The sequence below is a fragment of the Chitinophaga caseinilytica genome (assembly GCF_038396765.1).
Classification (GTDB): Bacteria; Bacteroidota; Bacteroidia; order Chitinophagales; family Chitinophagaceae; genus Chitinophaga; species Chitinophaga caseinilytica.
Window position 1 is genome coordinate 57672 of record NZ_CP150096.1, and the last position, 94829, is coordinate 152500.

Genomic DNA, 94829 nt, shown 5'->3' on the forward strand with positions numbered 1-94829 from the left:
GTCAATAAACAGGGTAAACTGGTAGGGCTCATCACTTACCGCGACATCCTCCAGCTGCAAAGCTTTCCCGCTTCGGCCAAAGATAACTACGGCCGCCTGCTCGTAGGCGCCGCCCTCGGCATCACGCCCGACCTGCAAGACCGTGCAGCCGCATTGCTCCATGAAGGTGTGGACGTGGTTACGCTCGACAGTGCGCATGGCCACTCCATCTACGTGCTCGAAGCCCTGAAGAAACTGAAAAAGGCATTCCCGAAACTGCAGGTGATCGGCGGTAACGTAGCAACGGCCGAAGGCGCCCTCGCCCTGGCAGCTGCCGGTGCAGACGCCGTGAAAGTAGGCGTTGGCCCCGGTTCCATTTGCACCACCCGCGTAGTGACCGGCGCCGGCTTCCCGCAGCTTTCCGCTGTGATGAACGCCGCCCAGGCCCTCAAGAAAGCCGGCATCCCGGTGATCGCAGACGGCGGTATCCGTTACACCGGCGACATGGTGAAAGCCCTCGCCGCAGGCGCTTCCACCATCATGGCCGGCTCCATCTTCGCCGGTGTGGAAGAAAGCCCCGGAGAAACCATCATCTACGAAGGCCGTAAATTCAAATCCTACCGCGGCATGGGCTCCATCGAGGCCATGGCGGAAGGTTCCAAAGACCGCTACTTCCAGGATGTGGAAGCGGATATCAAAAAACTCGTTCCCGAAGGCATCGTGGGCCGCGTTCCCTACAAAGGCACCCTTTCCGAAGTGGTACAGCAATTCGTAGGCGGCCTCCGCGCAGGTATGGGTTACGTAGGCGCCAAAGACATCAAGGCCCTGCAAGACGCGCAGTTCGTGAAGATCACTTCCGCTACCGTAAAGGAAAACCACCCGCACGACGTAGTGATCACCAAAGAAGCGCCCAATTACAGCCGCTAACATCATTTTCCCGTGATATTTCAAAGGGCCTGCAAGCGCAGGCCCTTTTTCTTGCGTTCCCTGTTTATATTTGAAAAATGAATGCAATCCTGCAAAAACGCAGTGCCCTGCTGCTCAGTATCCTTTCCGGCCTCCTGCTATGGGCGGCCTGGCCCACTTCCTCCCTTACCTTCCTGATCTTCATCGCGTTCGTTCCCCTGCTGGCCATGAGCGACCGTATGACCGAGCGCCCCGCCGCCTACTTCGGCCTCCTTTTCCTCGCGTTCTGGATCTGGAACACCGCCACCACCTGGTGGGTCGGCAACACCACCGTTCCCGCCAGCGGCATTTTCGCCAATGCGTTCAACGCCCTGCTCATGACCATCCCCTGGATGTGCTACCGCACCACCCGCCTCCGCGCAGGCCGTGCCACAGGGTATTTCGCACTGGCGGTTTACTGGATGACGTTCGAATATATTCACCAGCACTGGGAGCTCAGCTGGCCCTGGCTCACCCTCGGCAACGCATTCGCCATGTACCCGCAATGGGTGGAATGGTACGAATACCTGGGAACGGAAGGCGGATCGTGGTGGATCCTCATCGTCAACATCCTGGCGTACCGCGCCATCCTCCAATACCGCAGCACGTTCAAATTCAGCGCGATCCTTGCCCCGGCGCTCGCCATCCTTATACCCACCGTCGCTTCTTTCCTTGTTTCGGGGGATAAAAATGTGCCCGCCGATACGAAGATCGTTGTCGTGCAGCCGAACATCGACCCGTACGACGAGAAATTCGCGCGTGGCGCGGCGGAAGAACAGCTCCGCAAACTGATCGGCCTCACCGCGCAAAAAACCGATTCGTCGACCCGCTTCATCATCTGGCCGGAAACGGCGCTTTTCCCGTCCGGCGCCTGGGAGCATGACCTGAACGTTCAGCCGGAAGTATTGGCCATCCGCGATTTTCTCCGGCGTTTCCCCAAAGCCAGCCTCATTTCCGGCGCGGCTACTTACCGGCAATACACGGTGACGGACGAAATCCCTTCCACCGCGCGCCACGCTTCAGAAGGCAACTACTGGTACGACGCGTTCAATTCCAGCATCCAGATCGATACCTCGGCCAACGTACAGGTATATCATAAAGCCCGGCTGGTACCCGGTGTGGAACTGACGCCCTACATGCGGTATCTCCCTTTCATGAAAAAGCTCGCGCTCGATATGGGCGGCATTTCAGGTAGTTATGGACTGACGCCCGGGGTGCCGCTGTTCACCAATCCTGACTGCAATGTTTACACCGCCATTTGCTACGAATCCGTCTACGGCAGCTTTGTGGCGGAAAAAGTGCGGGAAGGCGCGCAATTGTTGGTTGTAGTGACGAACGACGGATGGTGGGGCAATACCGCCGGGCACCGGCAGCACCTGCATTATGCCCGCCTTCGCGCCATCGAAACGCGGAGATGGGTAGCCCGCAGCGCCAATACGGGCATTTCCGCACTGATCTCGCCGCAGGGGCAGATCACGGAATCGCTGCCGTACTGGGAACCAGGCGTGATCGCAGGGATGGTGAGCTGCTCGGCCGAGCAGACCTTCTACGTGAAAAATTGCGGTTACATCGCATTCGCACCGGTGATCTTTTGTATCTTGCTATTGTTATACACGATTGTTTTACGGGTAACCAGGAAGAAAAATGTGGAAAACATTCGATAACGGAGGACAGGAAGGCGCGTATTGGACGGAAGGCCAGGGCGACGCGGTGCTTTTGTTGCACGGTTTCGCGGAAGACCATTCCGTTTGGGAGCATCAGACCGCCTATCTCCGCGCGCATTACCGGGTGATCGTCCCGGACCTCCCCGGCACAGGGCGCTCCAACATCACATCGCCGCTCAGCATGGAAAGCATGGCCACGTTCGCGTGGCGGGTATTGCAGGCCGAAGGGCTCGGCAGTGCCGTCGTGATCGGGCATTCCATGGGCGGATACGTAGCCCTCGCATTCGCCGAAGCCTATCCCGATGCGGTGGAAGGCCTCGGGCTCTTCAGCTCCACCGCCCGGCCGGATACCGAAGAAAAACGGGAAGGCCGCCGCAAGTCTATCCGGATCATGCAACAATACGGCGTCGAATCTTTCGTGAAACAATTGCTTCCCAATATGTTCGCCGCGGGCTTCCGGAACTCGCAGGCCGCCAGGGTAGAGAATTACATGGACCAGGCCGTCAAAATACCCTTGGCCACCATGATCGGGTATTACGAAGCCATGATCGCCCGGCCAGACAGGACCGCCGTACTGTCATCCATCCGGAAACCGGTATTTTTCTTCGTCGGGAAGGAAGACCAGGCCGTTCCCCTGGAAAACAGCATGAGCCAGGTGGTACTTCCATCCACCGCCAGCATCCAGATTTTCGACCACGTCGGGCATATGGGTATGCTGGAAGTGTTCGAAGAAAGCAGTTTGCTGCTGCATCAATTCATTACTTTTTGCCAACACGGCGAATAAAAATATCCCGGCATAAACTTTTCGGATAAACGAAAAACCGCCGGAATTCATTCCCTCTATCCTACAGCACCTTACACTTGACGGCGATTTTTATGTAGCCGCCTGCCACTTAAATTTCAGCAACCCCGCGATTTTCCGTAAATTATGGTTACAAGTAAAGCCTCTCCCCATGGGCAAATTTGTATCGCTCCTCATCTTTCTGGCCTGTTTCCTGAGCTGCACTGTGAACGCGTACCACATTATCGGTGGGGAAATATTTTATCGTCATCTCGGCATCAACCCCAACAACGGGGCGCACCGCTACCGGATCATCATGAAGCTGTACCGGGACGGGGATTTCGTGTGCGGCACCCGGCAAGGCTGCCTGGATTATTTCGAGAACCCGGTCCCCTTTTCCATCTTTACAGCCACCGGCAGGCGGTTGGGCGTTCCGCGGCTGCTCACCATCGCCCACACCGCTTCCATCCGCGACACCCTTAAAAACCCCTGTCTTGCCCCGCAAACGATATACCTCGAAGTCGCCTTTTACGAAAGCGAGGTCATCGAGCTCCCGGAAATCGACGGCGGATATTACGTCACGTACCAACGGTGTTGCCGGGGCGAAGCACTCACCAATATCTACAACTCCGAACGCGAAGGTTCCAATTTCTACACCTGGATCCCCGGCCTGGGAAGCCGCCCGGAAAACAACAGCGCCTTTTTCGACATCGAAGAAGCACCCGTCATCTGCGCCGGCCTTCCCCTGAGATATAACTACCGCGCTACCGACCCCGACGGCGACAGTCTCACCTATTCCCTCTGCAACGCCCTCACCGGAGGCAGCACCCGCGCCAACGAAACGGCCGCCTCACCTCCACCCTACAATTCCTACGTCAGTTACATTCCACCATATACCGGCGCCAACCCCATGGGCGGCAATCCGCAGCTCAGTATCGACAACAACGGCCTCATCACCGGCACGCCCAACCGGTCGGGCAAATTCGTGGTCTCCGTCTGCGTTTCGGAATGGGACCGGCGCACGAAACGATTGCTGGGGACGCATCAAAAAGATATTCTCATCACCGTTTATAATTGCGCCACCCGCATCACCGCATCCACCCCATCGACGCTGTACCATTGCAACGACTCCCTCGGCATGCGCGTCCCCATCACCAACAACAGCGTGGCGGGATATACTTCGCGCTTCCTCTGGTATTTCAGCGACGGGACCGACACCATTACCGACTCGCGGAACATCTTCTTCAAAACCTTCGCCGACACCGGTGTATATACCGTGAAACTGGTCGTGAACCCCGGGCTCCCGTGTACAGACAGCACTACCGGCCGCATCTTCAACTACCCGGGGCTGCGCACGGGATTCACCGTGCAGGGCGTCTGCCGCGAAAACCCCGTCTTTTTTACGGATACTTCGACTTACCGGAATGGCGTGATCACCCGCCGGCAGTGGGATTTCGGGGTGCCCGGAACAGACAACGACACATCGAGCCTCACGGCACCGCTGTACCGGTACGCTAACGGTGACGTATATACGATAAGACTGCACATCCAGACCAACCGCGGGTGCGACGCCACCGTCACGAAAAACTTCCGGTTGTATGAAGTGAGACCATTTGCGGGGAACGATACCATCCTCGCCAGGGGACAGCCTTTGCGGCTGAACGGACAGGGTGGGGAAATTTACCGGTGGTCTCCCGGAACGGGGCTCGACAATCCGGACGTGGCCGATCCGATGCTGAACTGGAACGAGGAAATCACGTTCCGGCTGCGCGTCAGTAATCCGCAGGGCTGCGTCGGGTTCGACGATATCAATGTCAAATATTACACCGGCCCGGAATTCTATATTCCCAACGCTTTTTCGCCGAACGGCGATGGCAACAACGATTTCTTCCGGTTCATTCCCGTGGGGATCAAGGAATATTACTATTTCCGGATCTTCAACCGGTGGGGCGAGCTCGTCTATAATTCGCTCGAATTCCGGAAGGGATGGGACGGTACCTACAAAGGCAAGCCAGCCGCGATCGACACGTATCTCTGGATTTTGGAAGGCCTGGACCTGAACGGGGTCAAGATTTCCAAAAAAGGGACCGTAACTTTGCTTCGCTAAACGTTCATAACATGAAGACTGGAAAAACCGCACTCATTACCGGCGCTACCGCCGGGTTCGGAGAAGCCTGCGCAGAAAGGTTCGCGCGGGAAGGATATCGCCTGATCGTTACCGGCAGAAGAAAGGAAAGGCTGGCCGCCCTGCAACAGAAGCTGGAAGAAGGTTTCGGGGCGGAAGTAATGCCACTGGAATTCGACGTCCGGTCCCGGGAGGCCGTTACCGCCGCGCTGGAAAGCCTGCCAGACAACTGGCGGCAGATCGATGTGCTGGTGAACAATGCCGGCCTTGCGCTCGACCTTTCCACCATCGACGAAGGGAATGTGGACGATTGGGAAACGATGATCGACACGAACGTGAAGGGGCTTTTATACGTGAGCCGCACCGTGATCCCCTGGATGAAAGCACGGAAAAGCGGGCACATCATCAACATCGGTTCTACCGCCGCCAAGATCGTTTATGCCAAAGGGAATGTGTATTGTGCCACCAAAGCGGCCGTTGACGCGCTGTCGCAGGGCATGCGGATCGATCTGCTGCCTTACGGGATCAAGGTGACGGCGGTGCACCCCGGAGCCGCGGAAACCGAGTTCTCGCTCGTGCGCTTCAAAGGCGATGAAAGTCGCGCCAAAGACGTTTACACTGGTTTTCAACCGCTTAAAGCGGAAGATGTGGCGGATGTGGTTTGGTATTGCGCTTCCCTGCCGGCGCATGTCTGCATCAACGACCTCGTGGTGACCGCAACGGCGCAGGCGAACGCTTATTATACCTTCAAATAAAAAACTACACATTAGTGTTATTATACATTTTATAATTATCTATTATATTTGAAATCCCTATAAATTGGGAGAGCCGTAGGGATTGACAAGCGCCCCAGCACGGGTTTGCCTTATAAATACCACTTACAGACGAGCGACACAGAAAGTACCATCCCACCAAAAGGGTGAGATGCCCAACGATGAGCCTATTGATAATCCTATAACCATATCCCTATGCTAACATTTGTTACTATGTACATCATCAGGTTGTACTATCCGAGATGTAAGGAGTTTCTGGGAGCGTATTTTGATAGTTCCCGAAGAAACAATTACGGCCGCTGGGCCATGCGTCAGAGCTGGAAGGCCGAGAAGCAATGGTCGTGGGGCTACAACTGACTCTCAAACTACCGTATTAAAAAAGAGGACGCCGCAAAGCGCCCTCTTTTTTTATTCCCGTTATATACTGATCGTCAATCCCAATCCACCCTTCTCACACAAATCATTTCCTTCCCCCTGACCCTTTTCCGGTACGCCACCGCCACCGTTTTTTCCGCCACCGGTTTCATGACGGGGAATACGGATTGCTCGCCTTCGCCGGTAAGGTAGCCCGTTGACAGGGTTTTGCCTTCGGGGGATTTATGCACGAAGCCAATGCGGTTCGTCGTGGTATCGGAAGGTTCGTCCCAGGCCAATAGCAGATCGCCGTTGGATGCGGATACGAGTTGCGGATGTTTGGCCGTTGGTTTGGCGCTGATGCTTTCGCGGCTGGAAAAACTGATCCCGTTGTTGATGGATTTTCCGTAGAAAACGCCCTGTCCGCCGCCCATCGTAAACCACGCGAAATGCAGTCCGCTGCGGTTGCTGGTCATCGTAGGACCGGTGTGCGGACAACCGTTCACCGCCCAATTGTCTGCACTGATCCGCACTGGTTGGGTAAATGTTGCGCCGCCGTCTTTGGAATACATATGCACCATATCGCGGATGGTGTCGTGGATGATGTCGCGGAACGCGACGTGAAGGCCGCCCTGCGGATCGGTGTAGAGGGATGTGCGGCAGCATTGGCAAACCGTTTGCACGAGGGGGCGCGGCCGCTCGAAGCCCTGTTGCCCGGAAGTTGCGATGAACAATGTGGAACCTTCGAGGGGATGGTCTTTCCGGTTATCCAGCCAAACGCACGCCACATTCCCGTCTGGTAATGGCGACATGTCGAAATACCGCTGATCGTACCCCGCCGTATCCGTCACCAAAGGCACGGCTGGTTGCCAATTTTTACCGCCGTCGGAAGAGCGGACGTACCATACTTTGCCGGCGTATTTGTTGCGCGGATCGGGGTTACGGGTGCCGAACATCGCGATCGCTTCCCTGTTTTTCCGGAACACGATCTTCGGCATATTTTCAGGTTGCGGCGAAATGCCGGTAGCGGTAGTTACGGGAACGGCTTGACCGAAATGTTCGCCCCCGTCTTCCGAAACTGCGTACCAGAGCGAGCCTTCGTCGCTACCGGGTTCCTGTTCCACCCAGCTCACGATGAGCCGGCCGGCCGCGTCGTGCGAAATATGCGTGCAGGAAGCGAGTTTGTTCGTGTCGGAAAGGATGTGCTCCCCTCCCGCCCGGAATCCCTGCTGCTGCCCGCAACCAGCTGCCATAGCGGTGATGAATAAGAAAATAAAGTATCGTTGCATCAGGATTTTTGTTTGGCGGTAAATGTATAAGCGACGCCGAAGTTGAACGTGCGCACCGGCCCCGGGCGATAGCTGTCGCCAAATGCGCTCTTTTCGGCGGTGGTGGCGTAAGTTGCATCGAACAGGTTACGGCAGTTCACCCAGCACTCCACCGGCCCGAACTGGTAACCGGCACGGGCGTTGAAGAGATCGTAACCGCCGTAGCGCGCCGTGTTGGCGGGGTCCATGAAATAGCTGCCCACATGCTGCCACTCCATGCCCAGGCGAAGGTGCCGGACGGGCTTCCAGGTGGCTTCGGAATTGGTGATCCATTCGGGTGCGGTGTTCATCCGGTTGCCGTCGTATTTTTTTCCCTTATCCTCGAACGTTACAAAGTCATGCCGCGCGAAAGTGCCGCTGGTACGGATTTCCAGCGAAGGCAGCAACGCATAGCGCGCACTCCATTCTATACCTGCGTGCTTCGTTTTACCGGCGTTGCGGTTTTCGGTGGAATTGTCGGCCAGACGAACACTGATGATCTCGTTTTCGCCATCCATCCGGTACAGGCTCATTTCCGCATGTCCCTTTCCTTTCGCAAAACCCATCCAGCCGCCGATCTCGAAGTTGCGGTAACTGGCGGGCCGGAGCGTAGGCACCTTCACACCACGATACAGTTCCGAAATGTTCGGCGGTGCAAAACCCACGCTGTAATTGGCGTACAGGCCGCGGTTATGGCCAAAGTCGTACGTAAGGCCCAACTTAGGCGTCCAGGCTTCGTAGTGGTTCCGCTCGTCGGGGGAACCGGTAAAGGCAGACGGCGGCAGGTGGTTATCGAAGCGGCAATCCATCCGGTCGTACCGCAGCGCCGCGATCAGTTTCATATTGGCGAACGGGTTCATTTCGCCCTGCACATACAGCGCCGTATTCACGAGGTCTACCTTGTAATCAGTGAGCACGGAATCCGTTTTCGTATAGCCGGTGAAGTAACCCCTGCCGTCGCGGTCCACGTCGATGAACTGAGCGTAATACGTAGCCGGGCTGTAATCGGCGCTGAAGCCCCCGGTCAAAGAAGCGCCCTTCCATCCAAAACGTTTCCTGTGCTGCACGAGCAGGCCCCCGCTCTGGAACGCGTCGCTGTTGATTTCGCCCCTGGCTTTGAGGGGATTGTTGGTAGTTTTGATGGCGTAAAAAGGATTCTGGCCGATCTCGTTGTGGCGATAGAAAACGGAGAAACTCGTCTGGTCGGCATCGTTCCACTGTTTCTCCAGCGTGCTCCTGAACCGGAAAGCCTTCACCAGCCGGTACGAGAACGTGTGCATACTTTTGTAGTTGCGGGAGAAGAAGTTGGCGCTGTCTACACCGCCGGTCTGGTCGGTCTTATAATCCACGAAGGTAGCGGCGTTCGTCCAGGTGGTGCGCTCATCGAATTTGTACTGCGTTTTGAGGGTGAGCGCCAGCTTGTGGAAATCACTGTGCTCGATGCGGCCGTTGCGCTGGTCGGCGTAATATCCGCCAACCCACACGCCCAGCTTGCCTTTTGTGCCCGACAGATTAAAATCGGTGCGTTTGTATCCGCCGTCGCTCATTTCCGCCTGGATTTTCCCGGTAGTAACGGGCGTGGGTTGCGCGGTCAGAAAATTGACGGCCCCGCCCACGGCTTCGCTGCCGTACAGCGACGAAGCCGGCCCCCTGATCACTTCGATCCTTTGCAGCGCCGCCATGTTGATCTCGATGAGGGCGTTGTGGTTGAAATCGCCGACGGTGCGGATGGGCAATCCGTCTTCCATATATAAAAACAGGCTTTTATACCCGATCGGCTGGCGGATGGCCATGGTGTGCTGTTCGTTCCCCAGGTCTGCCATATACACGCCGCTCACTTTGTTCAGTACCTGTTCCAGCGAAGTGGCTTTTGTTTCGCGGAGGGTTTGGGCGTTGAGCGTGCTGATGGCGATGGGCGCATCGGAGCGGTACTGGCGCTGCCGGCCGGCAGACACGATGATTTCGCCGAGCTTGCCGGCGAGGGGCTCCATGACGAAAACGTGCTCGTCTCCCCCGAAACCTTCACACAGCAGGCGGCATAACCGATGCAGGAAGCTTTCATGGAATCGGCCCCGGGCGGGCAATGCAGGGTAAATCGGCCCGAAGCGTCTGTCTGGCAGCCCGTTCCGCCGGCCTGGACGGTTACGTTGGGAAGGGCTTGCCGGGTAAGGGCGTCTATCACCCTACCCTTTACCTTTTCCTGCGCGTTGGCCGAAATCCCGGCCAGCACGAGGCAAAGCGTTATGTATAAAATGCGGTGCATGTTGGATAGCTATTGACGTATACGTATGCGGGCGCATACCTGTTGCCAGGCGCACGCAAAAATGCGCGCGGAATGTCCGGCAACGGGAGCGTATACGGGTAAATGGAAACCGGTCCTTCAGGAGGACGGTAATGCAATTCGTCTGAAAAAAGATAAATGGGAAGCGTTTACGCCCGTGGGGGTGGAACACGGCGTGGAGGGGTCTGGTTGGCACATCCGACAAATATGCCGGGCGGATGCGCACCGCCTTTTCGGGACGCAACAGCAGTTGCGAGGCGGTTTGGGCAATGAGGATTTCGAACTTCTCGGTGACCGAATTACCGCTATGGTCTTTCTTCTGCTGCTCCTGCATCTTTTTCATGAGCACGCAATGACCGTCGCAATGCAATTTTGGTTTCGACCTGTTGATGCAAAGCACCCGGGAGATATACTCCTTGTTCAGCGAAAATTCCGCCAGCACGAGACCTTTGCTGAACGTCTGCAGCAACAGTCCACCGAGAATGACTATGACGAAAATCTGTTTCATGAACGCCACAAAAATACGCGCAGAACGGATACGGTGGAATGATTTACGTCAATCCCGCAATAAAAACGGGGAGACCGTTGTCATCGGTCTCCCCGTCACCAGGATTCTTTTCGCCTGCCGGCCGCTATTGCGCCAGCATGAACCGCAAGGTTACGCCCCCTCGTGTGTTCGTGATCGGGTAAGCCGTCGAAATCACGGGGATGGTTTGCCTGCGGTCGTAGAAGAATTTGATATTCAATCTATTATTGACCACATAGTCGATAGATGGCGCGATGCTGACCACTTTCTGACCGCTGGTCGGGATCACGATGTCGGCATCCAGCCGGTTGTTGACCGTTTTATCGTCGCGGAAGCTCAGGTCCATCCGGAAGTTGAGGTCGTTTTCCAGCCGTTTCCCGCCGTCTTTCCCGATACGGATGGGCAGGGGCAATCCTCTCACGCGGTATCCGCCGCCGATGGTGATCTCGCTCGAGCGCATTTCGCTCAGCTGGTAGTCGATGAGGCTGAGGCTGAGGGTCCGGCTTTTCCGGAAGCCTACGCGGATGTTCAGCGAGTTGGTGAACGTGAGGTCGGCCTCCAGGAGCGGTACGAACTGCTCGGTAATGGTAAGGTTCGGCACGAGGAAATACGGCACGTAGTTGCCCGAAACGGTGTCGCGGAAGGCCGGGTAACCGAGGATCAGCGGGTCGTAATACATGAGCGCCGTATTATAGGAGTTCATGCTCAGCAGGCCGGTGTAAGCGTGCGTGAGGGTAAAATTGGTCAGGAAGTCGGTAAACGGTTTGATGCGGCTCAGCCCGTTATAAGTGATCCGCCAGTTCGGCCGCGGCAGGATGTTTTTGAACGGATTAGACCGTACGTTGGCATTGGTATGCTTGAGCAGCGGTGCGTTTTCCGGGCTCGTTCCGGTGTAGGCGGCGAGGAATGCCGGCACCAGCACGTCTTGCGCATACCGGCCGTAACCGTAACGGTATTGCGGGTCTTTCGGATCGTATTTCGGAACGGAACCGCTGTTGTTGTAAGGGTTCAGTTTGCCGAGGCGCTCTGAAATGGCCGAGCGGAAATTTTCGAAATCGCGGAAGGTGGTAGACACGCCGTCTTCCGTATTGATCTTGCCCCACATCGTCTTGATGGCGATGAAGGTGATCTCGAAGCCGCCCGCGTCGTAGGGGTTCAGGTGATTGAACACCCCGTTGCCGATGGTATCCTTGAACAACTCGGTGTGCGTTTTGGAGAAGGAACGGGTAAGGTTCAGGTCGATGCGCAGGTCGCGGACGGGCTCCAGTTGCGCCTGGATGTCGAGCCGCTGGGTGAACTGCTGCTGGAACTGGATGTTGAACAGGGTATCCGGGCTGAGGAGGCCTTTCTTCGCGAAATTGTCCATCCAGGCCTTGTCGGGTTGTTTTCCGAGCACGAATCCGATCCCGGGCGACATCGACTGCCAGTTCATCCCCAGCAGCTTGGTGCTGTCGAGGTACCCCGGCATGCGGGTCCCGGAATTCTCGCTATAGTTCACGTTCACACGCTTGAGCGCCATCACGATCCGCATGAGCGTCTTCGCCACGCCGGACGGTTGCCCGTCGTCGGCCTTCTTGGTTTCCTGCCCGTCTTTCTGCGGCGCGTTGTTCATTAAAGGCGGAACGTAATCGGAGCCGCCGGCGCTGGAGATGTTCATCTTCCGCAGCCATTTGCTCTTATTATACAGATCGTTGAACTTGAATTCCGCTGCCACGGTTTTCTGGTTGGAGTTCTCGATGGCGTTGCCCAGGTACATCGCCAGCCGCGATGCGCCGATCCAACGGTATTCCGTTCCATAGCTCAGCGCCACGCTCGTCCAGCTCAGGGCCGGGAATTTGGCGGTGGGCAAAGTATAGGTCAGGTTGGCATTGTGGAAATAGTTGGTGGTACGGCCGCCCTTGAAGAAGTTGCCTCTCACGGAATCTTTCTTGATGCTGGTATTGATGCGCCCGTCCGGCTCGTCGATGCGCGCGTTGTTCACGGCGTTGAAGTCGAGCGAAAGGTTGCGGGAGAAATCCCATTTCAGGGAATAATACCGGTCGAAGCGGAAGAACTTGTCGTACGTTTCCGGCAGTTGGAACTGTCCGCCGCCGATGTTGCGCATGCGGGTGGCGCCGAACTGGCGGGTAATATCGGCCCGGAAGCTCATGAGCGTGGGCACGTAATTGACGTTGAAGTCGCGGAGGAGCGCCAGCCAGGGAGATTTGTTCTTGATGAACTTGAACGGCTCCAGGAACTTCTGGGTACCGTTGAAAGTATAGCCCAGGCCGCCGCGGTGGCGGGTGAGCACATCGCTCTGGATCACGGGGTTGTGGCGGGTGATCTGGCTGAAGGAATAGCTGATGTCGAAGTTCTCGATATCCCACAGGCGGTTTTTGGTTCGGCCTACCGACAGCTTGCGGACGTTGGTGAGGTTCAGGCTCTTGATGGAGGTGAAATCCTGCGCGTTGCGGCGGATGGAATCGCGGTGCTCGCGGTTCCGGGCCATGGCGAGTTTATCTTTCAGCTTGATGTCGAGGTCGTATGGATCGTATTCCGGGTTGCTGGTCGTTTTGGAATATCCGGCATACACGGGAATGGTGATGCCCGCACGTTTCGGGAGCAGTTTCCCGAAATCGAGGTTGGTAGCGATGTCGTACTGGAGGAAGTTGTCGCGGAAACGGTCGTTCACGCGCTGGTCGATCCCGCCGAAGCCCGCCGTGTGCATGTTACCGCTGAACGTCACGGTACCCAGGTCGGCCAGGTCGATGTCCATCCGCGCCAGCGCCGCATAACCGCCTTTCTCGTCCAACCCTGTCAAACGCATTTCGTTGAACCATACTTCGGTACATTTCGGCAAACCGTCGTCTTTCGGGTTGGTCACCCCGATCATCACGTTACGCACATCGCCCAGGCTGGGGTTACCCACCACCGCTACGATGGCGTTGCCGTCGCGCTCTTCGTACGGTATCAGCGGCGACGCTCCATTATTATTACGTGCCATCTTCAACTTCGCGAAGCGGTCGAGATCGAGGTCGAGGTTATTGGCTTCCGGCCAGATTTCCGTATCCCGCGCCGAGCCCCAGGGCGTCAGCTTCATGGGAATGCGGTACTCGTAATAGTTTTCGGTGAAGTCGCTGCCCACCCGAACGATCGCCTGCAACTGGTCGTCTTTCAACGAGTTGGGATCGCTCACGGCTTCCGCGTGGATGAACATCTGCAGGCGGTTGTACTGCCGGAGGTCGAGCTGGATATTTTTATACATCGCCCGCGTTTCCCCGTCTTTCAAATCACAGATCTGCGCGGAAATGGCCTGTTCGTTCAACAGGATGTTGGTATTGTTGGTGCTCAGCGTATTCTGGCGCAAAATGCCCGGAGGCAAAACATACGGAACAGGACGGCGCTTGGCGTTTTCCTCGATGTTCACGGCAGACACGTTGAAGGTGGTCTGCTGATCTACCGGGATGGGATCCCCGGGCTTCAGTTCATATAAATAACGGCGCCACTGGTTGCGCACGAGGTCGAGCTTCGCGAAGCGCAGCACCACCGAATCCTCGAAGCCTGTCATGAACATACGCATGAACCGGATGGATTTGAAGTCGGGGATATTGCCCACCTTCCGGTCGTACTGGTTCACCGGCACCTTGAACTGGTACCAAACCTGGTCGGCCATCTGTCCGTTGGGCAACTGCACCTTGGTCACGAACCGGTCTACCACGTAGTTGCTGCCCACTTGCATATCGGGGCGCAGGTCTACACGGTACTGGAAATATTCCTCCGTTTCGTTCATGGTATTGTCGCGGTTGAGGTCTTCCGACTCGGGATAGTTGGTGGCCGCGTTGGAGAACTGCGAGTTGTCGTTGGAAACGGGCGAGTTGCCGTCCGGACCGTTGATTTTTTTGTAACGGCCGAGGATGTCGGTTTTCGCATCGTCATACGCTTTATCGCGATACCATTTATAGTCGTCGTTCGAGGGGTCGTTCGCTACGTTCCTGAAAGCGTCGGAGCCGGTGCCGAAGTTGGAGGCCAGTTGCTGGAGGTAGGGCGCGTGGAAGTTTTTCTCATCGCCGTTTTCGAGACCGTCGAAGCCCACGTCCTGGTAACGGCGGATGGCGGGGTCGTTGTCGAACGCCTGCGTGATCTGCTGTTGGAATTTGGGGATGCGGCCCCAGTGGGTGGAATCGAGTTTATTGCGGTCGCGGTTCGGGTCCGGCAATCCGTTTTCGAAAGATTTTCGGGAATCTTTCAGCACGTCTTCCGACACGTTCCCGAGGTTGAAGTACAGCGAGCCGCCGGCGGATGCGGGTTTGTCGAAGAAAGGATCGGGGATCCAGAATTCGATGAACTCGATGTTGGAGGTTTCGAAATCGGAGTTGTCGATGGCGCGCATGATACCGCCCCAACGCTGTTTCGGATTGCGGAGGCGGCCGTTGGCCTGGAGCTCGAGGGTCGATGCCTCCATATTATAAGGACCTTTCTCTTCCGGGTAGTACGCCAGGTCGAGGGTGCTCAACTGGCTCTGGCCGAAGTCGGTGGAACGGTTCGGGAATACGTCTTTCTGATAAATAAGCCGCGTGCGCGGATCGGTCTGCGAAGCCTCGTTCACGCCCGGCGGCAGGTTGCTGGACCGGGGAATCTGCAACGTCGGCTCGATGATGTACCAGGCCAGCAGCGCCCTGTTCTTGCCATAAGCCAGCGTATCGTTCAGTTCGGCTTCGGGGAAAAGGATGGCGCCTGCGGCATTGGTGGCGTCCCGCGGCGTGGAAGCGAGGCTCCAGGCGGTAGACGGGAACTTCAGGTCGTACCCGCTGCGTGTTCCTTCAAAATCGTCGATCATCACCTGCCCCTGCTTCGAGCCCGGTGCATTCACGAGCTTGCTATGGCCGGGGAAGAGCCGCGCCACCTCGCCCGTGAAGTTGATCCCCGCCGGGCGCGAGGTCTGGAAGTTGGGCAGGCGGTCGAGCAGGCGGGTGAGGCCGCGCCACTCGGAAATATAGTTACCGTCGAGCCCCACCACGGTGTTCTTGATGGGATCGTCGCCGTAATTCACTTTCTGGTAATAGGGCCGCTCGCTCATCCGCACCACGGTACCACCGAGGTTCAGCTTGTCGTTCACGTAATAATCCAGCCTGGTGCCCATATAGTTGCGGACCTGCTGCCCGAACAGCGCGTTGTTCTCGAACTGCACGTTGATGGGCACGCCGGCGCTCAGTACCCCGCCGTTGATGATCTTGATCCGCCCCATGTTGTAATCGATGAGGTAATCGATGTCTTCGCGGAGCATTTGCCCGCCGGCGGTAACGGTCACGGATCCACGGGGAATGTTGTAGGCGTTGAGGGATATCTCGGAAGCGTTGGCCGATTTGTACGACCCGCGCATGATATAGCGGTTGAGGTTGGGGAACTGCTGCGCGATCACCTTGATGGAGTCGTACAGCATGGTGTACATGTATTGTTTCTCGAGCGTCGCGTCTCCGTTGAAGGCTTTTTTAACCCCTTCGCCGAAGGGCTCCAGCACGGGGAACATGATTTTCCCGTTCATGGGGAAGATCGTGTACCCTTCCACATAGTCGAACACGCCGTCGGGCTGGGGGTCGTTCTGGTTATTGAGGCGGTCGAGGTTCAGGATGGTGATGATGGGCGCTCCCTGCCATTGGCCCGAAGCGTCGGGCAGATAGCGTTTTTCGCTCGGGGCGCGGGTTTCGGTGCCGGGATCCTTGTACAATACGTCGAGCTTGAAGTCGGCGCGGTTTACCTGGTAGGCATCGGTGGAGTAGATATTTTTCATCATGAGGTCCCAGATCGGCAGGGCGGGCCTGGCCGAGGTGGCTTTCAGCATCTTGAGGAAAAGTATTTGTTGGTTGGCCGAGTTCTTCGGGTCGGGGGGCACGTCCTGCGAAAATTCACCGACCTGGTACACGCGGCCGTTGTAGGTGTATTGGTAAGCTACGGCCAGCACTTCGTCTGGCTGCAATTGTTGCTGCAGCGAGATGAAGCCGATCTGGCGGTTGAGGGTGAATTCGGTGGAATCGAGCTTCCGGGCGAAGGTTTTCTCGAAATCCTGCACGGGCTCCAGTTGCAGGCCCAGCAATCGGGAAACGACCGTCCCGGTAAACCGGGCGGCCGGGTCGCTGACGAGGTTGCGGTAGAGATCGTTCGTATTCCGGTCGGGCAGTTTGTTCGACGTCAGCGGCTGGATGACGGGGTTGGAGGGCTTTTGCTCCGCCAGGTCGGCCAGTGCCACGATGTCGCGCGTTTCGGTGGTGGCGCCGGATTTGTTGGTGACCCAAACCTCGATGCGGTTGATATATACCTGCGACCGTATAACGGGCAGGTTGCTCATGGCGTAATTGAAGGTGTCGCGGAAGAATTGCGCCAGCAGAAAGTGGCGGTTATCTTCATACTCGTCTGCCCGGCGCACGAAGTCGCTCACGCTGTTGCCCCCACGAAGTACCATGTTCTGCTTCTGGGATTTCTGGTTGGAGAGTACGCTGGTGACGGTGAGGCGGCCGAACTGGAGTTGGGTCTTTACCCCGAAGAGGCTTTGCACGCCGGGGATGAGGGAGCTGCTGAGCGGGAAGCTCACGTTGCCCGCTTCGATCTTTTTGATGATCTCGTCCTGGTAGCCGGTATATTCGAGTTTGACCTGGTTTTCGAAGTCGAAGGTGCTCTGGGTGTTATAGTTGGTGATGAGTTTGAGCTTCTCCCCGATCTTGCCGGTCACGTTCATATTGATATCGATATCGAAATCGAAGCCCCCGTTTTTGCGGGCCCTTTCCACGAGCACGGGATTTTTCACGTTCTGGCCCTGGTAACCGAAAGTAAGCCCCAGGCTCCCCTGCGGCTTGATGTCTACCTTGGTGCCGCCGAACACGCGGTCGAAGAGTTTATCGCCGTAATACAGCTGGGGCGCTCCGCTGCGCTGGTTAAGGTTGCCGATGGTGCCGGCGCGCTTTTGCCAGTAGGCCTGTTCGCTTTGAGCGGCCTGCATGCGGTAGAATTCGCCAAAAGTCATGACGGTGGGCTGCCGGTAATTGCGGCCGCCTACTTTTTCTGTAACGATGTATTCCTTGGAAACGGGGTCGTATTCTACATTCTTCTGGATATTCGCGGGGTCTTTCAGGTCGATGGCGTTGCGGACGGGATCCGTCACGGCCGTACCCCTCCGGTCCCGGATAGGATATTTCAGCGTATCCGGTTTCGCTACCGTATCAGGGCGTGTCACATCTATTAAGTTCCAAATCCCCGCGTGCTCAATATTTTTTTTGAAAGTATATCCCGAACTGTTCGTGTTTCTGGCGGCTGATTCAACAATGACTAAAGATACAACACCGATTACTGCAAGTACTCCAAGGTAATTCTTTCTTGCCAAGCGATCTTAGGTTTTATAGAGGTCAAGGATTATAAATTTATAAATTTTTGAGGGATTTCTTTATAAGTACCTCCAATTCATGCAATTGTGGCTCAGCTTTCAGTACTTTCCGTACTGCCTGCTCAGCCATGTTTCTGGCAATTCCCAGCGTTACCAGAGCATTTAACGCGTCATCCTCAATCGTATTGTGGGTTTGGGCAGATAAATATACGGTTTCCTCCCTGTGTTTTTTCATTTTGTCTTTGAGTTCCAGGATAATGCGTTTAGCGGTCTTGTTCCCGATGCCTTTCACGCCCTCCAGCATCTTCTCGTTTTCCATCACAATGGCCCGCTGCACGTCTTCCGGGGTCAACGAACTCAACATCATCCTCGCCGTGCCGGCTCCCACGCCGGAAACACTGATAAGTTGGAGGAAAACTGTCCTTTCCACGTCGGAAAAAAATCCGTACATCGTGTGGGCATCCTCCTTGATATGTACGTAAGTGAGGAGTTTACAGGATTCCATTCCCGTGATCTGGGTCCAGGTATGGAGGCTGATCTGGACCTCGTAACCTACTCCATTTACGTCCAAATGCACCATGGCAGGAGATTTGAAGGCAAGTTTGCCGTTCAGGTATGCTATCATATAGGATTTTATCTTCCGGCGAATTTAATTCATTAATAAGATTATTCGTTTAAGTCGTATTTTTACGCCCATTTTATAACTTATCCTAACAATATGAGTAAAATAACAGCCGCCATCACGGCGGTGGGTGGGTATGTTCCCGACTATGTACTGACTAACCAGGAGTTGGAAAAACTCGTTGAAACGACAGACGAATGGATCATGACCCGTACCGGCATTAAGGAACGGAGGATACTGAAGGGGGAAGGAAAAGGCACCTCGGAACTCTGCGTGCCTGTTGCGCTCGAAATCTGCAAGAAAAGAGGCATCACCCCGGAAGACATCGACCTGCTCATCGTAGCCACCGTTACGCCGGACATGGTGTTCCCCGCCACTGCCAACGTTGTTACGGATAAGATCGGCGCCAAAAACGCTTTCGGTTTCGACATCAGCGCCGCCTGCTCGGGCTTCCTTTATGCGCTCGACACCGGCGCCAAATTCATCGAAAGCGGTAAATACAAAAAAGTAATGGTCATCGGGGCAGATAAAATGTCCTCCATCATCGATTATACCGACCGCACCACCTGCATCATCTTCGGAGACGGCGCCGGTGGCGTGCTCCTCGAGCCCAACACCGAAGGTTTCGGACTGGTCGACTCCGTCCTCAAATCAGACGGGCATGGCCGCGAATTCCTCAACATGAAGGCCGGCGGCTCCAATTACCCCGCCTCCGCCGAAACCGTGGCCAACCGCCAGCACTACGTATTCCAGGAAGGCAAAACCGTCTTCAAATACGCCGTGGCCAACATGGCAGACGCCGCCCGCACCGTAATGGACCGTAACCAGCTCACCGCAGCCGATGTAGCATGGCTCGTTCCCCACCAGGCCAACCTGCGCATCATCTCCGCAACGGCAGACCATATGGGCCTCCCCAAGGAGAAAACCATGATCAACATCCACCGCTTCGGCAACACCACCGCCGGCACCATCCCCCTCTGCCTCTGGGAATGGGAACCCCAACTCAAAAAAGGCGACAACCTCATCCTCGCAGCTTTCGGCGGCGGGTTCACCTGGGGCGCCAGCTACGTGAAATGGGCGTACGATGGCAAAAAAGCTTAATAACCAACATATTATATCGAAAAAGGCATCCACTCCGGATGCCTTTTTTTATGTTACAAATTTCCCGGTTCCTCGTTCACGAACCGGTCAGACCGGTAAAAAGCATATAAATCAGTACCACAAAACGGACAATACCGGATGTTCAACCGCTTCACCTCCTGCCCCACACTGTAACCGGGCGTTACGTAAAAACGGTAAACATGCCGGCCGTCTGGCCGCTCGTCGGGATGCCGCTTCACCACGCGCAAATTCATCCCGTCCTCGCGCGATACCTCATGTCTAATGCCAAATCTGGCACAACAATATTGACGATACATAGGCGCTGTTTTCATAGTCAGGTGTAAAAAATGGTTTTGAAGGGTAGATTGCGACAACTTATGGAGCATGCTTCATTTCATCATGTCCATCAAATACAGGCGCCATGGCGCAAGGGAAGATGCGGATAAACAAACACATTTGCTTGGGTTTTGGAATAAGGATGTAACTAAATCGGTAAATGCCAGGGCTGGAACAAAAGCTAAATCTCGAACACGAATCCATGCTGGGTCAACGCATCGTACTTTTTCCTGTCGAACCGGTACAGATGCGCCCCTTTCTTGGAAGTGCTTTTGTCTTTCTCGTCCAGTTTTTCAAGAATGTCCATCGCCAGGATTTTCTTCCTAAAGTTACGTTTATCTAACGGCCGTTGATAAATTTCTTCGTACAAATTTCTCAATTGGGGCAGGGAAAATTTCTCCGGAAGCAGCTCGAAGCCGAGGGGGTGGAATTTGGCCCGGTCGCGCAGGCGCTCCAGGGCATCGCGGAGCATTTCGTTATGGTCGAAAATAAGTTCGGGGATTTGATGAAGGCTGAGCCAATGCGCACCATGCTGCTGCGCCAGGAGCTTATCGTGCTCGCTGATGCGGATGAGGGCGTAATAGGCGAGCGAGATCACGCGGGCGCCGGCATCGCGGCCGGCATCGCCGTAGGCGCGGAGCTGGTCCATGAAGATGTCGCGGATGCCGGTCGTTTGCCGCAACACGCGAATGGCCGCATGGTCCGTACTTTCATTTTCCTGGACGAAGCCCCCCACCAGCGAAAACGCCCCGGCGAGCGGGTCCACTTTCCGCTGGATGATCAACAGTTTCAGTTTCCCGTCTTCAAACCCGAAAATGATACAATCCACCGCCACCAGGTGGCGCGGCGCATTGGCGTAAAACGATGCAAGGCTCATTAGCTCCGATTATGGCTGTAAAATAAGGGGAATTATTTTTTCCATCCTGTATATTCGATGAAATCGGTGGACGGTATCCGCGGTACCCCCTGCTGGCGCAACATCGTCACCAGCTGCCCGCGATGGAACGCGCTGTGCGTGAACGCCTGCATCAATATCCGCGTCACCGGCGTCTTGCAAACGCCTTTCGCCGGACTGTTGAATTCCACCGTATGGGCCAGCTTCGCGTCGGATGCGCCCGACACGAACGCATGCAGCGCCTCGCTCTGCCTTACGAACAACCCGGCCAGCTCCTCCATCCCGCCGCTGAAACCCGCAGCCGGAGGCACTACCGGGCTCGCCAGCAGCAACCGCTGGTACCAGACGCTTTCCGCATTCCAGACATGCAACACCGTTTTCCGCAATGTCGGGAAACTGCTGCCCATGTCGCGGTCCAGCTGCTCGTCGGGCAATGCCGCCATCACCTTCATCAGCCGGCCGTTGGCCCAGGCGTTATGCCCGGCCAGTTGTACCAGGAGATCCTTCATTAATATCTTATTTTTACGTTCCGTTGTTTACCTTAACAAGATAATCATTACCAAAAAATAATTCAAACGATATGAACCCTTCACCACTTACGGGCTTCAGTTCCGTCTGCATCCACGCCGGCCACGAGCAGGACCCCAGGTACGCCCATCTCACGCCGATCTACGCTTCCTCCACCTACGTGTACGACTCCGCCGAACAAGGCATGCGCCGTTTCAGCGGGCAGGAAGACGGATTCATCTATTCCCGCTGGGATTCTCCCAATTTCCGGGAAGCGGAAGCCAAGATCGCCGCGCTCGAAGCTTTCGGGCTCACGGGGCCAGACGGCAACCCGCTCGTTCTCAAGGCGAAACTGCACGCCTCCGGCATGGGCGCCCTTTCCACGCTCTTCCTCGCCCATCTCAAATCGGGCGATAAAATATTGTCGCACTATTCGCTCTACGGCGGCACCGACGAGCTGTTCCGCAAGATCCTCCCGCCGCTGGGCATCGAAGCCATCATCATGGACCTCCGCGACCTGAACGCCGCGGAAGACATCCTGAAAAAGGACCCCGCCATCAAAATGATGTACCTCGAAACGCCCGCCAATCCCACACTTCGCTGCGTAGACCTCGAAGCTTTGACCGGCCTGGCGAAAGCGAAAAACGTCATCACGGCGGTAGATAATACCTTCGCCACGCCGTACCTCCAGCAGCCCTTCGCCTATGGCGTCGATTACGTTTTCCATTCCACCACCAAATTCCTCAACGGTCATGGCACCGCGATCGGCGGCGTGCTGATCGGGCGCGATGTGGAGCTCATGAACGGCCCGGTGGAAAAGGTGCATCGCCTCCTCGGCGCCAACTCCAACCCGTTCGACGCATTCATGCTCACGCAGGGCATCAAAACGCTGGAAGTGCGCATGGAACGGCATTGCCACAACGCGATGGAAGTGGCGGGCTTCCTCGACGGGCACCCCGCCATCGCCACCGTGAATTATCTCGGCCTCGCCGATCACCCCGATTTCATGATCGCATCCCGACAGATGAAACACGCCGGCGCCATGTTGAGCTTTGAGCTGAAAGGCGGACTGGACGCGGGCAAACGATTTATCGACAAGCTGAAAATGTGCCTCCGCGCCGTGAGCCTCGGCACCACCGACACGCTCATCTGCCACCCGGCTTCCATGACCCATTACAGCGTACCGAAAGAATTGCGCGAGAAATACGACATCACCGACGGGCTCATCCGCATGAGCACCGGCATCGAATCCGTGACGGATATCCTCACCGATCTCGACCAGGCCCTCGCCTAAACGACTATATTTGCAGCATGATTACGATCCGCAGCGCTGAAAGAAAAAGATTGCGCCCGCATGATGGAACTGGTGCGGGAACTGGCATTATATGAAAAAGCACCCGAGCAGGTGACGGTGACTTTGGAACATTTCGCAGAATCCGGCTTTGGCCCGAACCCGGTATGGTGGGCGTTTGTAGCGGAGGAAGACGGCGTTATCGCCGGGATGGCCCTGTATTATATCCGCTATTCCACCTGGAAAGGCACCCGGATGTGGCTGGAAGACATCGTGGTGTCTGAAAACCACCGTGGCAAAGGGCTCGGCAAACTGCTGTTCGACCGCCTGCTCGAAGAAGCGCGGGCAAAAGGGTTCAGCGGCATGATGTGGCAGGTGCTGGAATGGAATGAGCCTGCTATTAATTTCTACAAAAAATACAACGCCAAATTCGATCCGGAATGGCTGAACGTCAGTATCGATCTGTGATTTGGACGGCATAAAAAACGAAGCGTCCCGGCTCTGAGGAACCGGGACGCTTTTTTTATATCGTTCAGCGAAGGATTACGCCAGCACGAGCGTATCGCTCACGCCGTCGGTCGCTACGTTTTTATCGATTTTCGCGATGAGCCCCTGCAACACTTTACCGGGCCCTACTTCGGTGAAGCGGGTGGCGCCATCGGCCACCATGGCCTGTACGCACTGTGTCCATTTTACGGCGCCGGTGAGCTGGGTGATGAGGTTCTGTTTGATTTCTACGGGGTTGGTCACGGCTTTGGCTACCACGTTCTGGTAAACGGGGCAGTTCGGCGTGTTGAACGCGATAGACTCGATGGCGGCCTGTAATTCTGCCTGGGCGGGCGCCATGAGCGGCGAGTGGAAGGCCCCTCCTACCGCGAGCTCCATAACGCGCTTGGCGCCGGCGGCCTTGAGCAGTTCCATCGCTTTGGCGATACCGGTTTTGGTGCCGGAGATCACCAGCTGGCCGGGACAGTTATAGTTGGCGGGCACCACGGTGTCGTCCGTGATGGTGGCGCAGATTTCTTCTACTTTGGCATCGTCGAGCCCGAGCACTACCGCCATGGTAGACGGGGTGATCTCGCAGGCTTTCTGCATGGCGTTGGCGCGGATAGACACGAGTTTGAGCGCGTCGGCGAAGCCGAGGGCGCCGTTGGCCACGAGGGCGGAGAATTCGCCGAGGGAGTGGCCGGCCGTCATGTCGGGACGGGCGTTTTCCAGGCAGAGGAACCCGATCACCGAATGGAGGAATACCGCCGGCTGGGTTACTTTGGTTTGTTTGAGGTCCGCTTCCGAGCCTTCAAACATCACATCGGAGATCCGGAATCCGAGCAGTTCGTTGGCTTGCTCGAAGAGATCGCGGGCTTTGGGACTTTGTTCGTAAAAAGCCTTGCCCATACCGGTAAATTGTGCTCCCTGACCGGGAAAAACGAATGCGTGCTTCATTGATATGATTAATTATCAGATGGCAAATATATATAAAAAATTATGGTTTAATCCAGCACGGAAAGTGTCCGGGTCAAACCATATGTGTTTTGGACCAATATGATAACGGCTGATTAGCGCCGGCCCATGAGGTCGGAACTGATGAGTTTCATGAATTCGGCGCGGGTGGTCCCGTCTTCGAACTGGCCGCTGAAGGCGGACGTGGTGGTTACAGAGTTCTGTTTCTGCACGCCGCGCATCATCATGCAGAGGTGTTGCGCTTCGATCACCACGGCTACGCCCTGGGGCTGCAGCGTATCCTGGATGGCGTCCAGGATCTGGTGGGTGAGGCGCTCCTGCACCTGGAGGCGGCGGCTGAAAATGTCCACCACCCGGGCGATCTTGCTGAGCCCGGTGATATAACCATTGGGAATGTAGGCCACATGCGCCTTTCCGAAGAAGGGCAACATATGGTGCTCGCACATGGAATACAGTTCGATGTCTTTCACGATCACCATTTCACTGTACGCTTCCGTGAATTTGGCGCCGTTCAGCACTTCCTTCGCGTCTTGCTGGTAACCCTGCGTGAGGAACTGCATGGCCTTGGCCATCCGTTCCGGGGTTTTTACCAGCCCTTCGCGCTCGGGGTCTTCGCCCAGCAGGGCGATGCTATTGCGGTAAAACTCCTTCAACCCGTTCGTCACTGATTCGTCGTACTGCTCTTCTTTATGGTAAGCCATGTGCTGCTGTGTTTTTACTGGTTATTTACCGCCGTAGTATTCCACGTAGATCTTGGAAGTTTCGTGCAGCTTGATGCAATGGAGCTGAACGGTCCCCGGCAGATGTTTTTCGAGTTGTTCCCAAATGGCGATGGCCACGTTTTCCGCGGAAGTGAATTTGTCTTTCATGAAATCCACGTCGAGGTTCAGGTTTTTATGGTCGAGCTTTTCCACCACCACATCGTTGATCAGGACACCTAACGTTTTGGCGTTGAATACAAAACCGGTTTCAGGATCAGGTACGCCTTTTACCGTTACGTGCAGTTCATAGTTGTGCCCATGCCAGTTGTCGTTGGCGCATTTGCCGAAAACTTCGTGGTTTTGCTCCTTACTCCACTGTGGATTGTACAACTTGTGCGCAGCATTAAAATGCTCGACGCGCGTCAAATAGATCATTTGTTCCTTGATAAATTTCTGCAAAGTTAAAGCAATTCGTCGAAAACGTACCTTTATGGGATGAAACTGCTCGTTGCCGCCGCTACGGAGGCGGAAATCCAACCCACGATCGCCTGGCTGAAGGAATCCGGAAGAACGGACGTAGAAACGATCATCACGGGCATCGGCCTGTTCAGCGCGGCTTTTGCGCTGGGGAAGCGCCTGGCAGCGGGGGATCGGCCCGCACTGGTGCTCCAGGCCGGCATCGCGGGCACTTTCGACCGGAACGTGAAGCTGGGCGATGCGCTGCTGGTGGAGAAGGAATATTTCGGCGACCTGGGAGCGGAAGACAACGGCGTTTTTCGGGACCTCTTCAGCATAGGGCTCTGGAAGCATGATATGCACCCGTTTACGAATAATTATTTATTGAATCCGTTTGACAGGGTACCGCCATCCCTGGCGCAGTTGCCCCGGGCATCCGCGGTTTCCGTCAATACAGTATCCGGCGAAGCCGCCACCATCGCGCAACTGGAACAACAGTACGCCCCCACGCTCGAAAGCATGGAAGGCGCGGCGCTGCACTATGCCTGCCTCATGGAAAACGTCCCCTTTCTCCAGCTGCGCACCGTATCCAATTACGTGGAACAGCGCGATAAATCGAAGTGGGACATCAAATCGGCGGTGATCCGCCTCAACACACTGCTCCGCGATACGATCAACGAATGGAATAACGAACGATAAAAAGAACGATATATGCAACTGAGCTTAGGATTTTCGCCCTGCCCGAACGATACTTTTATTTTCGACGCATTGGTGAATGGAAAGATAGATACGGAGGGTTTGCAATTCGACACCCGGCTGGAGGATGTGGAAACCCTCAACAAATGGGCCCTCCAGGGTAAACTGGACATCACGAAACTGAGTTTCGCCGCCGGTCTCCGCGTGGCAGACAAATACCGCCTCCTCAACAGCGGAAGCGCGCTGGGCCGGGGTTGCGGCCCGCTCCTCATTGCCCGGGAGCCCCTTTCCCCCGAACAGATCTCACAACTTAAAATCGCCATCCCCGGAGAAAATACCACGGCCAACCTCCTCTTTTCCATCGCTTACCCACACGCGAAAAACAAGGAGATCATGGTCTTTTCCGACATCGAACAGGCGGTAATTTCCGGCAGGGCAGACGCCGGCGTCATCATCCACGAAAACCGCTTCACCTACCAACAAAAAGGCCTCGTGAAAATCACCGACCTCGGCGCTTTCTGGGAAGAAAAAACGGGGCACCCGATCCCCCTGGGCGGCATTTTCATCCGGAAAGACATTCCCGAAGCCACGGCCCGGCAGGTAGACGCCCTCATCGCGAAAAGCCTGCAGTTTTCCTTCGCCAACTACCCCACCCTCGCCCCTTATGTCAAGGAACACGCGCAGGAGATGGACGAGCAAGTGATGCGGCAGCATATCGAATTGTATGTCAACGACTTCAGCCTGGATTTGGGCGAACAGGGGCACAAAGCGATCGAAGTGCTGAAGGAAAAAGCCGTATTAGCAGGCAGATAGCGAATTCAGTATCGGTCGCGGTCACCAGGAACCGGCTTCCGGATTACTATTGCTACGGTTACAGTACTGTATCCGTACTACATCCCTACTATATCTCTACTGTATCCCTGTATAACGCGGGCTACACCACAGTCGCCATCATCAAAACGACGATACTATTTTCACAAAAAGCGTATGCATGGCGTACGCTTTTTGTTTTCATGGTTTCAACGCCTTCCCGTACACTTCCAGCGCCCGTTTCCGCGCCATTTCGTGGTTAACGACCGGCTGAACATACGTAAGCCCATCGATCTCCGGCACCCATTTCCGGATGTACTTTCCTTCCTTATCGAATTTCTGCGCCTGCAGCGTAGGATTAAACACCCGGAAATACGGCGCCGCGTCGCAACCGGAGCCCGCCGCCCATTGCCAGCCGCCGTTGTTGGCCGCCAGGTCGTAATCCAGGAGCTTTTTGGCGAAATACGCTTCGCCCCAGCGCCAGTCGATCAGCAGGTGCTTCGTGAGAAAACTCGCCGTCACCATCCGCACGCGGTTGTGCATGTAACCGGTTTCGTTCAGCTCGCGCATCCCCGCGTCCACGATAGGGTAACCGGTCTGTCCCTCGCACCAGGCGCGGAATTCCCGCTCATTGTTCCGCCAGGCAATATTGTCGTATTCCTTTTTGAAAGACGCATGCACCACATCCGGAAAATGCCACAAAATCATCTGGTAAAATTCGCGCCAGATCAGCTCTTTCAGGAATGTATCGTTCAGTTTCGTGGCGCGGCGCACCAGTTCGCGGATGCTCACCGTCCCGAAGCGCAGATGCACGCTCAGGCGGCTCGTGCCCGGAATGGCAGGATAGTCGCGGGTTTGGTCGTAATGTTTAATTATGGCGTCTTCGGGATCAGGCGCCGGGAAATCGCGTTGCGTGGGCACGAAGCCGATGTCGCCCAACGAAGGGATAGGGCGCTCGTCCTGCAGATGGAAATTGCCGAAATATTTTTCCATCGAATAGGATTTGACGAAAAACGGTTCCATCGCGGCCAGCCATTTACGGCTGTAAGGTGTGAACACCGTATAAGGTTCCCCGTTATCCTTCAACACTTCCCCCTTTTCGAAAATCACCTGGTCTTTGAAGGTTTTGAACGGGATGTTCCTTTCCCGGAGATACGCGCCGATGGCTTCGTCGCGCCCGCGGGCGTAGGGCTCGTAATCATGATTGGCGAAAACCCCGGCTACGTCGTACACCTCCGTGAAATGACGGAACGCGGCGGCAGGGGTACCGTGATACACATGCAAAGTGCTCCCCATCTTCAGCAGTTGCTGCTGCAGGCCGGCGAGCGCATCGTGGATGAATTGCAGCCTGCGATCGGCCCGGTCTTCCAGGTCGTCGAGGATATCGGTGTCGAAAACGAACACGGGCACAACGGGGCAGCCGCTGCGAAGGGCGTGGTATAATGCAGCCTGGTCGTGCAGGCGAAGGTCGCGGCGGAGCCAGCAGATAACAATTTTCATGCGCAGTTTTTTACAGGCGATGCGGCTCCCCGGGCGGAAAAGTTCAATGTCAGATGGAAAATCGAAGATACGGCGAACTTACAACATGGATTCGTACAGCAGGTCGTGCAGGATGGCGGACGTGGCGTTGCCGTAACTGGTATCGCCGAATTCGCCCACCCATCGGATGCCGTAGATGGCGTTGGTGAGGAAAATCTCGTCGGCCGTTTGCAGATCGCGCACGGTCAGCACCCGTTCCTGGATGTGGAACGGGAATTCGGTGGTGAGGATGTGCTTGCGCATCACGCCGCACACGCACCCTTCCGTCAACGGCGGCGTGAAAACATCGCCGTCTTTCACGATGAACACGTTCGCAACGGTTGTATCCGCCACGCGACCGTATTGATTGAGCAAAACGGCTTCGGCCACCTGGTGCTGGCGGGCGTACATGGCGGCCAGCACGTATGGCAGACAGTTGTTGGATTTGACGTTGCTCAGCTTGTCACCGGTTTTCACGGCATCGGGGAATACGTCCAGCGAAAGCCCCGTACTGTTCAGTTCGAAAATATGTTCCGGCAATTCCCAGGACTGGATGAGGAAATGCGGCGTATGATCGACCGGGTCGTACAGCCCCGTTCCCGCGCGCCATACGGTGAGGCGCACACGCGCGAGATCGCTCACGCCGTTGGTGCGGCAGAGTTGTTGAATAAGGTCGATGAAATAATCTTTCGTAAAATGCGGCGGTATGTGAAAATGCAGGATATGCAAACTGGCGACCAGCCGTTCGAAATGCAGGTCGGCCAATAACAGTTGCCCCTGGTACACTTTCATGGTTTCGAAGCACCCGTCGCCATACCGGAAACTGCGGTTATCTACGGTGAGCAACGGTTTGTCGGCCGCCATGAATCTTCCGTTATAACACAATTGCATACCGTAAGTTACGATTATAAAATCATTTCGGGAACATCGCCGTCAATGACCAGCCGGCCGGCCGTTTTGGCTTTGATTTCGTCTACGGTCACGCCTGGTGCGCGTTCCAGCAGCCGGAAGCCTTCGGGCGTAACATCGAGCACGGCTATTTCGGTGACGATTTTCCTGACGCAGCGCACGCCGGTGAGCGGCAGGGTGCATTGGGGCAGTAATTTGCTTTCGCCTTTGGGATTGGTGTGCATCATGGCAACGATGATGTTTTTGGCCGAAGCCACGAGGTCCATCGCGCCGCCCATACCTTTCACCATTTTCCCTGGGATTTTCCAGTTGGCGATATCGCCCGAGTCGGAGACTTCCATGGCGCCGAGCACGGTGAGGTCTACCTTCCCGGCGCGGATCATGCCGAAGCTTTCGGCGGAGTCGAAGAAGGCGCCCCCCGGCAGGATGGTTACCGTTTCCTTCCCGGCGTTGATGAGATCGGGGTCGATGCCTTCTTCGGTCGGGTAAGGCCCCATGCCCAGCATCCCGTTTTCGGATTGCAGCATGATGGAAATGCCTTGCGGAACGAAGTTGGACACGAGTGTGGGGATCCCGATCCCCAGGTTCACATACATCCCGTCGCGCAATTCCTGCGCGATGCGTTTGGCGATGCCGTATTTATCAAGAGCCATAGCGAAAATCAGATTTTGACGGTTTTTCTTTCGATGCGTTTTTCATAATCATGTCCCTGGAAGATGCGGTGCACATATATCCCGGGAACGTGGACCTCGTCCGGGTCCAGCTGACCGGGCTCCACCAGTTCCTCCACTTCCGCGATGGTCACATTGCCCGCCCGCGCCATGGAAGAACTGAAGTTGCGGGTGGTTTTGCGGAAAACGAGGTTCCCCATCCTGTCGCCCTTCCAGGCTTTCACGATGGCGAAATCGGCCGGCAGCGCCAGTTCCATGAGATAATCCTTCTCCCCGAAACGCCGCGTCTCCTTCCCTTCCGCAATTTCCGTCCCGAAACCCGCGGGCGTGAAAAAGGCAGGAATGCCCATTCCCGCCATGGCGATGCGCGTGGCCAGGGTACCCTGAGGAATGAGGTCCACCTCCAGCTCGCCCGACAACAATTGCCGTTCGAACTCGGCGTTCTCGCCCACGTAGCTCGACATCATTTTCTTGATCTGTCTTGTCTTCAGCAGCAATCCCAACCCGAAATCGTCTACCCCCGCATTATTGGAGATACACGTCAGGTTGCTGACGCCCTTGCGCACGAGGGCTGCGATACAGTTTTCCGGAATGCCGCACAGGCCAAATCCTCCGAGCATGAGGGTGGCGCCGTTGGGGATATCGGCGATGGCCTCGTCGGCGTTTGCAACGATCTTGTTCATCTTCTCAGTTTTTGTTTGTAACCGAAAGATGGAACGCCTCTACGGGCGTTTCATGTTTTGGTGTGTATAACGTCAGAATATATTCAGTTTCAAACTGTCCGGACTGGGCCAGAACAGGGAATCCATACGGGTGCGGCCCAATTTGCGCTGTTCCCTTTCGTTGCGCGCCCGGTCTGTGGAATCGATGGCTTCGCGTTTGCGGCGCACGATGTCGCCCATATCTTTATATATCGCCTCCAGCCTGTCTGGATGCGATTCGTAAAATTGCCAGCTTTTCAGTGAACGTTTCGCGGTCGGTTTTATGGAGCAGCAATATCTGTGCGTACAGGGTTTTACTCGCCGAATCGCGCATGGCTTCCGTGATGTCTACCGAACTGCGGCCTTCCATCATCTGCTCCCGCGCAAACACGTCTGCATAGTTCATGTCCAGCAAAATATCGCGCATCTCGTTTTTCCCCAATACGCCTTTCGGTGTACGGTCCGCTTCGCCGCAGGCAGCCATGAGGGCTGCGATGAAGAGGACACCCGCTATCTTTCTCCAATTCTTCATAGTCTTATATTACTTCATTTGCTGGTACTTGTTGGCATTCGGCACGTCGAGGACGGACAGCATCTGGATGGCCCGCATTTTTTCCTGCGGCGGCGCTTTGGAAAAGAGTTTCATCAGCTCTTCGTTCTTGGCGGCAAAAAAGCTTTGCACCACCATCGAGTTGGGCTGGTCTTCCTGGATGCCCATCAACATGTTCAGGCAATTCATGATGGCGGCGCGGCCCTTGTTCATGTCTTCGTACATCTGGTCGAGCCCCAGGCGGTGATAGGTATACATCACGTCGTGGAACCGCGCAAACTTGACGTTCAGCAGGTTGTCCTGCAGCCAGTAACGGTTACGGTTGCCTTCGAAAGCTTTCCACCCGGAAACGTCTTTTCCGTCGGGGGCGTTATTCACAATATTAAGGGCTTTTTTAAAATAATTGTCGCCGCCGCGGGGGAAAACGAGTCGTAATCCAGCCCTAAAATGATGTAGCAGTAATAGGCGATAACGGCGGTGAGGTTGGATGCCAGGGGGTCGTTCCCGGAAATGCGCTGTTCGTTGAATTCCATGGGCTGGAACTCGACGTACCGGAAAACCAGGTTGTTATCCTGCGTGTTGAAAATGCTGGAGGTGTAGCTCGTGTTGAAGACGGGCCGGCCCGCCTGCACGGTGAGGCTCGCGCGGTAGGTATTGTTCCCGAGGTCCTGGGTAACGTTGAGGAGGAAATTGCATTCGATGCGTTCGGAAGTGGTGAACGCGTCGTCTGTCCACCGCCGGCCGTTGATGAACTCGTTGAGGGCGGTCTGGAGGGTGGTGAAGATGCGTTTTTCCACGTTGGTGCCCAGTTGGGCGGCCTGAACGGAAACGTTGGCGCGGAATTCCTGGGCGCCGGCGGCAAGGGATGCCATCAAACAAAGGCAGAAAGCGAGAAGTTGTTTACCCATGTTGCATGTCGATTATAGCCGAAACGATTTCCCTGGCAGCGTCCTGCTTGGATTGCAGGGGAAGCTGGCGCTCCTGGCCGTCGGCGCGGAGGAGGGTGATTTTATTGGTATCGTAGTTGAACCCGGCGCCGGGGTCGTTCAGGGAATTGAGGACCACCATGTCCAGGCGCTTGTCGTTCAGTTTCTTCAACGCGTATTCGCGTTCGTTATTGGTTTCGAGGGAAAATCCGACGAGGGTTTGACCGTCTTTCTTCGAAGCGCCGAGTGCCCGGGCGATGTCCGCGGTTTTTTCGAGCTCGAGGTTCATTTCGTCGTCTTTCTTCTTGATTTTTTTATCGGCGACGTCGCGCGGGCGATAATCTGCCACGGCGGCGGCCATGACGAGGATGTCGGCTTTCGGCGCGAATGTGGTGCAGGCGTCGAACATCTGTGCGGCGGTCGTCACTTTTTCGGTGGTGACCCCGGCGTGGTGGGTTTCGCGGGGGGTGGGGCCGAGCACGAGATGGACGGAAGCGCCGGCTTCTGCGAGGGCTTCGGCGATGGCGATGCCCATTTTACCGCTGGAATGGTTGCTAATGAAGCGTACCGGGTCTATGGGCTCCTGGGTGGGCCCGGCGGATACGAGGGCGGTTTTGCCTTTGAGGGGCTGGCCGTCTGACCTGCCGGAAAAGAAGTTGTAGAGGTAGGAAACGATGGCTTCGGGCTCTGCCATGCGGCCTTCGCCGAAGAGGCCGCTGGCCAGTTCGCCGCGGTGAACGGGGAGCTGGCGGTGGCCATAGGCGAGCAGTTTGCCGACATTGGCTTTGGTGGCGGGATGGAGCCACATATCTTCGTCCATGGCGGGTGCGAAAAGGACGGGGCAGGTGGCGGAAAGGTATACGGCGAGCAGGAGGTTATCGCAAATGCCGTTTGCCATTTTGGCGATGGTGTTGGCGGATGCGGGGGCGATGAGCATAACGTCTGCCCAGCGGCCGAGCATCACATGGTTGCTCCAGCTGCCGTGTTCGGAGATGTGGACGCCGACTTCCTGTTTCGATAGGGTGGCGAGCGTGAGGGGCGTGATGAAATCGCAGGCGGAGGGGGTCATGAGCACCTTCACCTGGGCGCCTTCCTTGACGAGGAGGCGCACGAGCAGGGCGGCCTTGTAGGCGGCGATGCTGCCGGAAACGCCCAGTAGGATCTTCTTACCTTGTAACATCTGGCAAAATAAAAGCGGCAGAACAACGATATTCTGCCGCTATGAAATTAGTATTTTTCACAAATACAACGAAGGATCAGGAATACAGATCGTCGTCGTTTTTGCGGAAATAGATCTTATTGTCCAGGAATTCCTGGGTAGCCTGAATCGCGGAATTCGCCATTCTTTCGTAGAAACGGGAGATTTCGATCTGCTCTTTGTTCTCGTGCACTTCTTCCAGGTTATCCGTGTGGGAGGCGAACTCTTCCAGTTTGGAGTGGAGCTCTTCCTTCACGGTAATATTGATCTGGTTTGCCCTTTTGGCAATAATGGCAATGGATTCGTACAGATTACCGGTTCTGTTTTTGATATCGGTCGTGTTTTTAGTCTCAACCCAGGGGTTCAGGCTACTGGACAGACTCCGTTTTATTTTGCTCATTTTCCAGCGTTTTAATGTTATTTTTTGCTAAGGTAAAGTATTTTTCGGCATCCCCGCGCAATTTGCTGGAGGGATAGCGGTCATTGAACTCGAGATATTCGTTTACGACGGTCTCGAAACGCTCTTTCTGGCGGAAGTGTACGCTGTTCTTGGCATAGTTATAATATGCCTTGATAGCCATATACTTATAGCTGTCGCTCCGCTCGGAGTCCGGGTAAGCGCGCATGAGGCTTTTGAAGGCCACGCCCGACGCTTTAAAGTGGCCGAGGTTGTAATACAGTTCGGCGGCGTTGAAATCTTTCTGTTCCAGTTTCCGGCGGAGGAGGTCGATCACGACGGAGGCCTCGGTGGATTTGTCGGACTGGGGATAGGTGTTGATGAAGGTCTGCATGGCTGCGATCGCCTTCATGGTATTGGTCTGGTCCAGCGCTACCTTGGGGGAGAGTTTATAATAGCAATAGGCTTGCTGATAGTCGATCTCCATGGCGCGGGGGCTGGACGGCAGGGCGTCCAGGTAATTCTTGAAGTGGAAGGCGGCCTGGGTGTAATCTTTCAGGTAGAAAGAACAGTAGGCGTATTTATAATACAGCGGCTCGAATTTGTCAGTGCCTTTGAATACGGGGATCATTTCCTCATATAAGGTCTGTGCCATCTGGTACTTCTTCTTCTCGTACATTTTATCGGCGTACGCTAACTTCTTGTCCAGGTCATTGCTTTTTTCAATGCGCCTGAGTTCCCGGTTACAGGAAGCAGCAGCGAGCGTAAGGGCCACAAGGCCAACTAGTAAGAAAATTTTCCTCATAAAAAAGAATCGCAAAGGTACGAATTAAAAGCAAAATCCGGACTTGACATAATGGAGGGCCGTTAAAAATTTGCCAAAAAGCGGATTTTCGTCCCGCAGCGCGTTTTCAACACCAAAACCCCGGTTATAAACATTTTTTCCACACATCTCCAGCTTTATCCACAACCCACCCTTCCCCACATACCTCAAACCTGTGCCTGCAGGCACGATCCTCGTGTGGAAAAAATATAGAATACATTTTTTCGGTTAAAAGTGGGAAAAAGTGTTATTTTGTGTTAGAAAATGGAAATCAGGTACTAAAACGAAGCATGACGGGCTTTTTAGGAGAATATGAATCTACGCTGGACGCAAAAGGGCGTTTCCTGCTCCCTGCCGGGTTTAAACGGCAGCTGCCGGAAGACGCAGGGGCCCAGTTTGTGCTGAACCGTGGCTTCGAGAAGTGCCTGACTTTGTACCCGATGAGTGAGTGGACGCCTATCCAGGAGAAAATTGCCAAGTTGAACGATTTTGATCCGAAAGTTAGGGAATTCCGCCGCTATTTTCTGAATGGTGCAACCATTGTGGAGCTGGACAGTGCAGGCCGCCTCAACATCCCGAAGAACCTTGCTGTACATGCGGGGCTGGACAAAGACATCGTCCTGGCCGCAGCCAACAACAAGATCGAGATCTGGGACAAGGCCAAATACCAGGAGTTCTTTGATAATTTTTCACCGGAAGCCTTCAGCAATCTGGCCCAACAGGTCATGTCGCCCGACGGTAGCAATATCCCCGGGTTGTAAAAACGGTACGTATGGAAGCAGGTTTCTATCATCAGCCCGTCCTTCTCCAGGAAGTGATCGAGCATATGCAGATCCGGCCAGACGGCCTGTATATCGACGCCACTTTCGGCGGCGGCGGCCATTCCCGCGCGATCCTTTCGCACCTGGGGCCGCAGGGCCGGCTGGTGGTGTTCGACCAGGACGAAGACGCTTACCGCAACCGCATCCCGGACGAGCGGGTCACATTTGTCCGCGAGAATTTCCGGCACCTGGAGCGTTTCTGCAAGCTGCATAAAGCCCTGGGAGCCGATGGCATCCTCGCCGACCTTGGCGTTTCCAGCTACCAGTTCGATACGGCGGAGAGAGGGTTCTCCACGCGGTTCGACGGGGCGCTGGACATGCGGATGGACAACCGCGCGAAGCTGACCGCCGCAGACGTGCTCACCACTTATTCCGAGCATCACCTGCACCAGCTGTTCCAGGATTACGGCGAAGTGACCAATTCACGCACGCTGGCCAAAACGATCGTGACGCTCCGGAAAGCACATCCGCTGCGGACCATCGGGGAGTTCAAATCGCTCATCCAGCCCATCGTGAAAGGCAATCCGGCCAAATACCTCGCACAGGTATTCCAGGCGCTGCGGATCGAGGTGAACGACGAGCTGGGGGCATTGAAAGACCTTCTCACCCAGTCTACCGCCGTGCTCAAACCCGGCGGCCGGCTGTCGATCATCACCTTCCATTCGCTGGAAGACCGGCTGGTGAAGAACTTTATGAAGAACGGCAGTTTCGAAACGGTGGAGGATAATCCCTACAGCTTCGAAACCCCGCCGAAAGTGTTCAGCCTGGTCACGAAGAAGCCGGTCACGGCCGGCGCCACCGAGTTGAAAGAGAACCCCAGAAGCCGGAGCGCAAAGCTGCGGGTCGCGGAGAAACGCTAAAGTTGTTACTTCCATCCTATCATCCCCTTTTACCGAATATACTGTCAGCATCATCAATCGCTAAACACGTAAAGGTTTGCAGGAAGAAGTAAAAGACATATCAGCGGAAATACCGCAGGAGAGCACCCCGGCAACGCCGCGGCGGGAATGGCGGCTGCGGATCAACTACCGGATGATCACGGACAACCTCCCCTTCATCCTCTTCCTCGCCGTAGTGGCATTGGTATACATCGCCAATAATCACCTCGCCGAGAAGAAGGTCATCCGGATCAACCGGCTCAGCCGCGAGATCAAGGAACTGAAATGGGAATACCTGAGCGTGAAAAGTGAACTGATGTTCAGAAGCAAACTGAGCGAAGTGAGCAAAGCCGTGGAACCCCTCGGCCTGAAAGAACTCAGCACCCCGCCCCAACGGATCGAACCGAAGGCGAAAACCGACAACGAGCAATAGGAAATTCACACCGATACTGATTCTAACCCGGCAAATGGAGATTAAAAAAGACATATTATGGCGGTCGTATCTGTGCCTCATCGGCATGGGCATCTTCGCGGTCGCCATCGTCGGACGGGTAGTTTTCCTCCAACAGGTGGAAGGCAACTACTGGCGCAACATGTCCGACAGTCTCCACACCGCTTATATGGACCTCGACGCCGACCGCGGCACCATCTACTCCGAAGAGGGCCGCATGCTGTCTACCTCCATCCCCTACTTCGATATCCGCATCGACTTCAAAGCCGACGGCCTGCAGGATAAAAAGAAAACGGTATTCAAGGATAACATCGATTCCCTTTCCCGCGCACTTGCCAACCTGTTCATGGACCGCTCCGCGGCCGATTATAAAAAGATATTGCAGGAAGGCTATAAAGAAAAGGACCGTTACTTCCTCCTCAAGCGCGATATCCGTTTCGACCAATACCAGCAGCTCCGCACCTTCCCCATGTTCCGCCTCGGGCGCAACAAGGGCGGCCTCATCGTTGAGACCAAGAACAAACGGATCAACCCCTTCAAGCTGCTCGCCAACCGCACCATCGGCCTGGCCCGCACCAACTCGCAGAACGTAGGCCTGGAAAATACTTACGACGCATTTCTCAGCGGCGTGACCGGGAAGCGCCTCATGCGCAGGATCGCCGGCGGCACGTATATGCCGGTAGAAGGGTACGACATCGAGCCGGAAAACGGGAAAGACGTCATCACCACCCTCGACGTGAACATGCAGGACATCGTGGAAACGGCGCTCATGCGGATGATGGTCCAGAACGAATGCGTGCACGGCACCGCCATCCTCATGGAAGTGAAAACCGGCAAGATCAAGGCCATCGCCAACCTCGGCCGCCAACCCGACGGCACCTACTGGGAAGATATGAACCACGCCATCCAGAAAGGGGAACCCGGTTCCACCTTCAAACTGGCCACCATGATCGCCCTGCTGGAAGACGGATACATCACGCCGAACACGATGGTAGACCTAAATTATGGTCGCTGGCCCATCAACCGCCGCATCGTATACGATTCCGAACCGCATCACCTCACCAACGTAACCGTCAAACGCGCATTCGAGCGCAGCTCGAACGTAGGGATGGCCAAGCTGGTGTATCAATATTATGCGAAGAAGCCTAACGAATTCTCGGCCCGCCTCCGCAAACTGCATCTGGACGAGCTCACCGGCATCGACCTTCTCGGCGAAGGCAAGCCGATGATCAAGACCACGGCCAACAAAAGCTGGAGCGCCACCACCCTTCCGTGGATGGCGTTCGGTTATGAAGTGACGCAAACGCCCATGCATACCGCCATGCTGTACAACGCGGTAGCCAACGGCGGTAGAATGATGAAGCCCTACCTGGTGAACAGCATCCAGGAATACGGGCAACCGGTGAAAAACTTCGAGCCGGTGATCGTGGCAGACAGCATCTGTTCGGCCAAAACGCTGAACGCGCTGCACGATATGCTCGAAGGCGTAGTACTGAACGGTACCGCCGCCAAACTGCAAACGCCCTACTACCGCTTCGCCGGCAAAACCGGCACCGCACTCATCGCGGACGGCAAGCGGGGCTATGCCGACAAGATTTACCAATCGTCTTTCGCGGGATATTTCCCGGCAGACGATCCGCAATACACCTGCGTGGTAGTGATCCGGAACAAGCCCCATGCCGCCAAATTCTATGGCGGCACCGTGGCTGGACCGGTTTTCCGCGAAGTGGCCGACAAGCTCTACGCCCTGGCCGTGAAGAAACCGCGTTACCTCGCGGGCAACGGCGGGCTGGATTCCATGATGGCCATGAAAGCCGGGAAAGGCAGTGAATGGAAAAGCGTAGCCGCCACGCTGGGCCTCCCTTACGCCGGCAGCCTCTCCAGCAGCAACTGGGTGACGGCAGACGTGAAAGGGAACAAACTGGCCTTCGAGCCGGTGAAACAACAAAGCGGCACCGTTCCCGATGTTAAGGGAATGGGCCTGAAAGACGCACTGTACCTGCTGGAAAATGCAGGGCTGCGCGTTGTGATCCGCGGCGCGGGAAAAGTGACCAGCCAGTCGCTCCCCGGAGGCGCCAACATAGGAAAAGAACAAACGATCATTATAGAACTGAGCTGATACAGATGAAGACGTTGCGGGACATATTATACCAGGTGCAGATCCTGGACGTGCAGGGCAATAATGACATTGCCGTGCAGGCGCTGCATATCGACTCCCGCCAGGTGAAACCGGGAGACGTGTTCATCGCCATCCGCGGAGTGGCGGCCGACGGCCATGCCTACATCCCGAAAGCCGTGGCGCAGGGCGCCGCTGCCGTGATCTGTGAGGAAATGCCCGAAGTGACCGCCGCCAACGTTTGTTACGTGCGCGTGAGCAACAGCCACCAGGCGGCAGGGATCATAGCCGGCAACTTTTACGACAACCCGTCGCGCAAGCTGCGGCTCGTCGGCGTTACGGGCACCAACGGCAAAACCACCGTGGCCACGCTCCTGTTCCGTTTGTACACGGCCATGGGGCATCATTGCGGTTTGCTGTCGACCGTGCAGAACCAGATCGGCGAGCGCATCGTTCCGGCCACGCATACCACGCCCGACCCCATCAATCTGAACGCCCTGCTGGCAGACATGGTGAACGAGGGATGCGATTACGCCTTCATGGAAGTAAGCTCCCACGCCATTCATCAGCAACGCATCGCGGGGCTGCAATTCGCGGGCGGCATCTTTACGAACATCACGCACGACCATCTTGATTACCACAAGACGTTCGACGAATATATCCGGGTGAAGAAATCGTTTTTCGACAACCTTCCCGCCTCCGCTTTCGCCCTCACGAACCTGGACGACAAGCGGGGCAACGTGATGCTGCAGAACACAAAGGCCCGCAAAGCCACGTACAGCCTGCGCACCATGGCCGAGTTCAAGGGAAAGATCCTCGAAAACAACCTCACCGGGCTGGTGATGCAGGTTGGCGCGAAAGACGTGCACTTCCGGCTGATCGGCGAATTCAACGCCTACAACCTCCTGGCCGTGTTCGGCGCAGCCGTGCTGCTGGGAGACGATAAAGACACCGTGCTGGCCGCGCTCAGCAACCTGAACGGTGCGGAAGGACGGTTCGATTACATCGTATCCAAAAACGAGCGCATCATCGGCATTGTGGACTATGCTCATACGCCGGACGCGCTCATCAACGTGCTCGCCACCATCAAAAACCTCCGCCAGGGCCATGAGCAGATCATTACCGTGGTAGGCTGCGGCGGCGACCGCGATACCACGAAACGGCCCATCATGGGAGAAGTGGCCGCCGAACATTCGGACAAAGCCATTTTCACTTCAGACAACCCGCGGTCGGAAGACCCCGCGGCCATTATTAAAGAAATGGAAGCCGGCGTGAACGTGACCCAGCGGAAGAAAACGCTGTCGATCACCGACCGCCACGAAGCCATCAAAACCGCCGTCAGCCTCGCGAAACCGGAAGATATCATCCTTATCGCGGGCAAAGGGCACGAAAAATACCAGGAGATCCAGGGCGTAAAGCACCCGTTCGACGATAAGCAGGTGCTGCGCGAGATCCTGGAAATGTTTGACAAATAGAAGATCACGACCAATTATATGTTATACTATCTGTTCACTTATCTTAAAAACGAGTTCAACTACACCGGTACCGGGATGTGGCAGTTCATCACGTTCCGTATCACCATGGCGTTGTTGCTCTCGCTCGTGATCTCGCTGCTGCTCGGCAAGCGCATCGTGAAATACCTGCAGCGCAAGCAGATCGGGGAAACCATCCGCGACCTGGGCCTGGCAGGCGAACAGACCAAAAAAGGCACTCCCACCATGGGCGGCCTCATCATCCTTTCGGCCATGGTGATCCCCACCCTGCTGTTTGCAAGGGTGATGAACGTATACATCCTCCTGATCCTGCTCTGCACCGTTTGGCTGGGGCTCATCGGGTTTATCGACGATTACATTAAAGTATTCAAGAAAAATAAGGAAGGGCTCGCGGGAAGATTCAAGATCCTCGGCCAGGTAGGCCTCGGCATCATCGTAGGCACCACCCTGTACTTCAATGAAAACGTGGTGATGAGCCGCGAGATCATGGACGGCAAGAAACTGGCACCTTACGAAAAAGTGGTGAGCAACGAACGCGTAACGCCCGACGGGCACCGCTTCGTGGACGTAAAAACCCCCATCACCACCATCCCCTTCGTAAAAAACCACGAGTTCAACTACAGCAAACTGATTTCCTGGATCCCCGGTGCGGAGAAATTCACTTTCGTGATCTACATCCTCATCGTGATCCTCATCATCACCGCCGTTTCCAACGGGGCGAACCTGACGGACGGGCTAGACGGCCTGGCGACGGGCGTTTCGGCCGTGATCGGGGTCTGCTTCGGCATATTCGCCTATGTGAGCGGCAACATCCAGTTCGCGGAATACCTGAATATCATGTACATCCCGCACCTCGGCGAGCTGTCGATCTTCATCGCCGCGTTCGTGGGGGCCTGTGTCGGGTTCCTCTGGTACAACGCTTACCCCGCCCAGGTTTTCATGGGCGACACGGGGAGCCTGGCGCTGGGGGGCATCATCGCTTCGCTGGCCATTATCGTCAGGAAAGAATTGCTGCTGCCCATCATCTGCGGCGTTTTCTTCGTGGAAAGCCTCAGCGTGATGATCCAGGTGGCATATTTCAAGTATACGAAGAAGAAATACGGTGAAGGAAGACGCGTGTTCCTCATGAGCCCGCTCCACCATCACTACCAGAAGCTCGGATATCATGAAAGCAAGATCGCCGTGCGTTTCTGGATCGTGACGATCATGTGCGTCGTATTCGCCATCGCCACACTGAAAATGAGATAATTGACAATGAAAAAACTCGTCATACTCGGAGCCGGAGAAAGCGGCATTGGTGCGGCCCTGCTGGGTAAAAAGCAGGGATACGAGGTATTCGTGTCTGACGGTGGCGCCATCAAAGACCTGTACAAACAGGAACTGGCGGTGAACAGTATTCCGTTCGAAGAAGGTCATCATTCGTGGGACGTGATCCTGGGCGCCGACGAGATCGTGAAATCGCCAGGCATCCCTGAGAAGTCGGAGCTGATGAAGAAGGTCCGCGAGCGCGGGGTTTCCGTGATCTCCGAGATCGAATTCGCCTGGCGGCACAGCAAGGATACGAGCAAAGTGATCGCCATCACCGGCAGCAACGGCAAAAGCACCACCACGGCCCTCACCCACTGGATATTCAGGACAGCGGGCCTCAACGCCGCGCTGGTAGGGAACATCGGGGTGAGCTACGCTAAACAGGTAGCAACCGAACCGGCCGATTATTATGTGGTGGAAGTGAGCAGCTTTCAGCTGGACGATATCGTGGACTTCAAACCGAACGTGGCCATTCTCCTCAATATCACGCCCGATCACCTCGACCGGTACGAGTACAAAATGGAGAATTACGTGGAAAGCAAATTCCGCATCGCCATGAACCAGACAAAGGAAGATTTTTTTATTTATTGTATAGACGACCCGGTGATCCGGGAACATTTAGCCAAGAAACCCATTTATTCTACAACAATACCTTTTAGCATTATGGAACAATTGAAAGAAGGTGGATTCATAGCGAACGACCAGCTGAACATTCAGGTGAAAGAAGACGAACCGGTAATTATGTCGATGTACGATCTGGCATTAAAAGGTAAGCATAATTTGTATAATTCAATGGCAGCAGGGATTGCAGGCCGCACGATGGATATCCGGAAAGAAAAGATCCGGGAAAGCCTCAGCACGTTCTCCAGCCTGGAGCACAGGATGGAATACGTAACTACCGTGCGCGGAGTGGATTTTATCAACGACAGTAAAGCCACGAACGTCAATAGCGTATGGTTCGCCCTCGAAAGCATGGAACGCCCCGTGATCCTCATCATGGGCGGTGTGGACAAGGGGAACGATTACAGCGCTATCCGCGAACTGGTCCGCGAAAAAGTAAAAGCGATCGTTTGCCTCGGGGTCGACAATCGCCCCATTCACGAATCCCTGTCCAAAGACATGGAAGTGATGGTGAACACCGATAACATGAAAGACGCCGTGGCCCAGGCCTTCAACCTGGCCAGCAAAGGCGATGTGGTATTACTCTCGCCTGCATGCGCAAGCTTCGACCTCTTCAAGAATTATGAAGAAAGAGGCCGCGCCTTCAAGGATGCGGTGAGGGAACTCTAACAACAAAAACGGAACAACGTGAACAACTTGCTTCAAAAGACGAAAGGTGACAAGGTGATATGGACGATCGTGTTCTTCCTGTCTGCGGTAAGCTTGTTGGCAGTGTACAGTTCCACAGGCTCTTTGGCATACCGCGTTTACAGCGGGCATACGGAATACTACCTGTTTAAACAGCTGTCGGTACTCATCCTCGGGATCCTCATCATTTACTTCGCCCACAGGGTGAACTATACGATTTACTCGCGGGTGGCGCAGATCGGGTTCCTTTTATCGATCCCGCTGCTCATGTATACCCTCGCATTCGGTTCCAACCTGAACGATGCGAGCCGATGGATCAAACTTCCGGTCATCAACCTGACGTTCCAGACTTCCGACATCGCGAAGCTGGCATTGTTCATGTACGTGGCGCGGCAGCTGTCGAAAAAGCAGGGTGTGATCGATGATTTCAAGAAGGGGTTCCTTCCGATCATTCTGCCGGTTGTCGTGATTTGCGGGCTTATCATGCCGGCGAACATGTCTACCGCCCTGTTGCTCGGTGCGAGCTGCATGCTGCTCTGCTTCATCGGCCGTGTGCCGTTGAAATACCTCGCAGGCATGATCGCAGCGGGATTGGTGCTGGTGGTGCTCATGTTCGGGATCGCCAAACTCACGGGCATGGAAGGCCGTACCAAAACATGGATGAGCCGCATCGAGAGTTTTTTTCTGCGGAAACGCATGAAGAGCCCTACCAGGTGCAGCAGGCGAAGATCGGGATCGTAAACGGCGGATTGCTCGGGAAAGGGCCCGGAAACAGTACGGCAAGAAATTTTCTTCCGCACCCGTATTCCGATTTTATTTTTGCGATAATTCTTGAAGAGTATGGTATCTTTGGCGCCTTTTTGGTGATGGCCGCTTACCTCATTTTACTCCTCAGAAGTATCCGGATTTTTAAAAATTGTCCGTACGCCTTCGGCGCATTCCTGGCCCTCGGCCTGAGTGTGACGCTGGTTATTCAGGCGCTGATGCATATGGCTGTGAACGTGAACCTGTTACCCGTAACGGGGTTAACGTTGCCGCTGGTGAGTATGGGAGGATCGTCGGTAATATTTACCAGTCTTTCCATCGGCATCATCCTCAGCGTATCGCGGCATGTGGAGGAAGCAGAAAACAAACAGGCGGTAGCTGCGCAGGCAGTGGCCGCATAATCATATAAAACCGAATTGTATTTGGCACACAAGATCATCATAGCAGGCGGCGGGACCGGGGGGCACATCTTCCCCGCGATCGCCATCGCCAACGCCATCCGCAAGATCGAAGCGGATGCGGAGATCCTGTTTGTGGGCGCCAAAGGCAAAATGGAAATGGAAAAGGTACCCCAGGCCGGGTATCCCATCGAAGGGCTGGAGATCGCCGGTTTCAACCGCAGCAATATTTTCAAGAATATCCTGCTGCCGTTCAAACTGCTCAAATCCCTCCGCCAGGCACGCAACATCCTCCAACGGTTCCAACCCGATGCCGTGGTTGGCGTAGGCGGGTACGCATCGTTCCCCATCCTGCGGAAAGCGCAGAAAATGGGCATCCCCACCCTCATCCAGGAACAGAATTCCTATGCGGGCAAAAGCAATAAAATCCTCGGCAGGAAAGCCAACGTCATCTGCGTAGGCTACGAAGGAATGGAATCCTTCTTCCCGGCCGATAAAATATTATATACCGGCAACCCCGTGCGCGGGTCCATCACGCAAAGCGCCGTCACCAAAGACGAAGCCATGCGCCACTTCGGCCTCATGATGGGCAAGCCCACGGTATTTGCAGTAGGCGGAAGCCTGGGAGCCAAGTCCATCAACGACGCCCTCCTGCCCCGCCTCGCGGATTTCGTGAATAAAGACGTACAGCTCATCTGGCAAACCGGGAAACTGTATTTCGACACCGCCAAATCCGCCGCCGCGCCGTTTTCCACCCACGTGAAAGTCTTCGACTTCATCAATGTCATGGACTTCGCGTACAAAGCGGCCGACACCGTCATTTCCCGCGCAGGCGCCCTCGCCATCGCGGAGCTCTGCGTAGCGCAGAAACCCGTGATCTTCGTGCCCTACCCGTTTGCGGCGGAAGATCACCAAACCAAAAACGCGGAGAGCCTCGTGCATAAAAACGCCGCACTGCTCATCCCCGACGCCGAAGCCGGCGCCAAACTGGCCAACGAAGCCCTGAGCCTCGTGCAAAACAAGGCGCTCATGCAGCAACTTGAAACGAACATCGCCCCCCTGGGCAACAAAAACGCAGATATGACCATCGCCCGCGCAGTGCTCGGGCTGATAAAATAACAGGATGGATTTGAACAACTTACATAGGATCTATTTTGTAGGCATCGGAGGCATCGGTATGTCGGCCATCGCACGCTACTTCAACGAAAAAGGAGTGGCCGTGAGCGGATATGACCGTACTTCCACCCAACTCACGCAACAACTCGAAGCGGAAGGCATCCGCATTCATTATACCGACGACGTTTCACTGCTCGACCGCGAAGCGCAGCTCGTGGTGTATACACCCGCGATCCCCGCTACCATGTCCGAGCTTGTGTTCTACCGCGAAAACGGGTACGAAGTGGTAAAGCGCAGCGACGTGCTCCAGGAGATCACCCGCTCGCTGTTCGCCATCACCGTGGCAGGCACCCATGGCAAAACGACCGTTTCCACCATGATCGCCCACCTGCTCCGCGACGCCGGCTACGGCTGCAACGCCTTCCTCGGCGGCGTAAGCGCCAACTACGGAAAAAATTTCTGGTCGAGCGAAAGGCCCGTAGCCGTCATCGAAGCAGACGAATACGACCGCTCTTTCCTGAAACTGAGCCCGGACATCGCCGTGCTCACCGCCATGGACCCCGACCATCTCGACATATACGGCACCGCCGAAGAAGTGGAGAAAGCCTTCATCCAGTATTCCGCCAACATCAAACCGAACGGCACCCTGCTGGCGAAACATGGCTTGCACCGCGCATCGGAGCTGAAAGGCGACAACAAATTGTCGTACAGCCTGCAAAACGACGCGGCCGATATCTACGCCACCAACATCCGGCTGGACGATGGCGGGTATGAATTCGACGTGGTGCAGCAGGATTGGATGATCGACAACGTGCAACTGCGCATCGGCGGCATGCACAACGTCGAAAACGCCGTGGCCGCTATCGCCGTGGCGCATATCCTCGGGATCCCGAACGAAAAAATCCGCGGCGCGGTAGCCTCCTTCAAAGGCATCCGCCGGCGGTTCGAATACCTGGTGAAGCACGACCGGCATGTGTATATCGACGATTACGCGCATCATCCCGAAGAACTGCGGGCCCTCATCACGAGCGCCAAAACGTTGTTCAGGGGTAAAAAATGCACCGTGATCTTCCAGCCGCACCTCTTTTCCCGCACGCGCGACTTCGCGGACGGGTTCGGGGAAACACTGTCGCTGGCCGATGAAGTGATCCTGCTGCCCATCTATCCCGCGCGCGAACTGCCGATCGAGGGCGTTACCACGCAGATGATCGCCGACAGGATCCAAGGGCCGGATGTGCATATTATGGACAGGAACGCGGTGCCGGACTGGATAAAATCACATCCCGCCGAACTGCTGATCACCGCCGGGGCCGGAGACATCGACCTGCTGCGGGAACCTTTGACAGACATTATTAACAAACAATAAAACGAATTCATTCATCATGCAACCTAAAACCAAAACGGCCATGAAGCGCATCGCGACCGCCCTCCTCTGGGGAGGCGCGCTCACGGGCTTTGTCGTTTTGCTGGCGGCGGCGGTGAATGACAAGAACGATACCAAATGCAAGGGCATCCGCGTTACGCTGAAGGGCGACGACCGGAATGCGTTCGTGGACGTGAAGGATGTGAAGGCGATCATCACGGGAGACAAATCCCTCAACCCCACGAACAAGCCCATCAGCGAAGTGAACCTCGCGCAACTGGAGAAGATCGTGGAAAGGGACCCCTGGATCCGGTCGGCCCAATTGTTTATCGACAACAACGATCTGCTGCAGGTGGATGTGGAACAGCGGGATCCCCTCGCCCGGGTGTTCACCTTTTCCGGCAACAGCTTCTACCTCGATGCCGACGGCGAGCGCATCCCGGTTTCGGACAGGTTCTCCGCCCGGGTGCCCGTGTTCACTAACTTCCCCGCAGACGCGCAAAAACTGCGGAAGGAAGACAGCCTGCTCTACGCGCAAATGCGCGACATGGCGGCGTACATCGCGGCAGACACATTCTGGAACGCGCAGGTGGAGCAGGTGGTGATCACCGAAGACCGCAGGTTCGAGTTCATCCCTAAACTCGGCGACCATGTGGTTTATTTCGGGGACGGCACCGATGTAGCCAACAAATTCGACCGGCTGCTTGTCTTTTACAAAGAAGGACTGAGCAAAGCAGGCTGGAATACATACACGCGGCTGAACGTAGCGTTCAAAGACCAGGTGATCGGAACGAGAAGGGATGGAAAGAGCGCGCCGCCTCCGCCGATGTATAAGGATTCGTCGGCCGCAGACATTGCGGTAACAGACGACGACGCAGCGGTTGTAGCGCCCGTGGCCCCGGTAACGGCGGCAGCAGCGCCCAGGCCCGCGGAAAAGAAACCAGAGAAAAAAGTGGAAAAGAAACAGGAGAAGCCGGCAGCCAAACCCCAAAAACAAACGCCGAAGCCCGCAAGCGCCGAAAGGCAGCCAAGGGCGGTATATCAGAAACCTAATCAACGTAATCGCAACTAAAAACAATAAAGAACCATGAATCAGGAAGCTCCCATCATTGTAGGTCTCGACATTGGAACCACGAAGATAGCAGCCATCGCAGGAAGGAAGAATGAATACGGGAAATTGGAAATCCTCGGATTCGGGAAAGCCCCATCTTTCGGTGTACAGCACGGTATGGTGCTGAATATCGATCAGACCATCAAGGCCATCAGACAGGCATTGGAGAACTGCTATGCGTCTAACCCCAACCTCGAGATCAACGAGGTATATGTGGGTATCGCAGGCCATCATATCAAAAGTTTGCAGACCCGCGGAGACATCGTCCGGAATGACACCGACGCTGAAATCTCCCAGAAAGACATTGACCAGCTGATCAACGATCAGTATAAAACGGTTATCCCTGCCAGCGACCAGATCATTGACGTGATCCCGCAGCAGTACATCGTGGACGCCCTGCAGAACATCACTTATCCCATCGGGATGAGCGGTGTGAAAGTGGGCGCGAATTTCCACATCATTACCGGCGACAAGAACGCCATCCGCAACATCAACCGCAGCGTGGAGAAATCCGGTCTCCGTATCAAGGACCTGGTGCTCCAGCCCCTGGCATCCGCGGCGGCTGTTATGTGCGACATGGATTTCGAAGCCGGCGTTGCGATCGTAGACATTGGTGGTGGTACCACCGACCTGGCCGTTTTCTATGAAGGCGTCCTGAAACATACCGCCGTGATCCCGTACGGCGGTGAAAATATCACCAACGACATTAAGAACGGCCTTGGCGTGCTCAAGACGCAGGCGGAGCAGATGAAGGTACAGTTCGGTTACGCCCTTGCGGACGAAGCCAAGAACAACGCCTACATCACCATCCCCGGATTGCGCGGCCAAAGCCCGAAAGAGATCTCCGTGAAAAACCTGGCCCATATCATCCAGGCGCGCATGAGCGAGATCCTCGATTTCGTGGTGTACCATCTGAAACAGATCGGCATGGACAACAAGATGCTCAACGGCGGCATCATCCTGACCGGCGGCGGTTCCCAGCTGAAACACCTGATCCAGCTGACGGAATACACCACCGGCGTGAGCGCCCGCATCGGTTACCCCAACGAGCACCTCGCCAGCGGGCATACCGACGAGCTGACCAAACCCATGTACGCCACCTGCGTAGGGCTCATTCTCAAAGGCTACAACGACTATGAGAACGATCGCCGCGCACTGGAGGAGAATTACGTGAAAATCAACACCAGCTACTTCGCGAAGGAAAGAGTGGCCCGCCAGGCCGAAGAATCCGGAGACGAATGGATGGAAGAAGCAGAGGAAGAAACGGCAGACGCACGGCAAGACCGTAAGTCGCGCGAGCGCAATGCCTCCCTCAAAGGCTTCCTGGACAGGATGAAAACAAAGATCATCGACATGTTCACGGAAGAAGAAGACGCCAAACTGTAAAGGTTTCGGCTTGATTGTTGCAATTCATATACGTTCATATAAAAACGATCAAAGTAACGTAGGATACGGTACACCACTAATACTAACCCATATAAAGAGCTAGAGTCATGATACATTTTGATCTTCCAAAGGAAAAATCCTCCATCATCAAGGTGATAGGCATTGGTGGCGGAGGAAGCAATGCGGTGAACCACATGTTCAGTCAGAACATTGAGGGTGTGAACTTCATTATTTGCAATACCGACGCACAGGCGATTGCAAACAGCCCCGTACCCAACAAGGTACAGCTGGGCCCGCATTTGACGCAGGGACTCGGAGCTGGCGCCAATCCCCGGATCGGCGAACAGGCTACGGAAGAATCATTCGAAGAAATTAAAAAAATACTGGAGGTGAACACCAAAATGGCGTTCATCACCGCCGGTATGGGAGGCGGCACCGGCACCGGCGGCGCACCCATCATCGCCAAAATATGCAAGGAACTGGGCATCCTCACCGTGGGCATCGTCACCACCCCCTTCTCTTACGAAGGTAAAAAGAGAATGATCCAGGCCGAAGAAGGCATCAACCGCCTCAAGGATTATGTGGACACACTGCTGATCATTTCCAACGACAAGCTCCGTCAGAAATTCGGCGACCTCAAATTCAAGGCGGCCTTCGAAAAAGCGGATAACGTGCTCGCCACCGCGGCAAAATGTATCACAGACGTTATCAACTCCACCGGCCAGATCAACGTCGACTTCGCCGATGTTTGCACCGTTATGCGCAACGGCGGCGTAGCCATCCTCGGATCGGCCATCGCCGAAGGCGAAAACCGCGCACAGGCCGCGATCGAAGATGCACTGACTTCCCCGCTCCTGAACGACAACGATATCAAAGGCGCCAAATGGATCCTGATCAATATCTCCTCTTCCGAAGGCGAATTCGAGCACACGCTCGATGAAATGGACATCATCCAGGCCTACGTACAGAGCATGGCAGGCGAAGATTGCGACGTGATCCTCGGTGTTGGCTACGATCAGAGCCTCCAGCGCAACCTGGGCGTTACCATCATCGCCACCGGCTTTGAGCAGAACCCCATCCGCCAGGCCAAATCGCAACAACCGGCCGCTACGACCGAACAACAGGAAGAACCCAAGATCGTCATGACCCTCGGCGGCGAAAACGAAGAAAAGAAAATGCACAACCAGGGCATGCTCTTCTCCGACGACGAGCCCGAGATCATCGACATCATGGCGCCCCGCCTCGTGGAACCCACCGTTACACACCCGGCCAGCGCAGCTTCCTTCATGCCCCCCGCTCCGCAACAACCGGAACGCGAGACCTACACGCTCAACATCGAGCCCGTAGAACCCTCCGCCCCGCAGACACAAGCCGCTCCGCAGCCCCAGCCCGTTCAGCAGAAACCTGCTACCAGCGCAGGTTCCGGAGGCTACCTCAACCGCCCTTCCAACATTTACGTGGAACCGGTGAGCAGCAATAACATGCAGCAGCAGGAAGAAATGAAAATGGTGTACCGGGAAGACGCCAACAACGCTCCCGTTCCTCCCCCGCAGCCCCAGGCGCTGCACGACGACCAGGCCGAAGAACAACGGAAGAAGCAGCTCGAACGCGTAGCCAAACTGCGCAGCATCAGCTTCAACGTGAAAAATATGGATAACAACACCGAAATCGAGAACATTCCCGCGTACCTCCGCCGGAACATCGATCTCGACAACGGTGCCGGTTCCGCCGAGCACTTCTACTCCAGCTACACAGTTGGCCAGAACGGCGAAAACCAGGCAGAGATCAACACGATCAATACCTTTCTCGACGGGAAAAAGCCCGATTGATGAATTTTAAGATGATATTAGTTTGATTGTTTTTTAGTTGTGTTAAAAAAAATCCTCCGATTCCTCGGAGGATTTTTTTATGCTTCATGTCGATCGCTTACAAGCTGTTGATCACGGCAGCAGCGGCTTTCACCATATCTTCGGCTTTCTTTTGCTTCAGGGTATTCCACTCGAAAGTCTTCAGCACTTTCTCCAGTTGCGGCCCCTTCCCTTCCTTCTTCAGGATCTGGACCTTCTCATACGCCTGGATGCCCTCCGCCAGCCGCTCGAACCGGATCGAGGAACGGCCGCCGGGGTAAACGAGGTAAGTATCGCCGGCAGCCCAGGTGCGGAAACGCGAATCGCGGAGCGGATCTTTCACCCAGCAATTGTACGCCCAGCGGAGATAGCCCTTGTAATCCTTACCTGCGGCGTAATATCCCAGCCACGCGGATTCCGCGGGAGGCGAGAAGGTAAAGGTATTCGGGAAACCTTCCGTACAGCAGGTATAATAAGTGGTCGGCCAGTTTTTGCCAAAGCGCGTGGCACGCTCTTCCGGCGTGAAATCCTGTCCGATGGCGATGCAATAATCGTAGATATCGTTCACCAGTTCCTTGTGGTAATTACCCGCCAAAGACACCTTGAAATCCTTGTCCACACTGCGGATCAGCTTAATAGCGGCCTGCATGGCCTCCATTGGGCGCTCGTCCATCGCGATGCAGGTGATATCGAACCAGCCTTTCTGTTTCAGGTGTTTGGCGAAATCGGCGAGCATGGGGCGCCAGTGTGCGTCGTATTCTGCGGATCCCGGTTTGGCCACGATGTGGGTCATTTTGCCGGTGGCTTCTTCATAATAGTAGAACTTCAGGTTCCAGGGGATCATGCTGTAACAGGCGATCTGTTTGGTGATGCCGCATTCCATCATGAATTCCACCCATTTGTCGAATTCGGAATAATCGTACGTCCAGGAGCCGTCGCGTTTCTTCGTCCATTTTACCATATCGCCGTAAATATCTTCGGTCTGGCTGTTCCAGGGGTCGTAAATGATGCTGGTGGTGATCACTTTCTGCCCGATGCCCGCCAATTGGGTCATATAGGGCCGCATGGCGTCGAAATGCTCCTTGCTGAAGGGTTTTACGTTATGGTAGCGGGAGATCGCGTAGGGGCTCTGCCAGAGGTCGAGGTGGTATTGCCAGTCTTTGGCCTCGGGGAGCGTGCGGGAATTTACGGTAACGTCGTAATTGAGGGTTTTGATCGACACGCCCTTGTTGTTTTTCACGGTCACCGTGCCTTTGTACACGCCCGCAGCCGTTCCGGCCGGCACTTTGATGCTGAGCCACACCGGCTGGGTGGAATTGGCGGCGATGTTGATGGAAGATTTATAGTCGATGGCGTCTGCCACGAGGGAGGAATCGAATTCTTCGGGCTTGCGGTAGCCGCAGCCGCCGCCTTCGCTGTTCAGCTCATCGGTCATCACATAGCGCAGAAAGCCGGTGGAAACGGCGCTGGAGGGGATGGTATTGCCTTTTCCGTCTGACAGCGCGGATTTGGACACCGTTACGCCGGGCTGGGCCTGCGTGGTGTAAATAACGAACTGGGTGTGGATTTTCTCGTTCTTCCAGGCGTGGGCGCTCCAGGAAGTGGCCAGGCTGCCGGATTCCGGGGCATAGAGCTTGTCGTACCGGAGATCTGCACTGCCGAACTGGACATGCGTCCCGGGGCGGATGGCGCTCCAGGCGGCGGGGTCTACCTTGCGCCAGTCTTTCAGCTCCGAATAATCGGAATTAATACCGGCCTGGCCGAACACGGTGAGGGAAGTTGCCACGAAGATACCCGTGGCGAGTAGTTGTCTTATCATAAATGACGAATTGCGTAAAGGTGAAGCTCACAATATACTGCTCGCTTCCCATCCCTGCAAACCGTCAGTCATCAAATCTATGCCGGTCGGCCACCCTTTTGAGTTGCAGATTGGTAACCGGGGCCACTACCAGCGGGAATTTCTCAATGGTCACGTAGCTGGAATCCAGCCCGAAACCGCGCTCTTCCGACAGCCCGATCTTTTTCAGCATAAAGTAGATCCGCATGATGATCCGTTCGTGCAGTGGCAGGTCGTTATCGTGGGAAAGGAATTTTTCCATGACGATAAACTGGAAATCCCCTACTACATTGTTTTTGCTGAGCGATTCGTACCGGCTGGTGATATTTACTTCCTTGTTGCGCACCATGTCTTCCACCACCATTCTGAACATCAGGTTGATCCGTTGTTCCACCCTGAACCCGAGCCGGAATTCGACGCGGATCACTTCGTTGGGGATGATGGTCTGCACGGTGTATTCGCTCATGTAAGGCTCATCCACCACATCTACGTGCACGAACCAGTAGATATCGGCGCGCTTGGGCTTTTTATTGAGGACGGAATAAATGATCTTATGCTCGATCTCCTTCGGATTGTCGGCACTGCTCATGTACACGAGGTGCGTGGCGTATTTGGGGATGGAAGAATCGTTGCTGAGCTCCTGCAGGATGGGCAGGTAATCTTCCAGCCTTACGAATTCCACATACCGGTTCTTGATCTTGCGCGAGCGGTACCAGGCGTACATAACGAGGAACAGCGCACCGCCTACGATCACCGTCACGTAACCGCCATGCGTGAATTTCTGGAGGTTGGCGAGGAGGAACGAGAATTCGATGGTGAGGTACACGGCGAGATACAGCCCTATCCACCAGAGTTTTACCCGGCGTGTGTAGAGGTAAAACGCGAAGAGGCACGACGTCATCAGCATACACAGCGTGATCGACAGGCCGTATGCCGCTTCCATGGCCGACGATTCCTTGAAGATCAGCACGATGCCGCTACAGCCGACGAACAGCATGAGGTTGATGCCGGGGATATATAACTGGCCGCGTTGTTCGGTCGGGTAGTTGATTTTGAGCTTGGGCCAAAGGTTGAGGCGCATGGCTTCCGAGATCAGGGTAAAGGAGCCTGAAATGAGGGCTTGCGATGCGATAACGGAGGCGATGGTGGCGATCAGTACGCCGAAGATCACGAAACCTTCCGGCATGATGAGGAAGAACGGGTTTTCGCCGTTGAGTTTCTGACCGGTTTGGGTGAGGAGCCAGGCTCCCTGGCCCAGGTAGTTGAGGATGAGGGAAATTTTCACCCAGATCCAGGATACGCGGATGTTGCCGCGGCCTACGTGCCCCAAATCCGAATAGAGGGCCTCGGCCCCCGTGGTACAGAGGAAAACGGCCCCCAGCAGCAAAAAGCCGTGCGGGTAAAGGGTGAGCAGTTTAACGCCGTAGTAGGGATTGAATGCCTTGAGCACGGAAAGATCGTCTGCGATGTGCATGATGCCGAGGATGGCGAGCATGCCGAACCAGATGACCATGATGGGGCCAAACAGCTTGCCGATCGACATGGTGCCGAACTGCTGCATGAAGAACAGGCCGGAGATGATCAGCAATACGATTTTCACGATGGTCATGGTGTCGAGGTCCTTGAACACGGGTAGTGTTCGCAAACCTTCAACGGCGGAGGTAACGGTGATGGGCGGCGTGATGATCCCGTCTGCCAGGAGCGCCGCACCTCCTATCATGCCGAATATGACGGTCCATTTACCGTGCCGCCTGACGAGGGCATATAGTGAGAAGATGCCGCCTTCTCCCTTGTTATCCGCCTTGAGGGTGAGGATAACGTATTTTACGGTTGTTTGCAGGGTGAGTGTCCAGATGATGCAGGAAATACCACCTATGACCAGCAGTTCGCTGATTTCGTTGGTCCCAACAATGGCTTTGAATACGTAGAGCGGAGAAGTACCGATATCGCCGTAGATGATACCCAGTGCCACGATGATGCCGGCAAGGGTAGCTTTATTGAAGTTTTTTACCACGCTAAAAACGATATGAAGTTTAGGCGAGTCAAATTTAGTAATAAATAATCAGGATTTGCAAGAAGTAAAAAACGCGTTGTAAATAAAACGGGGATGGGGGCCCGGGGGTTCACGGAGACAAAAAAATAACGGGGGAATGGCCATAAAAAAAGGGCTGCCTGATGAGGCAGCCCCTTTCGTTATTTTACCTTGGCGAGGTATTAGTTAGCGGGATTCAGGTCCACGGTACCAGCGTCGCCAGGAGTGTTTTGTTTGATGAAACGGCCGCGGTCGATGCCTTGCTTGTCAGCCAGGTAGTCGATCACTGCGTCTACGCGACGGCTGCTCAGGTCAACACCACCTTTTTTGCCTTTGGCACCAGCGTGGCCGGTAACCAGGATGTTGCAGGAGGGGTTGGAACGGAGGGTGTTAGCCACGCTGCTCAGGATAGCTTCGTTTTCAGAGGAAACTTTAGTGGAGCTGCCTTTGAAAGATACGCTGGGGAACATCAGGCTGGCGCAATCGGTCTTCTTGATGTTGTTGCAGCACTCAGGATCCGGGCATTTGCCTACACCGTCAGCGTCAACAGGCTGGCAGTAAGTCGGAGTGATGAGTTGTTTGTCTTTGTAGTCAGGAACGCCGTCACCGTCGGTATCTTTAGCTACACCGTGAGAATCAACAGGTGCACCAGCGGGGGTGTTGGGTTCGCGGTCGAACTGGTCGGTTACGCCGTCGCCATCAGCATCAGGCAGTACGGGAGCCGGCAGTTTCATACGACGGGGGCTGTTGAGCTCGTTGTAGGCGAAATCCAGCGGGTTAACCCACCAGAGGGGTTCTACGCGTTTGCTGGAGTTACCGAGGTTGAAGTTCAGGCGAACAGAGGTGTAAGAGAAGAAGTCGTTGCTCTTGTCGTACGCACCGGCGGTGTAACCGTCCAGATAGTCATCGAAGGGCAGGGTGATTTTTTCTTCAACGCCGATGTTGAAACGTTTAGACACTTTGAAAGCGATACCGGTACCTACGTTCAGCGCGTGACGGAGGAGCTGGTTTTCGTCTTTACGGCCGATCTGAACGCGGTTGCCCTGGTTCGGAGCGTTTTGCTCATATTTACGGTCGTAGAAATCCTTCAGATCTTTACGGATGTCTTTCTTCTTGCGGCCGAAGTCGATAGAAGAGTAGTTGTAAGCGGAACCTTGTTCGTTCAGTGCATCAACGTCAACGTCAGCCAGCATTACACCATAACCACCCAGTACATACCAGTTAATTTTAGGCTGTGCCTTGTAGAACAGGATGTTGCTCAGGGAAGCGATGAAGTCCAAAGACAGCTGGTGAGTTGCTGTTTTGTAGTTCGGAACGATTTTGCCACCGTTAGCGGCAGCTGTAGCAGCCCAGGGATTGCCGTCTCTGCCAGCGATGGTCGGCTTCAGCTGATAATCCAGACCGTAGTCGAAAGATCCGGTATATTCAGCTCTCAGAGAGAACGTGTGACCGAGTGCTTTTCTCAGCGAGATACCGCCACCGAAACCGGGAAGAGCGGAAACATCACCTTGAATGAAGTGGTAGCCACCGTGGAAACCCAGTTCCCACATGCTACGGGGTTTTGCGGGGTAATCAGACTGGTTGTTTCTGAAGCTGTTGAATTGCGCCATATTCTTAGCCGAAACTTTCGAGGAGTCCAGGGCATCATATGAGGGCTTAACCTGCGCAAAACCAGGAGATGCAGCCAGAGCGGACATTGCACCTGCCAGTAGTAAGTACTTTTTGCTTGCCATAATTGTTTTTTATTTAAAAACTGTTAAAGATTTTACAATTAACGCGTTTTTTACCAAGCAAAGGTAAAAATCCTAAATGAATATACAAATTTTTCTTGCGATTTTATTTGCATTGATAACTGCTTCAATATTAAACGCTAAATTAAGGAACATCCAGCTATTGCATACAAATTCGGGGCCAAATTTGCAAAATGTCCGATTTTAGGCCTAGCTTAGCGTACCTTTTTATTAATAGCATGGAGGAAATTAAACAACTGATTGGGAAGGAATTACACGATTTCGAAGGAAAGTTTGCAGACGCCGTAAAAAGCCATGTTCCCCTGCTGGACCGGATCATGCACTATATCGTAAAACGAAAGGGCAAACAGATCCGGCCCATGTTCGTGCTCCTCTCCGCACGGCTGTTCGCCGACACCATCAATGAAAACACCTACCGCGCCGCCGCGCTGGTAGAACTCCTGCATACCGCCACACTCGTTCATGACGACGTGGTCGACGATTCCCTCGAACGCCGCGGCTTCTTCTCCATCAACGCTCTGTGGAAGAACAAGATAGCCGTTCTCGTCGGCGATTACCTCCTCTCCAAAGGCCTCCTCCTTTCCGTCACCAACAAGGAATTCCGCAGCCTCGAAATCCTCTCGCAGGCCGTCAAGGAAATGTCGGAAGGAGAGCTCCTCCAGATCGAAAAAACCCGCAAACTCGACATCAAGGAAGACATATACTTCGAGATCATTCGCCGCAAAACCGCCTCCCTCCTCGCCTCCGCCTGCGCCGCCGGCGCATGGAGCACCACGGCAGACGACCAGGTGACCGAACAAATGCGCCTTTTCGGCGAAAAAGTCGGCGTCGCATTTCAAATCAAAGACGATCTCTTCGATTACGGCACCGCCAACATCGGCAAACCCACCGGCATCGATATCCGGGAAAAGAAAATGACCCTCCCCCTCATCTACACCCTCCAGCACGCATCCCCCGAAAACCGGCGGAAAATTATCAATATTGTGAAAAACCATAATAAAGATAAGGACCGCGTCGCCGAAGTCATCGCCATGGTCAACGAATCCGGCGGCATCGACTACACCCGCGAAAAAATGTTCCAGTACCGCGACGAAGCCCTCGCCATCCTGCACACCTTCCCGGACAACAACATCCGCAAAGGCCTCGAATCCCTCGTCAGGTTCACCACCGATCGCAAATTCTAGTCCCCCTTCCTCCTTTTTTCGGAGAATTTCCCGCATTTGGCAGAAATACGGCAATCATCATTATATTACAACCGGATTCAGCCAGATCCGCCGGGATGCTTCCCTATAATACAATTGCATGCAGAAACGCTGGACAGTAAAGAAATATCAACCATCACAGGAGCAACAGCTCCAGGCAGCTTTGAAAATCCACCCCATACTATGCCGCCTGCTGGTACAAAGGGGGATCACTAAATTTGAAGATGCACGCCATTTCTTCAGGCCTTCGCTGGACGATCTCCACGATCCATGGCTCATGAAGGATATGGACAAAGCCGTTTCCCGGCTGGAAGAAGCCTTCTTCCGCCGCGAGAAAATCCTCGTGTACGGCGATTACGACGTAGACGGCACCACCGCCGTGGCCACCGTATATGGCTTCCTGCAACAACTGTACGACAATATCGAATTCTATATCCCCCACCGCTACCGCGAAGGGTACGGCATTTCCATGCAAGGCATTGAATATGCGCGGGATAACGACTTCGGGCTCATCATCGCGCTGGACTGCGGCATCAAATCCGTCGAGTACATCGGCCATGCCGCATCTCTCGGCATCGATTTCATTATTTGCGACCACCACCTTCCCGATGCCATTCTCCCCCCGGCCGTCGCCATTCTCAATCCCAAACAGGAAGACTGCCCTTATCCTTATAAGGAGCTTTCCGGCTGCGGGATCGGGTTTAAGCTGATCAGCGCCCTGGCGCAGAAGAAAGGTTTCCCCATGAGCGGGGTATATCAATATCTCGACCTCGTGTCTACCAGCATCGCCGCCGATATCGTTCCCATGACGGGTGAAAACCGCGTGCTCGCCTTCCATGGCCTCAAACAGGTCAACGAAGCACCGTCGCCGGGGATCAAGGCGCTGCTGCGACTGAGCAACCTGAAGGAAAAACTTACCACTTCCAACCTCGTATTCGTCATCGCGCCGCGCGTAAACGCCGCCGGAAGGATGGACGATGCCCGCAAAGCCGTGAACCTTTTCATGGAAACCGACGAAGACAAGGCTTTCGCCATTGCGGAAATGCTGCATGGAGACAACCAGGAGCGCAAGGGGATCGATATGAGCATCACCCAGGAAGCGGTCAGCATTATCCAGAACGACGCAGCCATGATCGCCCGGAAATCCACCGTGCTGTTCCAGCCCCACTGGCATAAAGGGGTTGTGGGCATCGTGGCGTCCCGGCTCATCGATAAATATTTCTACCGGCCCACCATCATCCTCACACAGAGCAACGACAAGGTGGCGGGCTCCGCACGCTCCGTGTCCGGTTTCAACGTGTACGAAGCCATCCACCAGTGCAAAGACCTCCTCGAAAATTACGGCGGCCACTTCTACGCAGCGGGCATGACCCTCAAACCGGAGAACGTGACAGCTTTCCAGGAGCGTTTCGAAGCCGTTGTTTCTGCCACCATCAGCCCCGACCTGCTCATTCCCGAGATCGTGATCGACACTGAAGTGTGGCTGTCTGACCTCACTCCCGCTTTCTACAACATCCTCCGGCAATTCGAGCCCCTCGGCCCCGAAAACCTCCGGCCCGTATTCATCGCCAGGAACCTGACCGACACCGGGTTTTCCCGCATCGTGAAAGACGAACATATTAAATTGTCCGTCCGCCAGCGCGGTGGCACCCCGTTTTCCGGCATCGGCTTCTTCATGGCCGATAAATTCGAGATCATTTCCGGCAAAAAACCGTTCGACCTCGTTTTTACCGTGGAAGAAAACGAATGGAACGGCAACACTACCCTTCAACTCAAAGCCATCGACATCCGGCCTTCCGGGGCATAAGAAAACCCCGAAGCCCATGGCCACGGGGTTTTGCCTGCGACGGTAAGGCCGCAATTATTTCGTGTACTGGTCCATCCAGGTGAACAGTGTAGGTTCGGCATAAGCCCTCGTCCAGGCATCGTGCCCGCCCGTGGCGCTTTCCGAATACTTCACCAGTTTGCCGCCACATGCTTCGATGGCGTTCACCATATCGCGGGAACCTTTTACCGGGACGGTAGGATCGTCTGCATTGTGAAAAACCCATAATGGCTTGTCTTTCAATATACAACCTTTATCCGGCGAACCTTCCCCGCAAATGGGCACTGCGGCGGCGAAACGATCGGGTTTAGCCTGCATCCAGCTCCACACACCGTACCCGCCCATGCTCATACCCGTTAGGTACACGCGGGAAGGGTCGACTTTATAATCTTTCATGACCTGTGCGTACAGCACTTCGAGACTGGGAATGTCCCACCAGCTGGTCACTTTGCATTGCGGCGCAATGAGGATGTAACGGAAATCCGCGTCTTTTACCGCTTTCACCACCAATGCCGATCGCTTCACGATATTGATATCGTCGCCGCGCTCCCCCACACTGTGGAGTGAAAAAATGACGGGCCACTTTTTATTCGGGTCCTCGTTATACTTAGCGGGTAAATAGCGGAGAAAATCGGTGACCTGCTTCGGGCTATTTACTTTTTGCGCGGTCAGCCCGGTGGTTAACGGAGCAGGTGGTGTTCCCGGATTAGGGGTTTCGGTGCCTCCGCCTCCTGTACCGGGGCCTGGTGTGGGTACGGGCGTAACTTCATGATCTCGGCCACAACTCATTACACATGTGGCCCAGGCTAACATTAAAATCAATCTTACATTCATATTTCAAGTCATAAGTAAGGGAACTGCGAAAATACGTCACTTACGCCAGCGGGAGTATAACACGTAGATGCCATAAACGCGCCATGGTGGCGGATTCCAGTATCAAATACAACATCCTGCCAATTCATTTATTTATATAATATCCAATACACTCATTGCCAAATCCCTAGCTGGCCCGGGGAGGTATAAAAAAACCCGCGGCCCAGGGGCCCGCGGGGTAAATTGCGCTCTTTTTGCGACTATTTCTTCTGCTGGTTCAACCAGGTGTATAATGCCGGATCATTATAGGCTTTCGTCCAGGCATTATGCCCGCCGGTAGCATTCTCCGTGTATTTCACCAAAGTACCGCCGCAACTCCGGATGGCGTTCACCATGTCGCGCGAGCCCTTTACAGGAACGGTTGGGTCGTCGGCATTGTGGAAAACCCACACCGGCTTATCTTTCAGCACGCAAGCCTTTGAAGGGGTACCTTCCCCGCAGATCGGCACGAAGGCAGCAAAACGGTCCGGTTTGCTGAGCGCCCAGCTCCAGGTGCCGTACCCGCCCATGCTGAGGCCCGTCAGGTAAATCCTGGACGGGTCTACATTATATTCCTTCACCACCTGATCGTACAACACTTCGAGGCTGGGCACGTCCCACCAGCTGGAGGCCTTACACTGCGGGGAGATGACGATAAACGGGAAGTTGGGGTCCTGGGCCGCCCGTGCTGCCAGCCCGGCGCGCTTTACCTGGTTAATGTCGTTGCCACGCTCGCCCACTCCGTGGAGGAAAATAATGACCGGCCATTTCTTGTTCGGATTGTCGTTGTAGGTAGCCGGCAACTGGCGGAGGAAGTCGGTCACCTGCTTAGGGCTCTTCACTTTTTGCGCGGTAACCCCAGTGGTCAGGTTGGAGGTACCGGTGGCAGGGGGCGGCGTTTCCGTCCCTTTCCCATTATCAACTGGTTTGGCAGGCGCAGGCACTTCGCTGTCGCGGCTGCAGCTCATCATCAAAGCCACCAGGGCCAATGCAAAAAACGTTCGGATCTTACTCAAGTTACTCATGTCGGATATGGTTAAATTATGGTTCTCGTGCTATCCGTAACTCAACTTCCATACCACAAAACCCGCCATGGTAGCAAATTCCAGCTAATACATGATACTTACTCATAACTTAGGAATGATATTAATATGCAAAAGTTTCTGCATCATTCCCGATCACCCGTTCCAGGCCTGGGCATCTGCCAATAAAAAAAGCAAAGCACCGGAGCGCTTTGCTTTTTCCTGTATTGCCGGATTGTGATTATTTCTCCATCAGTTCCACGCTACGGTTCACGAACGCCGTAAGATCGGCGCCGGTCAGCAGGCCCTGCGACAGCAGCGCCAGGTCGGCGAGGTTGCGAACCTGCTTCTGTTGCAGCCCGCTGTCCCCTTCTCCCAGGATGCGCTGGTAAATAGGATGGTTGGCGTTGACGGTCATGGTGATTTCGTCGGGCATGCCGGCATACCAGCTGGCGGCCGATCCGCCCATGGCGGCCATGTCTTTCATCCTGCGCATCAGTTCGCCGCGGGTAACGATCACGGGCTGGTCTTGCGCGCCGAGGCCTTTCAGTTCCACTTTCACGCCGGGCAGTGCTACCTGGCCGGTAAATATGTCTTTCAACGTTCCTTCCTGCGCTTCGCTGAGCACGCTTTGCGTGGCGGCGTCGGGGTTGATGAGGTTGTCGGCGATGTCGGCGTCTACCCGGGTGAACATGACGTTTTCCCATTTGTGCTCCATCTGGTTGATGAAACCGGCGTCTACCATCGTTTCCATTTTCACCACTTTATATCCTTTGGCTTTTGCGGCAGCGATGTAGCTGTCTTGCTGCGTGGGATTGGTGGCGTAGAGGATCACGAGCTTGTCTTCCTTGTTGGTCTGCACGGCAGCGGCCGCGGTGCGGTATTCTTCCAGTGTGTAGAAAGTGCCGCCGTCCACGTCTTCGAGGAGGTGGAACTTGCCGGCTTTATCGAGGAACTTGTCTTCGGTCATCATCCCGTATTTCACGAACAGGGCGATGTGTTCCCATTTTTCCTCGAAAGATTTGCGGTCGGTCCGGAACATTTCGTCCAGTTTATCGGCCACTTTCTTGGTGATATGTGCGTTGATCTTCTTCACGTTGGGATCGCCCTGGAGGTAGCTGCGGCTAACGTTGAGGGGGATGTCGGGCGAGTCGATCACACCGTGGAGCAGCATGAGGAACTCGGGCACGATGTTCTTCACCTCGTCTGTCACGAAAACCTGGTTGGAATACAGGCTGATCTTGTCTTTCTGTATTTCGTACGTTTTGGTGATTTTGGGGAAGTAGAGGATCCCTGTGAGGTTGAAGGGATAGTCTACATTGAGGTGGATCCAGAACAGGGGCGGCTCCGCGAAGGGATACAGCTCCTTATAGAAAGCCTGGTAGTCGTCTGCGGTGAGCTCCGACGGTTTTTTGACCCAGGCGGGGGATGTATTATTGATTTGTTCTCCCTGGAATTTGATGGGCACGGGGAGGAAGCGGCAGAATTTTTCGAGGATGGTGCGGATGCGGTGCTCATCGAGAAATTCTTCGCTTTCTTCATTGATATGCAATACGATATCGGTGCCGCGGGATTCTTTTTCGGTGTTTTCGAGCTGGTATTCCGGGCTGCCGTCGCATTCCCAGCGAACGGCCTGGGAATCGGGTTTCCAGGATTTGGTGAAGATTTCCACCTGGGAAGATACCATGAAGGAGGAGTAGAACCCGAGGCCGAAGTGGCCGATGATATTGGCGCCGTCTCCCTGTCCTTTATATTTCTTCACGAATTCTTCCGCACCGGAGAAGGCGACCTGGTTGATGTATTTGTCGACTTCTTCGGCGGTCATGCCGATGCCGCGGTCGGAGATGGTGATGGTTTTCTTTTCTTTATCGAGGGAAACGGTGACGTCGGCTTCTCCGATCTCGCCTTTGAATTCGCCTACGCTGGCCAGGGTTTTGAGTTTCTGGGAGGCATCCACTGCGTTGCTGACCAGTTCCCGCAGGAAAATGTCATGATCGGAATAGAGGAATTTCTTGATAATGGGGAAAATGTTCTCTGTTTGTACACGTATGGCACCTTTCTGCATATGTTTTTCAGTTTTTTAGACGGTGAAACCTTGTCAAAGGGTGTGCCATGGCGGGGGCGACTGCCAAGTTGACCGTCAAACGAAAAAACGGGCGTTGATTTTCAGACAGTTGCGGGTTATTTACCGGAAAACTGCGACAGGATGGGGATTGGGTGGGAAAAAACGTGGAAATTCGCGCCAGATAAGCGTGAGAATCCAAATAAACCCCTTATCTTTGCACTCCATTTTAATTTTAAATCACTAACAAGGGAAAATTATGTCAAACTACGAATTGATGGTGATCTTTACCCCTGTGCTTTCTGAGGAAGACTACAAAGCTGCCCAGAAAAAATTCGCTGACCTTGTGAAAGACAATGGCGGTGCGATTGTGCACGAAAATCCCTGGGGCCTGAGATCACTGGCGTACCCGATCCAGAAGAAGACCACGGGCATGTACCTGGTACTGGAGTACACTGCGCCATCCGACTTCAATGAGAAGCTGAAGATCCAGCTGAACCGCGATGAAAATGTATTGCGTTACATGTTTACCAAACTGGACAAGCACGCGGTAGCGTACAACACCCGGAAGAAAGGTAACTATGATGCTGAACCTAAAACCGCAGAAGCTTAAAAGTTATGGCAGTTAAACAAGAAATCAAGTACTTAACCGCGGTTAAGCAAGAGAAGCGCCAGAAAAAATACTGCCGCTTCAAGAAATTGGGTATCAAGTATGTAGATTACAAAGATGCCGAGTTTCTGAAAAAGTTCCTGAACGATCAGGGCAAGATGCTGCCTCGCCGTATCAGCGGTAACTCGCTGAAATTCCAGCGCAAGGTAGCCGAGGCTATCAAGAAAGCCCGCCAGATGGCGCTGTTGCCTTATGTTACTGACCTTTTAAAGTAAGAAACAATGCAAGTAATCTTAATACAAGACGTAGACAATCTGGGCCAGAAGAATGAACTGGTAGCCGTGAAGAACGGTTACGCCAGGAACTTCCTGATCCCCCAAAAGTTCGCCGTAGAGGCCAGCGAGTCTAACCTGAAGCAACTCAACGAGCGCGTGAAAGTGCAGAAAGTGAAAGAAGAGAAAATGCTCGCTGAAATCGCCAAAGTGGTAGAAGTGCTGAAAGCCGCTCCCGTTAAAATCGGCGCGAAAACCGGCACCTCCGGCAAAATCTTCGGTTCTGTTACCGGCGTTCAGATCGCCCGCGCGATCAAAGAACAGAAAGGTTATGAGATCGACCGTCGTCGCATCCATATCCTCGGTGATGTGAAAGAACTGGGCCTGTACAAAGCCCGCCTCGATTTCGGTAAAGGCAACGAAGCCGAACTGGAATTCGAAGTGGTTGCTGAATAATCAGCCCGATCACTATATTAAAAAAGCTGCATCCAACCGGGTGCAGCTTTTTTTATGCCTTCTATTGTAATCAATACTTGCTTACTCGTAGCGCAGCGCCACGATGGGATCCAGCCGGGATGCCTTCACAGCCGGGTATATCCCGCTCATCAGGCCCACCACTGCACAGGCCAGGATGCCCCCGATCGTCCACCCCCAGGGGATGAAAAACGACGAGCCCATCAAACTGGCCACCAGGTTCCCTACCAGGATCCCCAACATCACCCCGAGCATCCCGCCCAGGATACTGATGATCACCGATTCGAACACGAACTGCAGCCGGATCGTGGGGCCCGTGGCACCGAGGGCCTTGTTCACCCCGATCTCCCGCGTCCGCTCCGCAACAGACACCAGCATGATGTTCATCAACCCGATCGCCGAGCCCACCAGCGTAATGAGCCCGATCAACGTAGCCGCCGCCGTCACCATCCCCAATTGCCGGAACAGCATTTCGGCGATACTATCGCTGCGACTGATGAAGAAATTGTTCTCCTCGTTGAAATCCATCCTGCGGATGACGCGGAAAAGCCCCGTGGCCTCCCCTATCGCCTCGTCCTGCAGCTTGATATCGTTTACGTTGACGTTGATCTGGTAAGACGCCCAGGGGCGGTTGAACACCCGCCGCGTGCTGGTCACCGTCGTCACCACCACATTATCGGCGCTGAACATATTGCTGCTGCCTTTGCTTTCCAATATCCCGATCACGCGGTAGCGGACGTTGCCCAGGCGCACATTCGAGTTGAGGGCCCGTTCGGGGAATTCCCCGAATAACGTTTTCGCCACGTCCCAACCCAAAACAGCTACGTTCCGGCCGGATTCAATATCGGCTTTCGTGAAATTCCTGCCGTATCGAAGGTTGTAGTTATTGAGCTTGAGGTAGTTCTCGTCGCCGCCGATCACCTGGATGTTGGGATTGGTCTTGTAGTTTTCGCGGTACACGGTCATACCGCCGCCTGCACGGAACATGAGGCCTACCGTAGCGGGGAAATCGTACCGCTTCTTGAATTCCATCGCTTCACCAAAAGTAATGACCTTGTTTTGGTTGGAAGTGCGGACCTTCCTGCGCTGGCCCGTGCTCGTTCCCCGAACGGCACCGCCGCCACCGCCCATGCGGATGCGCATTTCGCGGTTGCGGATGGAGAAACCATTGGCGCCCATGCTGGCGAAACTGTCGTAGATCTTGTATTGCAGCGCGTCGATCACCGTGAGGATGCTCACGAGCGCCATGATACCGAAGGCGATCACCGTCACGGTAAGGCCCGCCCGGAGGCGGTTGGCGCTCACTGAGCGCAGGGCGAGGGAAAATACATCTTTTGTACGCATAACGACCGTTGACTAAAGTTAACGGTTTTCCATCATCTGTAAACCCATCCACCCACGGAATGGCATAAAAAAAACGGCAAGACGCGTTGGCCTTGCCGTTTCCGGAAAAATATCGTTGCGATTACAGGAATTGCAGGAGCAGGTTCGGGAAAATACCGAGCACGATCACGATGGCCGCCGCCACAACCAGCATGGCTTTGAAGCCCGGCGTAACGCCCTGTGCATCCGCCTCTCCGGGCTTGAAGTACATGGCGATGATCACGCGGAAGTAGTAGTAGGCGCTGATAGCGGCGCAAAGCACCCCCAGGATCACCAGCCACAACAGATCTCCCTGCTGAACGGCTGCGCTCAGCACGAAGTACTTGGCGAAGAAACCCGCAGTCAGCGGAATACCTGCCAGCGAAAACAGGAAAATCGCGCAAACGACAGCTACCAGCGGCTGCCTGCGGGCAAGACCGTTGAAACCGTCGAACGTATAGTCGTTCATTTTCAGCAAGATGGCGAAGATACCGATGGTAGCCACACTGTAAGCCGCTGCGTAAAGGATGAGGCCCTGGCTTGACATTTCATTGTGCGCCACGATGGCGAACAGCATGAAACCCGCCTGCGCGATGCTGGAGTATGCGAGCATGCGCTTCACGCTTTGCTGGAACACGGCCGTGAGGTTACCGATGATGAGGGTAGCCGCGGTGATGATGGCCAGGATCAGTTGCCAGTGGTGGCTGATGTTGCCGCCGGAGAAGCTCACATGGAAAAGGCGCATGAAAGCGATGAAGCTCGCGGCTTTTACGATGGTGGCCATGAAGGCGGTGAACACGGTCGGGGAACCGTCGTACACGTCGGGCGTCCAGAAGTGGAAAGGCGCGGCGGATACTTTGAATGCGAGGGAGAAGCCCAGCAGGATGATGCCGCACAGTGCCAGGGGGCTCAGTTCCCCGGTGCCCAGGCCCATTTCACGCAGATCGAACGTGCCGGTAGCGCCGTAGATGAGCGCGATGCCCATGAGGAGGATACCCGTGGTGAAGGAGCCCATCAGGAAGTATTTCAGCGAAGCCTCGTTGCTTTTCAGGTTCTTTTTATCTGCGCCCGCGAGGATGTATTGCGGGATGGAGATGATCTCGATGGCGAGGAACAGCATCAACAGGTTGCTGTACGCCCCCGTTAGCATGATACCCGCCAGGATGAAGAAGATCAGCGCAAAGTAATCGGCCACGTCTTCCCCCACTTTCTCGAACGCGCTGCCGCAAAGCAGGAAGTAGAGGGCCGTGGAGGCGATGGCGATGGCATTGAACAGCACGGAAAAGGAACTCACTTCCACCATGCCGTGCATCACGCCGTAGCCCTGCTGCACGTCGAGCAGGTTGGCGATGAAGGCGAGCACCGTACCGGCGATCGCGAAATATTTGATATACTGCTTCTGTTTGACAACCAGTCCCACGAACATCAGAATAATCCCAAAAACAGCAGTCGTAATTAATGCGTTCATATTGTAACGTTACAGAATCATTTATTAAATCAACGTCCGGTCAGTGCGGCTACGGTGTTTTCAATCCCGGTACCGGAAACAAGCTCCAGCAACGGTTTCGGATATACGCCGAGCACGAAGATCATGGCGGTGATGCACACCAACGCCAGCATCTCCCCGCCTTTCAGGTCGGTGGTGGTAGCCGTGAGCGCGTTGGTTTCCCCGAACAGTACTTTCTGCAGCATGCGCAGCATATATACGGCGGCGAGGATGATGGCGATCGCGGAAACGGCGGCGAACCAAACGTTGTGCTGGAACAGGCCGCTGAACATGAGGAACTCGCCGATGAACCCGTTGGTGAGCGGCAGGGCGATGTTCGCCAGGCTTACGATCACCAGGAGGATAGACAGGGCGGGCGCAACGGAGGCGATACCGCCCAGTTGCTGCATGTTTTTGGTACCGAGGCGCTGCTCGATCACTTCGATGATGATCCAGAGGCCGATGATATTGATGCCGTGGTTGAACATCTGTACCTGCACGCCGGCGAGGCTTTGTTCGTTACCGGCGAAGATCGCGGCGCTCATCAGCCCGATGTGGGCGATGGAGGAGTAAGCGATCAGTTTCTTCAGGTCGGATTGCATGATGGCGATGCAGGATGCGTAGATGATGCCGATCACGCTAAGGAGGATGGCGGCTTCCTGCCACATGTCTGCACCAGCGGGGAGCACGGGCTTCAGCCAGCGCATCACGCCGAACAGGCCCATTTTCACCATCACACCGCTCAGCACCATGGTAACGGGCGTGGGCGATTGTTCGTAGGTGTCGGGCTGCCAGGTGTGGAAGGGGAAAACCGGCATCTTGATGGCGAAAGCCACGAAGAAGAGCCAGAACAGCCAGCTTTGCTCATCGTTGCTGAGGTGCAGGCTGGTGAAGGTTTGCCAGCTGAAGGAGCCTTCGGTCTGGAAGTAGATATATATAATACCGACCAGCATGAGCAGCGAACCGGCGAAGGTGTAAACGAAGAACTTAAACGTCACCGGGATGGCTTTCTCGCCGCCCCACATGGAGCAGAGGAAGTATACGGGGATGAGGGCCAGTTCCCAGAACACGTAAAACAGCAGCGCGTCGTACGAAAGGAAAACGCCCAGCATGCCCGCCTGCGAAAGGAGCATCAGGCCGTAAAAGGCGCCCGATCTTTCGTAGTTACGGCTCAGTACGGTGGTGAAGATGAGCGGGAAGGAAATGGTCGTGAGCAGCACGAGCATGAGGCTCAGACCATCGAGGCCGAGGTTGATCTGGCTGCCGAGTTGGGGAATCCATTCGGCGGTGAAGCGCAGTGCTTCGGGAGCCGTACGGAATTGCGCCCAGGCGGCCAGGGTAACGGCCAGCGTGGCCAGTGAGGATATCAGGCTGAAAACCTTGGCGCCACGGCCGCTGAGTCCGAATGTAATCAGCCCCGTCACCAAAGGGATCAATATGAGTAATACTGTCAACATATCTTTTTCTTAATCCGCTATCGATTTATAAAAACAAACTGATCACAAACAATACGATCATACCAATCACCATGGCGAAGATGTAGAAGCCCACCTGGCCGTTCTGCAACAGCCTGGCGCGACCGCCACCCCATTTCACCGCGGCGCCCACACCGTTCACGAGGGCGTCTATGCCGGAGCGCTCCACCACTTCCTGGAAGAATTTGCTCAGCGACATTAATGGTTTCACGATGATGGCGTCGTACAGTTCGTCTACGTACCATTTATTTTCCAGGACTTTGGCAAAGCCGGTCGTGGGCTCACCGTTATCCGAATAGTTGGCGAATTTGCTGCGCGCCCAGAGGATCATCACGATTACCAGTCCGGTGCTGAGGCCCATCAGTCCCCATTCGAGGCTATGGCTCAGGTGATGTTCGTGCAGGAAAGGCGCGGAAGGCGCGAAGATGGGGCTGAGGTATTCTGCCAGCAGGTTGGGCACGCCGAACACGGCGGGCATCCCTACATAACCACCGATCACAGACAGGATGGCCAGCACGATCAGGGGGAAGGTGATGGCGGCGGGGCTTTCGTGCAGGTGGTGTTCCTGCTCGTGCGTGCCGCGGAATTTGCCGGTGAAGGTGATGTAGTACAGGCGGAACATGTAGAATGCAGTCATGAGCGCGCCGATGAGGGCGAGACCATAAATTACCGGGCTGTAGCCGAATGCGTGGGCGAGGATTTCATCTTTGGAGAAGAAACCGCTCAGCCCCGGGATCCCTGCGATGGCGAGGCAGCCGATGAGGAAGGTGAAGTTGGTGATGGGCATCCATTTCTTCAGGCCGCCCATCTTCCGGATGTCTTGCTCCCCGCCCATGGCGTGGATCACGGAACCCGAACCGAGGAACAGCAGGGCTTTGAAGAATGCGTGCGTCATCACGTGGAACACGGCGGCGGTGTAAGCGCCAACGCCCAGGGCGATGAACATGTATCCGAGTTGGCTCACGGTGGAGTAAGCCAGTACTTTCTTGATGTCGTTCTGCTTCAGTGCGATGGAAGCTGCGAGCAATGCGGTTACCAGGCCCACGAGCGTCACGATCGTCTGGATGTGCGGGGCGAGGGAATACATCACGTTGCTGCGGGCCACCATGTAGATACCGGCGGTCACCATCGTGGCCGCGTGGATGAGGGCGGAAACGGGGGTGGGGCCGGCCATGGCGTCGGGGAGCCAGGTGTACAGGGGGATCTGTGCAGATTTACCCATGGCGCCGATGAAGAGCAGCATGGCGATGGCGAAGAGCACGCCGCTGTTTTCACCAAGGCCGGCGGCCTGGGGCAGTACTTCGGAGAAGGTCACGGAGCCGAACTGCTGGATGAGCAGGAAGATGCCGAGCAGGAAACCGAAGTCGCCGATGCGGTTCATGATGAAAGCCTTGTTGGCGGCTTTATTGTACTCGATGTTTTTGAACCAGAACCCGATGAGCAGGTAGGAACAGAGGCCTACGCCTTCCCATCCGATGAACATCATCACATAGTTGGCGCCGAGCACGAGGATGAGCATGGAGAACACGAAGAGGTTGAGGTACGCGAAATAGCGTGCAAAACCTTCGTTCGGCTCGTCATGCATATAAGAGGTGGAGTAGATGTGGATCAGGGAGCCCACACCGGTGATGATCAGCAGGAACAAGGCGCTCAGCTGGTCTACCTGGAATGCGAAGGGGATGTGGAGGCTGCCTACGCTGATGAAATCGAACAGCGTAACTACCTGGGGCGTGAAGCCGGGCGTCCGCACTTCGAAGAAGATAAGCAAGCTGATCACAAAAGCTGCGACCACGCTGCCGCTACCTACGATGCCGGTGAGCGGCTTGGATAAATACCTCCTGCCCAATCCATTGATCAGGAAACCTAACAACGGTAAAAACGGTACCAGCCAAACAAGATGTATCATCGATCTATACTATTTTTTAATCCTAGTTTTTCAGTCTGCTGAGAATGTTGATGTCTACGGAATGGGTGTTCCGGTACATCATCACGATAATGGCGAGGCCCACGGAAACTTCCGCTGCGGCAACGACCATCACGAAGAAAACGAAGAGCTGCGCTGAGGCGGCGTCTATCCGCCCGGCGTCTACCCACATTTTGGAGAAAGCTACCAGCAACAGGTTCACGGCGTTGAGCATGAGCTCGATGCACATGAAGATGATGATGGCGTTCCGGCGCATCAGTACCCCCATGATGCCGATGCAAAACAGGGCGACGCTGAGAAAGATGTAATATTGAACGGGCATATCGAATGCGTTTTATTTCTTACCGATCACTACGGCGCCGACCATCGCGCTGAGGAACAGCACGCTGCTCAGTTCGAAGGGCACCACGTAAGAGGTGAACAATGTTTTACCGAGGTTTTGAACCAGGCCGATCTCCGTGTTGCCGCCGGGCTGGATGGCGGGGAGGCTCGCGTCGCGCAGGGCGGCTACGAGCACCAGCAGCAGCGCACCGCCGGAAATGGCGCCGGCGTATTTCAGCCAGTTGCGTTTCTGCGGCTCGATGTCGGCGTTGAGGTTCATCATCATCAATACGAAGAGGAACAGTACCATGATGGCGCCGGTGTACACGATGAGGTGAACAACGAACAGGAACTGTGCGTTCAGCATGATGTAATGGCCCGCGATGGCGACGAAGCAGGTGATCATGCAAAGCACGCTGTTCACGGGGTTCTTGCTCAGGATCACGCCCAGTGCGGATGCGATGGCGATCGCAGACAGCACTGTAAAGATTATCATATCGATTCCCATTGCCTTATTGGTTGTTTTCTTTGATTTGTTTTTGAGGATGGGGGATCAGCATGTCTTCCTTCCCGTAAATGAACCCTTTACGCTGGTAGTTCGCCGGCGCGAAGGTTTCAGACATGTAAACCGCCTGTTTCGGGCAGGCTTCTTCACAGAAACCGCAGAAGATGCAGCGCAGCATGTTGATCTCGTAACGCGCGGCGTATTTCTCCTCACGGTACAGATGCTCCTCGCCCGGCAGGCGCTCGGCCGCTTCCATGGTGATCGCTTCGGCAGGACAAGCCACTGCGCACAACCCGCAGGCCGTACAGCGCTCGCGTCCCATTTCGTCGCGGTTCAGGATGTGCAGCCCGCGGAACACGGGGCTGAACGGGCGCGTCTCTTCGGGATAGTTCACCGTCGCTTTCTTCTTGAAAAGGTGCTTCAGGGTAATGCCCATACCTTTCGCTATCGCAGGCAGATAAAGTTTCTCCGCAAAGGTCATGGGCCTCCTGTCTACCGGCGTTGCCCTGTTGGTTAAAGATTGCATATGATGAGTTTCTTGAAGTTTAAAAATTAAAACCATTCTCACGGAAAAGGATCACGGCGCCGGTAATGAGCATATTCAGCAATGCCAGCGGGATCAATACTTTCCATCCGAGCTTCATGAGCTGATCGTATCGGAACCGCGGGATCGTCCACCGCACCCACATAAAGAAGAAGATGAAGAATAACGTCTTGAGGAACAGCGCCGCAATTCCGAGGACCGTCAGCAGATTACCGTCTATCCCCAGTTTGTCCATGAAAGGGAAGGCGTATCCGCCCCAATACAGCGTGGCCATCAGCACGGAGCTGATGAACATGTTGATGTATTCGGCGAAGAGGTAGAAGCCCAGTTTCATGGATGAATATTCGAGGTGGTAACCGCCGTTCAGTTCGTTTTCCGCTTCGGGAAGGTCGAACGGCGTACGGTTGGTTTCCGCGAAAGAGCAGATGAGGAAGATGAGGAAGCCGATGGGCTGGAGGAACACGAACCAGATGCCTTCGCGCTGTTGCTCCACGATGTCTTTCAGGCTGAGGGAACCGCTGAGCATGAACAGGGCGATGAGGGCCAGGCCCATGGGCAGTTCGTATGAAATTACCTGCGATGCGCCGCGGCAGGCGGCCAGCAGGGAGAATTTGTTGTTGGATGCCCATCCACCGATCATGATGCCGTACACGCCCATGCCTACGACCATCATGATCCACAGTACGCCGATGTTGACGTCGGCGATCTGCAGGCTCACTTCACGGCCGGCGATGGTGAGGGTGTCTCCCCAGGGGATCACGGCGCTGGTGAGGCAGGCGGTGAACATGGCAAGCGAAGGGCCCATGATGAACAAAAAGCGGTTGGCGCTCGAGGGGATGATCTCTTCCTTGAAGAAAAGCTTGCCACCGTCTGCCAAAGGCTGCAGCAACCCGAACGGGCCTGCGCGGTTGGGCCCGCGGCGGTCCTGGATCCAGGCGGCCACCTTGCGCTCGCCCCAGGTGCTGTACATCGCCACCACCAATGAAATACCCAGCACTGCCGAAATCAGCAGCAACTTTTCTATAATGAAATACCAGTCAATTGTGAATTCCATATCTCGCTTTATTGATCGCCTTTTTTAGTCGGAAAATCGGTTGAGTGCGCCGGCCCTTCGATCTGGCTCAGGTCTACCTGCGGCATGTTCACCTCGCTCACCGAGTGGATGTCCATCAGCAACCGGGGGTTGCGGCCGTCCATCACTTTCATCACGGTTTCCTGGGGCTTATGCACACCCACGTAGTGGCCGGCGGTGATTACGCTGTGGCGCGAAATCTTGCGGGGGCCTTCCACGATCCAGTCTTTGATATCTTTTTTCTCGAAGCGGCAGGTATCGCAAATGAAGCCTTCCACTTCACCGTATTTGTCTTTGCGGGCGGTAACGCGGAAAATCTCGTCGCCACGCATCCAGAGCGCCACTTTGCCGCAGCATTTCGGATCGGAGCATTCGCGGTGGGCGTCTACCGGTTTGAGGAACCATACACGGTTCTTGAAACGGGCGGTACGGTCGGTGAGTGCGCCAACGGGGCAAACATCGATCACGTTGCCGATGAAATTGGTATGGTCGAGGGATGCGCGCATGTAGGTGCTGATCTCGGAAGCGTCTCCCCGTTTCAGGATGCCGTGGTGGCGCTTGTTGGTCAGCTGGTCTGCCGTGAACACACAGCGGTAGCAAAGGATGCAGCGCGTCATGTGCAGTTTGATATGTTCGCCGATGTCTTCCTTCTCGAAAGTGCGGCGCTTGAATTCGTACCGGGTGCCGGAAACGCCGTGCTCGTAGCTGAGGTCCTGCAGGTCGCATTCTCCGGCCTGGTCGCACACGGGGCAATCGAGCGGGTGGTTGATGAGGAGGAACTCTACCACGCCTTTGCGGGCGTCGAGCACTTCGGGGGAGGTGATGTTGGCCACTTCCATCCCGTCCATCACGGTGGTGCGGCAGCTGGCCACCAGCTTGGGCATGGGGCGCGGGTCCGCTTCGGAGCCTTTCGTCACTTTCACGAGGCAGGTGCGGCATTTACCGCCGGAGCCCTGCAGCTTGGAGTAATAGCACATGGCAGGGGGCACCACTTCGCCGCCGATGGTGCGGGCGGCGTTGAGGATGGTCGTTCCCGGTTCCACTTCTACCGTGATATTATCGATCTTGACCTTGAATAATTTCTTTTCTTCCGCCATTATTAAAAAGTAAAAAAGAAGAATAATGTTGTTTCCTTATCAGACAGCGGCAGCTACCGGCAGCGGGTCTGCGTAATGTGCCAGGCCGAAGTTGCGGCGCTGCGCTTCGTCGGGGTTCAGCACGTGCCATTCGAATTCGTCACGGAAGTGACGGATGGCGGCGGCCACCGGCCATGCGGCGGCGTCGCCGAGGGGGCAGATGGTGTTGCCTTCGATCTTGCGCTGAATGTCCCACAGCAGGTCGATGTCGCTCATTTTTCCTTTACCGTGCTCAATGTTTTTGAGCACTTTTTCCATCCATCCCGTTCCTTCGCGGCAGGGGCTGCACTGTCCGCAGCTTTCGTGGTGGTAGAACCGGGCCAGCGAAAGGGTGTGGCGCACTACGCACTGGTCTTCGTCCAGCACGATGAACCCGCCCGAGCCCATCATGGTGCCGGTGGCGAACCCGCCGTCGTTGAGGCTTTCGTACGTCATCATGCGTTTTTCGCCTTTGGCCGTGGTGAGCAGCAGGTTGGCGGGAACGATGGGTACGGAGGAGCCGCCGGGGATGCAGGCTTTGAGGCGTTTCCCGTTGGGGATGCCGCCGCAGTATTCGTCGGAGTAAATGAATTCTTCTACGGAAATGTTCATCTCGATTTCGTACACCCCGGGTTTATTGAGGTTGCCGCAGGCGGAGATGAGTTTGGTGCCGGTGGATTTGCCCGTGCCGTATTTCACGTATTCATCGCCCCCGATGTTGATGATGGGCACGATGGTGGCGAGGGTTTCCACGTTGTTTACCACGGTGGGGCACTGGTACAGGCCTTTCACGGCGGGGAACGGCGGTTTAATGCGCGGGTTGCCGCGTTTGCCTTCCAGCGATTCGATGAGGGCGGTTTCTTCGCCACAGATGTAGGCGCCGGCGCCGCGTTGCACGTAAATGTCGAGGTCGAACCCGGAGCCGAGGATGTTTTTACCGAGGAAGCCGTTTTTGTGCGCTTCGGCGATGGCTTCTTCGAGAATATCGGGGATCCAGGCGTATTCGCCGCGGATGTAGATGTAAGTGGTGTTGGCACCGAGGGCGTAGCTGGAGATCAGCAGGCCTTCGATGAGCAGGTGCGGGAGAAACTCCATGAGGTAACGGTCTTTGAAGGTACCGGGCTCGGATTCGTCGGCGTTGCAGACGAGGTAGCGGGGCACTCCTTCCGGTTTGGCCAGGAAGCTCCATTTCAATCCTGTGGGGAAGCCCGCGCCGCCACGGCCTCTCAGGCCGCTTTTCTTCACTTCTTCCGTCACCTGATCCGGGCTCATGCTCTTCAGGGCTTTTTCGGCAGCGGCATATCCGCCGTTTTTCCGGTATACGTCGAAATACCGGATGCCTTCTATATGCGCCTTGTCTAACAGTAATTTACGTCCCATTGTCTCGCTTTATATAAGTTGTTGCCTGGGCAACGTGATGTTTTTCGTTTGGTCGGCTTTCCGATCTTCCCTCCTCCCCCGTTGCGTCGCACACTTCGGCGGCAGGGATCCGGTCAGCTTTTAGTTGTTCGCCTGTGCGCGGCACTCCGCGATGATCTGGTCTATCTTCTCTTTGGTGAGGTGTTCCTTGTAGAACTTGCCCAGCTGCATCATCGGTGCGTAACCGCAGGCGCCGAGGCATTCCACGGTTTTGAGAGTAAACAGCCCGTCGGCCGTGGTTTCCCCGTTCTTGATGCCCAGCTTTTCCTTGATATAATGAATAATGTCGTCAGATCCGCGGAGCATGCAGGGCCCCGTCTGGCATACCTCGAACAGGTATTTGCCTACGGGCTGCAGGTTGAACATGGAGTAGAAGGTAGCCACTTCATACACTTCGATCGGCTCGATCTGGAGCAGGCCGGCCACATAATCCATCGTGTCCGCGCTGAGCCATCCGCCGAAAGATTCCTGCGCCAGGTGCAGCACAGGGATCAGTGCGCTTTTCTGCTTCCCGTCCGGGTACCGCGCGATGATCTCTTTTACTTTATTCAGTTTCTCTTCAGAAAATTGAACGGCCATTTATATTCGTCTTTATAAGTTAATTTCTGTTTTTTACAAGTTCGTGAAAGCACATTTCCATTCCCCTTCCCTGCTCCACATTTTCAATCCTCGAAATACTCCGTTCCATCCGTCCCGATATAACCCTTCTTCCCTTTATACATCACCAGTGTGTAAGGCATATCCGGAAATGCGTTCAGCTTGTCATATTTCAACTCCGTTACGGCTTTCCCGGATTCGTCGATCACACCATATTTTTTATTCTTCCGAACGTACACCAGTTTATCGATGCCGTACCTGGGGATTACCCCGATGTAACTCCAATTGGTGAACACCCAGTCGTACACTTCGTTCCCCAGCGGCTTTCCGTTCAGCCCGAACAACCGCACGCCGGCTTTGCCGGATACGGCAAAAGCACAATAATGCATGGGCCCGCCAGCCAGCCTGATCGTATAATACCCCAGGGGCAACAACTCGGTGTTATTGCTCCATACGCCCTGCTTACCGTCCAGGGTAACCAGGAAATAGGGGCCGAACACATCCATATCGGTCACTGCGTCGAACTGCGCCGGCACGATCCACTCGCCACGCTTCGATTGCTCTGTAGCTACCGCGCCCCATTTGCCGTTGAGCTTCACGAATGCATACATTCGGAAGGCCCCGTGGGCATAAATGGAATCGTACTTACATTCCAGCAGCACTTCGCCGTCATCTACCAGCCCGGCTTTCCCGTTGCTGTACCTGATGTTCGACGATTGCTGACCGATGGGCGCTCCGTCAGACGGCTTGTCGGCCGTCTGTAGTTCCGCGATCCGGACGCTTTCCCCAATCCGCTTCACATCCACCTCGGCTTCCGTCCGGATTCCTCGTCCGTTAATCCAGAAAGATTTACCGTCTTTCTTCACCCGGGCGATGTCATCGTTTTTTATCCACATCCCGTTGAGTTCGCCGAAAGGTTGCGCATCGTCGAACTGCGGTGTAATGACGATCCAATTGTTATCGATCCGGCTATAGCCCCATTTATTGCCCATGCGGTAAGGCACGAGCTTTTTGGATAGCTGTTGCTGAGCGGCCGCATTGCTGGCGGTAAGGCACAGGACTGCGTTCAATAATAAAAGAACTTTTTTCATAGGGTATTCAGGGATAGTAGGATATATGCGTGCAGGGCCCGCGGGGGCCCTGCCAAAGAATTTATGCGTCCAGTTCGCCAGCGATCAGGTTGAGGGATGACATACAGATGATGGCATCGCTCAGCATCGCGCCCTTCACCATTTCCGGGTACGCCTGGTAATAGATGAAGCAGGGCCTGCGGAAATGCAGGCGGTACGGGGATCGGCCGCCGTCGGAAATGAGATAGAATCCCAGTTCGCCGTTGGCGCCTTCCACGGCGTTGTACACTTCGCCGGGCAGGATGTCGGTTTCGCCCATCACGATCTTGAAGTGATAGATGAGCGCTTCCATTTTGGAATAAACGTCTTCCTTGTCGGGCAGGTAGTAAGCAGGAACGTCGGCATGGTAGACATCGGCGGGGAGGTCTTTCAGTTTGTCCATCGCCTGCCGGATGATGCCGAGGCTCTGCCACATTTCCGCGTTGCGCACCAGGAAACGGTCGTACGTGTCGCCGGTGGTGCCTACGGGAATGCTGAACTCGAAATCTTCGTAAGAGCTGTACGGAGTGGCTACGCGCACATCGTAATCCACGCCTGCTGCGCGCAGGTTCGGACCGGTGAAGCCGTAGTTGAGGGCGCGTTCCGCCGTAATGGCGCCAACGCCCTGGGTACGTTCCATGAAGATGCGGTTGCGGGTGAAGAGTTTTTCGAACTCTTTCAGTACGGCCGGATATTCGTCGAGGAACTTGTTGATCTTACGGAAAGCCGTTTCGGTGAAGTTCCTTTCGAAACCGCCGATACGGCCGATATTGGTGGTGAGGCGCGAGCCGCAGATTTCTTCGTAGATTTCGTATACCAGTTCGCGGTACTGCATTACGTAGAGGAAGCCGGTGAATGCGCCGGAGTCTACGCCGATAACGGAGTTGCAGATGAGGTGGTCGGTGATACGGGCCAGTTCCATGATGATAACGCGGAGGTAATCCACTCTTTTGGGCGTTTTGATGCCCAGGAGCTTTTCCACGGTCAGGTGCCAGCCGATGTTATTGATGGGGGCCGAGCAGTAGTTGAGCCTGTCTGTCAGCGGAGTGATCTGGTAATACGGCTTGCGCTCGGCGATTTTTTCGAAAGCGCGGTGAATGTAGCCAACGGTAGGCGTGGCGGACACGATCCTTTCGCCGTCCATCTCCAGTACGTTCTGGAATACGCCGTGGGTGGCGGGGTGGGTAGGCCCAAGGTTGAGCGTGTTGGTCTGCTTCTCTATGGAGCCTTCCGGTAGTTGTATATGGTGATCAGACATATCCTGATTTGCTAAAAGTTAAACTTAAATACCGACGCTTCCGCCGCGGCCGAACATTTCGTCGTCCTTGTCTACACGGGTCTGGTCTTCCAGCGGGAATTCCTTGCGCAGGGGGAAGTAATCCATTTCATCCACGTTCAGGATGCGGACCAGGTTCGGATGCCCTACGAAGTCGACCCCGAAGAAATCATATGTTTCCCTTTCCTGCCAGTTGGCGGTGGCGAACAACTTGGTGGCGGTGAAAATCTGCGGTGTTTCCACGGCAGTGAACACTTTGAACCGGAGGCGCACGTTCTGCACGAGGTTGTGCAGGTGATACACCACACCCAGTTCGGCACCCGCGTTGTCGGGGTAATGCACGCCGCAGAGGTCGGTCATGAAACGGAATGCCAGGTCCTCTTCGTCGTAGAGAAACTGCATGACTTTCAGATTGATCTCTTTGGGCGCGTGGAACGACATAATGCCGTACGACTCTTCAAAATTGGTCAACGCCTCGCCGAACTTCTCGACCAGCCTGTTCTTGATATGCTCATTCGTCAAAGACATGTAATCGCTATTATCGTGACTATTGTATTCCGTAGGAATTCATGAGATCCTTATACCGGTCGCTATGGCGGCGGCGCAGGCTTTCCTGGCCCACCAGATCCTGCACGCGCATCACGCCGTCGAGGATCGCTTCCGGGCGCGGGGGCATCCGGGAACGTAAACGTCCACGGGGATTATCTGGTCGATGCCCTGGAGCACGGAGTAGGTATCGAAGATACCGCCGCTGCTGGCGCAGGCGCCAACGGCAATCACCCAGCGGGGCTCCGCCATTTGCAGGTATACCTGCCGCAGCACGGGCCCCATCTTTTTAGCGATGGTACCCATTACCATGAGCAGGTCGCACTGGCGGGGCGTAAAGCCCAAACGCTCGGAGCCGAAACGGGCGAGGTCGTAGTGGGCGGCCATGGTGGCCATGAATTCGATGCCACAGCAGGATGTGGCAAACGGCAGCGGCCAGATGGAATTCTTACGGGCCAGGCCAATGACCTTATCGAAAGATGTGGCAAAGAAACCTTCTCCGCTATAGCCTTCCGGCATTTCCACCACCTTCACATTCGTATTAAACTGAACAGGACGAGACATAATCTTTACCCTCCTAATCCCGCCGCATTCACACAGCGGGAATTTATTAATAGTTAACTAAGTATCAATCTTCCCACTTCAGGGCACCTTTCTTAATGATGTAGTAGAAACCGCCCATGAAGAAGCAAACAAATGCGAGCATCGCCATAAAACCACTCCATCCCAACGCTTTAAAATTAACAGCGTAGGGATAGAAAAAGATGACTTCCACATCAAACAACACGAAGAGAATTGCTGTCAGAAAGTACTTGATAGCCACTGGCTGACGCGCGTTCCCCATCTGTTCGATACCGCTTTCGAAATTCTCCAGTTTGTCACTGGTTTTACGCTTCGGGCCGAGAAAGTGCGTGGCAATCATGGTGATACCAACGAAACCCAAAGCAGCAACAACTTGTAAAAGGATAGGAAAATAGCTGACCGGCGTGTTGCTTGCTGTCAAAAATTCAGAGACAAAAAACATAAGCTTCCCAATATATTGTCTGAAAGCGCAAAAATACTGCAACTAAACTATAATTCAAATCGACAATCCTGAAAATCTAATCTTTTTTTTGTATATGTAATATAATAAAATATGTGACGTTGGTTTCCGGAGTTTCCGGGGCGCTCACCCGTTTGTGTAATTGATTGAGCCTAAACGTGTAACATGTACACGGCCCGGGAGTGTTCCCGGGCCGTGTATGTCAAATGCCTGAAATTTAAATATTTATTAGCGTCCGCCGCCTTTTTGCTGGGGCTTGCTCATAATGTCTTTGATCTGCTTCACGGGTTCGCTCGTAGGATCCAGCGGCGTCAGTTTGTCCATATACTTCTGCATATTGGCTTTGTCTTCCTTATTGTAATAATATACCATCAGGTAGGTATACGCCTTGATGAGGCCTGCCTTGTTCTTGGCGGGGTCCGTCTCGGCCAGGCTCAGGTATTTATCGAAATAGGGCTGTGCCACCCCGGTTTTGGCTTCCACGTCGCGGGCGGCGGCGGCCATCCCCTGCCAGAAGTGCCCGGTGGTGAGGTCAGGGAAGGCGGTGGTCAGCTTTCCGAAGGCTTCGGAAGACTTGGCCAGCATCGCCGTGTCCGTCCCCCCGCTGGAGGCGTAATAGTAGTTCTGGCCGATGTTGAACAGGTCGAGCGCAGCGGGCTTCTCTCCTTTCTCGGCCTTCAGGTCGGCCACTTTCTGGTACCATTCGCCGGCTTTGCCGAACACCCGCGCCTGCTGGAAGGCTTTAGCCACGGCTTCGTAACGGTCCAGGTCTTTGGCGGTGTCGGATGTAGCGTATTTCTCGAGGTAGTTGAGCGATTGCTGGTCGATCGCGGCCTGCTGGGTGGAATCGCCCAGTTTGATACGGCTGTAGATCTCGCTGCCGAGCTTATAATCGATGGGTTCCAGCTTGCTTTCCCCGGAGCGTTTCACATAGTCGTCGAACTGCTGGCGGGCGGCGAGGGAATCGCCTTTCTGGAGGTACGCGTCGGCGATCATCCGTTCGAGCTTCATTTTGTAGGATTCGTTAGCCTGGGGGATGAGCGATTTCGCTTTGTTGATGGCGCCCTCGTAGTCGCGGTCGAGGAACATGATGGAAGCGAGGTAATACTCATTCCGGGTTTTATCGGCCTGGTCGCTCAGGGCCAGGTACTTCTGTAAATATTCCTTTGCCTTGGGAAGGGAGAACTGCCTGGGCTTGGGGGTGTAGTAGAACTGGTACAGTTCGTAGAAAGCCGGGGCATAGTTCGGGTCGAGCGTGGTGGCTTGCGACCAGTCGGCCACTGCCTGTTCGAGGAGTTTGGCGTTATAGTTCACATGGCCGCGTTTCATGACGGCTTCTGCGTTGTTTTGTTCCAGTTCCAGCGCTTTTTCGTATGCTTCGATGGCTTTGCCGCCGTTTTCGCCGCCCATATAGCGGTAAACATCGCCCAGTTCGATGTAATCTGCGGCTACGGGTTTATATCCTTTCCGGCCGTCGTTCCCTTCTACCAGTTGTTTCATGACGGCGAGGGCGAAGGCTTTATCGCCGCCTTTCACTTCGGTGTTGGCATCTGCGATGGCACGGGCCACGTCGCCATTCTTGCTTTTGGCGGTGGCGTTGAGGGCGGCATCGAACTTCTGGCGTGCCGCGGCGGCGTTACCGCTCAGCAGGTCGATACGGCCGAGGCCAACATTGAGAAGAGGGGAATTTGGCACGGCGGTGAGCCCTTTCTGGAAGGCGGCTGCCGCTCCGTCCTTGTTTTCCTGGCCCAGTTCAGCGATCCCGAGGTAATAATACGCCCGTTCGTCCGTGGGTTTGGCCGCTATCGCCTGCTCGAAATTGGATTTGGCGGTGGCGTATTTTCCGTAATAGAGGTTTTTGAGCCCGTCTTCTATCGTTTGCGCCATTGCCCCTCCTGTGAGGAGGAAAAGGGCAACCACGGTACTGATACGCTTCTTCATGATAAAAATGTTTTAACCGATTAACTAAACGTTACCGGAGCCTTTTAGTTCGGCTGCGGTATGGGTTCATGTAATAAAAAAACATGCCAGAATGATGGCTGCGGCCACGATACAGGCAGGCTCCGTCTCTGAATTTACTCAAATAATCCGGTAAAAACAATGCAGGAAACGTTAAAAATGGGCATAAAAAAAGCAGCGCCCGTGTGGGCGCTGCCGGTGATCCGGGATTTGGGTCCGGAATTATTTGGAGCCGTTGGCGGTGGCTGCTTTCGCGGAGCTACCTGCGGCTTTGTTGGAGGAGCTGAGGAATTCCTTCACCTGGCGAACGGTATCGTTGTTCGGGTCGATGGCTACCAGTTTGTCCATATAAGGCTGCATGGCGGCCTGGTCTTCCTTATTGTAGTGATACAGCATCAGGTAAGTGTAGGCGTTGAGGAGGAAGCGTTTGTTACGGGCTTCGTCTTCAGGTTTCACCATCCCGATGTATTTCTCGAAGGCGTCTTTACCGCGGCCTTCCTTGGCTTGCTGGTCCAGCGCGAAGTTGGCCATGCCTTTCCAGTAGAAAGCGGTGGGCTGGGTGGGATACTTCTCGGTGAAGCTGGTCCAGGAGGCGTCGGAACCGCTGTAATCGGCTGCGTAGTACTCATAGAACGCTTTGTAGAAGTGGTCGGTCATCGCAGCGGGATTTTCTTTCACTTCCAGTGCTTTGCCATACCATTGGGCGGCTTTGGCGTAGTTACGCATGTCTTTGTAAGCTTCTGCCACGTTGCGGTATTTCTCTGCGTCGGTGGTAGTGTCGGTTTCTGCGTATTTTTCCAGGTAGAGACCGGCAGTTTGCTGGTAGCCAGCCTGGGTGGCGGAATCGGAGTGTTTCAGTTTGCCATAGATGGCGCTGAGGAGTTTATAATCGTTCACCTGGAGCTGTTCTGCGGGAACGGCTTTCACGCGCTCGTCCATGAGGGATTTGGCGGAGAGGGAATCGCCTTTCTGCAGGTGCGCATCGGCGGCCAGCAGGGTGAGTTTACCTTTGTAAACGTCGTTGGCTGCAGGCAACAGGGCTTTCGCCTTGGCGATAGCGCCATCATAGTCTTTCTGGTAGAAATTGATGGCAGCCAGGTAATATTCGTTTTTGGATTTGTCGGAGGGGTCCCCAACTTCCACGTATTTCTGGAGGTATTGCGCAGCGTGGGGGAGCGAGAACTGCTCTTTACGCTGGGTGATGTAAAACTGGTACAGTTCGAAGTATGCGGGTGCATAGTTCGCGTCCATGTTGGTGGCTTTGGACCAGTCGGCCACGGCTTGCTGGAGCAGGCGGGCGTTGTAGTTTACCAGGCCTTGTTTCATCACGGCTTCGGCGTTGTTGGCGTCGAGCTCGAGTGCTTTTTCGTAAGTGGTGATCGCTTTGCCGCCGTTTTCACCGCCCAGGTAACGGTAAGCGTCGCCCAGTTCGATGTAATCGGCCGCGGTGGCGGTATACATTTGTTTTTTCTTACGTCCTTCGTTGTTGAGGAGTTTCTCCATGATGGTGAGCGCATATCCGCGGTCGCCGCCTTTAATTTCGGTGTTGGCGTCTGCGATGGCACGGGCAACGTCGCCGTCGCGGCCTTCGGTGGCGGTGCTGGCGGCTTCGAATTTCTGTTTCGCTTCAGCGGTTTTACCGTTGAGGAGATCGATACGGCCCTGACCTACCATGAGGAGGGAGGAGGTGGGAACGGCGGTGAGGCCTTTGGTGAAGGCGGCTGCAGCTGCGTCCTTATTCTCCAGTCCCAGTTCGGCTATTCCGAGGTAGTAATAAGCGCGGTCATCCGTTGGTTTCGCGGTGATGGCTTTTTCGAGATTCTGTTTGGCAGTTTGGTATTTGCCGTAGTACAAATCCTTCAAACCATCTTCCACAGTTTGCGCCATAGCTCCGTTGGCTATGCAGAGCATGGCTACAAATAAACTGTTCCTTCTGTTCATGAGCAATCCGGTTTTAGTTGTGTTATCAGTATTTAGTTTTTACTCTGTTAAAGTGGCCTCCCGGAACACGATGTTCAAACGGGCCGGGAACAACTTGAATTTTCCGATCACCAGTTGGCCGGGCTGACCGGAGAGGAATGTCGCGAAGCCTGAACCCAAACCCTGGCGGGGCTCTTTGAGGATATAGAACATACCTCTCGTGAGCGGGTAGGACTTCGTCCCGATAAAGTATTGGTACGGCTTCACGAATTCGGTGTATCCGTCTGCACGGAGTTTTACCGTCGTGATGCGGTTGCTGAATTCGATGGCGGTGGAATCGTTCGTGTCGGAAATCCAGTTCACCCCGATCACACCGATGGCGTTTTTATCCTTTTCCACATGCGAGATCACTTCTGCATTGGAATGGGCTGCCATCGTGTTGGCCGGCAAAGGCTGGCCTTTGTTGATGGAGTCCAGGACGTAGCGCGCTGTGCTGGAATTCTGATCGTCGAATACGATATTCCATTTCTTCTGCGATTTGCCGTTCATGATCTCGCGTACCTGGTCCATCGTAAGGATGGAATCGGGATTGCTGTGATTCACGATCAGCGCGATGGCGTCTGTAGCGAGCTTACCGCTTTGCGGGCGGATCTTCTCTTTTTTGAAATATTCCAGTTCGTTCTCTTTCAGGTCGCGCGTTACGATGATAAGGCGCGCGCTGTCGTTGAACAGGTCTTTGAAGCAATCTGCTTCAGGCTTGTAATGGGCGATGATCTTCGCTTTCGGATACTGTGACTCGAACACCCGGATTTCGGATTCCAGCAACGGCTGATACGTTTTGTCAACCGAAATATGGATCTCTCCTTTCGTGGGGCCGTCCAATTCACCTTTACCGGAGTTATTACCTCCGCATCCTGCGGCCAGCATGGTAACGGAAGCCGTCGCCAATGCCAGGCCCATCCAGTTTTTAGCTTTTAAAAACATACGCACTAGTGGGTGATACTTGGTTAAAAGAATAATTGTTTGATACCCCTGTAGACACGAAATAATCCATAAGCGCCCAACATGCCGGCCAATACGTAGAGCCACGTATCGGAGATGTCCAGTCTACCCATTCCCAGTTTCTCGGAAAACAGTGCGTACAGTCCAAAAAGAATAAAAATCATTCCCCTGATCAGCTCGCCCAGCGGGCGATATTGCACGTTTGTCCGATTGTTCGTATTGTCGTTCTCCTGTCGCATTGGTGGCAAATTACAAGTATACAAAAAAATGCTTTTTTCTACCGCATCAAACTTTTATTCGTTTGTTAAAAATTTTCCGGGCTGTTTCAAAAGCTTTCAGAAAGATGATGCCGAACCTTTCATTTTCCATAATACAGCAAAGTTTTAACATATGCAATTCCTCCAAAATGCGTTAGCGGTTTCCCTGAAAATTCGGTAGGTTTGCGGTCTGAAAAATCGGGGGTAAAGGGATGCAGGATTTACATCAAATCATTGATAACCAGTAATTCCCGATCAATTGATCGAACATGAAGATATTGATGGTCTGCCTTGGTAATATTTGCCGGTCCCCGCTTGCCGAAGGCATCCTCCGCCACCTGGCGGGCCAAAAAGGACTGAATTGGGACGTAGATTCCGCCGGCACCGGCAACTGGCATGTGGGCCACCCGCCCGACCGCCGCTCCATTGCCGTAGCGAAACAGCACGGGATCGACATCTCCGGGCTTCGCGGCCGGCAGTTCTCCTCCGAAGATTTCGACCGGTTCGACCGGATTTTCGTCATGGACCTGGACAATTACCGCGATGTGCTCCAAAAAGCCCGCTCGTCGGCCGACCAGCAGAAGGTACAATTGTTGCTGGAAGACCAGCAGCCTGTCCCGGACCCCTGGTACGACGATGCCCTTTTCGAGCCGGTGTTCCGGCTCATCCATGGCGCCTGCGAACGCATCGTACGGCTTGCCTGAAATTTCTAACATTCACATTCTTGACGCTTTATAGCATGGCAAAACTCAACACTCCTCAAGGTACGCGCGATTTCGGGCCAGACGTGGTCCGCAAGCGCAACCACATTTTCGCCGTCATCCGGCAGGCTTTCGAACGGTTCGGCTTCCAGCCCCTCGAAACCCCGGCGATGGAATACACCTCCACCCTTCTCGGCAAATACGGTGACGAAGGCGATAACCTGATTTTCAAAATCCTCAATAACGGCGATAAAATCTATGGCCAGGCGCAAATGGCGAAAGACAGCCGTGAACTGGCGCTGATCCTGTGTGAAAAGTCGCTGCGGTACGACCTGACCATTCCTTTTGCCCGATTCGTGGTGATGAACCAGGGGAAGATCCATCTGCCTTTTAAGCGCTACCAGATCCAGCCGGTTTGGCGGGGCGATAAGCCGCAACGTGGCCGCTATCGCGAGTTTTTCCAGTGCGACGCGGACGTGGTGGGCAGTAATTCTCTCCTGAACGAAATCGAACTACTGCAGATTTACGATACGGTTTTCAATACGCTCGGGCTTTCGGGATACCGGATGAAAGTCAACAACCGCAAGATTCTCACGGGATTGGCGGAACTTGTCGGCCGTCCGGATTTGATGCTCGCCATTACGATCGCCATCGATAAGCTCGACAAAATCGGGGATAGCGGGGTTCGCGAAGAACTGGCGCAGCGTGGGCTTTCGGGGTCGGAGGCAGATAAAGTGATGGAATTTATTTCACTGCAGGGCAGCAACGACGAAAAGCTCGACCGGCTCACGCAGCTTTTTGCGGGATCGGAAACGGGGCTCAAGGGCGTGGAGGAATTGCGGTACATACTGGGAAGCGGGCTGACATCGTTCAGCCGTCAACCCGAGATCGACCTGACGCTGGCCCGCGGCCTGAATTACTATACCGGTATGATCGTGGAAGTGAAGGCGCCTGAGAGCGTGAACATGGGAAGTATTGGTGGCGGCGGCCGGTACGACGATCTGACGGGGCTTTTCGGGCTTCCGGGGATTTCGGGTGTGGGGATTTCTTTTGGGGTTGACCGGATTTACGATGTACTGGAAGATCTGCAATTGTTCCCGGAAACTGCGCAGCAGGGAACGCAGGTGATATTTTTTCACCCTGGGACGGAGAAACTGGCGGAGGTTTACGGATATGTCTCCCGCCTGCGGGAACGTGGTATCAGCACGGAAATTTTCCCGGATGAAATCAAGCAGGACAAACAATACAAATATGCCGAAAAGCGAGGCATTCCTTACATCGCTTATGTAGAAGACAATGCGCCTGGCGTTGTGTTTCTCAAGAGCATGACGGGGAAGCAGCGCCATCAGCTTACACCGGCTGAATTGGACGCATTTACATTTTAGCAAGTGAAACACATTATATTTTCAAGAGGCGCTGGAAATCCGGTGCCTCTTTTTTTATACGCGTTTTTACTGCACACGGTAAATCGAGTTGCCATTCATTTTTCAAAACATGGCTGACATCCGGAACTGCGTGCTGGATTTGCAGCAATCATACCATGTATAATTCGGCGAACAACTTAAGCTTGTTTTCAAAAATAAGGACGTCTGACATCGACGTAAAATTATCCGGATCTGTATGTGGAATTTGCAGCAATCATACCATGTTTAATTCGGCGAACAACTTAAGCTTGTTTTCAAAAATAAGGACGTCTGACATCGACGTAAAATTATCCGGATCTGTATGTGGAATTTTCAGCAATCAAACCATGTACAATTCGGCGAACAACTTAAGCTTGTTTTCAAAAATAAGGACGTCTGTCATCAGTGTACGATTATCCGAATCTACATATGGGATTTTCAGCAATCAAACCATGTACAATTCAGCGAACAGGTGAAAACCGTTCTCAAAAAAAGGCGCATGACATCCGACAATTTCGCTGGCAGATGGATACTTAAAAAATCAGCGTACAATTATCCGGATCTACATGCTGAATTATCAGAAATCAAACCATGTACAATTCGGTAAACCACATACGCTTGTTCTCAGAAGATTAGGGCGTCTGGCATCTACGCGCAATTATCTGGATCCGCGTGTTGGATTTACAGCAATCATACCATGTACAATTCGGCAAACAGTTGAAGTCTGTTCTCAAAAATAAGGGCGTATGACATCCGACCATATCGCTGGCCGATGGATACTCTAATATTCACCGATCGATTTGTACTTCACTTCAATAACTAATGATGTTGTTTAATCAAAGCTATCTTTTGTGAATGAAAATCATACGGCTCAATATTCATGCTGCGTTTACATCATATGTAAAGTCGGTGCTATCCCTCGATACCACTAGCAAATAGATACCTCATGGATCCAACAACAATCCATAAAAAAGGACAACATCGATCCAATGTAATTTTTGGCAGACAATATGGCGCTGTTCGAGAACTGCACCGCGTTTCCAGTCACTCGTATAACATTTCTCCGCCACAATGTTGCATACAATTTCGCCTGCCACTTCCATGCACAGAATTTCTCCAACGGCATTCGAATTCAGCATTTAATCATAAATGCATCAATTCAGGTTGTGAATCCTTTATTCAATTGCGCATACTCTCAACCATCATTATCCAAAATCCAACATCACTATTCCCAGGCATCTCCGCCGATCTTCTTTCCCGAAATCAGTTTCCAGTAGCTATAAAATTCGTCATCCAGCGGCTTGTGGAGGTATTCGGGGATCGTGGTACGAACGTAATTTCCCCAATGTGGCCTGGCTCCGTCACGATCGGAGAATCCGTATTCATCAGAGAGGTTCCAGGAGCTGAATACTTTTCCTCTTTTTCGAAGACGGCCGGGTCTGCAGCCAATGCGGCAACGGCGCGCCCCACGAACCAGGGTGTTTCGGACGCAATAAAGTTCGGATCTACGCGGGTCCCATCCTTCCAGTTGCTTTCCGTAACTCCGAAGTGTTCCAGCATAGCTTCGGAGCGAAGGAAGCCGGGCGTTATGGCAAGTGCGCCAATGCCGTGGGGCTCGAGGTCCTGCGACATGTCGTAGGCCAAACGGATAACGGTTGTTTTGACCAGATCATAAAACAGTTGTCCACGGTAGAAATAGCCATCTCCGTCGGTTACTTCGACGATGAGTCCTTTTTTCGCGGGAAGCATGAGCGGCACGGCGTACTTGGCGGTGATGATGTGCGTATCGATCGCCTGTCTCATCATTTGAAATCCTTTTGAGAGGTCATTTTCCCAGAATGGGAGGTTCCATTGCATGAGGGCATCGCCGCCCCATACGTCGTTTACGAGGACGTCGAGGTGGCCGTGGTCTTTTTGTATCCGGTCCATCAGGGCGATCACTTCTTCTTCTTTACTGTGGTCTGTCCTGACGGGGATTCCGATTCCGCCTAATTCCGTGACGATTTCCGCTGTTTCGTCGATGGTTTCCGGGCGGGAGGGGCCGGAAGCTGGGGCGCCTTTAACGCTTCGTCCGGAGCAATAGACGGTGGCGCCTGCTTCACCGAGCATGGATGCGATTCCTCTTCCGGCTCCGCGGGTGGCGCCGGCGACGAGGATGATTTTTCCTTCCAGAGGTTTCATACGTTAGTTAGGTTTGATGGGACGGTGAATTTCGTACGGCGGTACGCATTGTATCTGCGTAGTGGATTATTTTTCGAAGGATGTTAATATAATTTGCGGGATATGAGGGCATTGGGGATTACTTGGAAATGACTTGTGAGGGGGGACGTTATAGTTGGGATTCTTTATTGCGGTTGTTATCAGAGGCTTGGTCCATAAGTTTAAACGAGAACATGCAGCATATTCTATTTCGGGATGGGTGTAAATTATGAGTTCAGGATTGGGAGTAAACTATCTCCACACAATCAATGCAATTAATATAGTTGTTATAGGAGAGAATCGACTATCAGGGAAGAATTCGTTTGCACGGGAAATTGCAAAGCTTAAGTTATTGGGTTGGTTATTGATGCAATGTTTTCAGGAATGGAAATATGCTATCACAGCACATGAATGCAATAGTTAGAGTTGTTTTAGGAATAAATCCTATATAGGGAAGGATAAGTGTTAACTGAAAACTGCAACGCTTAAGATATCTGGTTCGTTATTGATGAATGTGTTCAGGAATAGAAATATGCTATCACTGCTCAATGAATGCAATTGATAGAGTTGTTATGGGAATAAATTCTATATAGGAAGGATAAGTGTTCTCTGAAAACTGCAACGCAAGATATCGGGTTGGTTATTGATGATATGTGTTCAGAACTCGAAATATGCTATAACTGCACAATGAATGCAGTTGATAGAATTACTATAGGAAGGAATCGTCTATACGGGAAAAATTCGTTTGCACGGGAAACTGCAAAGCTTAAGTTATCAACATGGTTAATAATATCATGTTCGGGAATGGAAATATGCTATCCCCGCACAATGAATGCAATAGATAGAGTTGTTTCGGGAATAAATCCTCTATAGAGAAGGAATAAGTGTTCACGGAAAGCCCGCTCTTAATATATCGGGATGGGTACAATTAAAAGTATTCCATTCTGCACAGTGAATGCAATTGAAATCGCTGTTACGGGAATAAATAGCCTTGGGGAAGAATAGGGCTATACGGGAAAGGGCTACTCAATGTTCCTTGTAGGAGTAAAATGTGTAAGATAAATAACCCAATATATCCAGCACGCGTTGCATTTATTGGAATGGAATATTGTTAAGGACGTTCGGTTGATGGAAAAGAGGAGTAAGTAAATGTAAGAAAATCTCGTACTGGTGAGGATAAGAATGGAATATTGTTCAGGACGTTGGGTTGACGGGAAAGAAGGAGTAAATAGATGTAGGAAAATCCAGTCCTTGTGAGGATAAGAATGGAATATTGTTCAGGACGTTGGGTTGACGGGAAAGAAGGAGTAAATAGATGTAGGAAAATTGCAACCGGGGATGGGAGTTCAGGTATGGAGAAAACGGGGTGGGTTGGAATCCAATGTATGGAACCCTCTATCCATTCTATGAAATAGACTATTGCTCAGGACGTGGGGTTGATGGAAAATAAGAGTAAGTAATTGTCGGAGAATCTCGTACTAGTGACGATAGGAATGAAATATTGCTCAGGGCGTATGGATTGAAGGGAAAAAGGTTTAATTAAGAGTAGGAAAATTGCACCCGGGGATGGGAGCTCAGGTATGGAGAAAACGAGCTGGGTTGGAATCCAATGTATGCAGCCATCCATCCATTTTACTAAATAGAATATTGTTCGGGACGTTCGGTCTATGGGGAAGAGGAGTAATTAACTGCAAGAAAACTGCAAATGGGGATGGGAGTCGAGTTATGAGGAGCACGCGCAGGGTTGGAATTTAATATATGCAAACGTCCATCCATTAGTAAGTGTAGTAAAATTGCAATCGGGGATGGGAAGCGGGGGCTATTTTGCCCGGAAGTAGTACAATCTATGGTTGCATTTCTTGATTCGGTGAGGGGTATAAATAAAAAAAGGTCCAAGATTGCTCCTGAACCTTTTTTCAATAAATATGGCAGCTACCTACTCTCCCGCATGATAGTGCAGTACCATCGGCCATGAGGGGCTTAACTTCTCTGTTCGGAATGGGAAGAGGTGAACACCCTCGGAAAAACCACCATAAGATCTTTAAGTATCTTACTACTAATAAATTTACATATCGGGAAGTTGTAAAACACGCTCTTTACTTTCCGGTTTCCTTGCGGATACCTTCAGCTTCGATAAAGAGCGTAAAAATAAAATTAAAGCTTACGGGCAATTAGTACTACTCGGCTTTGATGTTACCACCTGTACACCTGTAGCCTATCAACGTCGTCGTCTTCGACGGCCCTTAAAAGTAAACTCATCTTGAGGTAAGTTTCACGCTTAGATGCTTTCAGCGTTTATCTTGCCCGTACATAGCTACTCTGCACTGCACCTGGCGGCACAACAGATACACCAGCGGTACGTACGACCCGGTCCTCTCGTACTAAGGTCATGTCCTCTCAATTTACTAACGATCACAACAGATAGGGACCGAACTGTCTTGCGACGTTCTGAACCCAGTTCACGTGCCACTTTAATCGGCGAACAGCCGAACCCTTGGGACCTTCTCCAGCCCCAGGATGTGACGAACCGACATCGAGGTGCCAAACCTCCCCGTCGATATGAGCTCTTGGGGGAGATCAGCCTGTTATCCCCGGAGTACCTTTTATCCTTTGAGCGATGGCCCTTCCATACAGAACCACCGGATCACTTTAGCCTGCTTTCGCACCTGCTCGGCTTGTCTGCCTCACAGTCAAGCACCCTTTTACTAATGCGCTCTGCGTACGATTACCAACCGTACTGAGGGTACCTTTGCGAGCCTCCGTTACTTTTTAGGAGGCGACCACCCCAGTCAAACTACCCACCAAACAATGTCCCCATTTTCACGGGTTAGACTCTAAGTAACAGAAGGTTGGTATTTCAACGTTGACTCCACGACTCCTGGCGAAGCCGCTTCATAGTCTCCCAACTATCCTACACATCTGGCACTCAAAATCAATGTTAAGTTGTAGTGAAGGTTCACGGGGTCTTTCCGTCCCGTTGCGATTAACCGGCATCTTCACCGATACTACAATTTCACCGAGCTCATGGTAGAGACAGTGTCCAACTCATTAGACCATTCGTGCAGGTCGGAACTTACCCGACAAGGAATTTCGCTACCTTAGGACCGTTATAGTTACGGCCGCCGTTTACTGGGGCTTCAGTCAGGAGCTTTGTATTGCTACGAACACCCTTCCTTAACCTTCCAGCACCGGGCAGGTATCAGGCTCTATACTTCATCTTTCGATTTTGCAGGGCCCTGTGTTTTTGTTAAACAGTTGGTTGGACCATTTTACTGAGACCACATCACTGTGGTACGCCTTATCCCGAAGTTACAGCGTCAATTTGCCTAGTTCCTTTACCATGGATCACTCGAGCGCCTTAGGATATTCTCCTCGACTACCTGTGTCGGTTTACGGTACGGGCTGCTATAACCTAACCTTAGAGGTTTTTCTTGGAAGTCTGATTAGGGACATTATCACTTCAGCCGAAGCTTCTGTGTACTATCAGGTTCAGCACCAACTGCGGATTTTCCTACAATCGGTATACCTACACCCTTTAACGCACTATTCCGTAAGTGCGCAGTCCTTTCACTACTCCGTTACCCCATCGAAATTATAGCAGGTACTGGAATATTCACCAGTTTGCCATCAGCTACGCCTCTCGGCTTTGCCTAAGGACCCGACTAACCCTGATCCGATTAGCGTTGATCAGGAACCCTTAGTCTTACGGCGAAAAGATTTTTCATCTTTTTTATCGTTACTTATGCCTACATTTTCTTTTCTGTACGCTCCAGCATACCTCGCGGTACACCTTCGATGCAGTACAGAATGCTCCCCTACCGATCACCCGCCTAGCGGGGATCCTAAAGCTTCGGTAGTATGTTTGATGCCCGATTATTTTCCGTGCCCAAACCCTCGACCAGTGAGCTGTTACGCACTCTTTAAATGAATGGCTGCTTCCAAGCCAACATCCTGGCTGTTTTAGGGTTTGAACTGCGTTTGTTCAACTTAACATACACTTAGGGACCTTAGCTGTTAATCTGGGTTATTTCCCTCTCGGCCATGGACCTTAGCGCCCACAGCCTCACTCCCGTAGATATATCATAGCATTCGGAGTTTATTAGGGTTTGGTAGGCGGTGAAGCCCCCTAGCCCAATTAGTAGCTCTACCTCTATGATACGTCTGTTATACGAGGCTGTTCCTAAAAACATTTCGGGGAGAACGAGCTATCTCTCAGTTTGATTGGCCTTTCACCCCTATCCACAGGTCATCCCATAGCTTTTCAACGCTAATGGGTTCGGTCCTCCAGTTTGTGTTACCAAACCTTCAACCTGCCCATGGATAGATCACAAAGTTTCGCGTCTACCCCCACTGACTAAGCGCCCTGTTAGGACTCGCTTTCGCTGCGGCTCCGTTACTGAAGAACTTAACCTCGCCAGTGAGGAGTAACTCGTAGGCTCATTATGCAAAAGGCACGCCGTCACCCGTTTCCAGGCTCCGACCGCTTGTAGGCGCACGGTTTCAGGTACTATTTCACTCTCCTGTTCGGAGTACTTTTCACCTTTCCCTTACGGTACTGGTTCACTATCGGTCTCTAGGGAGTATTTAGCCTTACCAGATGGTGCTGGCAGTTTCACACAGGATTCCTCCGGTCCCGCGCT

At 54.2% G+C, this 94829-nt stretch carries 77 protein-coding genes, 2 rRNA genes and 1 pseudogene (2 of these 80 cut by a window edge); 31 read left to right on the plus strand and 49 right to left on the minus strand.

Annotation, left to right across the window (positions count from 1 at the left end; genetic code table 11):
• From guaB to WJU22_RS00270, 5 genes are all read left to right on the plus strand, one after another.
• Nucleotides 1-906 carry the 3' portion of an IMP dehydrogenase gene (guaB, locus tag WJU22_RS00250; RefSeq protein ID WP_341841322.1) on the plus strand. It extends 573 nt beyond the left edge of the window, so 906 of the gene's 1479 nt are visible here — the last part of the coding sequence; its start codon lies beyond the left edge, outside the window; it ends in the stop codon at nucleotides 904-906.
• Between the two features lie 77 nt (nucleotides 907-983).
• Nucleotides 984-2588 carry an apolipoprotein N-acyltransferase gene (lnt, locus tag WJU22_RS00255; RefSeq protein ID WP_341841323.1) on the plus strand — a complete coding sequence of 535 codons (1605 nt, stop codon included), beginning with the start codon at nucleotides 984-986 and terminating at the stop codon, nucleotides 2586-2588.
• Nucleotides 2569-3372 (plus strand): alpha/beta hydrolase, encoded by an 804-nt coding sequence (locus WJU22_RS00260; protein ID WP_341841324.1) that lies wholly within the window; start codon nucleotides 2569-2571, stop codon nucleotides 3370-3372. The genes lnt and WJU22_RS00260 overlap by 20 nt, the downstream gene beginning before the upstream one ends.
• Before the next feature lie 169 nt (nucleotides 3373-3541).
• Nucleotides 3542-5476: a gliding motility-associated C-terminal domain-containing protein gene (locus WJU22_RS00265; protein ID WP_341841325.1), complete on the plus strand. Its 1935-nt coding sequence runs from the start codon at nucleotides 3542-3544 to the stop codon at nucleotides 5474-5476.
• An 11-nt stretch (nucleotides 5477-5487) separates the two neighbouring features.
• On the plus strand, nucleotides 5488-6249 hold the full coding sequence (locus WJU22_RS00270; RefSeq protein ID WP_341841326.1) for an SDR family oxidoreductase: 762 nt from the start codon (nucleotides 5488-5490) through the stop codon (nucleotides 6247-6249).
• 449 nt (nucleotides 6250-6698) lie between these two features.
• On the opposite strand, the gene WJU22_RS00275 is transcribed toward WJU22_RS00270, so the two are convergent.
• The 6 genes from WJU22_RS00275 to ruvA all read right to left on the minus strand — a co-directional run bounded on the left by WJU22_RS00275 (nucleotide 6699) and on the right by ruvA (nucleotide 18711).
• Nucleotides 6699-7910 carry a sialidase family protein gene (locus tag WJU22_RS00275; protein ID WP_341841327.1) on the minus strand — a complete coding sequence of 404 codons (1212 nt, stop codon included), beginning with the start codon at nucleotides 7908-7910 and terminating at the stop codon, nucleotides 6699-6701.
• Nucleotides 7910-9883 carry a TonB-dependent receptor gene (locus WJU22_RS00280; RefSeq protein WP_341843800.1) on the minus strand — a complete coding sequence of 658 codons (1974 nt, stop codon included), beginning with the start codon at nucleotides 9881-9883 and terminating at the stop codon, nucleotides 7910-7912. Before WJU22_RS00280 ends, WJU22_RS00275 begins: the two co-directional genes overlap by 1 nt.
• Nucleotides 9772-10191: a carboxypeptidase-like regulatory domain-containing protein gene (locus WJU22_RS00285; RefSeq protein ID WP_341841328.1), complete on the minus strand. Its 420-nt coding sequence runs from the start codon at nucleotides 10189-10191 to the stop codon at nucleotides 9772-9774. The genes WJU22_RS00280 and WJU22_RS00285 overlap by 112 nt, the downstream gene beginning before the upstream one ends.
• Complete coding sequence (locus WJU22_RS00290; protein WP_341843802.1) at nucleotides 10112-10717, minus strand: hypothetical protein; 606 nt, start codon at nucleotides 10715-10717, stop codon at nucleotides 10112-10114. Before WJU22_RS00290 ends, WJU22_RS00285 begins: the two co-directional genes overlap by 80 nt.
• 124 nt (nucleotides 10718-10841) lie before the next feature.
• Complete coding sequence (gene sprA, locus WJU22_RS00295) at nucleotides 10842-17939, minus strand: cell surface protein SprA (protein ID WP_341841329.1); 7098 nt, start codon at nucleotides 17937-17939, stop codon at nucleotides 10842-10844.
• A 184-nt stretch (nucleotides 17940-18123) separates the two neighbouring features.
• On the minus strand, nucleotides 18124-18711 hold the full coding sequence (gene ruvA / locus WJU22_RS00300) for a Holliday junction branch migration protein RuvA (protein ID WP_341841330.1): 588 nt from the start codon (nucleotides 18709-18711) through the stop codon (nucleotides 18124-18126).
• 93 nt (nucleotides 18712-18804) lie between these two features.
• Between ruvA and WJU22_RS00305 the strand changes: the two genes are divergently transcribed.
• Nucleotides 18805-19809, plus strand: coding sequence for a beta-ketoacyl-ACP synthase III (locus WJU22_RS00305; protein ID WP_341841331.1), 1005 nt, complete (start codon nucleotides 18805-18807; stop codon nucleotides 19807-19809).
• A gap of 517 nt (nucleotides 19810-20326) precedes the next feature.
• Here the strand turns inward: WJU22_RS00305 and WJU22_RS00310 are convergent.
• Nucleotides 20327-21022, minus strand: coding sequence for an NUDIX hydrolase (locus tag WJU22_RS00310; RefSeq protein WP_341841332.1), 696 nt, complete (start codon nucleotides 21020-21022; stop codon nucleotides 20327-20329).
• 32 nt (nucleotides 21023-21054) lie between these two features.
• A complete protein-coding gene (locus WJU22_RS00315) occupies nucleotides 21055-21549 on the minus strand; it encodes a DinB family protein (protein ID WP_341841333.1) in 495 nt (164 codons plus the stop codon).
• 71 nt (nucleotides 21550-21620) lie between these two features.
• Between WJU22_RS00315 and WJU22_RS00320 the strand changes: the two genes are divergently transcribed.
• Nucleotides 21621-22841, plus strand: coding sequence for an aminotransferase class I/II-fold pyridoxal phosphate-dependent enzyme (locus WJU22_RS00320; protein ID WP_341841334.1), 1221 nt, complete (start codon nucleotides 21621-21623; stop codon nucleotides 22839-22841).
• A gap of 60 nt (nucleotides 22842-22901) precedes the next feature.
• A complete protein-coding gene (locus tag WJU22_RS00325) occupies nucleotides 22902-23306 on the plus strand; it encodes a GNAT family N-acetyltransferase (protein ID WP_341841335.1) in 405 nt (134 codons plus the stop codon).
• 75 nt (nucleotides 23307-23381) lie between these two features.
• On the opposite strand, the gene fabD is transcribed toward WJU22_RS00325, so the two are convergent.
• The 3 genes from fabD to WJU22_RS00340 all read right to left on the minus strand — a co-directional run bounded on the left by fabD (nucleotide 23382) and on the right by WJU22_RS00340 (nucleotide 25459).
• Nucleotides 23382-24281, minus strand: a complete 900-nt coding sequence (gene fabD / locus WJU22_RS00330; protein WP_341841336.1) for an ACP S-malonyltransferase — start codon at nucleotides 24279-24281, stop codon at nucleotides 23382-23384.
• A gap of 113 nt (nucleotides 24282-24394) precedes the next feature.
• Entirely contained in the window at nucleotides 24395-25000 is a 606-nt protein-coding gene (gene folE / locus WJU22_RS00335; protein WP_341841337.1) for a GTP cyclohydrolase I FolE, read from the minus strand.
• Between the two features lie 21 nt (nucleotides 25001-25021).
• Entirely contained in the window at nucleotides 25022-25459 is a 438-nt protein-coding gene (locus WJU22_RS00340) for a 6-pyruvoyl trahydropterin synthase family protein (protein ID WP_240646692.1), read from the minus strand.
• A gap of 36 nt (nucleotides 25460-25495) precedes the next feature.
• Between WJU22_RS00340 and mqnB the strand changes: the two genes are divergently transcribed.
• Together mqnB and WJU22_RS00350 are read left to right on the plus strand one after the other, a co-directional pair.
• Nucleotides 25496-26155, plus strand: coding sequence for a futalosine hydrolase (gene mqnB, locus WJU22_RS00345; RefSeq protein ID WP_341841338.1), 660 nt, complete (start codon nucleotides 25496-25498; stop codon nucleotides 26153-26155).
• A 12-nt stretch (nucleotides 26156-26167) separates the two neighbouring features.
• Nucleotides 26168-26965 carry a 1,4-dihydroxy-6-naphthoate synthase gene (locus WJU22_RS00350; protein ID WP_341841339.1) on the plus strand — a complete coding sequence of 266 codons (798 nt, stop codon included), beginning with the start codon at nucleotides 26168-26170 and terminating at the stop codon, nucleotides 26963-26965.
• Nucleotides 26966-27163: 198 nt separating this feature from the next.
• Here WJU22_RS00350 and WJU22_RS00355 read toward each other — a convergent pair whose 3' ends face one another.
• From WJU22_RS00355 to WJU22_RS00405, 10 genes and pseudogenes are all read right to left on the minus strand, one after another.
• A complete protein-coding gene (locus WJU22_RS00355) occupies nucleotides 27164-28462 on the minus strand; it encodes a deoxyribodipyrimidine photo-lyase (protein WP_341841340.1) in 1299 nt (432 codons plus the stop codon).
• A gap of 78 nt (nucleotides 28463-28540) precedes the next feature.
• On the minus strand, nucleotides 28541-29344 hold the full coding sequence (locus WJU22_RS00360) for an aminotransferase class IV (RefSeq protein ID WP_341841341.1): 804 nt from the start codon (nucleotides 29342-29344) through the stop codon (nucleotides 28541-28543).
• 41 nt (nucleotides 29345-29385) lie between these two features.
• A complete protein-coding gene (locus tag WJU22_RS00365) occupies nucleotides 29386-30042 on the minus strand; it encodes a 3-oxoacid CoA-transferase subunit B (RefSeq protein WP_341841342.1) in 657 nt (218 codons plus the stop codon).
• An 8-nt stretch (nucleotides 30043-30050) separates the two neighbouring features.
• Nucleotides 30051-30743, minus strand: a complete 693-nt coding sequence (locus WJU22_RS00370; RefSeq protein ID WP_341841343.1) for a CoA transferase subunit A — start codon at nucleotides 30741-30743, stop codon at nucleotides 30051-30053.
• 72 nt (nucleotides 30744-30815) lie between these two features.
• Nucleotides 30816-30962: a hypothetical protein gene (locus tag WJU22_RS00375; protein ID WP_341841344.1), complete on the minus strand. Its 147-nt coding sequence runs from the start codon at nucleotides 30960-30962 to the stop codon at nucleotides 30816-30818.
• A 4-nt stretch (nucleotides 30963-30966) separates the two neighbouring features.
• Nucleotides 30967-31293 carry a hypothetical protein gene (locus WJU22_RS00380; RefSeq protein WP_341841345.1) on the minus strand — a complete coding sequence of 109 codons (327 nt, stop codon included), beginning with the start codon at nucleotides 31291-31293 and terminating at the stop codon, nucleotides 30967-30969.
• Between the two features lie 9 nt (nucleotides 31294-31302).
• Nucleotides 31303-32219 (minus strand): annotated as a pseudogene (locus WJU22_RS27220) (DUF4835 family protein).
• Nucleotides 32212-33417, minus strand: coding sequence for a bifunctional phosphopantothenoylcysteine decarboxylase/phosphopantothenate--cysteine ligase CoaBC (coaBC, locus tag WJU22_RS00395; RefSeq protein WP_341841348.1), 1206 nt, complete (start codon nucleotides 33415-33417; stop codon nucleotides 32212-32214). Before coaBC ends, WJU22_RS27220 begins: the two are co-directional and overlap by 8 nt.
• Nucleotides 33418-33493: 76 nt before the next feature.
• Nucleotides 33494-33835 (minus strand): DNA-directed RNA polymerase subunit omega, encoded by a 342-nt coding sequence (locus WJU22_RS00400; RefSeq protein ID WP_126247713.1) that lies wholly within the window; start codon nucleotides 33833-33835, stop codon nucleotides 33494-33496.
• Nucleotides 33804-34637 (minus strand): outer membrane protein assembly factor BamD, encoded by an 834-nt coding sequence (locus tag WJU22_RS00405; protein WP_341841349.1) that lies wholly within the window; start codon nucleotides 34635-34637, stop codon nucleotides 33804-33806. Before WJU22_RS00405 ends, WJU22_RS00400 begins: the two co-directional genes overlap by 32 nt.
• A 308-nt stretch (nucleotides 34638-34945) precedes the next feature.
• Between WJU22_RS00405 and mraZ the strand changes: the two genes are divergently transcribed.
• The 14 genes from mraZ (at nucleotide 34946) to ftsZ (ending at nucleotide 50998) form a co-directional block, all read left to right on the plus strand.
• The gene (mraZ, locus tag WJU22_RS00410) at nucleotides 34946-35416 is read left to right on the plus strand and encodes a division/cell wall cluster transcriptional repressor MraZ (protein ID WP_341841350.1); all 471 of its coding nucleotides are present in this window, start codon (nucleotides 34946-34948) and stop codon (nucleotides 35414-35416) included.
• Between the two features lie 11 nt (nucleotides 35417-35427).
• A complete protein-coding gene (rsmH, locus tag WJU22_RS00415; protein WP_341841351.1) occupies nucleotides 35428-36336 on the plus strand; it encodes a 16S rRNA (cytosine(1402)-N(4))-methyltransferase RsmH in 909 nt (302 codons plus the stop codon).
• A 76-nt stretch (nucleotides 36337-36412) separates the two neighbouring features.
• Complete coding sequence (locus WJU22_RS00420) at nucleotides 36413-36787, plus strand: FtsL-like putative cell division protein (protein ID WP_341841352.1); 375 nt, start codon at nucleotides 36413-36415, stop codon at nucleotides 36785-36787.
• Between the two features lie 34 nt (nucleotides 36788-36821).
• Nucleotides 36822-38924, plus strand: a complete 2103-nt coding sequence (locus WJU22_RS00425) for a penicillin-binding protein (RefSeq protein WP_341841353.1) — start codon at nucleotides 36822-36824, stop codon at nucleotides 38922-38924.
• A 5-nt stretch (nucleotides 38925-38929) separates the two neighbouring features.
• Nucleotides 38930-40396, plus strand: a complete 1467-nt coding sequence (locus WJU22_RS00430) for a UDP-N-acetylmuramoyl-L-alanyl-D-glutamate--2,6-diaminopimelate ligase (RefSeq protein ID WP_341841354.1) — start codon at nucleotides 38930-38932, stop codon at nucleotides 40394-40396.
• A gap of 18 nt (nucleotides 40397-40414) precedes the next feature.
• A complete protein-coding gene (gene mraY, locus WJU22_RS00435) occupies nucleotides 40415-41662 on the plus strand; it encodes a phospho-N-acetylmuramoyl-pentapeptide-transferase (protein WP_341841355.1) in 1248 nt (415 codons plus the stop codon).
• Nucleotides 41663-41668: 6 nt separating this feature from the next.
• A complete protein-coding gene (gene murD, locus WJU22_RS00440) occupies nucleotides 41669-43012 on the plus strand; it encodes a UDP-N-acetylmuramoyl-L-alanine--D-glutamate ligase (RefSeq protein ID WP_341841356.1) in 1344 nt (447 codons plus the stop codon).
• Nucleotides 43013-43030: 18 nt separating this feature from the next.
• On the plus strand, nucleotides 43031-43771 hold the full coding sequence (locus WJU22_RS00445; RefSeq protein WP_341841357.1) for an FtsW/RodA/SpoVE family cell cycle protein: 741 nt from the start codon (nucleotides 43031-43033) through the stop codon (nucleotides 43769-43771).
• On the plus strand, nucleotides 43687-44196 hold the full coding sequence (locus tag WJU22_RS00450; RefSeq protein WP_341841358.1) for an FtsW/RodA/SpoVE family cell cycle protein: 510 nt from the start codon (nucleotides 43687-43689) through the stop codon (nucleotides 44194-44196). The genes WJU22_RS00445 and WJU22_RS00450 overlap by 85 nt, the downstream gene beginning before the upstream one ends.
• A gap of 21 nt (nucleotides 44197-44217) precedes the next feature.
• Nucleotides 44218-45312 (plus strand): undecaprenyldiphospho-muramoylpentapeptide beta-N-acetylglucosaminyltransferase, encoded by a 1095-nt coding sequence (murG, locus tag WJU22_RS00455; protein ID WP_341841359.1) that lies wholly within the window; start codon nucleotides 44218-44220, stop codon nucleotides 45310-45312.
• A gap of 4 nt (nucleotides 45313-45316) precedes the next feature.
• Entirely contained in the window at nucleotides 45317-46675 is a 1359-nt protein-coding gene (gene murC / locus WJU22_RS00460) for a UDP-N-acetylmuramate--L-alanine ligase (protein ID WP_341841360.1), read from the plus strand.
• A gap of 16 nt (nucleotides 46676-46691) precedes the next feature.
• A complete protein-coding gene (locus WJU22_RS00465; RefSeq protein WP_341841361.1) occupies nucleotides 46692-47744 on the plus strand; it encodes a hypothetical protein in 1053 nt (350 codons plus the stop codon).
• 15 nt (nucleotides 47745-47759) lie between these two features.
• Nucleotides 47760-49169, plus strand: a complete 1410-nt coding sequence (gene ftsA / locus WJU22_RS00470; protein WP_341841362.1) for a cell division protein FtsA — start codon at nucleotides 47760-47762, stop codon at nucleotides 49167-49169.
• A gap of 107 nt (nucleotides 49170-49276) precedes the next feature.
• Nucleotides 49277-50998 carry a cell division protein FtsZ gene (gene ftsZ / locus WJU22_RS00475; RefSeq protein ID WP_341841363.1) on the plus strand — a complete coding sequence of 574 codons (1722 nt, stop codon included), beginning with the start codon at nucleotides 49277-49279 and terminating at the stop codon, nucleotides 50996-50998.
• A 97-nt stretch (nucleotides 50999-51095) separates the two neighbouring features.
• Here ftsZ and WJU22_RS00480 read toward each other — a convergent pair whose 3' ends face one another.
• The 3 genes from WJU22_RS00480 to WJU22_RS00490 form a co-directional block, all read right to left on the minus strand.
• The gene (locus WJU22_RS00480; RefSeq protein ID WP_341841364.1) at nucleotides 51096-52835 is read right to left on the minus strand and encodes a glycoside hydrolase domain-containing protein; all 1740 of its coding nucleotides are present in this window, start codon (nucleotides 52833-52835) and stop codon (nucleotides 51096-51098) included.
• Nucleotides 52836-52899: 64 nt separating this feature from the next.
• Nucleotides 52900-54867: a KUP/HAK/KT family potassium transporter gene (locus WJU22_RS00485; RefSeq protein ID WP_341841365.1), complete on the minus strand. Its 1968-nt coding sequence runs from the start codon at nucleotides 54865-54867 to the stop codon at nucleotides 52900-52902.
• A 200-nt stretch (nucleotides 54868-55067) separates the two neighbouring features.
• A complete protein-coding gene (locus WJU22_RS00490) occupies nucleotides 55068-56165 on the minus strand; it encodes an OmpA family protein (RefSeq protein WP_341841366.1) in 1098 nt (365 codons plus the stop codon).
• A gap of 689 nt (nucleotides 56166-56854) precedes the next feature.
• On the opposite strand from WJU22_RS00490, the gene WJU22_RS00495 reads away from it, so the two are divergent.
• Both WJU22_RS00495 and recJ read left to right on the plus strand, forming a co-directional pair.
• On the plus strand, nucleotides 56855-57820 hold the full coding sequence (locus tag WJU22_RS00495) for a polyprenyl synthetase family protein (protein WP_341841367.1): 966 nt from the start codon (nucleotides 56855-56857) through the stop codon (nucleotides 57818-57820).
• Nucleotides 57821-57938: 118 nt separating this feature from the next.
• Nucleotides 57939-59645 (plus strand): single-stranded-DNA-specific exonuclease RecJ, encoded by a 1707-nt coding sequence (recJ, locus tag WJU22_RS00500; RefSeq protein WP_341841368.1) that lies wholly within the window; start codon nucleotides 57939-57941, stop codon nucleotides 59643-59645.
• Between the two features lie 54 nt (nucleotides 59646-59699).
• Here recJ and WJU22_RS00505 read toward each other — a convergent pair whose 3' ends face one another.
• The 3 genes from WJU22_RS00505 to htpG all read right to left on the minus strand — a co-directional run bounded on the left by WJU22_RS00505 (nucleotide 59700) and on the right by htpG (nucleotide 63602).
• Nucleotides 59700-60452 carry a hypothetical protein gene (locus tag WJU22_RS00505; protein ID WP_341841369.1) on the minus strand — a complete coding sequence of 251 codons (753 nt, stop codon included), beginning with the start codon at nucleotides 60450-60452 and terminating at the stop codon, nucleotides 59700-59702.
• Nucleotides 60453-60736: 284 nt separating this feature from the next.
• Nucleotides 60737-61540 carry an alpha/beta hydrolase-fold protein gene (locus tag WJU22_RS00510; RefSeq protein WP_341841370.1) on the minus strand — a complete coding sequence of 268 codons (804 nt, stop codon included), beginning with the start codon at nucleotides 61538-61540 and terminating at the stop codon, nucleotides 60737-60739.
• A 238-nt stretch (nucleotides 61541-61778) separates the two neighbouring features.
• On the minus strand, nucleotides 61779-63602 hold the full coding sequence (gene htpG, locus WJU22_RS00515; protein WP_341841371.1) for a molecular chaperone HtpG: 1824 nt from the start codon (nucleotides 63600-63602) through the stop codon (nucleotides 61779-61781).
• A gap of 256 nt (nucleotides 63603-63858) precedes the next feature.
• Between htpG and rpsF the strand changes: the two genes are divergently transcribed.
• From rpsF to rplI, 3 genes are read left to right on the plus strand one after another with little or no spacing between them, the layout of a single operon-like run.
• Entirely contained in the window at nucleotides 63859-64212 is a 354-nt protein-coding gene (rpsF, locus tag WJU22_RS00520) for a 30S ribosomal protein S6 (protein ID WP_126247765.1), read from the plus strand.
• A 5-nt stretch (nucleotides 64213-64217) separates the two neighbouring features.
• The gene (rpsR, locus tag WJU22_RS00525; RefSeq protein WP_074240327.1) at nucleotides 64218-64484 is read left to right on the plus strand and encodes a 30S ribosomal protein S18; all 267 of its coding nucleotides are present in this window, start codon (nucleotides 64218-64220) and stop codon (nucleotides 64482-64484) included.
• Nucleotides 64485-64490: 6 nt separating this feature from the next.
• The gene (gene rplI, locus WJU22_RS00530) at nucleotides 64491-64937 is read left to right on the plus strand and encodes a 50S ribosomal protein L9 (protein WP_126247767.1); all 447 of its coding nucleotides are present in this window, start codon (nucleotides 64491-64493) and stop codon (nucleotides 64935-64937) included.
• Between the two features lie 81 nt (nucleotides 64938-65018).
• Here the strand turns inward: rplI and WJU22_RS00535 are convergent, their stop codons facing one another.
• The 19 genes from WJU22_RS00535 to WJU22_RS00625 form a co-directional block, all read right to left on the minus strand.
• Nucleotides 65019-66299, minus strand: a complete 1281-nt coding sequence (locus WJU22_RS00535; protein WP_341841372.1) for an ABC transporter permease — start codon at nucleotides 66297-66299, stop codon at nucleotides 65019-65021.
• 121 nt (nucleotides 66300-66420) lie between these two features.
• Nucleotides 66421-67743, minus strand: a complete 1323-nt coding sequence (locus tag WJU22_RS00540) for an NADH-quinone oxidoreductase subunit N (RefSeq protein ID WP_341843801.1) — start codon at nucleotides 67741-67743, stop codon at nucleotides 66421-66423.
• Nucleotides 67744-67814: 71 nt separating this feature from the next.
• Entirely contained in the window at nucleotides 67815-69260 is a 1446-nt protein-coding gene (locus WJU22_RS00545) for an NADH-quinone oxidoreductase subunit M (RefSeq protein ID WP_341841373.1), read from the minus strand.
• 25 nt (nucleotides 69261-69285) lie between these two features.
• Nucleotides 69286-71184: an NADH-quinone oxidoreductase subunit L gene (gene nuoL / locus WJU22_RS00550; protein ID WP_341841374.1), complete on the minus strand. Its 1899-nt coding sequence runs from the start codon at nucleotides 71182-71184 to the stop codon at nucleotides 69286-69288.
• Between the two features lie 22 nt (nucleotides 71185-71206).
• Complete coding sequence (gene nuoK / locus WJU22_RS00555; RefSeq protein WP_341841375.1) at nucleotides 71207-71524, minus strand: NADH-quinone oxidoreductase subunit NuoK; 318 nt, start codon at nucleotides 71522-71524, stop codon at nucleotides 71207-71209.
• Nucleotides 71525-71536: 12 nt separating this feature from the next.
• Nucleotides 71537-72019, minus strand: coding sequence for an NADH-quinone oxidoreductase subunit J (locus tag WJU22_RS00560; RefSeq protein WP_341841376.1), 483 nt, complete (start codon nucleotides 72017-72019; stop codon nucleotides 71537-71539).
• Between the two features lie 16 nt (nucleotides 72020-72035).
• Nucleotides 72036-72554, minus strand: coding sequence for an NADH-quinone oxidoreductase subunit NuoI (nuoI, locus tag WJU22_RS00565; RefSeq protein ID WP_341841377.1), 519 nt, complete (start codon nucleotides 72552-72554; stop codon nucleotides 72036-72038).
• 19 nt (nucleotides 72555-72573) lie between these two features.
• Entirely contained in the window at nucleotides 72574-73626 is a 1053-nt protein-coding gene (gene nuoH, locus WJU22_RS00570) for an NADH-quinone oxidoreductase subunit NuoH (protein WP_341841378.1), read from the minus strand.
• A gap of 8 nt (nucleotides 73627-73634) precedes the next feature.
• Entirely contained in the window at nucleotides 73635-74741 is a 1107-nt protein-coding gene (locus WJU22_RS00575; RefSeq protein WP_341841379.1) for a 2Fe-2S iron-sulfur cluster-binding protein, read from the minus strand.
• A gap of 39 nt (nucleotides 74742-74780) precedes the next feature.
• Nucleotides 74781-76139, minus strand: coding sequence for an NADH-quinone oxidoreductase subunit NuoF (gene nuoF / locus WJU22_RS00580; RefSeq protein WP_341841380.1), 1359 nt, complete (start codon nucleotides 76137-76139; stop codon nucleotides 74781-74783).
• A 120-nt stretch (nucleotides 76140-76259) separates the two neighbouring features.
• A complete protein-coding gene (locus WJU22_RS00585; RefSeq protein ID WP_341841381.1) occupies nucleotides 76260-76757 on the minus strand; it encodes an NAD(P)H-dependent oxidoreductase subunit E in 498 nt (165 codons plus the stop codon).
• A gap of 83 nt (nucleotides 76758-76840) precedes the next feature.
• Complete coding sequence (locus tag WJU22_RS00590) at nucleotides 76841-77845, minus strand: WG repeat-containing protein (RefSeq protein ID WP_341841382.1); 1005 nt, start codon at nucleotides 77843-77845, stop codon at nucleotides 76841-76843.
• Nucleotides 77846-77927: 82 nt separating this feature from the next.
• Nucleotides 77928-79142, minus strand: coding sequence for an NADH-quinone oxidoreductase subunit D (locus tag WJU22_RS00595; RefSeq protein ID WP_341841383.1), 1215 nt, complete (start codon nucleotides 79140-79142; stop codon nucleotides 77928-77930).
• A gap of 24 nt (nucleotides 79143-79166) precedes the next feature.
• Entirely contained in the window at nucleotides 79167-79688 is a 522-nt protein-coding gene (locus WJU22_RS00600; protein WP_341841384.1) for an NADH-quinone oxidoreductase subunit C, read from the minus strand.
• A gap of 111 nt (nucleotides 79689-79799) precedes the next feature.
• On the minus strand, nucleotides 79800-80270 hold the full coding sequence (locus tag WJU22_RS00605) for an NADH-quinone oxidoreductase subunit B (protein ID WP_341841385.1): 471 nt from the start codon (nucleotides 80268-80270) through the stop codon (nucleotides 79800-79802).
• 64 nt (nucleotides 80271-80334) lie between these two features.
• Nucleotides 80335-80730: an NADH-quinone oxidoreductase subunit A gene (locus WJU22_RS00610; protein WP_341841386.1), complete on the minus strand. Its 396-nt coding sequence runs from the start codon at nucleotides 80728-80730 to the stop codon at nucleotides 80335-80337.
• Nucleotides 80731-80976: 246 nt separating this feature from the next.
• On the minus strand, nucleotides 80977-82689 hold the full coding sequence (locus WJU22_RS00615) for a tetratricopeptide repeat protein (RefSeq protein WP_341841387.1): 1713 nt from the start codon (nucleotides 82687-82689) through the stop codon (nucleotides 80977-80979).
• A 240-nt stretch (nucleotides 82690-82929) separates the two neighbouring features.
• Complete coding sequence (locus tag WJU22_RS00620; RefSeq protein WP_341841388.1) at nucleotides 82930-84648, minus strand: tetratricopeptide repeat protein; 1719 nt, start codon at nucleotides 84646-84648, stop codon at nucleotides 82930-82932.
• A gap of 39 nt (nucleotides 84649-84687) precedes the next feature.
• Complete coding sequence (locus WJU22_RS00625; protein WP_341841389.1) at nucleotides 84688-85611, minus strand: substrate-binding domain-containing protein; 924 nt, start codon at nucleotides 85609-85611, stop codon at nucleotides 84688-84690.
• Nucleotides 85612-86155: 544 nt separating this feature from the next.
• On the opposite strand from WJU22_RS00625, the gene WJU22_RS00630 reads away from it, so the two are divergent.
• Entirely contained in the window at nucleotides 86156-86590 is a 435-nt protein-coding gene (locus WJU22_RS00630; RefSeq protein ID WP_341841390.1) for a low molecular weight protein-tyrosine-phosphatase, read from the plus strand.
• 35 nt (nucleotides 86591-86625) lie between these two features.
• Nucleotides 86626-87972 carry a histidine--tRNA ligase gene (gene hisS / locus WJU22_RS00635; protein WP_341841391.1) on the plus strand — a complete coding sequence of 449 codons (1347 nt, stop codon included), beginning with the start codon at nucleotides 86626-86628 and terminating at the stop codon, nucleotides 87970-87972.
• 1281 nt (nucleotides 87973-89253) lie between these two features.
• On the opposite strand, the gene WJU22_RS00640 is transcribed toward hisS, so the two are convergent.
• The 3 genes from WJU22_RS00640 to WJU22_RS00650 form a co-directional block, all read right to left on the minus strand.
• Complete coding sequence (locus WJU22_RS00640) at nucleotides 89254-90171, minus strand: SDR family oxidoreductase (protein ID WP_341841392.1); 918 nt, start codon at nucleotides 90169-90171, stop codon at nucleotides 89254-89256.
• Nucleotides 90172-92112: 1941 nt separating this feature from the next.
• Nucleotides 92113-92224: ribosomal RNA gene (rrf, locus tag WJU22_RS00645) — 5S ribosomal RNA — on the minus strand.
• A gap of 116 nt (nucleotides 92225-92340) precedes the next feature.
• Nucleotides 92341-94829: ribosomal RNA gene (locus WJU22_RS00650) — 23S ribosomal RNA — on the minus strand; it runs 394 nt beyond the window's last position.

Excerpts from the sequence above, each read along its gene's own strand:
- lnt (WP_341841323.1), top strand. The coding sequence starts at position 984 with ATGAATGCAATCCTGCAAAAACGCAGTGCCCTGCTGCTCAGTATCCTT.
- WJU22_RS00260 (WP_341841324.1), top strand. The coding sequence starts at position 2,569 with ATGTGGAAAACATTCGATAACGGAGGACAGGAAGGCGCGTATTGGACG.
- WJU22_RS00265 (WP_341841325.1), top strand. The coding sequence starts at position 3,542 with ATGGGCAAATTTGTATCGCTCCTCATCTTTCTGGCCTGTTTCCTGAGC.
- WJU22_RS00270 (WP_341841326.1), top strand. The coding sequence starts at position 5,488 with ATGAAGACTGGAAAAACCGCACTCATTACCGGCGCTACCGCCGGGTTC.
- WJU22_RS00275 (WP_341841327.1), bottom strand. The coding sequence starts at position 7,910 with ATGCAACGATACTTTATTTTCTTATTCATCACCGCTATGGCAGCTGGT.
- WJU22_RS00285 (WP_341841328.1), bottom strand. The coding sequence starts at position 10,191 with ATGCACCGCATTTTATACATAACGCTTTGCCTCGTGCTGGCCGGGATT.
- WJU22_RS00290 (WP_341843802.1), bottom strand. The coding sequence starts at position 10,717 with ATGAAACAGATTTTCGTCATAGTCATTCTCGGTGGACTGTTGCTGCAG.
- ruvA (WP_341841330.1), bottom strand. The coding sequence starts at position 18,711 with ATGATAGCATACCTGAACGGCAAACTTGCCTTCAAATCTCCTGCCATG.
- WJU22_RS00305 (WP_341841331.1), top strand. The coding sequence starts at position 18,805 with ATGAGTAAAATAACAGCCGCCATCACGGCGGTGGGTGGGTATGTTCCC.
- WJU22_RS00310 (WP_341841332.1), bottom strand. The coding sequence starts at position 21,022 with ATGAGCCTTGCATCGTTTTACGCCAATGCGCCGCGCCACCTGGTGGCG.
- WJU22_RS00315 (WP_341841333.1), bottom strand. The coding sequence starts at position 21,549 with ATGAAGGATCTCCTGGTACAACTGGCCGGGCATAACGCCTGGGCCAAC.
- WJU22_RS00320 (WP_341841334.1), top strand. The coding sequence starts at position 21,621 with ATGAACCCTTCACCACTTACGGGCTTCAGTTCCGTCTGCATCCACGCC.
- WJU22_RS00325 (WP_341841335.1), top strand. The coding sequence starts at position 22,902 with ATGATGGAACTGGTGCGGGAACTGGCATTATATGAAAAAGCACCCGAG.
- fabD (WP_341841336.1), bottom strand. The coding sequence starts at position 24,281 with ATGAAGCACGCATTCGTTTTTCCCGGTCAGGGAGCACAATTTACCGGT.
- folE (WP_341841337.1), bottom strand. The coding sequence starts at position 25,000 with ATGGCTTACCATAAAGAAGAGCAGTACGACGAATCAGTGACGAACGGG.
- mqnB (WP_341841338.1), top strand. The coding sequence starts at position 25,496 with ATGAAACTGCTCGTTGCCGCCGCTACGGAGGCGGAAATCCAACCCACG.
- WJU22_RS00350 (WP_341841339.1), top strand. The coding sequence starts at position 26,168 with ATGCAACTGAGCTTAGGATTTTCGCCCTGCCCGAACGATACTTTTATT.
- WJU22_RS00355 (WP_341841340.1), bottom strand. The coding sequence starts at position 28,462 with ATGAAAATTGTTATCTGCTGGCTCCGCCGCGACCTTCGCCTGCACGAC.
- WJU22_RS00360 (WP_341841341.1), bottom strand. The coding sequence starts at position 29,344 with ATGGCGGCCGACAAACCGTTGCTCACCGTAGATAACCGCAGTTTCCGG.
- WJU22_RS00365 (WP_341841342.1), bottom strand. The coding sequence starts at position 30,042 with ATGGCTCTTGATAAATACGGCATCGCCAAACGCATCGCGCAGGAATTG.
- WJU22_RS00370 (WP_341841343.1), bottom strand. The coding sequence starts at position 30,743 with ATGAACAAGATCGTTGCAAACGCCGACGAGGCCATCGCCGATATCCCC.
- WJU22_RS00375 (WP_341841344.1), bottom strand. The coding sequence starts at position 30,962 with ATGGGCGACATCGTGCGCCGCAAACGCGAAGCCATCGATTCCACAGAC.
- WJU22_RS00380 (WP_341841345.1), bottom strand. The coding sequence starts at position 31,293 with ATGAAGAATTGGAGAAAGATAGCGGGTGTCCTCTTCATCGCAGCCCTC.
- coaBC (WP_341841348.1), bottom strand. The coding sequence starts at position 33,417 with ATGTTACAAGGTAAGAAGATCCTACTGGGCGTTTCCGGCAGCATCGCC.
- WJU22_RS00400 (WP_126247713.1), bottom strand. The coding sequence starts at position 33,835 with ATGAGCAAAATAAAACGGAGTCTGTCCAGTAGCCTGAACCCCTGGGTT.
- WJU22_RS00405 (WP_341841349.1), bottom strand. The coding sequence starts at position 34,637 with ATGAGGAAAATTTTCTTACTAGTTGGCCTTGTGGCCCTTACGCTCGCT.
- mraZ (WP_341841350.1), top strand. The coding sequence starts at position 34,946 with ATGACGGGCTTTTTAGGAGAATATGAATCTACGCTGGACGCAAAAGGG.
- rsmH (WP_341841351.1), top strand. The coding sequence starts at position 35,428 with ATGGAAGCAGGTTTCTATCATCAGCCCGTCCTTCTCCAGGAAGTGATC.
- WJU22_RS00425 (WP_341841353.1), top strand. The coding sequence starts at position 36,822 with ATGGAGATTAAAAAAGACATATTATGGCGGTCGTATCTGTGCCTCATC.
- WJU22_RS00430 (WP_341841354.1), top strand. The coding sequence starts at position 38,930 with ATGAAGACGTTGCGGGACATATTATACCAGGTGCAGATCCTGGACGTG.
- mraY (WP_341841355.1), top strand. The coding sequence starts at position 40,415 with ATGTTATACTATCTGTTCACTTATCTTAAAAACGAGTTCAACTACACC.
- murD (WP_341841356.1), top strand. The coding sequence starts at position 41,669 with ATGAAAAAACTCGTCATACTCGGAGCCGGAGAAAGCGGCATTGGTGCG.
- WJU22_RS00450 (WP_341841358.1), top strand. The coding sequence starts at position 43,687 with ATGGATGAGCCGCATCGAGAGTTTTTTTCTGCGGAAACGCATGAAGAG.
- murC (WP_341841360.1), top strand. The coding sequence starts at position 45,317 with ATGGATTTGAACAACTTACATAGGATCTATTTTGTAGGCATCGGAGGC.
- WJU22_RS00465 (WP_341841361.1), top strand. The coding sequence starts at position 46,692 with ATGCAACCTAAAACCAAAACGGCCATGAAGCGCATCGCGACCGCCCTC.
- ftsA (WP_341841362.1), top strand. The coding sequence starts at position 47,760 with ATGAATCAGGAAGCTCCCATCATTGTAGGTCTCGACATTGGAACCACG.
- ftsZ (WP_341841363.1), top strand. The coding sequence starts at position 49,277 with ATGATACATTTTGATCTTCCAAAGGAAAAATCCTCCATCATCAAGGTG.
- WJU22_RS00480 (WP_341841364.1), bottom strand. The coding sequence starts at position 52,835 with ATGATAAGACAACTACTCGCCACGGGTATCTTCGTGGCAACTTCCCTC.
- WJU22_RS00495 (WP_341841367.1), top strand. The coding sequence starts at position 56,855 with ATGGAGGAAATTAAACAACTGATTGGGAAGGAATTACACGATTTCGAA.
- recJ (WP_341841368.1), top strand. The coding sequence starts at position 57,939 with ATGCAGAAACGCTGGACAGTAAAGAAATATCAACCATCACAGGAGCAA.
- WJU22_RS00505 (WP_341841369.1), bottom strand. The coding sequence starts at position 60,452 with ATGAGTTGTGGCCGAGATCATGAAGTTACGCCCGTACCCACACCAGGC.
- WJU22_RS00510 (WP_341841370.1), bottom strand. The coding sequence starts at position 61,540 with ATGAGTAACTTGAGTAAGATCCGAACGTTTTTTGCATTGGCCCTGGTG.
- htpG (WP_341841371.1), bottom strand. The coding sequence starts at position 63,602 with ATGCAGAAAGGTGCCATACGTGTACAAACAGAGAACATTTTCCCCATT.
- rpsF (WP_126247765.1), top strand. The coding sequence starts at position 63,859 with ATGTCAAACTACGAATTGATGGTGATCTTTACCCCTGTGCTTTCTGAG.
- rpsR (WP_074240327.1), top strand. The coding sequence starts at position 64,218 with ATGGCAGTTAAACAAGAAATCAAGTACTTAACCGCGGTTAAGCAAGAG.
- rplI (WP_126247767.1), top strand. The coding sequence starts at position 64,491 with ATGCAAGTAATCTTAATACAAGACGTAGACAATCTGGGCCAGAAGAAT.
- WJU22_RS00535 (WP_341841372.1), bottom strand. The coding sequence starts at position 66,299 with ATGCGTACAAAAGATGTATTTTCCCTCGCCCTGCGCTCAGTGAGCGCC.
- WJU22_RS00540 (WP_341843801.1), bottom strand. The coding sequence starts at position 67,743 with ATGTTCGTGGGACTGGTTGTCAAACAGAAGCAGTATATCAAATATTTC.
- WJU22_RS00545 (WP_341841373.1), bottom strand. The coding sequence starts at position 69,260 with ATGTTGACAGTATTACTCATATTGATCCCTTTGGTGACGGGGCTGATT.
- nuoL (WP_341841374.1), bottom strand. The coding sequence starts at position 71,184 with ATGATACATCTTGTTTGGCTGGTACCGTTTTTACCGTTGTTAGGTTTC.
- nuoK (WP_341841375.1), bottom strand. The coding sequence starts at position 71,524 with ATGCCCGTTCAATATTACATCTTTCTCAGCGTCGCCCTGTTTTGCATC.
- WJU22_RS00560 (WP_341841376.1), bottom strand. The coding sequence starts at position 72,019 with ATGATAATCTTTACAGTGCTGTCTGCGATCGCCATCGCATCCGCACTG.
- nuoI (WP_341841377.1), bottom strand. The coding sequence starts at position 72,554 with ATGCAATCTTTAACCAACAGGGCAACGCCGGTAGACAGGAGGCCCATG.
- nuoH (WP_341841378.1), bottom strand. The coding sequence starts at position 73,626 with ATGGAATTCACAATTGACTGGTATTTCATTATAGAAAAGTTGCTGCTG.
- WJU22_RS00575 (WP_341841379.1), bottom strand. The coding sequence starts at position 74,741 with ATGGCGGAAGAAAAGAAATTATTCAAGGTCAAGATCGATAATATCACG.
- nuoF (WP_341841380.1), bottom strand. The coding sequence starts at position 76,139 with ATGGGACGTAAATTACTGTTAGACAAGGCGCATATAGAAGGCATCCGG.
- WJU22_RS00585 (WP_341841381.1), bottom strand. The coding sequence starts at position 76,757 with ATGGCCGTTCAATTTTCTGAAGAGAAACTGAATAAAGTAAAAGAGATC.
- WJU22_RS00595 (WP_341841383.1), bottom strand. The coding sequence starts at position 79,142 with ATGTCTGATCACCATATACAACTACCGGAAGGCTCCATAGAGAAGCAG.
- WJU22_RS00600 (WP_341841384.1), bottom strand. The coding sequence starts at position 79,688 with ATGTCTTTGACGAATGAGCATATCAAGAACAGGCTGGTCGAGAAGTTC.
- WJU22_RS00605 (WP_341841385.1), bottom strand. The coding sequence starts at position 80,270 with ATGTCTCGTCCTGTTCAGTTTAATACGAATGTGAAGGTGGTGGAAATG.
- WJU22_RS00610 (WP_341841386.1), bottom strand. The coding sequence starts at position 80,730 with ATGTTTTTTGTCTCTGAATTTTTGACAGCAAGCAACACGCCGGTCAGC.
- WJU22_RS00615 (WP_341841387.1), bottom strand. The coding sequence starts at position 82,689 with ATGAAGAAGCGTATCAGTACCGTGGTTGCCCTTTTCCTCCTCACAGGA.
- WJU22_RS00620 (WP_341841388.1), bottom strand. The coding sequence starts at position 84,648 with ATGAACAGAAGGAACAGTTTATTTGTAGCCATGCTCTGCATAGCCAAC.
- WJU22_RS00625 (WP_341841389.1), bottom strand. The coding sequence starts at position 85,611 with ATGTTTTTAAAAGCTAAAAACTGGATGGGCCTGGCATTGGCGACGGCT.
- WJU22_RS00630 (WP_341841390.1), top strand. The coding sequence starts at position 86,156 with ATGAAGATATTGATGGTCTGCCTTGGTAATATTTGCCGGTCCCCGCTT.
- hisS (WP_341841391.1), top strand. The coding sequence starts at position 86,626 with ATGGCAAAACTCAACACTCCTCAAGGTACGCGCGATTTCGGGCCAGAC.
- WJU22_RS00640 (WP_341841392.1), bottom strand. The coding sequence starts at position 90,171 with ATGAAACCTCTGGAAGGAAAAATCATCCTCGTCGCCGGCGCCACCCGC.